The sequence below is a fragment of the Kitasatospora sp. NRRL B-11411 genome (assembly GCF_000721345.1).
Taxonomy (GTDB): domain Bacteria; phylum Actinomycetota; class Actinomycetes; order Streptomycetales; family Streptomycetaceae; genus Kitasatospora; species Kitasatospora cineracea.
The window spans coordinates 57672-152901 of record NZ_JOGH01000008.1 but is presented as its reverse complement, the minus strand read 5'-3'; the positions used below and the strand labels follow the sequence as shown (position 1 = coordinate 152901).

Sequence of the window (95230 nt, the reverse complement as noted above, 5' to 3'; positions counted from 1 at the left end):
GGCGGTGCGCGCGGAGGGTCGGGGGCTGCGCGCGCACCGCCGGGCGGGGGCGGTTCAGCGGTAGAGGCGGACGTCCGCGAGGCTCCACCAGTGGGGGGCGGTGGCGGTGCCGGTGATCCGCAGGTAGCGGGCGCGGGTGTCGCGCGGCAGGTCGACGGTGGTCAGCTGGCCGGTGCCGGGCCCGTCCGCCAGGGGGTGCCAGCGGGTGCCGTCGTCGCTCGCCTCGATCTTCCAACTCCGGGCGTAGTCACCGAGGTTGTCGCCGCTGTCCAGGGCGATCCGGTCGAAGGCGGTGCGCCGCCCGAGGTCGAGCTGCAGGTACTGGCCGGGGGTCTGGGCCGTTCCGCTGGACCACCGGGTGGAGCCGTCCGCGTCGATCGCCGCGCGGGCGTCGGCGGCGGCCGGGAGGGCGGTGGCGGTGGCGCCGGTGAGCGGGACCTCGCGCCGGTCCGGCTTCGGCGCACCGGACTCGGACCACCGGAAGGTGGCCAGCGCGCCGCCGGGCAGCGTGTACGCGAAGCTCTGCCCGCCGACCGCGACCGCGAAGTCGCGCGGCGCGTCGTTCTCGTTGTGCACCACCAGCACGGTCGAACCGTCCGGGTCGGTGAACGCGACGTCGGTCAGCTGCCCGTTCCAGCCCGGCGTGCCGAAGCTGGTGCTGGCGATCCGGACGGCGCCGGGGCGGACGAACTTCGACAGGTGGCCGATCGTGTAGTACTCGGCGCCGGTGGTCACGCTGTGGTCGTCGTGCACGGTCAGCAGCGCGGTGCAGGTGCCGCAGCCGCCGTTGTGCGGGCCGTCGTGCTCGTCCAGCGCGATGTTCCAGTTGAGCACGGACCTGGCCCAGTTGCGGGTCGCGCCGACGGTCAGGTTCCGGGCGTGCCAGGTCAGCGTCCCGCGGAAGGTCTGCGCGGGGGTGTCGGTGGGGCCGTGCGAGCCGGAGCACTCGGTGAACCAGATGCCCTTGTCCGGGTGCGCGTCGTGCAGCGCGCTCTGCGCGGCCGGGTCGCCCGCGTAGCAGTGGTAGGCCGTCCCGGCCAGCCACTGGGCGGCGTCGCTGTCCAGCAGCCGGTACGGGTAGTCGGTCTCGGGGTCCTCGCCGGGCGGGGTGTTCTTCACGTCGTCGGGGTGGGTGGCCCAGTTGTGGTCGTAGCCGAGGATCTTCGTCCGCGGGCTGGCCTTCTTCAGCAGCGGCCCGAGCGCCTCGACCACCTTCTCCTCCTGCTCGGCCGTCAGGTCGGTGCCCGGGTACGCATTGGGCTTGCGGTTCTGCGGCTCGTTCTGCACCGTCAGGTAGTCGACCGGGACGCCGGCCGCCGCGTACGCCTGCACGAACTTCACCAGGTAGCGGGCGTACGCGTCGTACACCGCCGGGTCGTCCTTGAGCTTCCCCTCCAGCAGCGAGTCGCCGGTCTTCATCCAGGCGGGCGGGCTCCACGGCGTCGCCACCACCGTCAGCTCCGGGTCGAGCTGCCGGGCCCGGCGCAGCAGCGGGAGGATCTGCTGCTCGTCGTGGGCGATCGAGAAGCGGCTCAGCGCGAAGTCGCTCTGCCCGGCCGGGACGTCGTCGTAGGTGTAGTGCGCGGCGGCGGCCGTGAAGTCGGAGGAGCCGATCGGCTGGCGCACCATGCTGATGCCGATGCCCTGCGCGGGGTCGAAGAGGCGGCGCAGCGCGGCGTCCCGGTCGGCCGGGGGCAGGCCGCTCAGGACGGCGGCGGAGGAGTCGGTGATCGAGGCGCCGAAGCCGTCCATCCGCTGGAAGGTCCGGGTCGGGTCGACGGTGATGGTGGTGCGGGCGGAGGCGCCCGGCCGGAACGCCACCGACGGGCGCTGGTGCAGCAGTTCGGCGCCGTCCGGGGTGGTGACCCAGACCTCGACGGCGGCGGCGGGCCGGTGCGGGGACGCGGGGGCCGCGCCCATCAGGCCGAGGGCCAGTGCGGTGGCCGTGGCGGTGCCGAGCACGCGTCGGTACATCGAGTTCCTCTCCCCTTGCCTTCATGAAACAAAATGAAACGTTTCTGACATATCTGCGTGCGTTCAGGAAACGGCACCGGCTTTCCCGCTGTCAAGATTCCTGCACCCCTTGCAAGTTGGGAGTTGTATGATCGCCTCCATGAAACGAAACGATGAAACACATGGGTAGGCCGAAGTCGACGCGGGTCACCGTCCGGGACATCGCCGCGGCCGCCGGGGTCTCCCCCGCCACCGTCTCCCGCGTCCTGACCGGGCAGGCCGTCGTCGCCGAGGAGACCAGGGCCGCCGTCCGCACCGCGATGGAACGCCTCGGCTCCCCCGAACCCGCCGCCCCCCGGCGGACCGCCCGGCCCGGCGCCGTCTTCGTCCGCTGCCCCTACCTGCTCACCGACTACTTCGGCACCATCGTCACCGCCGTCGCCGAGGCCCTCGACCGGCACGGCCGGGAACTCATCCTCAGCGCGGGCAGCTCCGCCCAGCACAACGGAGCGCTCACCGGGCTGGCCCGCCGCCGCGACCTGGCCGGCGCCCTGCTCGTCCTCCCCGTCGAGGACAGCGCCGCCCTCGAACAACTGCGCCGCCAGGACCTCCCGTTCGTGGTCATCGACCCCCGCACCCCCGTCCCCCGGGACATCGCCGCCGTCTCCGCCTCCCACTTCACCGGCGCCCGCAACCTCACCGCCCACCTGGTCGCCCTCGGCCACCGCCGGATCGGCTTCATCAACGGCCCCGACGACTGGCTCGCCTCCGCCTCCCGCCACGCCGGCCACGCCGCCGCCCTCGCCGAAGCCGGCGTCCTCATCCCCCCGGACCTCGTCACCCACATCGAACCCACCAGCGACTGGGGCCACACCGCCGCCGCCCGCCTCCTCGACCTCCCCCGACCCCCCACCGCCCTGGTCGCCTTCAACGACAAGGCCGCCGTCGGAGCCCTCCGCGCCGCCCACGAACGCGGCCTCCGCGTCCCCACCGACCTCTCCATCGCCGGCTTCGACGACGACTACCTCAGCCGCACCTCCATCCCCACCCTCACCACCGTCCGCCAACCCCTCGAAGAACTCGGCGGCCTCGCCGTCAGCCTCCTCCTCCGCCTCATCGAAGGCACCGCCCTCGAAGCCCTCCACGTCGAACTCGCCACCGAACTCATCGTCCGCGACTCCACCGGCCCGGCCCCGGACGGCCGGAACGGAACGGCCTGACACCCGCAACGGACGGGGTCACGATTCGGTCCCGGCAGCCGCCGCACTCCGCCCGAACCGGGATGCTCGCGGGCATGACCGACCAGACCATCGCCCCGTCCCCGCAGCCCTCGGATCAAGTGGAAAAGTACTGGCCATCGGTGCTCTGGGGCCCGGCACGACGCAGGGGGTGGACGGTTGCGCGTTCACGGTGAACGTGGCCAAGGTCCCCAAGGGGTCGAAGTTCTACCAGGTCGAGATCAGCCACCGGGGGAAGATCAACCTGTCGAGCAACGATGCGGAGGCCGGCCAGCCGCCGCCACCACGGCCTGCGACCCCACTCCGTCGCCACCGGCCCCACCGCGCCGGCTCCTCCCGTGACCACCCCGGCCGGTGGGACGGCACCCGCCCCGGGCGGGAGGCGAAGACCGCTGCCCTGCCTGATTTCACCGGCATGGGACTGCAGGCCGCGCAGGACCGGGCCCAAGCTGCCGGTTTCCACCTCTTGCACTCGCACGACGCCCTGGGGCGGTCCCGGTCCCAGATCGACGACCGGAACCGGAAGGTGTGCTCGCAGGCCCCGGCGGCCGGCACGGCGTTGAACGGGCAGCCGGTGACGTTGGGGGTCGTCAAGTTCGGCGAGGCCTGCCCCTGACCCGCTCGCCCTCCCGCCATCGGGCCCGGCCGCTCCCCTCGACGGAGCGGCCGGAGCCGTTTGACGGGCCGTCAGGAAGTCGGAGTTGTTTGGGGAGCCGTACACGGGTCACCCGATGCCGGGAGCGAACCGAAGCGGGGTGGCCCCGGACGGGCGGCCTCGGGTCAGGAGGCAGAGGATGTCCAGCGGTCTGATCGTGGCGATCGTCGTGATCGCCGTGGTGGTGGCGGCACTCGGTGCGTTCGCCGTCCGCCACCGGCAGCAGCGCCCCGGCCTGAGCCGCCGGTTCGGGTCCGAGTACGAGCGCACCGTCGCCCGGCACGGCGGTGACACCGCCGCGGCCGAGCGCGAGCTCGCGCTGCGGGTGGAGCGCCACCGGGAGCTGACCCTCACGCCGTTGAGCGGCGCCGAGCGGGCCCGGGCCGAGGAGCAGTGGGCGCAGGTGAAGGCGCGTTTCGTCGACGACCCCCGGCAGGCCCTGGCCAATGCGGAGGCGCTGCTTGCCCGGGTGGCCCGCGACCGCGGCTACCCCGACTCCGACGTGGACGCGCAGATCGACACCATCTCGGTGGACCACGGCGAGCACGTCGAGTCCTACCGGGAGCTGCACGCGCTCTCCCTCCCGGACGCCGCCGGGCGGCCCGCGGACACCGAGGAGCAGCGCGCGGCCCTGCTCCGGGCCCGGGAGCTGTTCACCGCCCTGGTCGGCGCCGGCGGCGAGCCGGAGCGCGCCCACGCCCGCGGCCCGGCCAAGGCCCCGGTCGGCCGCCGCGCCGGACGGGTGCCGACCCGGCGCGAGCACCACGCCTGAGCACGGACCGGACTCCCGCGCCGGCACCGCCCGCTCCACCGTTCCCCGAGGAGGACAGCATGACCACCAACGACCCCGTCACCAACCGCGGCCGCTTCGTCTCCGGCACCGGCACCGGTCAGGGCCCCGGCCGGACGCCCGCCACTCCGCCCCGTCCCGCCCCCGCCGAGCGCCCCGGCGCCCTGGACTCCGCCCTCGATCCCGCCACCGACGACCGCGCCGCCGACACCGCCCGGCACCCCGCCGACCCGGCGAAGGCCCCGGGGCCCGCCCGCCCGCGCTCCACCGCCGGGAACCCGCCGGCCCTGGCCGACGCCAGCTCGGACGCCGGCCCGGACTCCGGTTCCGGCTCGGACCTCGGCTCCGGCCCGCTGCTGCCGCCGGAGTTGGCCTCGCGGCTGACCGGCCGGCTGGAGCACGCGGTGGGCAGCTTCGTGGACGACCCCGGCCGGGCCGTCCAGGAGGCGGACGAGGCGCTGGACGAGACGGTGCGCCGGCTGACCGACGGCCTGCACGAGCGCCGCACCGCCCTGCGCGAGGCGTGGCACGCCGACGGCGACGGCTCGCACCGGAACGACCCGGACGACCCGGCCCGCACCGAGGAACTGCGCCTGTCCCTCCGCGCGTACCGCGAGCTGCTCCAGCACCTGCTGGCGGCCTGAGGGCCGGTGACGGACGCGAACGGGCCCGGCCGCTCCCCTCGGGGGAGCGGCCGGGCCCGTTCGCCGGAACGGCTAGCCCACCGACGAGTACGCGATGATGCCGCGCCGCATGCCGTCGACCGCCTTGCGGGCGGTCTTGCGCAGCTCCGCGTTGTCGCCGGCGGCGTCCTGGATCTGGCCGAGGACGTCGATGAGCTGCTTGGTCCAGCGGACGAAGTCGCCGGCGGGCATGTCCGCGTCGCGCAGGACGGCGTCGAGGTCGTGGCCGAGGGCCCAGCGGTAGGCGGTCCAGGCGAAGCCGAGGTCGGGTTCGCGCTGGCCGACGCCTTCGGCGGTGGAGATCTTGTGCTGCTCCTCCAGGTCGTCGAGCCGGCTCCAGATCCGGACCATCCTGCCGAGCGCCTCCTTGGCGCCGCCCTCGGGGACGCGCGGGGCGGTGGCGTCGTCGGACTGGCGGGCCTCGTAGACCAACGCCGAGGCGCAGGCGGCGAGTTCGGCGGCGGCGAGGCCGTCCCAGACGCCTTCGCGGATGCACTCGGAGGCGAGCAGGTCGAGTTCGCCGTAGAGCCGGGCCAGGCGCTTGCCGTCGGCGGTGACGGTGTCGCCGCTGAGGTAGCCGAGGTCGGCGAGCAGGCCGCAGACCCGGTCGAAGGTGCGGGCGATGGTGTGGGTGCGCGAGCGCATCCGGCGTTCGAGGAGTTCGGTGTCGCGGTGCAGGCGGTGGTAGCGCTCGGACCAGCGGGCGTGGTCCTCGCGCTCGTCGCAGCCGTGGCAGGGGTGCTGGCGCAGGGCGGTGCGCAGCCGGCTGATCTCGGGGTCGTCGGCGGCGGCGGCGCGGCCCTTGCGGTGGCGCTCGGGTTCGAGGTGGCCGGCCTTGGTGCGCAGCGCGGAGGCGAGGTCGCGGCGGGACTGCGGGCTGCGCGGGTTGAAGGACTTGGGGATCCGCATCCGGTCCACGGCGGCGACGGGGTACGGGAAGTCGATCATCGCCAGGCGCTTGACCTGCCGTTCGGCGGTGAGCACGACGGGGCGCGGCCCGTCCTGGAAGTCGGGGTGCCGGTGGTGCCCGCCGCGGCCGCTGCGGCCGTCCGGCGGCAGGCCGGGGTCGAGGACGAGCGCGAGGCCGGCGAACTTGCCGGTCGGGACGTGGATGATGTCGCCGGGCCTGAGCTGTTCGATGGCTTCGACGGCGGCGTTGCGGCGCTGGTTGGAGCCCTCGCGGGCGAGCGCGTTCTCGCGGTCCTTGAGGTCGCGGCGCAGCTGCATGTACTCGTCGAAGTCGCCGAGGTGGCAGGTCATCGACTCGCGGTAGCCCTCCAGGCCCTCCTCGTTGCGCTGCACCTGCCGGGCGATGCCGACCACCGAGCGGTCGGCCTGGAACTGCGCGAAGGAGGTCTCCAGCAGTTCGCGGGAGCGGTGCCGCCCGAACTGGCCGACCAGGTTGACGGCCATGTTGTACGAGGGGCGGAAGGAGGACTTGAGCGGGTAGGTGCGGGTGCCGGCCAGGCCGGCCAGCGCCTCCGGGTCGAGTCCGCGCTGCCAGAGCACGACGGCGTGGCCCTCGACGTCGATGCCGCGGCGGCCGGCCCGGCCGGTGAGCTGGGTGTACTCGCCGGGGGTGATGTCGGCGTGGGTCTCGCCGTTCCACTTGACCAGCTTCTCCATGACCACCGAGCGGGCGGGCATGTTGATGCCGAGGGCGAGCGTCTCGGTGGCGAAGACCGCCTTGACCAGGCCCTGGACGAACAGCTCCTCGACGACCTCCTTGAACCGGGGCAGCATGCCGGCGTGGTGGGCGGCGATGCCGCGCTCCAGGCCGTCCAGCCACTCGTAGTAGCCGAGGACGTGCAGGTCCTCGTCGGGGATGTCGCGGCAGCGCTCCTCGACGAACTGGCGGACCTTGAAGCGGTCGGCGTCCCGGTTCAGCCGCAGGCCGGAGTTGAGGCACTGCTGGACGGCGGCCTCGCAGCCGGCCCGGCTGAAGATGAAGGTGATGGCGGGCAGCAGGCCCTCGGCGTCGAGCCGGTCGATCACGTCGACCCGGTTCGGCGTCCAGACCCGGCCGGGGCGGCCGGTGGGCATCGAGCGGCCCCGGCCGCGGGCGAACCGGTCCCGGCCGCGGTCGGCCTCGGAGCGGGCCAGGCGCACCAGTTCGGGGTTGACGGCCTTGGCGGGGTTCTTCAGGCTGCCCTTGGGGCGGCCGTCCCGGTCGGGGCTGGCGAACAGGTCGTACATCCGGTTGCCGGCCATCACGTGCTGCCAGAGCGGGACGGGGCGGTGCTCGGAGACGATCACCTCGGTGCCGCCGCGGACGGTGTCCAGCCAGTCGCCGAACTCCTCGGCGTTGGAGACCGTCGCGGAGAGCGACACCAGCGTCACCGACTCGGGGAGGTGGATGATGACCTCCTCCCAGACGGCGCCGCGGAACCGGTCGGCGAGGTAGTGCACCTCGTCCATCACCACGTAGCCGAGGCCGTCGAGGGCGTTGGAGCCCGCGTACAGCATGTTGCGCAAGACCTCGGTGGTCATCACGACGATCGGCGCGTCCCCGTTGACCGAGTTGTCGCCGGTCAGCAGGCCGACCTTGGCCTGGCCGTAGCGCTTGACCAGGTCGCCGTACTTCTGGTTCGACAGCGCCTTGATCGGCGTGGTGTAGAAGCACTTGCGGCCGCCGGCCAGCGCCAGGTGGACGGCGAACTCGCCGACGATGGTCTTGCCGGAGCCGGTCGGCGCGGCGACCAGGACGCCCTTGCCGTCCTCCAGGGTGCGGCAGGCGCGGACCTGGAAGTCGTCGAGCGGGAAGTCGTACAGCTGCTGGAACCCGTAGAAGGCGGTGGCCTGCTCCTTGGCGCGCGCGCGGGAGGCCGCGTAGCGCTCGGCGGGGCTGAGCTGCTCCTCGGCGGCGGGGTCGAGCTGCTCTTCGGGCATGGGCTTGCCGGGCACTGGCGTCACCTGTTCTTCCCGTGGGTGTGGCTGGACGAGAACGCAGACGGCGACGCCTGCGGCTGCGGGGCCGTGGCCCGGAGGGGCGACGGGGCGCAGCGGGTGCGTGGGGTGTGGTGATCGAGCATCTCAGCCTGAGATTACCCGTCTGGAGTGACATCAACATCAGACTTTTCCGGCACTTCGCGGAGCCGTCACCGGGAGCGTCCCGGCCCGGCCGTCAGCGCGACATCAGCGACACCAGCCCGACGACGGTGCCGCCGAGGACGAGCAGCGCGAAGATCACCGCGGACGCCAGCGCGGGCGTGCTGACCGGCTTGCCGGCGGGGGCGACCACGACCCGCCCGGCCGGCGGCGGCATCGGCGACGGCACGGCGTCCCGCGGCGCGGCGTCCTGCGGCGCGGCGGCGGGGGCCGCCACCGGGGCTGACACCACCGGGACGGGCACCATGGGGGCGGACAGCACGGGGACGGACCACACGGGAGCGGGCACCGGAGCCGGAGCGGGCACCGGAGCCGGGGCAGGCGCCGGAGCGGGAGCCGAAGCCGGATCGGGAGCAGCGGTGGACGCCGCGGTGGGCAGCGGCGGGTGCGGCTGCCGCTGGGCCGCGGCGGCCAGGTCGAGTTCGGTGGCGAGGCCCCGGGAGAGCCAGTCCTCGCCGCGGCTGAGCCCGCCGGGCCCGGCGGCCCGGGCGCAGTGCGCGATGACCTCGGCGGGGGCGGGGCGGTGGGCGGGGTCCTTGGCCAGGCAGGCGGCGACCAGATCGCGCAGGGCGGGCGGGCAGTCGGCGAGGTCGGGCGCCTCGTGGATCATCCGGTAGTGCAGGACGTGCGAGTTGCCGTCGCCGAAGGGGTGCCGGCCGGTGGCGGCGACGTGGGCGAGCACGCCGAGCGAGAAGACGTCGGCGGCCGGGGTGACGGCGGAACCGAGGAACTGTTCGGGGGCCATGAAGCCGGGGGTGCCGGGGCCTTCGCCGGTGCGGGTGAGCGTGGTGCCGTCGGCGGCGCGGGCGATGCCGAAGTCGATCACCTTGGGGCCGTCGGCGGCCAGCAGCACGTTGCCGGGCTTGAGGTCGCGGTGCACGATGCCGGCCTCGTGGATGCTCTGCAGGGCCTCGGCGATGCCGGCGGTCAGCAGCAGGCAGGCGTGCGGGGGCAGCGGGCCGTGCGCGCGGAGCATGCGTTGCAGCGAGGGGGCGGCGACGTAGGCGGTGGCGAGCCAGGGCTGCGGGCCGGTGGTGCTGCCGGCCACCACGGGCACGGTGTACACGCCGTGCACCCGGCGGGCGGCGGCCACCTCGTGGGCGAAGCGCTGCAGGAAGGCCGGGTCCTCGGCGTAGTCGGGGCGGATCACCTTGAGCGCGAGGGGCTGTCCGGCGGGGCTGTGGGCGAGGTAGACCACGCCCATGCCGCCCGAACCGAGCCGGGCGGCGAGCCGGTACCCGGCGACCTGGACCGGGTCCCCGGGGTGCAGGGGCTGGAGCACCGGCCCTTCGTACGGTCCGTCGGACACCTGTGTCCCCCTCGTCTCCCGGGCGGCCCGGCGCCGCCCGCAGCTTGACGGTGGATCAGGTTAGCGGGCCGGGGCCCGGTGCGGGCCGGGCGGTTCCCCGGGGGCGGGGGCCGGAACCGCGTCCGGGCGAACTGTTCACATCCGGAGTTGCAAATGTCTTCAAGTGGTCGGCAGTTCGGTACTTCCCGGCCCCGTTCCGGGCAGATCCGAAAGATTGCGGTCAACACCCGGCCGCAGTGCGGTCCCGTTCCTACAGTCGTGCCGATCGACCCGGCCGGCCGGCCACGGCGGTGCGCAACCGCGCACGACGGCACACGACAGCAGGAGGACAGGCGATGGCGAATCTCGAAACCTCGCTCAAGGAAGCCATGACCATCGAGGGCGCCATGGGCGTGGCCCTGGTGGACTACGGGAGCGGCATGGCGCTCGGCACCCTCGGGGACAGCGGCGAGCTCGACATGAACGTCGCCGCGGCCGCCAACACGGACCTGGTCCGTGCCAAGATGCGGGCCATGGAGATGCTCAACCTCCACGACGACGGCATCGAGGACATCCTGGTCACCCTCACCGGCCAGTACCACCTGATCCGGCCGCTCACCACCGCCGGCGGGCGCGGCCTGTTCCTGTACCTCGCGCTGAACCGCAGCCGGTCCAACCTCGCCATGGCCCGGCACCAGTTGAAGCGGATCGAGGCGTCGCTGGAGGTCTGAGCGCGGGAGCGGCGGCCTGCGTGCCGCCGGAGAGGGGAGGAAGCATGCCCGTACCGCTGTACCAGGCCAAGGCCGAGTTCTTCCGGATGCTCGGCCACCCGGTGCGAATCCGGGTCCTCGAACTGCTCCAGGCCGGCCCGACGCCGGTGCGGGGGCTGCTGGCCGAGCTGGACGTCGAACCGTCCAGCCTCTCCCAGCAGCTCGCCGTCCTGCGCCGCTCCGGCCTGGTCACCTCGACCCGCGAGGGGTCGACGGTGGTGTACGCCCTGGCCGGCGCGGACGTCGCCGAGCTGCTGCGGACGGCCCGGCGGATCCTGACCGAGCTGCTCGCCGACCAGGGCATGCTGCTGGCGGAGCTGCGCGCCGCGCGCTAGCTGTTCTGTCCTGTGAGGTTGGGGACGCGGCTGGCGGGCGAGCAGGCCCGTCAGCGGGTGAGCAGGCGGGCCAGGCCGTCGGCCAGCCGCCGGTACTCCTCGGGGCGGTTGTAGAGCTGGGCGCTGATCCGGAGGATGCCGCCGCCGGGCCAGGGGCGGACCGCGACCCGGGTGTCGAGGGTGCGGCGGACGGCGGTCATCAGGGCTTTGGCGGCGTGCTCCTGCTCGGCGGTGCCGGGCGGGAGCCGGACGGCGCGCATGCCGAGGCCGGGCAGGGCCGGGAGGGCCCGCAGGCCGGCCCGTTCGACCAGCAGCCGCTGTCCGTACGCGGCGAGCCGGTCGTTGTGGTCGCGCAGCCGGTCGGCGCCGATCCGGTGGAGCAGGGCGAGGCCGGCGGGGGCGGCCAGCCACGGGGTGTAGTCGAAGGTGCCGCGCCACTCGACCCGGCGGGGGAAGCCGCGGTCGTGCTCCCAGGAGAGGGTCAGCGGGCGGACCCTGGGCCGCCAGGGCCGGTCGACGGCGAGGACGGCGGCGGCGCGCGGGGCGAAGGCCCACTTGTGCAGGTTGCCGGCCCAGAAGTCGGCGCCGCCGGCCGCGCCGCCGAGGTCGACGGGCAGGGCGCCGGGGGCGTGCGCGGCGTCGACCACGGTGGTCACGCCGCGTTCGCGCAGCGCGGCGAGCAGGGCGGGGGTGGCGACGGCCCGGGCGGTGGGCGAGCTGACCAGGTCGAGGACGGCGACCCTGGTGTGCGGGGTGACGGCGGCCAGGACGCGTTCGGCGACGGCGTCCTCGTCGGGGGCGTGCGGGGAGATCCGGACCCGGCGCACCACGGCGCCGGTCTCGGCGGCGCGGCGTTCGCAGGCGCGGGTGACCGCGCCGTAGCCGTGGTCGGTGACCAGGACCTGTTCGCGGGCGCCGAGCGGGACGGAGTCCAGGGCGACGGCGACGGCCTCGGTGACGTTGGTGGTCAGGGCGAGCCGGTCGGGGTGGCCGCCGAGGGCGGCGGCGATCTCGGCGCGGGCCCGGGCGATCCGGTCGGGGGCGTCCTGGAAGAAGCCGTCGGGGTCGCGTTCGAGGGCGGCGCGGAGTTCGGCCTGCCGGCGCTGGACCGGGACGGGGACGGCGCCGTAGGAGCCGTGGTTGAGGTGGGCGGTGCCGGGGTCGAGGGTGAACAGGGTGGTGCTGCCGGGCAGTGGCGCGGGCGGGTCGGCGGCCGGAGCGGTCCGCGGGTTCCCCGGATCCTTCATGCGCACCCTCCAAATGCTGTGTGACATTTCACACTGCATACTTCTAGCCGACCGGGGCCGGGCACGGCAACCATCGGCGGGTGACTCACACCGACCCCTACCTCGCGCTGAGCGCCGCCACCGGCCGCTTCAGCTACGGCGCCCCGCGCGCCGTCACCCTGTCCGCCGACGCCGGCCGCGCCCTGTTCCTGCGCTCGACCGGCGCCACCGACCCGGTCGAGCGGCTCTGGCACTACGACCTGGCCACCGGCCGGGAGCGGCTGGTCGCCGACCCGGTGGCGATCGCCCCGGGGCGCACCGGCGCGGCCGCCGAACTGCCGCCGCTGGAGCGCCGGTTGCGCGAGCGGATCCGGCTGTGGGCGCCCGGCATCGGCTCGTTCGCGGCCACCGCCGACCTGTCCCGGGCCGTCTTCGCGCTGGACGGCCGGGTCTTCCGGTGCGACACCGAGGCCGGCACCAGCACCGAACTCCCGGTCGCCGGGCCCGCGTTCGACCCCCGGCCGAACGCCGACGGCTCGGTGGTGGCGTACGTGGCCAGCGGGGCGCTGCACCTGACGCCGGGCGGGCGGATCAGCCCGGCGGACGGCGCGCTGTGGGGCGTGGCCGAGTTCGCCGCGCAGGAGGAGCTGGGCCGCACCCGGGGCCACTGGTGGGCGCCGGACGGCAGCGCGCTGCTGGCCGCCCGGGTGGACGAATCCGCCCTGCCGCTGCGGCACTTCGCCGACCCGGCGCACCCGGAGGCGGCCCCGGAGTCCTTCGCCTACCCGCAGGCCGGCGGCCCGAACGCGGACGTCCAGCTGTGGGTGCTGCGCCCGGGCGGCGCCCCGACGCAACTGCGCTGGGACACCGGCGAGTTCCCGTACCTGACGGCAGCGGGTTGGGAGGGCGGCGGCGAGATCCTGCTGACCGTCGCGGACCGGCTGCAGCAGCGCGTGCTGCTGCTGAGCGCCGACCCGGCGACCGGCGCCACCCGCGAACTGAGCCGCACCGAGGACGAGTTCTGGGTCGACCCGCTGCCCGGCACCCCGCTGCGGCTGGCCGACGGCCGGGTGCTGACCTCCGCCGACACCCCGGCCGCCCGCGGGGTGGCGCTGGACGGCAAGATCCTCACCGACGAGCGCCTCCAGGTGCGCCGGGTGGTCGGCCCGCGGCCCGACGGGCGGCTGCTGCTGGAGGCGGGCGACGGCGACCCGGCCGACCAGCACGTGTTCCTGCTCGACCCGGGCACCGGGGCGCTGGAGAAGCTGACCGCGGGCGCGGGCGTGCACGCGGTGGCCGCCCACGCCGGGGACGTGCTGCTGCTCACCTCGGCCTCGCTGGACGGCGTCCGCCGCGAACTGCGAACTCCCGCGGGCCGCACGGACTTCCCCGACCTGACGGCCGAACTCCCCTACCGTCCGCGCCCGTTGCTGTCCCGGGTGACCGAACTCGCCCTGCCCGCCGCGGTGCTGTACCCGCGCAGGCACGTGCCGGGCCGCCGGCTGCCGGTGCTGCTGGACGTGTACGGCGGTCCGGGCTTCCAGGTGATCGCCAACGAGCCGCGCCGCTGGCAGTTCAAGCAGTGGTGGGCCGACCGGGGCTTCGCCGTGGTGACGGTGGACAACCGGGGCACCCCGTTCGTCTCGCCGGACTTCACCCGGGCGGTCTTCCGCCGCTTCTCGCAGGTCGCGCTGGACGACCAGGTGGCCGCGCTGCGGGCGCTCGGCGCCGCGCACCCGGACCTGGACCTGTCCCGGGTCGGGGTGCGCGGCTGGTCGTACGGCGGGTACTTCGCGGCGCTGGCGGTGCTGCGCCGCCCGGACGTGTTCCACGCGGCCAGCGCGGGCGCCCCGCCGACCGACTTCCGGCAGTACGACACCGCGTACACCGAGCGCTACCTGGGCCTGCCGCAGGACAACCCGGAGGGGTACGCGGCGGACTGCCTGCTCGGCGACGCGCCGGGGCTGCGCCGGCCGCTGCTGCTCGTCCACGGCCTGGCGGACGACAACGTGCACCCCTCGCACACCCTGCGGCTGTCCGAGGCGCTGACCCGGGCGGGGCGGGCGCACACCGTGCTGCCGCTGCCGGGGGTGAGCCACATGCTGCCGGACGGGGCGCTGGAGCGGGTCGCGGTGCAGGAACTGGCCTTCTTCCGCGAAAAGTTGGGCCTGGGCCGGGAGGCGGGCGCACCCCCTTCCCCGTAGTGGATGACATGTGAAATATTACCGGCCATCCGTTTACCCACCCTTGAGAGAGGACCGGGTCACTTGCGCAGACTTCCCACAGCCCTCATGGCTGCGCTGACCACCGGTGCGATAGCACTGACCACCACCCCCGCGTTCGCCCAACCTCACGGGCCCGCCGCCGAGTTGACGGCCCAGCAGGCCGCGGACGGCCGGGAGGCGCCGCCCTCCCCGCTGCCGCCGCAGGAGAAGGCCCGGCAGGCCCTCAAGGCCCAGGCCCTGGCGCAGGTCAACCAGGGCAAGGTCGCCAAGGACGGCAAGTCGGCGCCGGCCAAGGTCAAGGTCGGCAACGACTACGTCCAGCTGGCCAACAAGCGCACCGACAAGGTGTTCGTGATCCTGGCCCAGTTCGGCGACCAGGTGGACGACACCACCCAGTACAACGGCCAGGCCCGCTACGGCGGCACCCCGGGCCCGAAGCACGACGCGATCCCGAAGCCGGACAGGAGCGACACCCACACCTACTGGGAGAGCGACTTCAGTCGCGACTACTACCAGAAGATGTTCTTCGACCCGACGCCCGGCGCGAACTCGATGCGCAACTTCTACCGGACCCAGTCCTCGGGCCGGTACGACATCCAGGGCACCGTCACCGACTGGGTGACCGTGCCGTGGAACGAGGCCCGCTACGGCTCCAACAAGGGCCCCCAGGGCGGCGGCGCGTGGACCCAGGCCCAGGAGTTCATCCGGGACGCCACCAAGGCGTGGTACGACGGCGAGATCGCCAAGGGCCGCACCGCGGCGGACGTCAAGGCGGAACTGGCGCAGTACGACACCCAGGACCGCTACGACTACGACAAGGACGGCGATTTCGACGAGCCGGACGGCTACCTCGACAACCTGGTCGTCGTCCACGCCGGCGTCGACGAGACCTGGGGCGGCGGCGCGCAGGGCGGCGACGCCCTGTGGGCGCACCGCAGCTGGGCCTTCTCGGACCCGACCGGCCGGACCGGCCCGGCCGGCAACAAGATCGGCGGCGTCCCGCTGGGCGACTCCGGCCTCTACGCCTACGACTACGTGCAGGCGGGCGAGAACAGCGGCGTCGGCCTCTTCTCGCACGAGTACGGCCACAACCTCGGCCTGCCCGACCTGTACCCGACCACCGGCGGCGACAACTCGGTCAGCTTCTGGTCGCTGATGTCCTCCGCCTCGTACCTGGGCAAGGGCAAGAACACCACCGGCGAGTACCCGGGCGACCTGGACGCCTGGAGCAAGCTGCAGATGGGCTGGCTCGACTACGACGAGGCGCAGGCCGCGACCCGCTCCAGCCACACCCTCGGCGTCAGCGGCTACCACACCGACCAGGCGCAGGCCGTCCTGGTGCACCTGCCGCCGAGCACCACCACCACCTCGCTGGCCGACCCGTACGAGGGCGGCAAGCAGTGGTGGAGCGACACCGGCGACAACCTGGACGCCGTGCTCTCCCGCACCGTCGACCTGACCGGCGCCACCGACTCGGCCGCACTGGACGCGGCCGCCTGGTGGGACACCGAGCAGGACTACGACTTCTTCACGATCGAGGGCTCGACCGACGGCGGCCGGACCTGGACGCCGCTGCACGGCACCGTCGACGGGCAGCCGATCGGCGACACCCCCGCGCTGACCCCCGGCCTGAGCGGCACCTCCAACGCCTGGCAGCAGCTGCACGTCCCGCTCGACGCCTACCTCGGCAAGAGCGTGCAGGTGCGCTTCCACGTCACCTCCGACTCCAACACCCACGGCAAGGGCGTGCTGGTCGACGCGGTGCGGCTGACCGCCGACGGCTCGGTGCTGCTGAGCGACGGCGCGGAGAACGGCGACAACGGCTGGACCGAGGTCGGCTTCTCGGCCATCCGGGGCAAGGACGCCGTCCAGCAGCACCCGCGGGCGTACCTGGTGGAGAACCGCCGCTACGCCGGCTACGGCGCCTTCCTGAAGACCGGCCCGTACAACTTCGGCTACTCGGGCGTGCCGGGCAAGGCCAACGTGATCGACACCTACCCGTACCAGGAGGGCGTCCTGGTCTGGCTGTGGGACACCGGCTACGGCGACAACAACACCGCCGACCACCCGGGCGGCGGCCTGATCCTGCCGGTGGACGCGCACCCGAAGGCACTGCGGTTCGCGGACGGCTCCGTCACCAACGGGCGGTCGCAGCCGTACGACGCGCCCTTCTCGCTGAAGCCGACCACCGGCTTCACCCTGCACAAGGCGGGCGCGGCAACCGAGGTGCCGTCCGAGCCCGCGGTGCCCGCGTTCGACGACCACTCCGGGGTGTACACCGATCCGGCGCTCCCGCAGCTCGGGGTGAGGGTGCCGGACACCGGCACCCGGATCGAGGTGGTCCGGGAGACCCAGGGCGGCAGGCTCACCACCGTCAAGGTGGGTCCGGTCTCCTGACCGGAATGTGATCCGCCGGAACCCGCAGGCCGGCAGCTTGTAAAGAGTTCTTTCTAAAGATAGCTTTAGAACATGAGCGAAGAGCTGCCGGCCATCCGGCTCACCGATCCGCGCGCCCTGCGCGCCTACGCCCATCCCACCCGGATGGCACTGGTGGGCCTGCTCCGCCTGCACGGGCCGCTGACCGCGACCCGGGCGGCGGAGCTGCTCGGCACCGAATCGGTGGCGAGCTGCTCCTTCCACCTGCGCCAGCTCGCCAAGTACGGCCTGGTCGAGGAGGCGGGCGGCGGGCGCGGCCGGGAGAAGCCCTGGCGGGCGACCGCCGCCTTCACCAGCTGGGACGCCTCCCCCGCCGACCCGGAGCAGGCCGCCGCCACCGAGGCCCTGCAACGGGCCGTGCTGGACGGCTACTTCGCCCGCGCCACCGGCTGGCTGCTGCACCGCGGCACCGACGCCCCCGAGTGGCGCGAGGCCGCCTCCTTCGGCGACAGCGCCGTCCTGGTCACCGCCGAGGAACTCACCGAACTCACCGCGCGCATCGAGGAGTTGACCCGCCCCTACACGGAGCGGCTGGGCCGCCCCGGCCCGCCCCCCGAGGGCGCCCGGGCCGTCCAGCTGATCCGGCTCGCCGTCCCCACCGACACCCCGGAGGGCACGGCGCCGTGAGCCTCCTCGACACCCGCCCGGCCGCCGCCGTCCGCCGCCGGATACCCGCGCTGCTCCACGAACCGGCCTTCCGCCGCTACTGGACCGGCCAGACCGTCTCCTCGCTCGGCGACCAGATCACCCTGCTGGTCGTCCCGCTGATCGCGGTCTCCACCCTGCACGCCACCGCCGCCCAGATGGGCTACCTGACCGCCGCCGGCTACCTGCCCTACCTGCTGCTCTCGCTGCACGCGGGCGGCTGGGCCGACCGCTACGGGCGCCGCCGCCGGGTGATGATCGCCACCGACCTGGGCCGCGCCGCCGTCCTGCTGACCGTCCCGCTCGCCCACGCGGCCGGGGTGCTGACGCTGACCCAGCTGTACGCAGTGGTGCTCGCCGTCGGCGCGCTGTCGGTGTTCTTCAACGTCTGCAACCCGCCGCTGTTCGTCGCCCTGGTGCCCGCCGAGCAGTACCTCAGCGGCAACGCGCTGATCAACGGCAGCCGGGCCGCCACCTACGTGGCCGGCCCCGGCCTCGGCGGCCTGCTGGTCCAACTGCTGGCCGCCCCGCTGGCGCTGGTGGTCGACGCGGCCTCCTTCCTGGTCTCCGCGCTGTTCCTGCGGAGGATCGACCCGGCCGAACCGCCGCGCGCCGAGAAGGAGCACAGCGGCGCCGCGGAGGGCCTGCGCTGGATCCGGCAGGACGCGGTGGTCCGGGCCTCGCTGCTCGGCACCGCCACCGTCAACCTGTTCACCTTCGTCATCGGCGCGCTGTTCGTCCTCTACGCCACCCGGGAACTCCACTTCAGCGCCGGACTGCTGGGCGCGGTGATGGGCGCCGCCGCCGTCGGCACCCTGCTCGGCGCGGCCCTCACCGGACGGCTCGCCGCCCGGATCGGCATCGGGCCCGCGTTCCTGCTCGGCCTGGTGCTCTTCCCCGCCCCGCTGCTGCTGGTCCCGCTCGCGGGCGGCTCGGTCGCCACCTCCGCGGCCCTGCTGTTCGGCGCCGAGTTCCTCTCCGGCGTGGGCGTGATGATCCTGGACATCTCGGCCGGCACCATCTTCGCCGCCTGCATCCCCGACGCCCTGCGCTCCCGGGTCTTCGGCGCCTACCAGGCCGTCAACTACGGCGTCCGCCCGCTGGGTTCGCTGCTCGGCGGCCTGCTCGGCAGCACCATCGGCCTGCGCCCCGCGCTGTGGACCGCCGCGGTCGGCGCCACCGCCTCCGCGCTCTGGGTGCTCTTCTCGCCCATCCCCCGGCTGCGCGAACTCCCCGTCCAGACGCCGGAGAAGGGGCCGGAGAGCTGAACCGCCCGCGCCCCGCCGCCTTCACCGGGACGCTTCAAAATCCGCGAACCATAGCGCATTCGTGCATATGCCCGAGGGATATGACGGAAAGTCTCGCTCTCCCGTGGCAGCGCCGGTAGCGTTGCGTCCCGGTCAGACTACCGCAGGTGAAGGCGGTGACGGCGACGCACCGTGCCCCGCACGGTGGGGAGGGAACGCGGTACGTGCCCGGGATCGAGGAGTGCCTTGCGGAAGCCATGGGGATCACCGGCGCCCTGGGGGTCAGCCTGGTCGACTGGACCAACGGCCTGGCCATAGGCACCGCCGGTCTCGGCCCCGACGGCGACCACGAGGTCGGCGCCGCGGACGCCACCGAGCTCGCCCGGGCCGTCACCCAGACCCCGTCGTTCGCCGACCCGGACAGCGGCGCCCCGCCCGCCGAGGACGTCATCGTCACCTCGGCGGGCAACTACCACCTGCTGCGCTTCGTCCCCGCGGCCTTCGACGCCAACGTCTTCCTCTACCTGCGGCTGGACCGGGACCTCGCCAACCTGGCGATGGCCCGGCTCCGGCTGGCCGCCATCGCCGACCGGCTGGTGCTCTCCTGATGCGGCCCACCGACACCCTCGCCCCCGCACCGGCCCCGGCCCTTTCCCCAGCCCCGGCCCTTTCCTCGGCCCCGGAGCCGCCACCGGCCGTGCCGCCCATGCCGACGGTGCCGCCGCTGCTGGTCGCCTCGCCGGTCTCGGTGCACCGACTGGTGCCCGCCGCCGGGCAGTTCGGCCCGGCCGCCGAGGTCCCCGGCCCGTACCTGACCGCGCTGCCCCCGGCCGCCGGGCCCGCGACGCCCCCGGCGCCCCGGCCGCGGGCCCACGCCGCGCCGCTGCCGCGCCGCCGGCGCTCCAGCTGCGCGCCCGCCACCACCTTCGAGGCCGCGCTGACCGACCTCGCCGCGGAGGGCTCCACCGGCGCCCTGCACGGCCCGGACGGCGCGGTGCACCTGTCCGGCGGCCTGGTGGTGCACGCCGAGGCGCCGGGCGCGGCGACCGTCGGCCACCTGCTGACCGGGGCCGGGCGGATCACCGTGCGGGAGTGGGAGGACAGCCTGCTGCTGGGGGCCGGGCGGCTCGCCGAGTACCTGCTGGGCAGCGGCCTGGCCGGGGCGGGCGAGCTCGAACTCGCCCGGCTGGCCGCCACCCTGGACGGCGCGCAGGACGCGCTGGCCCAGCACGGCGGCGAGCTGCGCTTCGACCCGGCCGCCCGCCCGGTGTTCGCCCTGGCCCGCCCGCTCTCGGTGCTGGAGCTGCGCGGCGCGATCGGCCGCCGCCGCTCGCTGCTGGACGGCTGCTGGCCGTCCGCCGAGCTGGACCGGGCGCCGCTGCTGGCCACCGGCGCCGCCCCGACCCGCCGCACCGCGGTGCCGCACCGCCGCCGGCAGGCGCTGCTGGCCGCCGCCGACGGCACCCGCACCGCGCCCGAGCTGGCCCGGCTGCTGGGGCGTTCCACCTACGGCACGCTGCTGGACGTCCGGCAGCTGGCCGCCGCGGGGCTGCTCGCCGTCCCGCGGCCGGCCGCCGTCCCCGACCCGCCCCCGGCCGCGGTGTCCCCGGCCGCCGTGCCGCCGGCCGCGCCACCGGACGTGCTGCTGCCGCCCGGTCCGCGCTCCTACGACTCCGCGGACCCGGAGGTGGGCCTGCTGCTCCGACTACGCGCTGCCCTGGAGGCCCTGTGACCGCCCCGCCCGCCCGCCCCGTCCCGCCGACCGAGTCATGAAGCGGACCTTTCGACAACTGACCGCGAGGAGGATCCCCGTGCTGCCGGAGGCCGAGGTGCAGGCCGAGCTCCAGGGCCTGCGGGCGCGGGTCCCGCACCTGACCGGTTCGCTGGTGGCGACCATCGACGGCCTGGTGGTGGCGCACGACGCGGCCGCGCTGGAGCCGGAGGGCGTGGCCGCGCTGACCGCGGCGGCGCTGGGCGTCGGCTCCCGGCTGACCGAGGCGACCGGGCAGGGCGCCTTCCGGGAGCTGATCGCCCGCGGCGAGCGCGGCTACACCGCGACGTACGCGGCCGGCGCGTACACGGTGCTGACCCTGCTGGCCGGTCCGCAGGCCAACGTGGGCCGGCTGCACCTGGAGGCCCGCCGGGCCGGGGCGCGGATAGCCGCGCTGGCCGACACCGACCTCGACCGGACGTCCTTCTGACCCCTGACGCTCATCTCACCCTGCGGTACACCCGTCGCTCCAGAGATCTGACGGGTCGTCAATTCCTTTCACGGAAGAGGTACTTGGAAAAAATGGCTGCTGTGGAAACCGCGCTCAAGGACATCATGGGTTCGATCGAGGGCACCATCGGCGTCGCCCTGGTCGACTACAACAGCGGGATGGCGCTGGGCACCGTCGGCGGCAACGCGGACCTGGACCTGAACGTCGCGGCCGCGGGCAACACCGACGTGGTGCGGGCCAAGCTGCGCGCGATGGAGCTGCTCAACCTGAACGAGGCGATCGAGGACATCCTGATCAGCCTGTCCACCCAGTACCACCTGATCCGGCCGCTGACCTCGCGCAGCGGCAAGGGCCTGTTCCTGTACCTGGCGCTGGACCGGAACCGGGCCAACCTGGCGATGGCCCGGCACCAGTTGAAGAAGGTCGAGGCCGAGCTGGAGGTGTGACGCGCCCTCAGCGCCGCAGGGTGAGCAGGCCCCCGGTCGGGACGCGGACGGACAGCTCCGTCCCGCCGACCGGGGTCCGGGCCCGGGCGACGGTGCCGCCCAGGCAGTCCTGCACCAGCAGGTCGACGGGGCCGGGCGGGCGGTCGAAGTCGATCCGCACCAGGGTGTCCTGGTCGGCGTTGGCGACCAGCAGCAGTTCCCACCCGCCTTCGGCCCGCAGCGGCAGCGGCGCGTACCGGCCGAAGGCCAGCCGGGCGCCGCTGCGGGCCTCGATCAGCGGGTAGGCCAACTCGGGCCGGTGCGGGCGCAGTTCGCCGCGCTGGAGCAGCTCGCGGTGCTCCTTCATGACGCCCAGCCAGAACGCCAGGGCGGTCAGCTGGTCGGCGCTCTGGGCGGTGAGGTCGACGGAGACCTGGGCGGTGGCGAACAGCACCGACTGGAGCAGGACGGCGATCCGCTCGGGACGCTCCTGCGGGTGCCAGGTCAGCGGGTCGGCGTGCACGGCGAGCGGCCCGGCGGTGAGCCGCAGGTCGGCGGTGCGGACCCGGTTCTCGACCGCGCCGAGCGGGCAGTCGGTGGCCCGGACCATGGTGGCGTAGGGCCACAGGCCGGGGCCGACGTAGTCCTGGCGGTGCTCGACCAGCACGTCGGGGCGGGCGGCCCGCAGCCGGGCGTCGAGTGCGGCCAGCAGTTTCCGCACGCCCTCCGCGACGGTGGCGCAGTCCGCTTCCGGGGAGCCGGTGCGGGGCGCGGCGCCGGGCACCGGTCCGCGGGCGAAGGTGTCGACGAAGTCGAGCTTGAGGCCGTCGACGCCGTGCTGTTCGACGGCGGCGGCGAGCCGTTCGACCTGGTGGGCGCGGACGGTGGCGCTGCGCGGGTCGAGCAGGAAGGTCTCCAGTTGCGGCAGGTGGGCGAGGGTGTGCCCGGCCAGCCGCTCGGCGGCGGCGCTGCGGTCGCCGACGAACGGGACGGCGTGCCAGAGCAGGTAGTTGAGGCCGAGGTCCTGGATCCGGCGGACGTGTCCGGCGAAGTCGGGGAAGTCGTGCGGGGCGGGCTGCCAGTCGCCGGTGGTGGCGTAGGAGCGGGTGCGTTCGTCGGTCTGCCAGCCGTCGTCGACGATCAGCGTGCGGAAGCCGAGCGGGGCGGCGAGTTCGGCGAGCCGTTCGACGTCGGCGGCGGTCATCGCCAGGTGCAGTGCGTACCAGGTGCAGAACACCGGCTCGAAGGCTGCGTCGGGGACGGTCCGGGCGGGGGCGAGGGTGGCCCACCAGGCGGCGCAGTCCCTTACGGTGTCGGCGAAGTGGCGTCCGCTCAGGTCGAGGCGCAGGGCGAGGTGCGGGCCGTCCTGTTCGACCCACCAGCTGTAGCGGCCGGTCTCCTCGACGGCGCCCTCGCCGATGGTGACGGGGCGGACGGGTTCGCCGACCGCGAAGGTGCACAGGGCGGCGTCGCCGGGGCCGACCAGGCTGCCGACGGGGGCGCCCTTGGGCAGCGAGGCTTCCCGCGGCTTGGCCCAACTCGGGGGCAGCCAGCGGGTGTTGGTGTCGGGCGTCCAGTAGCCGGTGGCGCCGGTGCAGGGCAGTTGCCATTCGATCCGCAGCCGGGTGTCCGGGGTGTCGGCGGCCGCCTCGACCAGCAGCACGCCGGGGGACGGCAGTGCGGTGACGGTGACGGCGGGGGCGGTGTCGCTGCCGACGGCGGTGACCCGCAGGACGAGCGGTCCGGCGTCGACGGTGCGGGAGGTCTCGGGGCGGCCGGACGGCGGTGCGGAGCCGTCCCAGGACAGCGCGGCGTTTCCTTCCACGGGGCGGTGGTTCCTTTCACGGGGGTGGGCCCGCCCCGGCCGGCCGCGGAAGCGGTCGGACGGCCGGTCGGGGCGGGGGCGCGGTGGTGCTACTCCGGGAAGTGGCAGGCCGCTTGGCGGCCCGGGGCGGTGAGGGTGAGCAGGGGCGCTTCGGTCGTGCAGACGGCCTGGGCCTTGGGGCAGCGGGGGTGGAAGGTGCAGCCGCCGGGCGGGTCGGCGGGGCTGGGCGGGTCGCCGAGCAGGACGATGCGTTCGCGGGTGCGTTCGGCGGCCGGGTCGGGCAGCGGGACGGCGGACAGCAGCGCCTTGGTGTAGGGGTGCGCGGGGTGGTCGTAGACCTGCTGCTTGTCGCCGATCTCGACGATCCGGCCGAGGTACATGACGGCGACCCGGTGGCTGATGTGCTTGACCACGGCGAGGTCGTGCGCGATGAACACGTAGGCGACGCCGAGTTCGGCCTGGAGGCGTTCCATCAGGCCGACGATCTGGGCCTGGATGGAGACGTCGAGCGCGGAGACGGGTTCGTCGGCGACGACGAGTTCGGGGCGGGTGGCGAGGGCGCGGGCGATGCCGATGCGCTGGGCCTGGCCGCCGGAGAACTGGTGCGGGTAGCGCTCCAGGTGTTCGGGGGCGAGGCCGACCAGCCGGATCAGGTCGCGGACCTCGGAGCGGATCTTCTCCTTGGTCGCGCCCTGGGCGCGCAGCGGGGCGGCGATGATCTGCTGGACGGTCTGCCGCGGGTTGAGCGAGGCGAACGGGTCCTGGAAGATCATCTGGAACCGGCTGCGCAGCGGCCGCAGTCGGTGCTGCGGGGTCCGGGTGATGTCCTGGCCGCGGAAGTTGACGCTGCCGGCGGTCGGGTCGAGCAGCCGGACCAGCATCCGTCCGGTGGTGGACTTGCCGCAGCCGGACTCACCGACCAGGCCGAGCGTCTCGCCGGGGCGGACGTCGAAACTGACGCCGTCGACGGCCCGGATGCCGGCCTTGCGGCGCAGGGTGCCGCGCGGGCCGGGGAAGGTCATGCCGAGGTCGCGGACGCTGAGCAGGGCTTCGGGCGCGCCGGAGTCGGCGGCGTCGGCGATCGGGGCGGTCTCGGTGGTCATGCGGTCACCTCGTCGTGGACGCACGCGCTGCGGTGGCCGTCGGCGACGGTGCGCAGCAGGGGGCGGTCGCCGGTGCAGCGGGCGTCGGGCTCGGCCGCGTAGACGGCGCAGCGGGGGTGGAAGGCGCAGCCAGCGGGCGGGGCGAGCAGGGAGGGCGGGCTGCCGGGGATGGAGCGCAGTTCGGCGCCCTCTTCGGCGTCGAGGCGGGGCAGCGAGTCGAGCAGGCCGCGGGTGTAGGGGTGCCGGGGGGTGGTGAAGAGGGTGTCGGCGGGGGCCTGTTCGGCGGCGGATCCGCCGTACATGACGAGGACGTCGTCGGCGACCCGGGCGATGACGCCGAGGTCGTGGGTGATCATGACGATGCCGAGTCCGCGTTCGACCTGCAGGCGCATCAGGAGTTCGAGCACCTGGGCCTGGACGGTGACGTCGAGGGCGGTGGTGGGTTCGTCGGCGATGACCAGGTCGGGTTCGCAGGACAGCGCGAGGGCGATCATGGCGCGTTGGCGCATGCCGCCGGAGAACTGGTGCGGGTACTCCTCGGCCCGGCGGGCGGGTTCGGGGATGCCGACGTCGCCGAGGACGTCGACGGCGCGGGCGAGGGCGGCCTTGCGGCTGCCGCCGAAGTGTTCGCGGTAGGCCTCGGCGATCTGGTCGCCGACGGTGAAGTAGGGGTGCAGGGCGGTGAGGGCGTCCTGGAAGACCATCGCCATCCTGCGGCCGCGGAGCTTGCGGAGCCGTTCGGCGGGGGCGCCGATGAGTTCGGTGCCGTCGAGCCTGGCGGAGCCGGTGACGGTGGCGCCGCGGTGCAGTCCCATGACGGCCAGCGAGGTGACGGACTTGCCGGAGCCGGATTCGCCGACGATGCCGAGGGTGCGGCCGCGTTCGACGGTGAAGTCGACGCCCTTGACGGCCCGTACGGTGCCTTCCTCGGTGGTGAACTCGACGGCGAGGTCGTGCACGTCGAGCAGCGGGTGGGAGGTCATGACAGCCTCGCCCTCGGGTCGATCCAGGCGTAGACGAGGTCCACGACCAGGTTGGAGCTGACGATGAAGAAGGAGGCGAGCAGGGTGATGCCCATGATCACCGGCTGGTCGGCCTTGTTGAGGGAGTCGGCGAAGAGCTTGCCGATGCCGGGGAGGCTGAACAGCGATTCGGTGATGAGCGCGCCGGCCAGCAGCCCGCCGAGGTCCATGCCGAGCATGGTGGCGACAGGGGTGAGGGCGGGGCGCAGTCCGTGCCGGCCGACGACCCGGCGTTCGCGCAGGCCCTTGGCGCGGGCGGTGCGGACGTACGGTTCGGCCATCGTCTCGATGACGGAGTTGCGGGTCATCCGGGCGTAGAGGGCGGCGTTCAGCAGGGCGAGGGTGATCCAGGGGAGGATCAGGTTGGTGACCCAGCCGACCGGGTCCTCGCCGAACGCGATGTAGCGCGGGTAGGGCAGCAGTCCGGCGACGGTGACGACCAGGTAGAGCAGGATCATCGCGGTGAAGTAGACCGGCAGGGCGGCGATGCCGATGGTGCCGACCATCAGGGTGCGGTCGAGCCAGGTGTTGCGGCGCAGCGCGGAGAGCACGCCGGTGCCGACGCCGAGGACCAGCCAGAGCACGGACGCGCCGAGGGCGAGCGAGACGCTGGTCGGCAGCCGGTCCATCATCAGGTCCCAGACGGGCTGGGCGGACTGGAAGGAGTAGCCGAAGCAGGGGAAGTCGCACTGGACGGCGTACGGGCCGGTGCCGTAGGAGCGTCCGGCGAAGATCGCGGTGACGTAGTGCCAGAACTGGACGATCAGGGGGTCGGCCAGGCCGAGTTGCTGCCGGACGAGTTCGATCCGGTCGGCGGAGCAGTCCTTGCCGCAGAACTGGGCGGCGGGGTCGCTGGGCAGCAGGTAGAAGACCGCGAAGGTGAGGGCGCAGACCGCGAGCAGGGTGGCGGCCATCGCGAGGACGCGCCGGAGCAGGAATCCGATCACGTCCGGCTGCCCTTCGGGTCGAGGGCGTCCCGCAGGGCGTCGCCGACCAGGGTGAAGGCCAGGACCACCAGGAACAGGCAGGCGCTGGGCAGGATGAAGAACATCGGGTCGACCTTGTAGTAGAGCACCGCGTCGGAGATCATCTGGCCCCAGGAGGGCGTGGGCGGCCGGATGCCCACGCCGAGGAAGGACAGCGCCGCCTCGGTGCCGATCAGGCCGGGGACGGCGAGGGTGACGTAGACGATGACGGTGCCGGTGAGGTTGGGCAGGATCTCGCCGAACAGGATCCGGCGGTTGGTGGTGCCGCTGGCGCGGGCGGCCTCGACGTACTCGCGGTGCTTGAGCGAGAGGGTCTGGCCGCGCACCACGCGGGCGATGTAGGGCCAGGAGAACAGCGACATCACGCCGATGAGCAGGACCACCCGGTTGACGTTCCGGGCGACCGAGAGCAGCGCGATCATGAAGATCAGGCTGGGGAAGGACATCATGATGTCCATGAACCGGCTGATCACGGTGTCCACCCGGCCGCCGAAGTAGCCGGCGGTGATGCCCAGGACGGTGCCGATCAGGGTGATCAGCAGGGCGGAGACGAAGGCGACCAGCAGGCTGATCTGGGCGCCGTAGAGCAGCCGGGCGAAGATGTCGCGGCCGAGCATCGGTTCGACGCCGAGCCAGTGCTCGGGGCTGATGCCGCCGAGGGAGCCGCGGGGCAGGCCGCCGAGGTAGGGGTCGACGGCCTTCTTGTCGATGGCGTCCGGCGAGGTGCCGCTGATCGCGGTGAGCACCGGCGCCAGGACGGCCGCCAGGACGAAGAACGCGATGAGGGCGGCACCGACCAGGGCGGTCTTCTGCCGGCGGACGCGGTGCAGGGCGAGGGCCCAGGGGGAGGCGGGGGCGACGGAGGTCCTGGGAGTCTCCGGGGCCCCCGCTCCCCCGGCCGGGGCCGGGGCGAGCGGGGTGGTCATGTGGGGAACTCCCGCCTTACTTCACGGACTTGAGGCCGATGGTCGCGTAGTCGATCTGCGCGGACCAGATCGGCGAGCCGAAGGCGCCGGCGATGTTGGAGCCGACCAGCAGCGGCTTCTTCTGCCAGACCAGCGGGACGGCGGGCGAGGCGTCCATGATCTTGGCGTCCAGGTCGAGCCAGGCGGCGTTGGCCTTCTGCAGGTCCGACAGGCCGGCGATCCGGTCGAGCTCGGCGTTGACCGCGGGGTCGTTGAACCGGGTCATGTTGCCGTTGTTGCCCTTGTCGCGGACCTGGCGGCCGTCGTAGATCATCGGCAGGAAGGTGCCGGCCGACGGGTAGTCCGGACACCAGCCGAGCTGGGCCAGGCCGGGCTGCTTGTCCTTGTCGCCGACGATGGAGTTGACGGCGGTCGGGTCGACGGTGGTGATGGTGACGTTCACGCCGACCCGCTTGAGGGCGGCCTGGATCGCCTCGGCCTGCTGCTTGCCACCGGTGGAGGTGACCATCTCGGTGTCGAAGCCGTTCGGGAGGCCGGCCTCGGCGAGCAGCTGCTTGGCCTTGTCCGGGTCACCGGCGGGCTTGATCATGAAGTGGTCGACCGGGGCGCCGCTGGTGAGGGCCGGCGGCAGGTAGGTGGTGGCGATGTCGTTGAACGCCGGGCCGCCCATCGCGGCGGCGAAGGACTCCTTGTCCACCGCGTACTGCATGGCCCGGCGCACCGTGGCGTTGTCGAACGGCGCCTTGGTGGTGTTCATGTCGAGCATGGTGGTGCAGCCACCGTTCTCGCTGATCAGACGGGCCTTGACGTCCGGATTGGTGAGGACCTCGGACATCTTGGCCGGCGTCAGGTCGACGTACGAGACGGCGTTCTTGTCGTCGCCCTGGTCGGCGATCAGGCGGTCGGCGATGCCGGTGCCCTTGAGGGTCTGGTCGACGACGATCTTGTCCGGGTAGGCCTTGCGGACGGGGTCGGAGGCCGCGTCCCAGTGGGTGTTGCGGACCAGCACCATGCGCTTGCCGCGGTCGTAGGACTCGATCTTGTACGGGCCGGAGGAGACCGGGTGGTTGGAGTAGTTGGCACCGGTCTCCTTCGCCACCGGGACGGGCGAGAAGGTCGGCAGGGTGACGGTCTGGCCGAACTCGGCGACCGGGCGCTTGAGGTGGAAGACGATGGTCTTCGCGTCCGGGACCTCGATGGAGTCCTTGCCGAGGTGCTCGCCGGCCAGCGGGCCCTTGTAGCCGTCGACGCCGGCCAGGTAGCGGGCCGCGTAGTCGGGGCCGCCGGCCAGTTCGGCGGAGAACGAGCGCTCGACGTTGTACTTGATGTCGCCGGCGACGATCGGGGTGCCGTCCTCGTACGTGAGGCCGTCCTTCAGGTGGAAGGTCCAGGTCCTGGCGTCGTCGCTGGGGGTGCCGAGGTCGGTGGCCAGGTCGGGCTCGACCTTGAGGCCGTCGGCGCCGGGGGCCGCCTTGAAGGTGGTGAGGGTGCGGTAGAGCAGCCGGACGCCCACGTCCATGACCGGCATGGTCCAGTTGCGGGCCGGGTCGAGCTGGTCGAAGTCCTGGTTCGACAGGATGGTGAGGGTGCCGCCCTTCACGGGCGTCCCGCCGATGATGCCGTTGCCCTGGGTGGTCACGCCCGCCTGGTCGCCGTTGCCGCCGCCTCCGCTGTTGTTGCTGCTGCTGCACGCACCGAGGCCGAGGGTGAGGGATGCCGCGATGGCCGCCGCGAGGGCGACGTGGGAACGCCTGTTCATGTGCAACTCCGGGAATGGGGGCCGGTCTGCCGTTCAACGGGGGATCTGTGCCGCCCGGGGTCTGGCCCGCTCTGAGGTGTGACCCGTAACATAGTAATGTGAAATTGCACTACGCAATGAGGCGGCCGGACCGTTACCGAGCCGTGTCATTGCCACCCGCGGAGCAGGGCAAGTCCCCGCCCCGCCAAGCGAGTTGCCCCCTGCCCCCTTCCCCCCGCCCAGCTCGGAGGAGCCCCCGACGATGACCGACCAGCCCGCCCTGAACACCGGCAGCCACGACCTCCCCGTCACCCCCGCCCTGGCCGCCTACATGGCCGGCCAGTGGGCCGCCACCCCGCTGCCCGCCGAGGAGCGCGTCCCCGGCTACCCGTACTTCCCGGCCCGCCGCGCCAAGCTCGCCGCCGCCTTCCCCGGCGAGCGGCTGCTCGTCCCCGCCGGGCAGTTGAAGGTCCGCAGCAACGACTGCGACCACCGCTTCCGCCCGCACAGCGCCTACGCCCACCTCACCGGCCTGACCGGCGAGGAGCAGGTCGGCCACGTCCTGGTGATCGAACCCGACGGCGAACCCGTCCTCCACCTGCGCCCCCGCTCCGACCGCTCCGCCGGCTCCGCCGAGTTCTACCGCGACCGCCGCTACGGCGAGTTCTGGGTCGGCCGCCGCGCCGACCTGGCCGAGGCCGCCCGCCTCACCGGCCTGCGCACCGCCCACCTCGACGACCTGCCCAAGCTCCTCACCGGCTCCACCCCCACCCGGGTGCTCTCCGGCGTCGACCCGGCGCTCGACGCCCTGACCGGCCGCCCGTCCGCCGCCCACGCCCTGACCGACGGTCAACTCGCCGCCGCTCTCGCCGAGTTGCGCCTGATCAAGGACCCCTGGGAGGTCGAACAGCTCCAGCTCTCCGTCGACCACACCACCACCGGCTTCGCCGACGTCGTCCGCGCCCTGCCCGCCGCGCTCCGCCACCACCGCGGCGAGCGCTGGCTCGAAGGCGCCTTCAACGCCCGCGCCCGCGCCGAGGGCAACGGCACCGGCTACGAGACCATCGTCGCCTCCGGCGCCCACGCCTGCGTCCTGCACTGGATCCGCAACGACGGCCCGCTGAACCCCTCCGACCTCCTGCTGCTCGACGCCGGTGTGGAGACCGACACCCTCTACACCGCCGACATCACCCGCACCCTCCCGCTCTCCGGCACCTTCACCCCCGCCCAGCGCGACCTCTACGACCTCGTCCTGGCCGCCCAGGACGCCGCCATCGCCACCCTCCGCCCCGGCGCCTCCTTCCGCGACTTCCACCGGGCCGGCATGCGCGTCATCGCCGAGGGCCTCGCCTCCTGGGGCCTGCTCCCCGTCTCCGCCGAGGAGGCCCTGCACGAGGACTCCGGCCTCTACCGCCGCTACACCCTCTGCGGCAGCGGCCACATGCTCGGCCTCGACGTACACGACTGCGCGAAGGCCCGCGCCGAGACCTACCTGGACGGCGTCCTGGAGGAAGGCATGGTCCTCACCGTCGAACCCGGCCTCTACCTCCAGCCCGACGACCTCACCCTCCCCGCCGAACTCCGCGGCATCGGCATCCGCATCGAGGACGACCTCGTCATCACCTCCGACGGCGCCCGCCTGATGTCCGCCGCCCTCCCCCGCGAAGCCCCCGCCCTCGAATCCTGGATGTCCACCCTCCTGGGCTGACCGCCACCGCCCGGGACGCGCACCGACAGGGGCGCGGGGCACTGCGCGGCCGGATCGCCGCGCGGCCCCGCGCCCCTGCTCCCGCTCACCCCTCGCGCAGCGCGTCCCGCCACAGCTCCCGCGTCACGTCCGCCGCCCGGCCCGTCCGGGCCTTGCGGTGGGCCGTCCCCGCCCACAGGTGCATCGCCGCCAGGTCCTCCCGGCGCCCCGCGGCGGCCCTGAGCGGCTGGGTGAGGTGGTGCACCTCCGGGTACGCCGCCGGCGCGTGGGCGTCGTGCCGGTCGATGAACGCGTTGCGCAGCCCGCGCGCCGGACGCCCGGTGAAGGCCCGGGTGACGGTGGTGCCCTCCAGTTCGACCAGCGCCCTGCGGTGCGCGGCGGACGCCCCCGACTCCTCGGTGCGCAGGTACGCGGTGCCGAGCTGCACGGCCACCGCCCCGGCCCGGAGCGCCGCGGCGATCGCCGCCCCGTCCCCGAGCCCGCCCGCGGCGATCAGCGGCAGCGGCGTCACCTCCCGCACCGCGGCCAGCAGTTCGAGCAGCGGCAGCGTCCCCGGCCGGTCCTCGATGCGGTGCGTACCGCGGTGCCCGCCCGCCTCCGGGCCCTGGACGGTGAGCGCGTCGAAGCCCAGCGCGGTCGCCGCCCGGGCCTCCTCGGGACTCGTGACCGTCCCCACCTGCCGGATCCCCGCCGCCCGGACGGCAGCCGCCTCGGCCGGCTCGGGCAGCCCGAAGGTGTACGACACCCACTCCACCGGCTCCCGCAGCAGCGCCTCGATCTTGGCGTCCCAGTCGTCCCGGTCCGGCGCGATCGAGACCGGCAGCTCCACACCCCACTGACCCCCCGGCCCCCCCCACCGCCGCCACCAACTCCGGCGTCCCCGCCCCACCCGCCATCGGCGCAGCCACCAACGGCACCGCCCAGCCGAACTCCATCCCGCACTCCCTCGACCACACCCACCGACCCCCGCCCGCCCCACCCTACGCCGCCCGCCCGGCCACCCACTCGCACCTCACTCGCACGACCGACGCACCGACCACCACCGCGGCCGGACCGACCACCTACTCCTACGTCGGACCACCGGACATCCGCACCGCGGCCCGCGGACCGGCGCAGCGAGCACGTGGCGTGCGCGGGCGGGTCTCCCTGGTCCGGGAGGATTTCTTCGTGTGCGTCTTCTGCGACGGCGAGTTGCCTGCGCACTGGAACGTCGCTCCGCCGGTAGCGTGACGGGCGTCACATCCGGTGGCTGTCACATCGGGGGTGGCGGCGGGGTCAGAGCTTCGTCAGCACCCGCCACGCAAGCACGCACGACAAGGAGCCACCACCGTGGACGCACGTCTCAACTACTTCGGCAACCAGCTCGGCGCGAAGTTCCTGAAGTACATCAACTCGGCCGGCCACGCCCTGGGCCTGTCCTCGCTGCCGGCGGCGACCCAGGAGCTGGTGAAGATCCGCGCCAGCCAGATCAACGGCTGCGGTTTCTGCACCGACATGCACACCAAGGACGCCGCGCACGCCGGGGAGACCCAGCTGCGGCTCAACCTGGTCGCCGCCTGGCGCGAGGCCACCGTCTTCACCGAGGCCGAGCGGGCCGCCCTGGAGCTCACCGAGCAGGGCACCCGGATCGCGGACGCCGCGGGCGGGGTCTCCGACGCGGCCTGGGCGGCGGCGGCCGAGCACTACGACGAGGAGCAACTGACCGCCCTGGTCAGCCTGATCGCCCTGATCAACACGTACAACCGGATCAACGTGATCGTCCGCCAGCCCGCGGGCGACTACGTCCCCGGCCAGTACGCCTGACCCACCCCGCCCCGGGGGGCGGGCGTCCGCCCCGGACACCCGCCCCCGGCCGGCCCCGTCCCCCTCCGCACTGTCGGACGGCGCTGCCACAATCCCCGGCATGCCCCTGTGCGACTACTTCTCCGCCCTTGACGACGCCACCGCCGTCGCCGTCCTCGACGCCCCCGGCGGGCCGGGCGGGGCGGGTCTCGACACGGTGCCGCTGAAGGGCGTCGACCCGGTGGTGGTGATCGCCCGCCTGGAGGCCGTCCTGACCGGCTGCACCTACGAGGAGGCCCGCGCCCGGCCCCGCTCGGGCCGGTTGCTCTCCGACCCGCAGCACGACGAGGCGTTCGTCGTCAGCCTGACCGACACCCTGGCCGAGGCCCTCGCCGCCCTCCCGCCCGACCGCCTCCTCCCCGCCGCCACCGCCTGGTCCGCGACGGAGGAACTCCGCCTCGACGGCGCCACCCCCGACACCGCCGCCGCCATCCTGCACGCCCTGTCCACCCTCGCCCACCGCGCCCGCACCGACGGCCACCACCTGTACTGCTGGTGGTCGCTCTGACCCCGCGGCCACCCAACTCGACTGTCAGCAAGGAGGGTTGACCCCACCCTGCCCATCCCCCCGCGGCGAGCCGTCACCCCCGCCCGTCGCCGTCGCCCGTCGCCCCCGCCCGCCCCGCGCAGACCGGCCGGGTGCGGGCCGCGTAGGAGCGGGCGGCGACCAGGAGGCCGAGGCCCAGTCCGGTGAAGGCGAAGCCGCCGAAGGCGATCATCCAGATCAGGCCGGCGGCGTCGACGAAGGGCGGGGCGGGGGTCGGGCGCGGGAGGGCGCCGAGGGCGAGCAGGGGGGCGGTGGCGGTGAGGGCGAGGCCGTACAGGGTGAGCGGGACGCCGGTGAGCCAGGCCGGGACGAGCGGGAGCAGGCGCGGTACCCGGCGGCCGCCGAGCAGCGGGATCGGGCGGGGGAAGGTCTGGCCCCAGCGGTGGAGCAGGCCGAGCAGCAGCAGGACGCCGACCGCCGCGGCGAGCACCGTGAGGTCGATGCCGAGCCGGGCGAGTGTCCTGCCGGCGCCGGACGCCCCGTCCGAGGCGGTCGCCGCCCAGGCCGCGGCGGTGACGCCGAGCGCGTTGCCGCCCAGCGTCCAGAGGGTCTTGACGCCGGCCCAGGGCAGCAGGCCGAGCAGCAGCAGGTACGCGGTGGTGCGGGTGCGCCGGGTCGGCGGGGTGGGTGCGGGGTGGCGCAGCGGGCCGTCGGCGGGGCCGGTGTGGCGGTGTCCGCAGCGCGGGCAGCGGCCGGTGCGGTGGCGGTGGCGGGCGAGTGCGGTGAGGGCGAGCAGGGCGGCGCCGGCCGCGTCGAGGACGACCTGGGCCAGGCCGGTGGCGCTCTCCAGGCCGCTGAGGGTGGCGAGTTGGACGAAGTGCACGGGCAGTCCGACACCGCCCGCCGCGTACACGGGGATCGCCACCCACAGCACGACCCGCCCCCACCGGCTCCCGCTGCCGGCCCGGATCGCGGCGACGGCCAGGACGGCGAGCACCGCCAGCAGCGGGAACGCGGCGACCGGGTAGGCGAGGTGCGCGCTCCAGGGCACGGTGGTGCCGGTCGCCGCCCAGCCGAGCTGGACGGCCGCGTACAGCCCGGCCCACCACCCGCTCGCCCGGGCCACCGGCCGGGGCCACCCGTCCCCCGTCCCCCGCTCGGCCCGTCCTACCCGTCCCGCCCGTCCTACCCGTCCCGCCACGACTCCTCCAACACCCGTCCGACGCCTGTCCGTTGTCGGTCCGAGCCTCCCGCCGCCCCGCCCCCGGCCGCCTCCTCCCGCCGGACGGTCCGCCTCCCCCGCCCGGGTGACCGGGCGACCGGGCGGCGGACGACCGGGCGACCGCGGGCCAGGGCCGGGGCCCGGCGTCAGCCGGTCGTCCGCGTCACCGGGATCCACAGCTGCGCGGACGACTCCCCGGGGGCGTCCGGCGCGGGCCGGACTCGCAGGATCTCCGGGCCGGGCCGGTACTCGTAGGGGTTGGAGGGGATCCACCGGGCGGCCACCTCCGCCCACATCTGCTGGAGCGCCTGCGGGAACGGCCCGGTGTTCTCGAACACCGCCCAGCTGCCCGCGGGGCACTCCAGCACGTCGAGGTCGGCGGGCAGCCGTCCGGCGTCCGCCCCGCTGACCACCGCGTGGTAGTAGTCGAGCAGGCTGCCCTCCGCGAAGCCGTCCAGTCCGTCAGGACTCTCCTCGGGCAGCCGGACGGTCGCCGAGAGCAGGCCCTGCGGTTCCTGGTCGGACAGTTCGGTGATCCGCCGCACGGTGTCCGCCGGGATGCCCCGGACGTGTTCGGCGATGTGCGGGTTGACCCCTTCGTGGATCAACGGGACCCGGGCCTTCCTGCCCACGACCCGGAACGCTTCCTTCTCCACGATGCGGTACCGCATGGTGGTACTCCCTTCGACGACGAGGCGGAAGGAGAGCCGGGGCTGCGCGTTCAGCACCGCGCCGGAGCGCCGGGCCTCCCCGGGCCCGACCCCGTGCTGGGCCCGGAACGCCCGGGCGAACGCCTCGCCGGAGCCGTAGCCGTACCGGACGGCGACGTCCAGCAGCGACGGTTCCCCGGCCAGTACCTCGGCCGCCGCGACGGTCAGCCGCCGGCGCCGCACGTACTCGGACAGCGGCATCCCGGCCAGCGACGAGAACAGCCGCCGGAAGTGGTACTCCGACGTGGCGGTGATCCGGGCCAGTTCGGCCACCTCCAACCGCCGGTCGAGGTGCTCCTCGACGTGGTCCATCGCCTGGTTCAACCGCTCCAGCAACCCCGCTCCCCTTCCCTTTTCCGTGTCTTCGACCCTAGGGAGGGGCGAACCCCCCGCACCCGACATTCCCTGCCCGCTCCGGTCGGGTGGCCCCGCCAGTCCCCGCCGGGCCGCACCGGGCCCCGCCGCTCACCGCCCCGCAGGGCGGATCAGCCCGGCCGCGAGACCCGCGGCGATGGCGGAGGTCCGGGAGTCGACGCCGAGCTTGTCGTAGATGTGGACCAGGTGGGTCTTGACGGTGGCTTCGCTGATGAACAGGCGCTTGGAGATCTGCCGGTTCGGCAGGCCCTCGGCGAGGAGCTGGAGGATCTCCGCCTCGCGCGGGGAGAGCGAGGGGCGGCCGGCCCGGACCCGGCCGAGCAGGCGGGCGGCGACGGGCGGGGCGAGGACGGTCTCGCCGCGGGCGGTGGCCTGGATCGCGGCGGCGAGGTCCTCCGGCGGGGCGTCCTTGAGCAGGTAGCCGGTGGCGCCGGCCTCGACGGCGGCGAGGATGTCGGCGTCGGTGGAGTAGGTGGTGAGGACCAGGACGGCGGGCGGGTCGGGCAGCGCGGTGATCCGGCGGGTGGCTTCGACGCCGTGCATGCCGGTGCCCATCTGGAGGTCCATCAGGACGACGTCGGGGCGCCGGTCGGCGGGCAGCCCGGCGAGCAGGTCGAGTGCGGCGGCGCCGTCCGCGGCCTCGCCGACGGCGGTCACCTCGGGCAGGTCGTCGACCATGGCGCGCAGCCCGCGCCGGACCACGGGGTGGTCGTCCACCACCAGGACCCGGATCACCGCCGCACCCCCGCGAGCGCGAACCGCCGCCCGGCCGCCGCCCGCCACCCGGCCGCCGCCCGCAGCGCACCGCCGGGAAGCCGACCGCCGGGAAGCCGACCGTCGGCCGCCTCCCCGGGCCCGGGCCGTTCCCCGGCCGCGTCCCCGGACGGCTGCGCCGCAGCGGCCGCCGGCGGGTCGATGGCGCGCAGCGGGAGCGTGGCGGCGACGGCGGTGCCCTCGCCGGGCGCGGATTCGACGGTGAGGGTGCCGCCGAGGGCGGCGATGCGTTCGTGCATGCCGTGCAGGCCGAAGGAGTCGGGGGCGGGTGCGGTGGCCGGGTCGAAGCCGGTGCCGTCGTCGTAGACGTCGAGGGTGACGGCGTCGTCGAGGTAGCCGAGGGTGACGGCGATGTGCGGGGCGGCGGCGTGCCGGACGGCGTTGGCGAGGGCCTCCTGGGTGAGGCGCAGCAGCGCGACCTCGGCCTCGACGGGCAGCGGGTACGGGTCGCCGTCGCGGTGGAAGGCGGCGTCGGCGCCGTCGGCGAGGCGGCGCAGCGCGTCGGGGAGGGTGGTGCCGTCGAGGGCGGGCGGGGTGAGGGCGTGGACGAAGCGGCGGGCCTCGGCGAGGTTGGCGGAGGCGGTGCGTTCGATCTCCTCCAGCAGCGGCGCGGCGTCGGGGGCGCTGCCGGCCTCGCGGGCCAGCAGCACGATGCCGGCCAGGCCCTGGGCGAGGGTGTCGTGGATCTCCCGGGCCAGGCGCTGGCGTTCGGCGAGGCGGCCGGCTTCGCGCTGGCTGGCGGCGAGTTCGTCGCGGGTGCGGACCAGGTCGTCGATGAGCTGCTGGCGGGCCCGGCTCTCCCGGTAGAGGGCGGCGTAGCCGTGGGCGGTGAGCAGGGCGACGGCGAGTCCGGCCAGCGGGCCGAGGACCTTGGCGGTGGTGAGTCCGCCGGGGGTGGTGGTCTGGGCGGCGACGACGGCGGCGGTGAGGGCCAGGACGGCGGGCAGCGCGAGGCGGCGCGGCAGGACGTGCAGGCAGACGAAGTACAGCGGGAAGGCGAGGTAGCTGAACTCGGGGTGCTGGAGGGTGAGTCCGATCCACAGGGCGGCGACGGCGAGCAGCCAGCCGGCGCCGAGGGCGCGCGAGGTGCGGACCGGCCGCAGCACGCCGCCGGCCGCGTAGCAGGCGGCGAGCGCCCCGGCGGTGGCCCAGCCGCCGGGGCCGAGCGCGCCGTCGGCGGCGGCCCGGGCCAGCAGGACGGCGAGCAGGGCGAGGAACAGCCCGTGCACGGCGAGGTTGGCCAGCCGCAGCGCGGGGGTGGGGCCGGTCGGGGAGCGGTGCGCGTCGGCGGTCGGGGTTTCGGTACGGGGCACGCTGTCCGAGGGTACGGGGCGGTGGCGGCGGCGGGCGGTGGCGCGGCATCAACCGTTCGATGGATTTCCGGCTGCACCTCTCGACGGGTGCGCACTCCGTCCGTCTCCCCGATGGCAGCGGGGCCTGCGCGGGCGAGTCTGGGGTGGTCTGCTCCGGTGTCCCTCCGAAAGGTTTCCCGTGTTCGTCGCTTTGCGTGACATCCGTTTCGCCCGTGGGCGGTTCGCCCTGATGGGAGCGGTGGTCACCCTGATCACGACCCTGGTGGTGTTCCTGTACGGCCTGACCGGGGGCCTGGCCTCGGCGGCGTCCTCGACGATCGCCGAACTCCCGGCGGACGGCGTGGTGTTCGGCGCGCCGGCGGGTGCGCAGGCGGAGGTGTCGTTCGCGTCCAGCACGGTCTCGCCGGCCCAGCGGGACGCGGTGGCGGCGGCGGGGGCGGGCGCGGTGCACCCGCTGGGGGTGGCGATGTCGCGGTTGACGGCGGGCGGCGGCGCGGCCTCGGTGAGCGTGCTGGGCACCGACCCGGAGCTGCTGCCGCCGCTGGTGCGGGGCACCGCCCCGGCGGACGGCCAGCTCGCGGTCGGCACCGGCCTGGCCGCCGAGTACCACCTCTCCCCCGGCAGCCGGGTGAGCGTCGGCGCGCAGGAGTTGACGGTCTCGGCGGTCACCGCCGAGCGTTCGCTCTCGCACGCCCCGAGCGTGTGGACCACCCCGGAGACCTGGCAGCGGGTCTCCGGCCAGCACCAGCCCACCGCGCTCGCGATCCGCGGCACCCCGCACGGCCTGCCCGCCGACCTGCGGGCGGTGTCGCTGGGCGACGCGCTGTCCGGCATCAACGGGTACGCGGCCGAGCAGGGCAGCCTGCAGCTGATCCAGGGCTTCCTGTTCGCGGTGAGCGCCCTGGTGGTGGGCGCGTTCTTCACGGTGTGGACGGTGCAGCGCCGCCCGGACATCGCGGTGCTGAAGGCGGTCGGCGCGTCCAGCGGCTACCTGGTGCGCGACGCGCTGGCCCAGGCGGCGGCCGTGCTGCTGGCGGGCGCGCTGCTGGGCGGGGCGCTGGGCGCGGCCGGCGGGGCGTTCGCGTCGGCCGCGGTGCCGTTCGACGTGGGCGTCCTGACCGTGGCCGTGCCGGTCGGCGCGATGGTGCTGCTGGGCCTGCTGGGCGCGGCCCTCGCGGTGCGCCGGATCACCGCGGTCGACCCGCTGGCGGCGCTGGGCGCCAACCGATGACCACCCACCCCACCCCGGAAGGCCCTGCCATGACCACCACCCCGACCGCCGGAACCGACCTGCGCACCGGCCTCGCGCTGCGCGGCGTGACGCTCGGCTACCCGGACGGCGAGAGCCGGCTGATCGCCCTGGACGAGGTCGAACTGTCCGTCGCCCCGGGCGAGTTCACCGCCATCGCGGGGCCGTCCGGCTCCGGCAAGTCCAGCCTGCTGGCGGTCGCGGCGACGCTGCTGCGCCCGGACCGCGGCGAGGTGCTGGTCGACGGCGTGGACGCGGGCGCGCTGGACGAGCGCGAGCGCACCGCGCTGCGCCGCGAGCGCCTGGGGATCGTCTTCCAGCAGTCGAACCTGCTGGCCTCGCTGACCGCCGTCGAGCAGCTGCTGGTCCTGGAGTCGGTGCGCGGCCGCCGCCCGGCCCGGGCCCGCGCCCGGGCCGAGGAGCTGCTGGAGTCGGTCGGCCTGGCGGGCGCCAAGCAGCGCCGCCGCCCGCACCAGCTGTCGGGCGGCGAGCGCCAGCGGGTGAACATCGCCCGCGCCCTGTTCGGCAGCCCGTCCGTCCTGCTGGTGGACGAGCCGACCTCGGCCCTGGACCACGAGCGCGGCGCCCAGGTGGTCGACCTGCTCGCCGAGGTGACCCGCACCCACCGCACCGCCACCGTGATGGTCACCCACGACCGCGACCTGCTGGGCCGCGCCGACCGCGTCCTGACCATGCAGGACGGCCGCCTGCACGCCTGACCGCCCGACCCGCTGACGTCCTGTCAGCCTGACGGCCTGTCGGCCCGACGGCCCGTCAGCGGGCCGGCAGCCGCAGCGCGCTCTCCGGCTCGGCGGGCCCGGCGGCGGGCTTGCCGCCGGCCGCCCACAGGTGGCGGATGTGGCCGAGGTGCCGGGTCATGCAGGCTTCGGCGGCGTCGGCGTCGCCGGTCAGCAGCACGTCCAGCAGTTCCAGGTGCTCCTCGGCGGAGCTGACCAGTTCGCCCTGCTGGTCGAGCCGGTTGAGGCCGTACAGCCGGGAGCGCTTGCGCAGGTCGCCGACGGTCTCGACCAGGCGGGCGTTGCCGGCCAGCGCGAGCAGGTCGAGGTGGAACTGGCGGTCGGCCTCCAGGTAGCCGATCAGGTCGTGCTTGCGGGCGGCCTCGACGATCGCCGCGGCCTGCGGGCGCAGCGCCTCCAGCTGTTCGGCGGTGGCGGTCCGGGCGACCTGGCCGACGGTGGGGACCTCGATCAGCGCGCGGATCTCGGTGAACTCGTCGAGGTCCCGGTCGGAGAGCTCGGTGACCCGGAAGCCCTTGTTGCGGACGGCCTCGACCAGGCCCTCGCGGGCCAGGTCGAGCATCGCCTCGCGGACGGGGGTGGCGGAGACCCCGAAGTCGGCGGCCAGCGTCGGGGCGGAGTAGACCACCCCGGGGCGCAGTTCACCGGAGATGAGTGCCGCACGCAGGGCGTGGGCGACCTGGTCGCGCAGCCGCTCCTGGACGGAGATGAGGTTGCGGGGCTTGAGGTCGGCCATGGTGTTCCTCCGGAGGTTCAAACAGGGCCCCATTGTACAATGTCACGTTGCGGAGAGTGAATGCCATGCGTACAGCCGTCGCTGTCCGTGTCCCGGGCCTCCAGTCCCCGGATCCGCCCCGGGTTCCCGTCCCCCCGCCGCGGCGCCCTACCTCCCGGCCGACGCGTACTGCGCCGCCGCCACCGCCAGATCCTGCCACGCCATCCCGACGCTCTTGAAGAACCTGGGACGATCATGGCGGACGGCGGCCCGGCCCGTGACCAGTTCCGCCAGATTCGCCATCCGCTCCGCCCCGGCCCCCGCCAGCAGCAGGTCCCCGGCCTCGCGCAGCGCGACCTGCCGGGCCTCCACGAACAGGTCGGCCCGCGCCACCAGCCGGGCGTCCACCTCGCGGGCGTCCGGCTCGTGCGAGCCGACCGCCGCAACCACCGCCCGGTCCGGCACCAGGCGGCCGTCGAACAGCGGGGTGCGGGCGGTCGTGCAGCACACCACCACGTCCGCCTGCGCCACCGCCTCCGGCCCGCCGACGGCCGCCGCCAGGCCCAGCCCGGCCGCGTACGCCGCGACCTCGGCGGCCGGGCCCGGCCGCCGCGCCACCACGATGGCCCGCTCCAGGCCGGGCAGCACGGCCCGCAGCGCCGCCAGGTGCCCGACCGCCTGCGGCCCGGCCCCGAACACCACCAGCTCCCGGGCGTCCGGCGCCGCCAGCGCCCGCACCGCCAGCGCGGTCACCGCGGGCGTCCGCAGCGCGGTCAGCGCGGCCCCGTCCAGCAGCGCCAGCGGCTGCAGCGTCGGCCCGTCCAGCAGCAGGTAGGACCCGGTGATCCGCGGCAGTCCGAGCGCCGGGTTCCCGGGCGCCACCCCCGCGACCTTCACCCCCGCGAAGCCCCCGGCCGCCGCGGGCATCAGCAACAGCTCCCCCGCCGGCACCGCCGCCCCGACCCGCGCCGGGCACCCCTCCACGTCCAGCCCGCCCAGCAGCACCCGTTCCAGCGCCGCCACCGCCTCGACGGGCCCGAGCGTCAGCGCCGGCTGCGCGAGGCCGCCGGTCACAGCAGGAACCCCGGGCCCAGGGCGTCCTCGGGGTCGAGGACGAAGCGGTGCTCGCCGGTGCGGTGGGCGGTGCCGGTGACCTCGGTGACGGTGCCGTCGGCCCGCGGGGCGCGGACCCGGCCGGTGAAGACGGTGCCGATGACCGAGTCGTGGCGCAGCGTGCGGCCGGGGTCGATGGCGCCCTCGGCGGCGAGCAGGGCGAGCCGGGCGGAGGTGCCGGAGCCGCACGGGGAGCGGTCGATCTGGCCGTCGGCGAAGACGGTGACGTTGCGCTGGTGCGGGCCGGACGGCGTGTCGGGCAGTTCGTCGTACAGGATGACGCCGTAGACGCCGTCGCGGTGCCCGGCGAGCGCCCGGTGGCCCGCCAGCGCGGTGCGGATCTCCCGTCCGGCGGCGGTGAGTTCGGCGATCCGGTCGGGGACGACGGACAGGCCGAGCGCGGCGGCGGGCAGCGAGGCGTAGACCGCCCCGGAGTCCGCCAGGTCGACCCGGACCGTCCCGCGCGGGGTGGCCAGCTCGACCCCGCGGGCCAGCACCCGGGTCGGCACGTTGCGGAAGGTGACCGCGGTGGTGCGGCCGCCGCTGCGGTGCACGGTGGCGCCGACCCGGCCGGAGGGGACGTCGATGCGGACCAGGGCGGTGCCGTCGTCGGGGGCGGCGACCAGGCCGGTGTCGACGGCCCACGCGCCGAGCGCTATGGTGCCGTGGCCGCACGCGGTCGAGTAGCCGTCCTTGTGCCAGAACAGCACGCCGAGGTGCGCCTCGTCGTCGTCCGGCGGCACCACGAACCCGCCGTACATGCCGGCGTGGCCGCGCGGCTCCCGGGTCAGCAGGCGGCGCACGTCGTCCAGCGCGCTCGGCCGCGGCGCGGTGGCCCGGCCGCCCGCGCCGATGGCGATCGAGCGGCGTTCGGCGACGGTGTCGCCGGGCACCGGCGGCAGGCCCGCGACGACGATCCGGAACGGCTCGCCCGCGGTGTGGTAGTCGACGGTGGAGACCAGGTTGATCAGCTCCCCGCCACGGCGGGCGGTGGGGTGACGGTCCATCAGCACTCCCCGGCGGGCAGCACGCTGACGGTGCGCGCGGCGGTGTAGAAGTCGAGCGCGGCCCGGCCCTGCTCGCGGGCGCCGTACGAGGCGCCCTTGGCGCCGCCGAACGGCAGGTGGAAGTCGACGCCGCTGGAGGGCGCGTTGATCCGGATCATGCCCGCGTCCAGCCGGTCCGCGGCGGCCAGCGCCACGTCCAGGCTGCGCGAGTGGACGGAGGCGGACAGGCTGTGCCGGGTGTCGTTGGCCAGCGCGAGCGCCGCGTCCAGGTCGGCGGCGGGCAGCAGCACGGCGAGCGGGCCGAAGAACTCCTCGGTCAGCAGCGGGTGCCCGGCGGGGACGTTCTCCAGCAGGGTCGGCTCCAGGAACCAGCCGGCCCGGTCGGCCCGCGCGCCGCCGGCCAGCACGGTGGCGCCGCCCGCCCGGGCGGTGTCGATCGCCCCGGTCAGCCGCTCCAGCGCCGGCCCGCCGATCACCGGGCCGCAGACGGTGGCCGGGGCGGCCGGGTCGGCGGCGGGGGTCTGCCCGAGGGCCTTGGCGAGGGCCTCGGCGAGCGGCTCGTAGGCGTCGCCGACGGCGATCACCCGGCTGGTCGCGGTGCACTTCTGGCCCGCGTAGCCGGCGATGGCGTTCGCCAGGTGCGCGGCGGCCTGCGCGATGTCGGCGTCCGGCAGCACCAGGGCGGCGTTCAGGCCGCCCATCTCGGCCTGCACCGGGATGCCGCGCCCGCTCGCCCCGGCGACCACCGAGCGGCCGACCCCGGTCGAGCCGGTGAACGAGACGACGTCCGCGCCGTCGATCAGCGCCGTCCCCGCCTCGGCGCCGCCCGGCACCACCGTGAGCACGCCCTCGGGCAGGCCCGCGAGTTCGGCCAGCCGCAGCGCGCAGGCCACCGCCTCCGAGGACGGCTTGAGCACCACCGCGTTGCCGACGGCCAGCGCGGGCGCGGCCTTCCAGGTCGGGATCGCCAGCGGGAAGTTCCAGGGCGTGATCAGCCCGGCCACCCCGTACGGGCGGCGGCGGGTCAGCAGCAGGCCCGGCCCGGCGGCGGGCTCGTGCACCTCCCCGGCGGGGGCGAACGGCGCCTGCGCGTAGTAGCGCCAGATCGCCACCGTCCGGGCCACCTCGCCGCGCGCCTCGGCCACCGGCTTGCCGACCTCGCGCACCGCCAGCGCGACCAGTTCCTCGGCCGCCGCCTCGATCGCCGCCGCGGCCCGGCCCAGCGCCAGCGAACGCCCGGCCGCCCCCAGCGCCCACCACCCGCGCTGCGCCTCCCGGGCCCCCGCGATCGCCGCCGCGACCTCGGCGGCCCCCGCCGCCGGCACCGAGGCGACCAGGTCGTCGGGGTCGGCGGGGTTGTACGAGTCGATGGTGCTCATGCTCAAGGGCCTTTCGCGGAGGGATGGTTGACGGAGCCGGGGCGGCCCGGCGCTACAGCAGGAAGCCGGCCGGGAACGGGTCCGTCGGGTCGAGGAAGTACTGCGCGGTGCCGGTCACCCAGGCCCGGCCGGTGACGGTCGGGACGACGGCGGGCAGTCCGGCGACGGTGGTCTCCTCGACCAGGCGGCCGGTGAAGGTCGTCCCGATGAAGGAGTCGTTGCGGAACTCGGCGCCGATCGCCAGCTCGCCGCGCGCGTGCAGCTGCGCCATCCGCGCCGAGGTGCCCGTCCCGCAGGGCGAGCGGTCGAACCAGCCGGGGTGGATGGCCATCGCGTGCCGGGAGTGCACCGCGTCCGAGCCGGGGGCGAGCAGCTGGACGTGGTGGCAGCCGTGGATGGACGGGTCCTCGGGGTGCACCGGCCGGTGCGCGTCCGAGGCGTTGACGGCGTCCATCATGGCCAGCCCGGCGGCCAGGATCTCGTCCTTGCGCCCGCGTTCGAACGGCAGGCCGAACTGGTCGAGCGGCAGGATCGCGTAGTAGTTGCCGCCGTACGCGAGGTCGTAGGTGACCGTCCCGTACCCGGGCACTTCCAGCTTCCGCTCCAGCGCGACCGCGTACGAGGGCACGTTGCGGATGGTGACGCCGACCGCCGCGCCGTCCCGCACCGCGACCTCGGCGACCACCAGCCCGGCGGGGGTGTCCAGCCGCACCGTGGTGACGGGTTCGACCACCGGCACCATGCCGGTCTCCACCAGCACGGTGGCCACGCCGATGGTGCCGTGGCCGCACATCGGCAGCAGCCCGGACACCTCGATGTACAGCACGCCGAAGTCGGCGTCCGGCCGGGTCGGCGGCTGCAGGATCGCGCCGCTCATCGCGGAGTGGCCGCGCGGTTCGTACATCAGCAGCGTGCGGAACTCGTCGAGGTGCTGCTGGAAGTGGGTGCGCCGTTCGGCCATGGTGGCGCCGGGGACGGTGCCGAAACCCCCGGTGACCACCCGGGTGGGCATGCCCTCGGTGTGCGAGTCGACGGCGTGGAAGACGTGACGGGTCCGCATCGCGGTGCTCTCTCCAGTCGGCTGACAACGGGTCCTGGCCTGCGGCGGCCCGGACCGGATCCCCCCGGGTCCGGCCCGGACCGCCGTACGGCGACGGCTACTTGTGGCCCTCGGCGAGCGCCTTCCCGGTCGCGGCGCGCACCGCGGCCTCGATCTCCGGGACGAGCGGCAGGCGCGGGGCGCGGGTCGGTCCGCCGGGGCGGCCGGCGATGTCCATCGAGAGCTTGATCGACTGGACGAACTCGGTCTTGGAGTCCCAGCGCAGCAGCGGGTGCAGCGACTTGTAGAGCGGCACGGCGGTGGCCAGGTCGCCGGAGACGGCGGCGTGGTACAGCTCGGCGCAGGTCGCGGGCAGCGCGTTCGGGTAACCCGCGATCCAGCCGACCGCACCCGCGAGCGCCAGCTCCAGCAGCACGTCGTCGGCCCCGATCAGCAGGTCCAGCCCGGGCGCCAGCTCACCGATCTCGTACGCCCGGCGGACGTCGCCGGAGAACTCCTTGACCGCCACGATCGAGCCGTCCGCGTGCAGTTGGGCGAGCAGCGCGGGCACCAGGTCGACCTTGGTGTCGATCGGGTTGTTGTACGCGACGACCGGCACCCCGACCCGCGCCACCTCGGCGTAGTGGGCCCGCACCGCAGCCTGGTCGGCCCGGTAGGCGTTCGGCGGGAGCAGCAGCACCGACCCGGCCCCCGCCTCGGCGGCCTGCTCGGCCCAGCGCCGGGACTCGGCACTGCCGTAGGCGGCCACCCCGGGCATCACCCGGGCCCCGTCGCCGGCCGCCTCGACCGCGGTCGTGACGACCTTGGCGCGCTCCTCGGGCGTCAGGGTCTGGTACTCGCCGAGGGAGCCGTTGGGGACGACGCCGTCGCAGCCGTTGTCGATCAGCCAGCGGACGTGCTCGGCGTAGGCGTCGTAGTCCACCGTGAGGTCGTCACGGAAGGGCAGGGTGGTGGCGACCATGATGCCGCGCCAGGGACGGGCGGGGTCGTGCGGGGTGCGGGTCACGGGGGATCTCCCTTGATATGATGTGTGACATTTTACAAGTGGGCGACGCGGCTCCACAAGGGGGACCCGCCGCCCGAGTCGATCCGGCACCCGCCTCCCGACGGGCCGACCGAAAACCTTCCCGAGCCCCGACCCGCCAACAGGCGGGCCGGGAGCCCGATTTTCCCGCCGAGGACGGCACCCCGCCCCGGCGCCGACCGCGCACCGGACCCGGGCCCGGCACCGGCCACGCTCTGCCGGACCACCCGGCCCCGGCCCGCCCGACGGACGGCCCCGGAGCCCCGGCCCCGCCGAAGACGCCCCCGGCAGCGGCCAGCCGGCCCGGCACCGCGCCGGAGGCAGCCCCGGCACGGCCCCTCCCGACCGCCCGAAGCAACCCGGCCCCGGCCCACCCCGGAAGCCGCGCTTCCCCGCCGCCGCCCGGCCGAAGCACCCGGCCCCACGCCGAAGACGGCAACCGCCCTCCCCGGCACCGGCCCGACTCGGCCGCCGCCCGCTAGTCCGGTTCCGGCCCCGCCCGCTCCACCGACCGCACCGGCTCCGCCAGTTGCGCCAGCGGCACCGGACAGGACAGCGGCCGACTGTCCGGCCGCCCCGCCGCGCCCCCGCTGCCGCCGGACAGGCAGGCCACCGCGGGCCCGCACATCCGGCCCTGGCACCAGCCCATGCCGGCCCGGGTGAGCAGCTTGACCGTCCGGGCGTCCCCGGCGCCGAGTTCCGCGACAGCCTCCCGGATCTCCCCGGCCGGGACCTCCTCGCACCGGCAGACGTCGGTGTCGTCGGTGACCCAGCCGGTCCAGTCCGGCCCGGGCGCGTGCGCGGCGGCCATCAGCGCGGCGAACGCGCGCCGCCGCCGCCGGACGGCCGTCTCCCGTCCCCCGTCCGGGCGTCCGGCGATCGCCCGGGCGGCCAGCACGCCTTCGGCCAGCGCCAGGTCCGCGCCGCCGACGCCGCAGGTCTCCCCCGCCGCCCACAGCCCGGGCACGCTGGTGCGCTGCCGGGCGTCGACCTTCAGGGCGACCGCGCCGTCCGGCCCGGTGACCGTCTCGGCGCCCAGTTCGGCGGCCAGTTCGATCTGCGGCACCAGCCCGTGCCCGATCGCCACCGCGTCGCAGGCGATCCGCCGTTCGCTGCCGGGCACCGGTTTCCAGCGGGCGTCGAGCCGGGCGACCGTGACGGCGGTGACCCGGTCGGTGCCGTGCGCCTCGACCACCGCGCTGCTGCGGCGCAGCCGCACCCCGTGCCGCAGCAGCCGGGCACCGTGCGCGGCGCCCTCGGCGAGCTTGCCGGGGTTGCCGGCCAGGACCGGCAGCCCGCGGGCGTAGCCGAGGTACGAGGTGGCCTCGACGATCGCGGGGACCTCCGCCCCTGCCGCGACCAGCGAGGAGGCGGCGGCCAGCAGCAGCGGGCCGCTGCCGGCCACCACGATCCGGCGGCCGGGCAGCACCAGGGAGGACTTGAGCATCGCCTGCGCGCCGCCCGCGGTGACCACGCCGGGCAGCGTCCAGCCGGGGAAGGGCAGGTGCCGCTCGTAGGCGCCGGTGGCCAGCAGGACGGCGCGGGCCCGGACGGTGGCCCGGTCGGCCGCCGCGGGGCCGCGGGTGGCGTGCAGGCGCCAGGGCCGCCGCTCGTCGCCGGGGACGCCCGCCTCGGCGGCCCACACGTGGTGGCCGGGCAGGTGGTCGACCAGCGGCGAGGCCGCCAGCCGCGCGCGCAACCGGGCGAAGACTGCCCAGCCGTGGTGCAGCTTCTCCGGCCGGGCCGCGCCCAGTTCGGGTGCGGGGTGCCGGTAGTACTGGCCGCCGGGGCGGCTCCCGGCGTCCAGCAGCGCGACCCGCAGGCCGAGTCCGGCGGCGGTGTCGGCGGCAGCCAGTCCGGCGGGGCCGGCGCCGACCACCGCGAGGTCGTACACACCTTCGCGGCCGGCGCCCGGCTCAGACTTCGAGGTCGGCATGGCCGTGCCCCTCCTGGGTGGTGACGGTGTCGCCGGGCTCGGCGGGCAGCAGGCACAGGCGCTGGTTGGGGCGGCCGTTGACGGTGGCCAGGCAGTCGAAGCACTGGCCGATCCCGCAGAACGCGCCGCGCGGGCGCCCCCCGTTCCGGGTGGTGCGCCAGGCGAGCACGCCGTCGGCCCACAGCGCGGCGGCCAGCGTCTGCCCGGGCAGCGCGGGCACCGGCCGGCCGTCGAACAGGATGGTGCGGGCGGGTCCGGGTTCGGCGCCCACCAGGTCGAGCGGGTCCATGGCTACTCCTCTCCTCCACGACGTGTGCGGCACCGCACCGGCCCCCTCAACGCTCACCCTCCCCGTCCCCGAACCGCTCCGGCCGGAACGGTGCCAGGTCAAGGCCGGGGTCGGCCCCGGTGAGCTGGCGGCTGATCAGCAGCCCGGTGGCGGGCGCCAGCCCGATGCCCGCGCCCTCGTGCCCGCAGGCGTGGTAGAGCCCGGGCACCCGGGCGTCGTGGCCGAGGGCGGGCAGGTGGTCGGGCAGGTAGGGGCGGAAGCCCCGGTAGTAGCGCTGCACCTGGACGGTGCGCAGCACCGGGAAGAGCGCGGCGGCCTGGGCGGCGAGCCGGTGCAGCACCTCGGGGGCGAGGGTGCGGTCGAAGCCGACCCGTTCGCGGCTGGCGCCGATCAGCACCGGTCCGGCGGGGGTGCCCTCGACCACGGCGGAGGACTGCAGGTCGGCCGAGCCGGAGGCGACGTCGGCGACGTAGTCGGCGGCGTAGACCTTGTGCCGGACGATCCGCGGCAGCGGTTCGGTGACCAGCACGAAGCCGCGCCGGGGCAGCACCGGCAGCCGGACCCCGGCCAGCGCGGCGATCTCGCCGCCCCAGGTGCCGGCGGCGTTGACCACGGCGGGGGCGGCGATCTCGCGGCGTCCGGTGACCACGCCGGTGACGGCGCCGCCGGGGCCGCGCAGCAGTCCGGTGACGGCCTCGCCGAGGTAGCGGTCGGCGCCGGAGGCGCGCAGCAGGTGGGCGGCGGCCAGGGCGGGCTGCACCTGGGCGTCCTGCGGGTACAGGTAGCCGCCGGGCAGGTCCTCGGCCAGGTGCGGTTCGAGGTCGCGCAGTTCGCCGGCGGCGACCGGGACGGCCTCGACGCCGGCGGCGCGCTGGGCGGCGGCGAAGCCGTGCAGCAGGTCGAGTCCGGCGGGGGCGGTGGCGACCACCAGGCCGCCCTTGGGCTCGTACTCGACGCGGTCGCCGAGTTCGGCGGCGAGTTCGCGCCACAGGCCGGTGGAGAGCAGGGCGAGGTCGAGTTCCGGGCCGGGTTCCTTGTCGGAGACCAGCAGGTTGCCCTCGCCGGCGCCGGTGGTCCCGCCGGCCACCGGCCCGCGGTCCACCACGGCGACCGCCAGGCCGGACCGGGCGGCGTAGTAGGCGCAGGCGGCGCCGACCACGCCGGCCCCGACCACCACGACGTCGTAGGGGTTTCGCTTGAGCACCTCAGTAATATGTCACATGGCTCGAACCCCGGGCAAGCCCCCCACCAGCGCCGATCACCCCCCACCCGGAAGCCCGGCCGCCCCCGGAAACGCCGGACGGCCCCGGACCGCAGGGGTCCGGGGCCGTCCACCGCCTCGACGGGCAGTCAGCTCATCAGGTGATGTCGTCGTCGATCTGGTCGCGGCGCGCGGCCGGGACCGGCGCCGGGGCCTCCACCGCCTCGACCCCGCCGACCGACTCGGCGTCCGCCACGTCCTCGACCGTCAGGTCGACGTGCGAGGCCTCCTCGTCGCTCAGCCCGGCGTCGGGGTTGCGGGCGGCCTTGCGCTTGTCGTTGAGCAGCGCGAAACCCGCGGCCAGGAAGTACAGCGCCCAGATCGGCGCGGCCAGCGCCAGCATCGACAGCGGGTCGGTGGACGGGGTGGCGAAGGCCGCGAACACCGTGATGCCCATGACCATCGCGCGCCACCAGCCGAGCAGCCGCTTGCCGCTGAGCACCCCGACCAGGTTCAGCATCACCAGGAACAGCGGCAGTTCGAAGCCCGCGCCGAACACCAGCACCATGCGGGTGATCAGGTCCAGGTAGGTCTCCACCGGCACGATCGAGGTGACGCCGTCCGCGGTGAAGCTGATCAGCATCTCCGCGGTCAGCGGCATCACCACGTACGCGAGCACCGCGCCGGCCAGGAACAGCGGGGTGCCGAGCAGCAGGAACGTCACCGAGTAGCGCTTCTCGTGCTGGTGCAGGCCCGGCGAGACGAACTTCCACAGCTGGTACAGCCAGACCGGGGTGGCGGCCACCGCACCGGCCGTGAGGCTGACCTTCAGCATCACGGTGAACGGGGTGGTCAGGCCGATGTTGGAGATCTGCGCGCAGTGCTTCAGCCCCTCCGGCAGCGTGCCGTCCGGGTGGCAGGCGGGCAGCGGCTTGATCAGGAAGTCCAGCAGGGCCTTGTGGTAGAGCGCCGCGACGATCGTGAAGACGATGATCGCCAGCAGCGACTTGACCAGCCGGTTGCGCAGTTCGCGGAGATGGTCGGCGAGCGCCATCCGCCCCTCAGGGTCCTTGGCCTCTTTGGTCGTCTTGCTCAACCCGGTCCTCGAATCGTGCGCTCGTCGTAGTCGGAGTGGTGCGGGAGCCCGACGTGAGTGTTCAGGCACCCCGGTCGGTGCGGGACGCGCCCGGGGCGGCCTTGACCACCCGGTCCGGTTCGGCGGCGGGCCGCGCGGCCGGGGCGGGGGCAGCCGGCGCCTGCCGGCCGGAGTCGAACTCCCGGCGCAGCGCCTTGCCCTCGCTCTTGAGGATCCGCAGCGACCGGCCCAGCGCCCGCGCCGCGTCCGGCAGCCGCTTGCCGCCGAACAGCAGCACCGCGAACACCGTGATCAGCAGCAACGAGCCGGGCGAAAGGAGACGCATCTCCGGAGCACCGCCTTCCTTGTCCGGGAGGTCCGGGAGGTCCGGGAGGCAGGGCTCCCCCTCTGCGGGCGATGGTAGCCGCTCGGAGTGTCGCCGCGGGAACCCGGTACCCAACGATCGGATACCGGTCCTCCCCCGCCCTCAGCCGCCCTCGCCCGCCCGCTGCAGCGCGCCGACCGCGCCGTCCACCTCGCGGGCCAGCGCCCGGACGTCCAGCCACAGCCGCAGCGCGAGCACGCCGAGCACCAGCAGGCCCGCGGTGGAGAGCAGGACGGCCCCGACCAGGGTCCAGTTCACGTGCGGGCCTTCCTATCCGTCCACCGGCAGCAGCCGCATGGTGTGCACGCCGGCCTCGGTGAGCGCGGCGACGATCTTCTCCCCGGCGATCTTGCGGACGACCGCTCCGCAGGCCGGGCAGGTGAAGCTGTAGAAGGTGCGCTCCTTGCTGGCGCCGAGCGCCAACCGGAACTCGGGGGCCGGGAGTTCGACCTTCTCCCGGCACTGCGAGCAGTACACCTTGAATCTGGTGCCGTCGGCCACGTGGTTCAGACCTGTCCGTCCCGGTAGTGCTCCAGCGCGGCCAGCGCGGCGGTGCGGGCCTGCTCGGCGAGCTGGGCGGGGGCGGTGATCCGGCCGTCCCGGCCCAGCCGCAGGGCCAGGGTGCGCAGGCCGGACGGCTCCGCGGAGCGCAGGGTGATCCGCAGGCCGCCGTCGGGGAGTTCCTCGGCGCTGTCGTGGGTGTAGTACTCGGCGACCCAGCGGCCGCCGGGGCCGACCTCGACCACCACCTCGGGGTCGTCGGCGGTGGGGGCGACCAGCCCGGCGGACAGGTCGCGGGGCTGCAGCCGGGGCGGGTTGGCGGGCTCGTCGAGCACCTTGATCTCGGCGATCCGGTCGAGCCGGAAGGTGCGCCGGTCCTCGGAGGTGCGGCACCAGCCCTCCAGGTAGGTGTGGCCCTCGGTGACCAGCCGGATCGGGTCGACCTCGCGCTCGGTCAGCTCGCCGCGGCCGTGCGACCAGTAGCGCAGCCAGATCAGGCGGCCCTCGCTGAGCGCGCGGTCGATGTCGGCGAAGACGGTGCCCTCGGCCTCGAAGGTGACGCCGACCCGGGCCGCGGACTCGGCGCTCTCGCCGGCCGCGTCCTCGATCTTGGCGACGGCTCGGGTGAGCGCCTGCCGGTCGCGCTCGCGCAGCCCGGGCAGCCCGGCCACCGCGCGGGCGGCGACCAGCAGCGCGGTGGCCTCGTCGGCGGCCAGCCGCAGCGGCTGGGCGACGTCGTCCACGTTGTGCCACCAGATCCGCTCGCCGTCGGTGTCGATGTCGAGCAGGTCGCCGCCGCGGAAGGAGGTGCCGCACATCGGCAGCACGTTGAGGTCGCCGATCAGTTCCCGCTCGGTGATCCCGAACGCCCGTGCCACCTCGGCCACTTCGGCCCCGGGCCGCTCGCGCAGGTAGGTGACCAGCGACAGCATCCGGCGCGTCTGGTCGATCGCATTGCTCACTGGGAAACCTCCGCGAGGCCGGCGACGGCGCGCAGCCGGTCGATGACGTCGGCCCGCAGGTCCTCGGGGCCGATCACGATGACGTCGGGGCCGTACTCGGCCAGGTCGGCGCCCAGGCCGTTGCCGTACGGGATGTCCAGCTCGTCCCAGTCGGCGTCCACCGGCCGGGTCTCCAGGGCGCGCTGGCGCACCGGGTAGGCGGCGCCGGAGCGCACCTTGACGGTGGCGACCGCGGTGGCGCCCTCGCCGGCGAACCGGGCCACCACGGCCCGGACGTCCACGTGCTCGGGCACCTCGCCGGTGAACGCGCCGGCCCGGGAGCGGACCTTGCCGGTGATCCGGGAGAGCCGGAACACCCGGGCCGAGCCGCGGTCGCGGTCGTAGCCGGCCAGGTACCAGTGGCCGCGCCAGCACTCCAGCGCCCAGGGCTCGACCGAGCGCGGCCCGGCGGTGGCGGCGCCGGCCTTGCGGTAGTCGAAGGTGACCGGGCGGCGGTCCCGGGCCGCGGTGAGCAGCGGCTCGAACGCGGCCTCCCGGCCGGGGATCCGCGGCTCCAGCGCGCCGTGCTCGCGCTCCTCGGCGAACGGGACGCCGGCCGCGCGCAGCTTCTGCAGCGCGCCGCTGGCGGCGCCGGACATCTTGGCCTGCTGCCAGACCCGGGCGGCCAGCGCCAGCGCGGCGGCCTCCTCCGCGTCCAGCGCGATCTCCGGGAGGCGGTTGCGGTCGCGGCGGGCGAGGTAGCCGACCTCGCCGTCGAGCGCGTTCTCGTCCACGTCGATGATCAGGCCGAGTTCCCGCAGGTCGTCCTTGTCGCGCTCGAACATCCGGTTGAAGGCGTCCTCGGAGCCCTGCTGCCAGGCCTCCCGGTACGCCTCGACGGATTCGCGCAGCTCTTTCTTGGAGAGCGGACGCCGGGTGTTCATCAGGCACAGGGCGAGGTTCATCAGCCGCTCTGCCTTGGCGATCGCCATCGGTGACCCTTCCTCCGATCGGGGGTGACCTGCCTGACCGTACCGGTACGGGCACGTTCAGAGAAAGCCGCACCCCCGGCTCCTGGCGGAACCGGGGGTGCGCGGGTGCGTCCGAGGTCAGACGCCCAGCAGGTCCACCACGAAGATCAGGGTGGAGCCGGCCGGGATGAGCGGGCTCGGCGACTGGTTGCCGTAGGCCAGGTGCGGCGGGATGACCAGCTCGCGGCGGCCGCCGACGCGCATGCCCTCGACGCCCTGGTCCCAGCCCTTGATGACCCGGCCGCCGCCCAGCGGGAAGCGGAAGGTCTGGCCGCGGTTCCAGGAGGCGTCGAACTCCTCGCCGGAGGCGAAGGTGACACCGACGTAGTGGACCTCGACGGTCGCCCCGGCCTTGGCCTCGGCGCCGTCGCCGACCACGATGTCGCGGATCTGGAGCTCGGTCGGGGCGTCGCCGCCCGGGAAGTCGATCTCCGGCTTGGTCAGGCTCACGATTGCTCTTCTCGTTCGGTTGCGTGAACGGGACTCATCCTAGGCGCACCCGGGGTGCGTCAGCCCTCGCCGCCGCCGACCCCGGCGTCCAGGATGTCGACCACGAACACCAGGGTGGAGTTGGCCGGGATGCTCTCGCTGGCCTGGTCCTTGTAGCCCATCGAGGCGGGGATGACCAGTTCGACCCGGCTGCCGATGTTCTGGCCGACGATGCCCTTGTCCCAGCCCTCGATGACGCTGCCGGCGCCGGTGGTGAAGGTGAACGCCTGCCCGCGGTCGAGCGAGGAGTCGAACTTCTTGCCGTCCTTGTACAGCGCGCCGGTGTACTGGACCAGCACCTTCTCGCCGGACTCGATCTTGCGGCCCTTGCCCTGGATCAGCACGTGGCTCTTCAGCTCGGTCGGGTCGGCCGCGCCCTTGACCGGGGTGATCTCGGCGGGCTTGGTGCCGTTGTCCTTGACCTGCGGGAAGTCCGCGGGCGGCGCGGTCACGTCACCGGAGAGCACCGCGTTGGGAGCGGTGGCCTGCCGGATGTCCAGCACGAAGACCAGGCTGTCGGTGCCGGCGATGCCCAGCTGGGTGTTGCCCTGCGCGCCGAACGCGGCCCCGGGCGGGGCGACCACCATCAGCCGGCTGCCGGCCTTGTGGCCCTCGACGGCGTTGTCCAGCGCGGGGATCAGCGACCCGCCGCCGGCCTGGTAGAGCTGCGGCTTGCCGTTCTGCTCCCCGTACGAGCCGGGGATCTCCTTGCCGGTCTGCCAGTCCATCGCCGTGTAGTCGACGGAGACCCAGTTGCCCTTCTCGACCTTCGCGCCGCTGCCCGCGGACAGCTCCTTGACCACGAACGTCCCGTCCGGGGCGTCCTTGGGCAGCGTGATGGTCGCCTTGGAGCCGAAGTCCCCGGCGACCGTCGGCAGCACCTTGGCGCTGTCCTTGATCGGCGGCACCGGCTCCTGGCTCGGGGCCGAGGCGCTGGGGCTGGCCGAGGCCGAGTCCGCCTTCGCGGTCGGCTTGCCGTCGTCCTTGTTGACGTAGTACATCGTCACCGCGGACGCGACCAGCAGCACCGCCAGGACCGAGCCCAGGATCACCCCGAGCCGGCCCGCCCCGCCCGGGTCCTCGTCGTAACCCGCCTCGGAGAGCGGCGCCTTGCGCTGGTTGGACGCGAAGACCTGCGGTGCCTGCTCGGTCCTGGCATCGGGACCGGCGGGGGCGGTGGGCGGGGCCCAGCCCGCCTGGGTCAGCATCTCGGCGGGGACGACGATCGACTCGCGGTCCACCGAAGGCTTGTTCCCGGTGTTGTCGGCCTCGCCCGGGCTCGACGCTTTCTCAGACATGACTCCCCATTCGACTCGCCCGACGACGCGTGTACCACTGGTGCGGGGCAGCAGTATGTCAGGTCGGCATGAGAGCGGGTCAGCCCGGCCCTGGCCGGGCTGTCAGGCGGTTCTCAGACGGCTTCCAGGATGTCGATCACGAACACCAGCGTGGAGTTCGCCGGGATCGCCCCGCTGGCCTGGTCGCCGTAGCCCAGCGACGGCGGGACGACCAGCAGCACCCGGCTGCCGACGTTCTTGCCGACCAGTCCCTGGTCCCAGCCCTTGATCAGGCTGCCGGTGCCGACCTGCAGGGCCTGCGCGCCGCCGTGGTTCCACGAGGAGTCGAACTGCTTGCCGTCCGCCCAGGTCACGCCGGTGTACTGGACCACCAGGGTCTGCCCGCTCTTCACCTCCGGGCCGGTGCCCTTGACCAGCACGTACTGCTGCAGGTCGGTGGGCGGCTGCTGGCCGGAGGGGACGGTGATGGTCGGCGCGGCCTTGCCGTTGTCCTTGACCTGCGGGGCGCCTGCGGGCGGCTGGGTGAGGTCGCCGGGGATGGTGGTGTCCTGCGGCACCGCGCTCATCACGTCCAGCACGAACACCACGGTGTCGTCCTTGCCGACGCCCAGCGCGCTGGAGCCCTGGCTGCCGAACCCGGCGGCCGGCGGGGCCACCACCAGCACCCGGCTGCCGGTCTTCTTCCCCACCACGCTCTGGTCGAAGGCGGGCACCAGCTGCCCGCTGCCCGGCTGGTAGAGCTGCGGCTTGCCGCCGGAGTCGTAGGAGCTGGACAGGTCCTTGCCGCTGGTCCAGTCCTTGACCGTGTAGTTGACGGTCACCCAGTCGTTCTTGTTGACCACCGCCCCGGAGCCCTCGCTCACGGTGCTCACCACGAACTGCCCGGACGGCTGCTGCCCGGCGGGCAGCGTGATGGTCGCCTTCGAGCCGAACTCGCCGGAGACCTCCGGCATCGGCGAGGCGGACGCCACCGGGCTCGGCACCTGGGCCGCGGACGCCGAGGAGGCCGCCGGCGCCGTCGCGGCGGACTTGCCGGAGCCGCCCGAACTGCTGCACCCGGCGAGCAGCGCGACGGTCAGGGGAACGGTGAGCAGGCAGGCGGTTCGACGCATGGCGTCAGCCTATGACCCGATTCGTCCGGTCCGTCGGAGGCGCTCGGCGCGCCCCCGACGGACCGTCAGCGGGCCGTCCCGGTCACATCCCGGCGATCAGCTTCTCCACCCGCTCGTCCACCGAGCGGAACGGGTCCTTGCACAGCACGGTGCGCTGCGCCTGGTCGTTCAGCTTGAGGTGCACCCAGTCGACGGTGAAGTCGCGGCGCTGCTCCTGGGCGCGGCGGATGAAGTCGCCGCGCAGCCGGGCCCGGGTGGTCTGCGGGGGCACCGACTTTCCCTGGAAGGTCAGCAGGTCGGTGGTGACCCGCTGGGCCTGGCCGTTCTTCTGCAGCAGGTAGAACAGGCCGCGGCGGCGGTGGATGTCGTGGTAGGCGAGGTCGATCTGGGCGACCCGCGGGTTGGACATGGTCATCTGGTGCTTGGCCCGGTACTTCTCGATCAGCTGGTACTTCATGATCCAGTCGATCTCGGTGCCGACCTTGGCCAGGTCCTCGCTGCGCACCGCCTCCAGGGTGCGGCCCCACAGGTCCAGCACCCGGGCCACGGTGCCCTCGTTGAGGCCCTTGCGGTCGGCGAACTCCAGCGCCTTGGTGTAGTACTCCTCCTGGATCTCCAGGGCGGAGGCCTCCCGGCCGTTGGCGAGCCGGACCTGGTGGGTGCCGGTCAGGTCGTGGCTGACCTCGCGGATCGCCCGGATCGGGTTCTCCAGCGTCAGGTCGCGCATCACCACGCCGGCCTCGATCAGCCGCAGCACCAGGTCGGTGGCGCCGACCTTGAGCAACGTGGTGGTCTCCGACATGTTGGAGTCGCCGACGATGACGTGCAGCCGCCGGTAGCGCTCGGCGTCGGCGTGCGGCTCGTCCCGGGTGTTGATGATCGGCCGGGAGCGGGTGGTCGCGGAGCTGACGCCCTCCCAGATGTGCTCGGCGCGCTGGCTGACGCAGTAGACCGCGCCGCGCGGGGTCTGCAGCACCTTGCCGGCGCCGCAGATCAGCTGCCGGGTGACCAGGAACGGGATCAACACGTCCGCCAGCCGGGAGAACTCGCCGTGCCGGGCCACCAGGTAGTTCTCGTGGCAGCCGTAGGAGTTCCCGGCCGAGTCGGTGTTGTTCTTGAACAGGTAGACGTCGCCGGCGATGCCCTCCTCGTGCAGCCGCCGCTCGGCGTCCACCAGCAGCCCCTCGAGGATCCGCTCGCCGGACTTGTCGTGGGTGACCAGCTCGGTGACGTCGTCGCACTCGGGGGTCGCGTACTCGGGGTGGGAGCCGACGTCGAGGTAGAGCCGGGCGCCGTTCTTCAGGAAGACGTTGCTGCTGCGGCCCCAGGAGACGACCCGGCGGAAGAGGTAGCGGGCCACCTCGTCCGGCGACAGCCGGCGCTGGCCGCGGAAGGTGCAGGTGACGCCGTACTCGTTCTCGATCCCGAAAATTCGACGGTCCATGTGCGACTCTTCTCTGTTCGAAGCTCGGTGGAACCCCTCGGTGGCGGTCGGTGGACCGTCGGGCGGCCCGCTGCCGGCAGCGGGCCGCCCGGTTCGGTCATTCGGTGTCGGCGCCCTCGTCGTTGCCGTCCTCGGCGGCGGCCGACTCGTCGCCGCTGAGCAGCCGGGCCAGCTGGCCGCCCAGGATGCGCTTGAACTTCCGCTGCTGGGGGCGCTTGCGGTCCAGGACGGCGACCTCCAGCTGCTCCGGCGTCATGGTGCGGGGGCTGCCGCCGTTGGGGTCGCGGGCCAGGCCGTCCACCGCCAGCTTGAGCGCCTCGGCCAGGCTCAGCCCGGCCCGGTGGCGCTGGCCGAGGTAGCTGCCGATGGAGTCGGCGTTGCCGCCGACCACCACGGCGTTCTTCTCGTCCACCACCGAGCCGTCGGGGGTGAGCCGGTAGATCTGGTCGTCGGCGTCGCTCCGGCCGACCTCGGCGACGATCAGCTCGACCTCGTAGGGCTTCTCCCCGACCGAGGAGAAGATGGTGCCCAGGGTCTGGGCGTAGACGTTGGCCAGGCCGCGGGCGGTGACGTCGGCCCGGTCGTAGGAGTAGCCGCGCAGGTCGGCGTAGCGGACGCCGCCGATCCGCAGGTTCTCGAACTCGTTGTAGCGGCCGACCGCGGCGAAGGCGATCTTGTCGTAGATCTCGGAGACCTTGTGCAGGGCCCGGGAGGTGTTCTCCGCGACGAACACGATGCCGTCGGCGTAGGTGAGCACGACCACGCTGCGGCCGCGGGCGATGCCCTTGCGGGCGTACTCCGCGCGGTCCGCCATGGCCTGCTGGGGCGAGACGTAGAACGGCGTCGACACCGCCGGTCTCCCTTCAGTGATGTGGGGCGGACTCAGAGGAGCGGGGCCTGCGGCCCGTTGGGGTGCTCGCGGCGCTGGTCGGTGATGGAGACCGCGATCTCGGCGACCTCTTCCTCGGTGAGCCGGCGGAAGCCGTCCTCGGTGATCAGCGTGACGATCGGGAAGATCTTGCGGGCCAGGTCGGGGCCGCCGGTCGCGGAGTCGTCGTCGGCGGCGTCGTACAGCGCCTGGACGGCGAGGGTGGCGGCCTGCTCGCCGGTGAGGCCGTCCCGGTAGAGCTTCTTCATCGAGCCGCGGGCGAACACCGAGCCCGAGCCGGTGGCGGCGAAGCCGGCCCGCTCCTCGGAGCGGCCGCCGGTGACGTCGTAGGTGAAGATCCGGCCCCGGCCGAGGTCGAGGTCGTAGCCGGCGAAGACCGGGACGACCGCGAGGCCCTGCATGGCCATCGCCAGGTTGGAGCGGATCATCGTGGTGAGCCGGTTGGCCTTGCCCTCGAAGGAGAGCACGGCGCCCTCGATCTTCTCGTAGTGCTCCAGCTCCAGCTGGAACAGCCGGACCATCTCGACCGCCAGGCCGGCCGTGCCGGCGATGCCGACGGCGCTGTACTCGTCCGCCGGGAAGACCTTCTCGATGTCCCGCTGGGCGATGACGTTGCCCATCGTGGCGCGGCGGTCGCCGGCCAGCACCACGCCGCCGTCGAAGACCGCGGAGACGATGGTGGTGCCGTGCGGCGCCTCGACCGTCATCCCCTCCGGGAGGGGGCGCCGGCCGGGGAGCAGCTGGGGCGCGTGGCTGTCGAGGAAGTCGAGGAACGAGGAGGAGCCGGGGGTGAGGAAGGCGGCCGGCAGACGCCCGGTGCCACTGAGGTTGGCTTCCACACGTGTCCTTCCGGATCGAAGATCGAAAGTTGCTTGGTGCCCCGGACCCTACCCGCTTCCGGGGCCGGTTCCACGCGCTGCGCGCAGGAGCTTGCGGGAACACGAGGCCGCAGGCGCGCTCAGGGCACACCTGCGGCGCTCGTGGTGCTCTTTTCGGTGGCGGAGGGGGTTTCCCCTCTCACTCACCGCCCTTCTGCACGAATCCGCGCACGAAATCCTCGGCGTTGGATTCCAGTACCTCGTCGATTTCGTCGAGTACCGAGTCGACGTCGTCGCTGAGCTTTTCCTGGCGCTCCTTGAGCTCGTCCGAAGCCTGCGTTTCCGCGGCCTGCTCCTCGACCTCCTCGGAGGAGCGGTTGGCCCGCTGCTGGCCGCCGCCGGTGTCCTTCTCCGCCATTTCCCTCACCCCGCTCGTTCGGTGTTCTCGTTCAACGCTGGCTGCTCACCGGAATGATTCCCCGTCCGGGAAACGTTCACCCTCGGTGATCGAAAAGTTACCCGCCGGAGAGGACGCGCACCAGGTCCTCGGCGGTGCGGCACCGGTCCAGCAGGTCCTTCACGTGCGCCCGGGTGCCGCGCAGCGGCTCCATGGTCGGGACGCGCTGGAGGCTGTCGTGGCCGGGCAGGTCGAAGATGACGGAGTCCCAGGAGGCCGCGGCCACGTGGTCGGCGTACTGCTCCAGGCAGCGGCCGCGGAAGTAGGCCCGGGTGTCGTCGGGGGGCTGGGTGACGGCCCGGCGGACGTCCTCCTCGGTGAACAGCCGCTCGAACCGCCCGCGGGCCTCCAGCCGGTTGTACAGGCCCTTGTCGGCCCGCACGTCGCTGTACTGGAGGTCGACCAGCTGGAGCCGGGGGCTGTCCCACTGCAGGGCGTCGCGCTGCCGGTAGCCCTCCAGGATCTCCTTCTTGGCGATCCAGTCGAGCTGCCGGGACAGGCTCATCGGGTCCCGCTCCAGCCGGCCCAGCACGTCCTCCCAGCGGGCCAGCACGTCCATGGTCTGGTCGTCGGCGTCCTGCCCGTAGCGGTCCTCGACGTACTTGCGGGCCAGCTCGCAGTACTCCAGCTGGAGCTGGACGGCGGTCAGCTTGCGGCCGCTGCGCAGCTGGACCAGCTGCTTGAGGTCGGGGTCGTGGGAGACCCGGTGCAGGGTGCGCACCGGCTGGTCGACGGCGAGGTCGACGGCGATGAAGCCGTCCTCGATCATCGACAGGACCAGCGCGGTGGTGCCGAGCTTGAGGTAGGTGGAGATCTCGGAGAGGTTGGCGTCGCCGATGATGACGTGCAGCCGGCGGTACTTCTCGGCGTCGGCGTGCGGCTCGTCCCGGGTGTTGATGATGGGGCGCTTGAGGGTGGTCTCCAGGCCGACCTCGACCTCGAAGTAGTCGGCGCGCTGGCTGATCTGGAAGCCGTGCCCGCCGCCCTCCTGCCCGATGCCCACCCGGCCGGCCCCGCACACCACCTGGCGGGAGACGAAGAACGGGGTGAGGTGGCGGACGATGTCGGCGAACGGGGTGGCCCGCCGCATCAGGTAGTTCTCGTGGGTGCCGTAGGAGGCGCCCTTGTTGTCGGTGTTGTTCTTGTAGAGCAGGATCCGCTGCCCGTTGGGCAGTTCCAGGGCGCGCTCGGCCGCCTCCGCCATGATCCGCTCGCCGGCCTTGTCCCAGAGCACCGCGTCGCGCGGGTTGGTGACCTCGGGCGAGGAGTACTCGGGGTGCGCGTGGTCGACGTAGAACCGGGCGCCGTTGGTGAGGATGACGTTGGCCAGGCCGATGTCCTCGTCGGTGAGCTGGCTGGCGTCCGCCACGTCCCGGGCCAGGTCGAAGCCCCGGGCGTCGCGCAGCGGATTCTCCTCCTCGAAGTCCCAGCGGGCGCGGCGCGCCCGGTGCATCGCCGCGGCGTACGCGTTGACGATCTGGGACGAGGTGAGCATGGCGTTGGCGTTCGGGTGGCCGGGCACGGAGATGCCGTACTCGGTCTCGATCCCCATCACGCGCCGTACGGTCATGCGGCCCTCCTGACCTGTGGGTACTGCTGGGTGCTGCTCGGTACTGCCGGTGCAGACGCGCCGTCCGGCTGCGGTGCCCTGCCGAGCGCCGCAGCCGGACGGGATGGTGCGCGTGCTACAGGTACTGCCCGGTGTTGGCGACGGTGTCGATGGAGCGGCCGGACTCGGCGCCCTGCTTGCCGGTGACGAGGGTGCGGATGAAGACGATCCGCTCGCCCTTCTTGCCGGAGATGCGGGCCCAGTCGTCCGGGTTGGTGGTGTTGGGCAGGTCCTCGTTCTCCTTGAACTCGTCCACGCAGGCGGCGAGCAGGTGGGAGACGCGCAGGCCCCGCTGGCCGTGGTCGAGGTAGTCCTTGATGGCCATCTTCTTCGCCCGGTCGACGATGTTCTGGATCATCGCGCCGGAGTTGAAGTCCTTGAAGTACAGGACTTCCTTGTCACCGTTGGCGTAGGTGACCTCCAGGAAGCGGTTCTCCTCGGTCTCCGAGTACATCCGCTCGACCACCGACTGGATCATGGCGGCGACGGTGACCGAGACCGAGCCGTCGTGCTCCTTGAGGTCGTCCGGGTGGAACGGCAGGGTGTCCCTGAGGTACTTGGAGAAGATGTCCTTGGCCGCCTCGGCGTCCGGCCGCTCGATCTTGATCTTGACGTCCAGGCGGCCGGGCCGCAGGATCGCCGGGTCGATCATGTCCTCGCGGTTGGAGGCGCCGATGACGATGACGTTCTCCAGGCCCTCCACGCCGTCGATCTCGGCGAGCAGCTGCGGGACGATGGTGTTCTCCACGTCCGAGCTGACGCCGGAGCCGCGGGTGCGGAACAGCGACTCCATCTCGTCGAAGAAGACGATGACGGGCGTGCCCTCGCTCGCCTTCTCCCGGGCCCGCTGGAAGACCAGGCGGATCTGCCGCTCGGTCTCGCCGACGTACTTGTTGAGCAGCTCGGGGCCCTTGATGTTCAGGAAGTAGCTCTTGCCCTGCGGCCGGCCGGTCACCTCGGCGACCTTCTTGGCCAGCGAGTTGGCCACCGCCTTGGCGATCAGCGTCTTGCCGCAGCCGGGCGGGCCGTAGAGCAGGACGCCCTTGGGCGGCCGGAGCTCGTACTCCTTGAACAGGTCCGCGTGCAGGTACGGGAGCTCGACCGCGTCCCGGATCTGCTCGATCTGGCCGGCCAGGCCGCCGATCTGCCGGTAGTCGATGTCCGGGACCTCCTCGAGGACCAGCTCCTCGACCTCGGCCTTCGGCACCACCTCGTACACGTAGCCGGAGCGGGGCTCCAGCAGCAGCGCGTCGCCCGCCCTGATCGTGACGCCGTGCAGCGGTTCGGCGAGCCGGACCACCCGCTCCTCGTCGGTGTGGCCGACGACCAGCGCGCGGTCGCCGCCCTCCAGCACCTCCTTGAGCGTGACGATCTCGCCGATCCGCTCGAACGCCATCGCCTCGACGACGTTCAGCGCCTCGTTGAGCATCACCTCCTGGCCGCGGCGCAGCTCGTCCAGCTCGACGCTGGGGCTGACGTTGACCCGGAGCTTGCGGCCGCCGGTGAAGATGTCGGCGGTGCCGTCCTCGTTCTTCTCGAGGAAGGTGCCGAATCCGGCCGGCGGCTGGGCGAGCCGGTCGACCTCCTCCTTGAGGGCCACGATCTGGTCGCGGGCCTCGCGGAGCGTGGAGACGAGCCGCTCGTTCTGGGCGGTCACGCCGGCCAAGCTGGTCTGGAGCTCGACGATCCGCTCCTCAAGAACCCTTGAGCTGCGCGGAGAATCGGCGAGCCTGCGCCGCAGGACGGCGATCTCCTGCTCGAGGTACGAGACCTGTGCGGCCTCGTCGGACCCCCGTGCGGGCCTGCCGGCGCTGCGGTCGTAGTCGTCATCGTGGGCTGCCACGGTCCTCACCTCCTCCTGGGGGAGCTGGACGACCCAAACCTACCTGGCACCAGGGTCATGTAAACCCCTAGATCAGAAAGATGGATCGGGCGTGTCCGATGTCCGCCCCGCTCGCTTCCCCTCTGCAGAGGAGATGCCCACCGCTCAACGGTTCAAAGCAGCGCGGATGTATCGTGACAGGAATGTCCCCGAATGCGGGGCGACGAGCGCAGAAACGGCAGGGGCAATGGCGGGCACGGGCGAGGCACTCGAAGTCTGGATCGACCAGGATCTGTGCACCGGCGACGGCATCTGCGCGCAGTACGCGCCCGAGGTCTTCGAGCTCGACATCGACGGACTGGCCTATGTGAAGGGCGAGGACGACGAACTGCGCCAGCAGCCGGGCCAGAGCGTGCCGGTGCCGCTGACGCTCCTTCAGGACGTGGTGGACTCGGTCAAGGACTGCCCCGGCGACTGCATCCACGTCCGCCGCGCGGCGGACGGCGTCGAGGTCTACGGGCCGGACGCCGAGTAGCGCCGGGGCGGCCGCTGAGGGGCCGTCAGGCGCCCTGGACGGAGCTCTTGGTCTCGGTCTTCGTCCACGCCCCGCCGGAGCGCTTCCAGGACAGCTCGACCTCCAGGTCGGGCGAGAAGCGCGGCACGTCCGGCGAGGAGTAGCCGCGGGCCCGGCCCCGGATGGAGCCGTCGCTGCGGATCGCCAGTTCGGTGACGGTCAGGCCCTCGCTGTCCGGCAGCAGGGCGACCGGCGCGCCGTCCGCGCCGACCAGGAACACGCCGTCCGGCGGGGTGCCCATGTCGGCCTGGCAGTGCGCGGCGGCGACGGTCAGCGGCTTGCCGTCCAGCACCGCGGAGGTCTTCAGGCTCACCGCGACCGGGAACGGCCCGCACTCCAGCGGCAGCTGCACCTTGCTCAGGTCCGCCTCCGGGGCCGGTTCGGGGGCCGGCGCCGCGACCGGGTCGCCGGCCGGCTGACCGGCCGTCACCGCCCCGGTCGCCGAGGTCGCCCCCAGCGCCCCGCCCACCACCGCGGCGCAGCCCGCCGCGACCAGCACCCAGTGCTTCAACCCCGAGCGCGCGTGCCCGGGTATCCGACGCTCCGTCACCACGAGACTCCCCTTTCCGGTCCGCGCATCCTTCCACACCGGCCCGCGAGGGCCCGCGTCAGGGCGCGGGGCGGGAGGCCCCGAACGCAAGGATCGCGGCGCCGGCCGTGGTCCGGCCGTCCGCCGCGATCCTCCGGTGCCCGGTGCTACTGCGGGAGTTCCCGCGCGTCGTGCGAGGCGGCCTCGCGCTGCGCCTTGCGGATCGCGGCGCGCTCGGCGAGCGTCAGTTCGCTCTCCGGGCCGGTCTCGTAGTCCTCGCCGTAGGAGCCCTTGGCGGGGCGGCGGCGGCGCAGCGGGGGCTCGACGCCGTCGGCGAGGCGGCGGGCGGTGAGCAGGAAGCCGGTGTGGCCGATCATCCGGTGGTCCGGGCGGACGGCCAGGCCCTCCAGGTGCCAGGTGCGGACCATGGTCTCCCAGGCCTGCGGCTCGGTGAAGGTGCCGTGCTCGCGCAGCGCCTCGACGGTGCGCGACATCTGGGTGGTGGTGGCCACGTAGCAGCAGATCAGGCCGCCGGGGACGAGCGCCTTGGAGGCGACGTCCAGGCACTCCCAGGGGGCGAGCATGTCGAGGATGACGCGGTCGACGTCGGTCTCGACCAGGTTGTCCTGGAGGTCGCCGACGGTGAGCTTCCAGGCCGGGTGCGGGCCGCCGAAGTAGCGCTCGACGTTGCCCTTGGCGATGTCGGCGAAGTCCTGCCGGCGCTCGTAGGAGGCGAGCGAGCCGGTGTCGCCGACGGCGCGCAGCAGGTAGGTGGAGAGGGCGCCGGAGCCGACGCCCGCCTCGACCACCCGCGCGCCGGCGAAGATGTCGGCCATGGCCAGGATCTGCCCCGCGTCCTTGGGGTAGATCACGGCCGCGCCGCGCGGCATGGACAGGACGTAGTCGGGGAGCAGGGGGCGCAGCGCGAGGTACGGGACGTTGCCCGTCGTGCGGACGACCGTGCCCTCGGGAGCGCCGATCAGCTCGTCGTGCGGGAACATACCCTTGTGGGTGTGGAACTGGTTCCCGGCCTGGAGCGTGAACGTGTAGTGGCGGCCCTTGGGGTCGGTCAGCTGGACCTGGTCCCCGACCTTGAAGGGCCCGCGTCGGCGGGCGGCACCGGTCGGTTCGGACATGGGGGCCATCCTACGGGAGCCGGAGGGCTGCCCCCGACCACATGATCAGTCCGCTCCGGCGGCCCGGCCGAGCAGGGCCGCGGTGAGCCGGCGTTCGAGGTCGGTGAGGGAGAGCACGCCGTAGACCGTGCCGTCCGGGCGGACCACCAGGTACTCGGTGGCGGGGGCGCGGCGCAGGGTGTCGAGGATCTGCTCGCCGGCCAGGTCGACGGGGACGGTGAGGCCGGGTTCGAGGTCCCGGGAGACGGCGGTGACGGCGATCCAGGGGCGGCGGTGCTCGGGGACGGCGCTGACCGCGGACTCCTTGACCACGGCGATCGGCTCGCCGCGGCCGTCGACCACCACGATCGCCCCGGCGTGCGCCTCGCGGGCCCGGCGCATGGCTTCGCCGAGCGGGGTGTCGGCGGGGACGTCGATGCTGCGGCGGGCCAGTTCGCGGACCTTGAGCCGGGGCAGCACCTCCTTGAGGCGGGCGTTGCGCAGCGAGTTGCCGGCGCCCTGCCAGATGATGAAGCCGAGGACGGCGGCGAGCACGCCGTCGACCATGGCCTCGGTGGTGGAGCGCTCGATGTCCTGGGAGGAGCTGAAGATCGGCAGGCCGAGGACGACGGCGACGGCCAGGGCGCGGCCGACCCAGACGGCGGCCAGGGTGCCCTTCATCGGGTTGCCGGTGAGGGCCCAGACGACGGCGCGCAGCATCCGGCCGCCGTCCAGCGGGAGGCCGGGCAGCAGGTTGAAGGCGGCGACGACCAGGTTGGAGACCATCAGTCCGGCGAGCAGCACGCCGGGGACGGTGGCGGGTTCGACGGCGCGCAGGCCGAGCCAGAAGGCGCCGCCGAGCAGCAGCGAGAGCAGCGGGCCGACGAAGGCGAGCCAGAACTCGCGCCAGGGCCGGTCGGCCTCCTTCTCGATCTCGGAGACGCCGCCGAGGAACTGGAGCTGGATCCGGCGCACGCCGAGCTTGTAGCGCAGTCCGACGACGGTGTGGGCGAGTTCGTGGACCAGGACGGAGCCGTAGAAGGCGACGGCGAAGGAGAAGGCCAGCAGGTAGCGGGTGGCTCCGAGGTCGGGCAGGACGTCGGCGAGGCGGCTGCCGAAGATCCAGGTGATCAGGGCGGCGACCAGGAACCAGGACGGGGTGACGTAGACGGGCACGCCGAACGGACGGCCCATCAGGATGCCGCCGCGCGGCTGGTCGTCGGGCTTCGGCTTCGGCCTCTCCGGTGCCCGCCCCTCGGTGTCGTTCACCGTGCTCCTCTCTCGCCGTCCGCTGGTGCCTCGTACGCTACGTGATCTCCGGTCCGGAACGGCGCTGGCCCCGCTCTCCCCCTTGTTCATACCCAGCTCTTCGACCCGTTCGCCCCTGCTGCCGGTCCGGTGCAATAGGGTCGTGGCATGCAGCAGACCGACCCCCCGCCCGCTCCGCGTCCGGCCGCCCGGCCGACCGGGCTGTCGCCGTCCCGGGCGGGCGACTTCATGACCTGCCCGCTGCTGTACCGGCTGCGGGTGATCGACCGGTTGCCGGAGCCGCCGAGCGCGGCCGCGACCCGGGGGACGCTGGTGCACGCCGTGCTGGAGCGGCTGTTCGACCACCCGGCGGCCGAGCGCACGCCGGAGCGGGCGCTCGGGCTGCTGGGCCCGCAGTGGGAGCGGTTGCTGGGGGAACGGCCGGAGCTGGCGGAACTGTTCCCGGGCGAGCCGGAGAAGCTGGCGGACTGGCTGGCGGACGCCGAGAAGCTGGTGCGCCGCTGGTTCCGGCTGGAGGACCCGACCCGGCTGCACCCGGTGGAGCGGGAGCTGTACGTGGAGACCGCGCTGGCCTCGGGGCTGCTGCTGCGCGGGTACATCGACCGGGTGGACGTCGCGCCGTCCGGCGAGGTGCGGCTGGTGGACTACAAGACCGGCCGGGCGCCCTCGCGGGACTTCGAGGGCAAGGCGATGTTCCAGATGAAGTTCTACGCGCTGGTGGTGTGGCGGTGGAAGGGCGTGGTCCCCAAGCGCCTGCAGCTGGTGTACCTGGGCGGCGGCGGGGACGTGGTGACGTACGACCCGGACGAGGCCGACCTGCTCGCGGTGGAGCGCAAGCTGGAGGCGCTGTGGGAGGCGATCTCGGCGGCGGTGGCCACCGGGGACTTCCCGGCGACCCGCAACCGGCTGTGCGACTGGTGCGACCACCAGGCGTCCTGTCCGGAGTTCGGCGGCACTCCCCCGCCGTACCCGCTGCCCCTGGCTACTGAGACCATTCCTGGCAAGGAGTCGTAGGTGACGATCCGTGTGCTGCTGGTGGACGACCAGCCGCTGCTGCGTACCGGTTTCCGGATGATCCTGGAGGCGGAGTCCGACCTGGTGGTGGTCGGCGAGGCGGGCGACGGGCAGCAGGCGCTGGACCAGGTCCGCGCGCTGCAGCCGGACGTGGTGCTGATGGACATCCGGATGCCGCGGATGGACGGCGTGGAGGCGACCCGGCGGATCGCCGGGCCGGACCGGGACGGCCCGGCGAAGGTGCTGGTGCTGACCACCTTCGACCTGGACGAGTACGTGGTGGAGGCGCTGCGCGCGGGCGCCAGCGGCTTCCTGCTGAAGGACGTGCCGGCCGAGGAGCTGGTGCAGGCGATCCGGGTGGTGGCGGACGGCGCGGCGATGCTGGCCCCGTCGGTGACCCGCCGGCTGCTGGACATGTACGCCACCAAGCTGCCCTCCGGCGACGAGGCGCCGCCGCAGGCGCTGACGGTGCTGACCGAGCGCGAGGTGGAGGTGCTGCGGCTGGTGGCGCGCGGGCTGTCGAACGCGGAGATCGCCGCCGAGCTGTTCGTCTCGGAGACCACGGTGAAGACGCACGTGGGCCACGTGCTGACCAAGCTGCAGCTGCGCGACCGGGTGCAGGCGGCGGTGTACGCGTACGAGAGCGGCCTGGTGCGCCCGGGCGCGCTGTAGTCCGACGGCGGAGGACGCCGAACGGCCCGTCACCCCCTCGGGGGCGGCGGGCCGTTCGGTTCCGCGCGGTGCTCCGGCGGATCGTTACTTCGCGGTGCGGCCGATCTCCCAGAACCGGAACACGCCGGTGTTGTCCACGGTGGAGTCCACGCCGGTGATGGCGGGCTGGTACACGTAGAAGGACTTGTTCTGGAACAGCGGGACCATCGGGACGGCGTCGGCCAGGATCTTCTGGATCTGGTCGTAGGCGCCGCCGCCGGAGCGGTCGGTGAGCTTGATGGAGTCCGGCACCAGCTTGCCGCTGATCTGCGGGTTGTCCCAACCGTTGTGGTAGGCGCCGCCGTTGACCACCAGCGGGCTGATGTAGTCGTCCGCGTCGGCGTAGTCGGGGGTCCAGCCGACGGTGTACGCCTGGTAGCTGCCGTTCTTCCAGCCGGCCTGGTAGGCGGTCCAGTCGGCCTCCTGCTGGACGGTGACCTGGAACAGGCCGCCGTTCTCCAACTGCTGCTTGACCGACTCCAGCTCGGCGGCGCCGGCCCGGGCCCGGGACCAGGTCAGGGTGAGCTTGACCGGGGTGGCGACGTGGGCGTTGGCGAGGATCCGCTTGGCCTTGGCCGGGTCGGGCTCGCCGTACTTGTCGAAGAAGGCGGTGGTGTGGCCGGCGATGCCCGCCGGGACGACCGAGTACAGCGGCTGCACGGTGCCCGCGTACACGTCGTGGGCGAGCGCCTTGCGGTCGACCAGCTGGGCGGCGGCCTGCCGGACGGCCTGGTTGCCGCCGGTCTCGTCCTTGGTGTTGAAGACCAGGTAGCGGGTGTCGCCGGAGGCGCCCTCGGCGACCCGGAGCTTGCCGGTGCCGGCCAGGTCGTCGTTCTTGATCTGGGCGGCCGCGGTCGGGTCGAGGCTGTTGTCGGTGAGGTCGACCTCGCCGCTGTCCAGGGCGGACTTCAGCTGCTCGGGCTTGTCGAAGTAGCGCACCGTGAACTTGCTGTTCAGCAGGTTGGCGGTGCCCTGGTAGTTCGGGTTGGCGCTGAGCGCGATCTTGCTGGGCGCCTTGCCGTTCATCTCGACCGAGTCGATCTTGTACGGGCCGGAGCCGACCAGCGAGCCGTTGCCGAGCAGCTTGTCGGCCGGGAACACCTGGTGGTCGACGATCGCGCCGGCCGCCGAGGCCAGCTTGGCCGGGAGCACCGCGTCGGGGCTCTCCAGGTGGAAGGTGACGTCGCGGTCGCCGGAGGTCTCCACCGAGGCGATGGTGGACAGCAGCGGGCCGGGGCCGGACGGGTCGGCGATCTTCTTGACCCGGTCGACGGAGAACTTGACGTCCGCGGCGGTCAGCGGGTGCCCGTTGGAGAACTTCAGGCCGGTGCGCAGCTTGCAGGTGTAGGTGAGCGCGTCGGAGCCGGTGAACTGGCAGGACTCGGCGGCGTCGGGCTGCGGCTCGGTCGCGCCGGCCGGGAAGCTCAGCAGCGACTGGAAGGCGTTGTTGAGGACCAGCCAGGAGCCCGCGTCGTAGGCGCCGGCCGGGTCGAGCACGCTGGTCACGCTGGTGGTGCCCATGGTGATCGCCGTGCTGCCGCCACCGCCGCCGGCGACCTTCTCGACGGAGGCGCAGCCCGCGGCCGTGGTGGCGACGAGAGCGGCGCAGCTGAGCACGGCCAGGCGGTTGGGCGTCGTCATGCGGGGTGGTCTTCCTCACTGCGTGCGGCCGGCTGTCGCCGGTGCCCGCCGCCCGGCGCCGGGGTGGGGCGGGGCCGCGGGTCTGCTGCGGCCGCGGGCCCGTTCTCCCGGGTTTCCGGTGGTGGGCGGCGCGGCACGGGGACTGAACGGGAGTTAGCGTGCCACATCGCTTCCGGTCGCTCACCGAGGGTTCGAACGGTGGTCGCGCGGGGTTCGGACGATCTTGTCCGGGCAGCCGACGAGTTGTCAGCCAATGCCCGTTTTCACCCGCGGCGGCGGACACGTTCCGCATACCACCGGACGCGGAACGAAACCGGCAAAGGCCGCGAGGGAGACGAACCTCACACCCGGGCGCCGGCCAGGGTGCGCAGCAGGCCGAGGTCGACCTGCTCCAGCGAGGGCAGCACCAGGCGGCCGGGGGCGGGCTCGATCGCGGCGATGGAGGGGACGGCGATGACCGGGCAGCCGGCCGCCTCGGCGGCGGCGACGCCGGTGGGGGTGTCCTCGACGACCACGCAGCGGGCCGGGTCGGCGCCCAGCCGGGCGGCGGCGGCCAGGTAGGGGTCGGGGTGCGGCTTGGTGCGGGCGACCTCGTCGCCGGCCACCGTGAAGGCGAAGTGCCGGGCGCCCAGGCTGCGCAGCACGATGTCGATGATGTGCCGGTGCGAGGCGGAGACCAGCGCGGCCGGGACGCCGTGCGCGGCCAGCGTGTTGAGCAGCCGCTCGGCGCCGGGCATCAGCGGGACGCCGCCGGCCAGCAGGTCGACGAAGCGCTGGTTGATCAGGACGGTCAGCTCGGCCGGGCTGAGGGTGACCGCGGTGCGGGCGATCAGGTAGTCGATCACCCGGCTCATCGGGCCGCCGACCACGTGGGTGCGGTCCTCGGCGGTGAGCCGGTGGCCGAGTTCGGCGAACAGGTCGACCTCGGCCTGCCACCAGAAGTCCTCGGTGTCGACCAGGGTGCCGTCCATGTCGAGCAGGACGGCCTGCAGGCCGCTGTCCTCGCCGTCTCCGCCGATGCGGACCGGGGTCGAGACCGTCGTCATGCGCGCCGTCCTTCCGGGTGGGTGGCCGGGCGCGGGCGCGTCCGGGGATGGCACGGGCCGGCCCGCTGGTCTGCGGACCGGCCCGTTCAGGATCATCAAGGATACGCCCGCCCGGTCGGATTGCACCGGACGGCGGCGCGGCGAACGGATGATCCCCGGTTGAAGACTTACCGCGCGTTGAAGTACTTGGCCTCGGGGTGGTGCAGCACGATGGCGTCGGTGGACTGCTCGGGGTGCAGCTGGTACTCCTCGGAGAGGATCACGCCGACCCGCTCGGGCCTGAGCAGCTCGGCGATCTTAGCCCGGTCCGACAGCTCGGGGCAGGCGCCGTAGCCGAGCGAGAAGCGGGCGCCGCGGTACTTGAGCGCGAACATGTCCCGCACGTCCTGCGGGTCCTCGTCGCCGAAGCCCAGCTCGTAGCGGACCCGGGCGTGCCAGAACTCGGCCAGCGCCTCGGCGAGTTGGACGGACAGGCCGTGCAGTTCGAGGTAGTCGCGGTAGGAGTTGCCGGCGAACAGCTCGTTGGCGGCCTCGGAGATCCGGTTGCCCATGGTGACCACCTGCAGGCCGACCACGTCGCGCTCGCCGGACTCCTCCGGGCGGAAGAAGTCGGCCAGGCACAGGCGGCGGCCGCGGCGCTGGCGCGGGAAGGTGAAGCGGGTCAGCTCGGAGCCGTCCTCGCGGTACAGGATCAGGTCGTCGCCCTTGGAGTTGGCCGGGTAGTAGCCGTAGACCACGGCGGGCTCCAGCCAGCCCTCGGTCTGCAGGCGGTCCAGCCAGCCGCGCAGCCGCGGACGGCCCTCGGTCTCCACCAGCTCCTCGTACGTCGGGCCGCCGCTGCGCCCGCCCTTGAGGCCCCACTGGCCCTTGAACAGGGCGTCCTCGTCGAGCCAGGAGGCGTAGTCCTGGAAGGGGACGCCCTTGATGATCCGGTCGCCCCAGAACGGCGGGGTCGGGACCGGGTTGTCGACGGACACGTCGGAGCGGATCTGGCCGAGGTTGACCTCCTCCGGCTCCTCGACCTCGACCCGGGCGTGCCGGCGCTTGCGCAGTTCGGGCAGGGCGGCGCCGGGGACGCCGCGCTTGATGCCGATCAGCGCGTCCATCAGGCGCAGGCCCTCGAAGGCGTCCCGGGCGTAGCGGACCTCGCCGTCGTAGATCTCGTGCAGGTCCTGCTCGACGTAGGCGCGGGTGAGGGCGGCGCCGCCGAGGATCACCGGGTAGTCGGCGGCCAGCGCGCGCTGGTTGAGCTCCTCCAGGTTCTCCTTCATGATCACCGTGGACTTGACCAGCAGGCCGGACATGCCGATCACGTCGGCCTTGTGCTGCTGGGCGGCCTCCAGGATCGCCGAGACCGGCTGCTTGATGCCCAGGTTGACCACGTTGTAGCCGTTGTTGGACAGGATGATGTCGACCAGGTTCTTGCCGATGTCGTGCACGTCGCCCTTGACGGTGGCCAGCACGATGGTGCCCTTGCCCTCGCTGTCGGCCTTCTCCATGTGCGGTTCGAGGTGCGCGACGGCGGCCTTCATCACCTCGGCGGACTGCAGCACGAACGGCAGCTGCATCTCGCCGGAGCCGAACAGCTCGCCGACCACCTTCATGCCGGACAGCAGCGTGTCGTTGATGATCTCCAGCGCGGGGCGCTCGGTCAGCGCGGCGTCCAGGTCGGCCTCCAGGCCGTTGCGCTCGCCGTCGATGATCCGGCGCTGCAGGCGCTCCTCGAGCGGGAGGGCGGCCAGCTCCTCGGCCTTGGACGCGGCGGAGGAGGCGGCGGAGACGCCCTCGAACAGCTGGAGCAGCTTCTGCAGCGGGTCGTAGCCCTCGGAGCGGCGGTCGTAGACCAGGTCGAGGGCGGTCTGCCGGCGGTCCTCGGGGATCCGGTTCATCGGGAGGATCTTGGCGGCGTGCACGATCGCCGAGTCCAGGCCGGCCTCCACGCACTCGTGCAGGAAGACCGAGTTGACCACCTGGCGGGCGGCCGGGTTGAGGCCGAAGGAGATGTTCGACAGGCCGAGGGTGGTCTGCACGTCCGGGCGGCGGCGCTTGAGCTCGCGGATCGCCTCGATGGTCTCGATGCCGTCGCGGCGGGACTCCTCCTGGCCGGTGGCCAGGGTGAAGGTCAGGCAGTCGACCAGGATCGAGCCCTCGTCGATGCCGTACTCGGTGGTGAGCTGGTCGATCAGGCGCTCGGCGATGGCGACCTTGGTCTCGGCGGTGCGGGCCTGGCCCTGCTCGTCGATGGTCAGCGCGATCAGGCCGGCGCCGTGCTCGCGGGCCAGCGCGGCGATCTTCCCGAACCGGGTGTCGGGGCCGTCGCCGTCCTCGTAGTTGACCGAGTTGAGCACCGCGCGGCCGCCGAGCATCTCCAGGCCGGCCTTGAGCACCGGCGGCTCGGTGGAGTCCAGCACGATCGGCAGGGTGGAGGCGGTGGCCAGCCGGCCGGCGATCTCCCGCATGTCGGCGACGCCGTCGCGGCCGACGTAGTCGACGCACAGGTCGAGCAGGTGGGCGCCCTCGCGGATCTGCTCGCGGGCGATCTCCACGCAGGTCTGCCAGTCCGCGGCGAGCATCGCCTCGCGGAACTTCTTCGAGCCGTTGGCGTTGGTGCGCTCGCCGATCGCCAGGTAGGAGGTGTCCTGCCGGAACGGCACGGACTGGTAGAGCGAGGCGGCGGACGCCTCCGGCCGCGGGTCGCGCGCCGTGATCGGCAGGCCCTGGACCCGCTCGACCACCTGCCGCAGGTGCTCGGGGGTGGTGCCGCAGCAGCCGCCGACCAGGGCCAGGCCGTAGTCGCGGACGAAGCCCTCGTGCGCGTCGGCGAGCTCCTCGGGGCTGAGCGGGTAGTGCGAGCCGTCCTTGGTGAGCACCGGCAGGCCGGCGTTCGGCATGCAGGAGAGGCCGACCTTGGCGTTCTTCGCCAGGTAGCGCAGGTGCTCGCTGTACTCCTCGGGGCCGGTGGCGCAGTTCAGGCCGATGAAGTCGATGCCCAGCGGTTCGAGCGCGGTCAGCGCCGCGCCGATCTCCGAGCCCAGCAGCATGGTGCCGGTGGTCTCCACGGTGACCTGGGCGAGGATCGGCAGGTTCACGCCCGCCTCCGCCAGGGCCGCCCGGCAGCCCAGCACGGACGCCTTGGTCTGCAGCAGGTCCTGGCTGGTCTCGATCAGCAGCGCGTCGACGCCGCCCGCGATCAGGCCGGCCGCGTTCTGCCGGAAGCCCTCGCGGACCACCTCGAAGGTGGTGTGGCCGAGCGTCGGCAGCTTGGTGCCGGGGCCCATCGAGCCGAGCACCCAGCGGGTGCGGCCGTCCTTCGCGGTGAAGGCGTCGGCCGTCTCGCGGGCGAGCCGGGCGCCCGCCTCGGACAGCTCGAAGATCCGCTCGGGGACGTCGTACTCGCTCAGCGCCCAGTGGTTGGCGCCGAAGGTGTTGGTCTCCACGCAGTCCACGCCGACCGCGAAGTACGCCTCGTGCACCGAGCGCACGATGTCGGGGCGGGTGACGTTCAGGACCTCGTTGCAGCCCTCGAGCTGCTGGAAGTCCTCCATCGTCGGCTCCTGCGCCTGGAGCATGGTGCCCATCGCCCCGTCGGCCACCACGACTCGGGTGGCGAGGGCCTCGCGCAGGGCGTCGGCGCGGTCCTGCTGGGCGGACGTGGGTACAACGGTGGCCATGTGGCTGCTCCCTGAGTGCGACGGCTGTCGGCTATGCGGCCCCACCTGGACCGGGGACGCACCCGGCCAGGGTATCGGTCCCACCGGGGCGGGACGGAACCCGTTCCGCATCCTGGGCGTCCTTGTCCACCGGAAGGGAGCACGATCATGCCCACTTCGGGGGAACAGAGCCGGTGGAAGCGCGCCGCGCACGCCCTACGAGCGTCCGAATGGCGGACACTCCCGGGCCGGGCGCGCCGCCGCTGGCGCGGGCGGAACCGCTGGAGCCGGCGCCGCCGCGTCCTGACCGTGCTCACCGCGGCGCTCGTCCTGCTGGTGGTGCCGGTGCTCGGCGCCGCGGCCGCGCTGCGCTGGGAGTACGCGGGCGAGCCGGCCGCGGACGCCCGCACCCGCGGCAAGGACGCCATCTGGCTGGGCCACGCCTGGGTCGACGGGCGGCGCACCCCGGAGGAGCTGACCTCGCTCGCCGCGAAGGTCCGCAGCACCGGCATCCACGACCTGTACGTGCACACCGGGCCGCTGGAGCACGACGGCTCGCTCGACCCGGCGCTGGCGCCCGGCGCGGCGGACTTCCTGGCCCGGGCGCACGCGGCGATGCCCGGGGTGCGGATCCAGTCCTGGCTGGGGGACGTGGTCGCCCCCGAGAAGGTCGGCCTGCACCTGGAGCGCGCCGACGTCCGGGACCGGATCACCGCCTCCGCGAAGCAGGTCCTCGACCTGGGCTTCGACGGCGTCCACTTCGACCTGGAGCCGGTGCACTCCGGCTCGTCCGGCTTCCTCGCCCTGCTCGACCAGGTGCACGCGCTGACCGCCGCCCGCTCGGTGCCGCTGTCCATCGCGGCCCCGCAGATCGACCCCGTCCCCGGGCTGGGCCGGGTCGCCTTCGCGCTCAGCAACCACGGCAAGTACTGGTCCGCCGGGTACTTCGCGGCCGCGGCCCGGCGGGTCGACCAGGTCGCGGTGATGTCGTACGACACCTCGATGCCGGTCGAGTCGCTGTACGGCGGCTACGTCGCCCGGCAGACCTCGCTGGCCCTGGCCAGCACCCCGCCCGGCGTCGACCTGCTGATGGGCCTGCCCGCGTACTGGGCGGACACGCCCACGCACCGGGGCGACGCCGAGACGGTCCGCGCGGCGGTCCGCGGGGCCCGGCTGGGCCTCGGCGCGGGCGGACGGCAGAACTTCGGGCTCGCGCTGTACGTGGACTTCGCGGCGACGCCGGACCACTGGGCGGCGTACCGGGACGGCTGGTGCAACTAGGTTGCGGAAGCAGGGGCGCGGGGAACTGCGCGCGGCGGGAGGAGCACGTCAGCGAGGTCGCGGGACAGTGCAAGTGGCTGTCCTGCGAAGCGATCTGGCTGTGCGTGCTCGGTTGGCCGCCGAGTGATTCGGGTTCACACCTCTGGAGTGAGCCCCCGTGCCGACCACCACCGCGCCCCTGACCAGCGGAAAGAATTCGTCCCCCTCTCTTACTGACGTGGAGAACTTCAGCAGTGGGGGACCTCTGGTTTCCCCAACCAGTGTGACCAGTGACAGCGGCAGGCCATCGTCCCCCTCCTCCAACAGTGTGGGGACTTTCAGCAACAGCAGCCTTCCCGGCATCGAACGCACCGTGTTCGCCCGGCCCCTCCGAGGGGTCCGGGCGATCCGTCTTTCGGTGATGCGGGACGAGACGACTAGTCCGGAGCGGCAGCGTGAGGCGTGCAACCTCGCCGCCGCGCTACAGAACATCGACTTCGGCGAGGGTGAAAACCTGCGCGAGGCCGTCGACCTCGCGGTGTCGGCGAGCAAGACCGCCCCCTGGCAGCGCCCCGAACTGGGGGCGTGGCTGGCCCGTCCTGACGAGTGGGACGTGATCGTGTGGTGGCGCTTCGACCGTGCGGTACGCGGGCAGGGCGACATGCACGAACTCGCCAAGTGGGCGAGCGAGCACCGGAAGGTCATCATCTTCGCCGAAGGCATCGGCGGCAGTGCGCAGGTCTACGACTTCCGCAACCCGATGGACCCCATCACGACCATGATGCTCAACCAGTTCGCGTTCGCGGCCGAAATGGAGTCGTGGGCGACCAAGGAGCGCGTGACGGGTGCGCACGCCGCCATGCGGGCGATGAACTACCGGCACGCCAACGGCGCCCCCGCCTACGGCTACAAGATCGTTCCCATGCCCGCCGAACTCGGCGGCGTCGGTAAGACCCTGGTGCAGGACGGGAGCGCGGTGAAGGTGCTGCTGCGGATCATCCGGGACCTGTTGAACGGCGTTGCGGTGCACAAGATCTGTGCCGCGCTGACCGCCGAGGGGGTGCTCACACCCCGCGACCACTGGTCCCGCCTCAACGGCAAACCGACCGGCGGCAAGGTCGGCGCCGGACGCAAGGGCTCGAAGGTGGTCAAGGTGTTCCGCTGGACCCGGCAGCTCATTCGGCGCATCCTCACCACGCCCGCGCTGCTCGGCTGGAAGATGCACCGCGGCAACCCGGTCCGCAACGCACAGGGCGAGCCGATCATGTCCACCACCGAGCCGATCCTCACCCGCGAAGAGTTCGACGTGATCGGCGCACTGTTCGAAGACAAGAAGCTCGGCCAACAGAAGGAAGCCCCCGCCGACGCGTCCCGGCTGCTCCACATCGCCCTGTGCGGAACGTGCGAGGGCCCGATGTACAAGCAGGGCCGAGCCACCTCCCGCACCCAGCAGGACACCTACCGGTGCAGCAGCAGCGCCAACCACACCCCGTGCGCCGCCCCGACCACGATCCGGGCAGACTGGCTGGAGGAGTGGGCCGAAGCCCGGTTCCTGGACCTCGCCGGACGGGTTCCAGTGCTGAAGACGCTCATCACCCCCGGCTACGACCCCCAGCGGGAGATAGACGAGGTGGCGGCCGAGTACGACGCCCACCAGGAGCTGAAGGGACAGCAGCGCTCCCGTACCGCCCTCAAGTCGTGGGAGCAGCGTCTCGCCGCCCTTGACTCCCGCCTCGCCGAACTGGAGGCGACCCCGGCACGCCCGGAGAAGCGGGAGCGGTTCGACACCGGGCAGACCCTCGCCGACGTGTGGACCACAGCGGACGACGAGACGCGCCGCGGGCTGCTGCTGGAGGCAGGGTTCCGGGTGTTCGTCGACAAGGCCCGTTTGGGCGGCTGGAGGCGCCTGGACGAGTCCCGGCTGCGCCTGTCGGTGGTCGGCGATCTGGACCCGGCCATCGAGTCGTGGGCGGGGCTGCGCGACGAACTCGGTATGGGCGCGGACGGCGCCCCCGCAGCGGGGAGCAAGATGCGAATCCACACGCCCGTGGACCTGGCCGCGTAGACCGTCAGCGGGCAGCGGTGGTGACGGGGTGACGCAGATGACGCAGAATCTAGGTTCTCTTTACACGCGAGTGTCTATAAGAAACTGGTTTTTGCCTCACCAGCGTCACCCCGTCACCCTCGCTGGAACTCGTCCCCCTCTCTGTACTTCCGGGAGGGGAAGACGGGCTACCCCGACGGCGCTGCTCGGTGGGCGACAGGCCATCGTCCCCCTCTCTTACTTCCGGGAGAGGAGGGCACCGGACGCCCCGGGTGTTGCCGGTCGGTACTCGTAGGAACTCGTCCTTGTCCTCTACCAGTGAGAGGCAGAAGCGGCCAGGGCAGCCGAGCGCAGGAAGAGAGATCGCCCCACTCCCCACAACAGTGAGGGCCGCACGCACCAGGGAACGCCTGGTTTCCCATACAAGTGAAGGCACAGAACAGCACCACCTCGCCCCTTCCCGGCTCCGGGCAGGGGCTTTTTCATGCCGCCGACACGGCAGCGAACCGGAGGAACCACCGTGAGCAACCCGAACAGCTCCCGCTACACCGACGAAGACCGCGAGACCCGCAAGCTCCACTCCCGCGCCGACGCCTTCCGCTACAGCGCCCCCATGGAACGCCTCGCCGAACTCAAGCGCGACCGCCCCGACGAGTACGACCGCATGAGCCCCATCGCCCGGATCTCGCTCGGCCACTACCAGGCCGCGAAGGACGCCGCCCGGCAGCTCGGCCGCAACGTCTCCGCCCCGACCGACCAGGAGGTCTGACCATGAACAACGACATCACCCGCGCCGCCGACAAGCTCGCCAAGCTCCGCGCCCAGGCCGACAAGCTCGCCGCCCCGCTCGCCGACGCGGAAGCCGCCCTGGCGGTCGCACAGGAAGCCGAACAGGCACGCCGCGCGGAGCGTGGCGCAGAGTACGACCGCGAGTTCGTGAAGACCTGGCGGGAGCAGGCCGACGCCCACTCCACCCGGGGACGCGAACTGCACGCCGAATTCCTGGAACTCCTCGCCGCCGAACCGTGGTTCAAGGCATACGTCGCCCACCGCGCCGAGCGGCACAAGCGCGAGAAGATCCTCACCGCCGCACAGAACGCACAGACCCGCCTCGGGCAGGTGGTCACGGTGCCCGCGCACCGCTGGTACGACCTGCGGTTCCTCGAAGACCTCACCAACGAGGTCGACAAGGCCGCGGAAGCGCTCAGCATCGCCTACGCCGAGGAACTGGACGCCGAGCGGGACGCCTACATCGAAGCGGCGGACTGACATGACCCTCGACGCACTCGACCCCGGCCCGGACGGCACCTACCCCTACTTCCCCCGCGACGCTGAGGGGCGGCCCGTCTGGTCGGACGACCCGACCGGACTCCCGCCGACCAACGCAGGGGCGCCGATGCTGCGCGGAGTCCAGCACATGCGCGCCCCCGACCACCCGGGCCGGTGGCTGGCCATCGACCTGACGCCCCGCCACCCGGACGGGCAGCCGATCAACCCGCCCGTCCTGCCGCCGGACGGCACAGGGTGAGGCGCTGGACAGAACCACGCCCGGCGATCCCGCGGGCAGCGCACAAGGTCACCGGTAGCCCCAACTGGCCGTCCATCCGCAGGGCCTACCTGGCGATGAACCCGCTGTGCCGAGTGTGCGGCGAAGAACGGGCCGAACTGGTCCAGCACTTCCCGCGCACCCGGGAACAGTTGCTCGCGGACGGGGCTCGATTCCCTGACGCCCCCGCGAACCTGCGGGGCCTCTGCGCGTTCTGCTACTTCACAGCGTGACCTCGGTGCCACTGCGCTGCCTGTACTGGGGGTGCAGCGGCACCGAACGGCTTCGCCGGCGGGTCGACCGGGACGGCTCCGCGGCGTGCGGTCAGTGCGGCGAGGAGGTGCCCGCCGAGCTGGTCGACGTCAACCACCGGCTACCGCTCGCCCGAGGTGGCGAGGACACCGACGACAACGTGTGGGCGCTGTGTCGTGCGTGCCACCGAGGGAAGACGGCACGGGACTCCGGGGCTTTCGCCCAGGAAATCTGACAGCACGTTTGCTGGAACCCTAATGCGGCCACTAGGGCGTTTCGTCGTCGGGCAAGTCGTCCGGCTCGTCCTGTATGAGTTCGCCATCAATGCCATGCCGATAGCGAGTCGAGTAGTTCAGCGAACTATGCACTGAGTGTATGGAGCCCGGGAGAAGGGCCTCTCGAATAGCGTCCTCGGCAGCCTTAGCCGCGTTTACGTACGCTGCTTTGATCCGATTTGGGAAGGCCTTTCGGCCTTCAATTTGCACTTCAATCGTCACTGAAAGCACCCGGTCACCCACGGCGACACCTCCCACTTCTTACTACCAGCATTGCGCCGCCTGGGTTCCCTTGCCACTGGAGGTACCTCTATGCCCAAGCGACCCCGCCCCCGTGCAGTGTCCCCGGGTGCCCTGAGCTGACCACGGCGCGCCGCTCGCTGGTCGCCCAAGGTGTCGCCGATCCGGACGCTTGGCACTCCGCCCGCTGTGTACGCAATGTCACAGCCGCGAGACGGCACAGCACCAGCCCGGAGGCTGGGCGAGCGAGCGTGTCAAGCCTGTCCGAGGCCCTGACCTGCGGTGACCCCAGGGGGGTGACTCCCCTTCCGCAGGAGATAGCGCGGCAGGGAGGGAAAAAACTCTGATGGCTAATACAACCATTCCTGCGGAGGGCGACTTGCCTACCCATGCCAGGTTGAGCCTCTTTCCGAGAATCCGGCCTGCCGCCGAGCTGCCGGGGTCGGACGACGAATCCGACGTCTGGACCGAATGCATGCCCCGCCCCGTCCTCCCCTCGCCGGGTGGCCGGGGCGGGGCTTTCGTTGTTGGTGCCTGTTACCCGAGATAAGGGGTTGCTCGCTTCTCCAGGAAATGCTGAAGTCGGAGCCGCTGAGTGTGGTGCATTGGCAGGTCTGCGAAGCCGCTTGGTGCTACGAACTGGAGATCGGTCGACTCGTCAGAGATTCGGAGCGTCCCACCCGTGATGCGCGCGGTGAAGCAGACGTTGAACTGCTGCCGCACCTCGCCGTCCGAGTAGGCGATCACATGTCGAGGATCGGTGTACGTGCCGACTAGTCCGGTGATCTCCACATCGAGGCCGGTCTCCTCGCGGACCTCCCGGACGGCTGTTCCCGGAAGCGACTCGCCGAGATCCATGGCGCCACCCGGCAGCGCGTACAGGCCGTTGTCGGTCCGCCGCTGGAGCAGGACGCGCCCCTCGCTGTCGGTCACCACTGCGGATGCCGCGACCACCAACCTGTTCGGCTTGGGTGCGTCGGGGTCGTCATAGAACTCGGTACGTGCCATGTGATCAGCTCTCCTCCACTGGCAGGGCGGCGTTCCATACTGCGTCGAAGCTGGCAGCGTAGGTGTCGAACAGCTTGCCCGCGCCGGTCCGCCGCAGATGCCAGACAGGCGCCGCGAAAGCATTGGCTCCCCACACGTGCGCGTTCACCAACACCTGGTCGTCTGCCCGGTAGAGGCTGTTGTAGAGCGTGGTTCCGTGGGTGCGGATCTCGATCCCCGACGTGCCGAGCAACGGTCGGTAGTGCATGAGGGCGAGCCTGCAACGGGATTCGATGCCGTGACCGAACTTCTCTTCTTCCCCGCGTTGTCTCACGTTCTCGCTGTCGGGGTCGCCAAGTGCGATCCGGACCGCGCATCCTTGGGCAGCGCGCTCCCGGAGTAGGTCGTTCAGGCGCGGATACGCTTCGTGGAGGAAGACCGCGGCGTAGACCAGCACGTCGATGCGCTCCGTGGCCCGCTCCATCAGATCCACGAACACCGACACCGGCAGGTCGGCACGCTGCTCGTAGAGCGCCACCAGCTCGGGGCTTATCGCCCTGGCCGCACGTGGTTGCCGCAGGCTCGGCCACAAGTCGAACATGTCCTCTCCCAGTGCCTCGCCAGCCAGACGGGCCGCTCTCAGTCGGGGTGTCCGGTTCTGGTTAGCCCACCGTTCGACTGACTTGGTGTCCACGCCGACTCTCTCCGCCAGGGCGGAGCACGTCCAACCGCCCGACGCCATAACAGCTTTCAGTCTCTCGTTCGGCATTCCGCTTGTCTCCCCGCACGACCCGGACCCTTGTAGGGACGTTCTATCGCGCATGGGACGTTCTGGAGTGTCCTTTGCGGGAGGTTTCACCGTCCTGGGTGGTTGCCAGATCTTGGTGCTACTTGGCGGGAGGAGCTACCAATGGCGGCAAAGGCGGGCGGTGCAAGGGTGTTGCCCGAGAGCATGGCGGTTCGTCACTGGGAGGCGGGGACGCAGACCGACGGTCGCGGCCCGCTGGACGACTACGACCCGGAGATCAGTGCGCGGGTCGGTGCTCGGCGGCCGGTCGGCTGGCCCGCCTGCCGGTGTCCCTCGCCGAAGTGCCCGCATCGCCCGGAGTCGGCGTGATGGGGCCGAGCCGGCGAACCCTCGCAGACGTCGCCCTGGCGGTCGTCGTCGGTGCCGTCCCCGTTGTCCCGGTGGTCCTGGCGCTGCTCGACCCGGACGCCGCGAGGCGCTGGGCGTGGGTGTTCGTCGCGGTAGTCGTCGCCATGGTCATGGTGTCGTTCGGGCCCGGCTGGACGCTCCGCGTGCGTCGGTGGTCCGGGAGTCGGCACCGCCGTATACAGGGCGCCGGGTGAGGGCCCCGGAGACCATCCCGCCCGAGATGATCCGCGGCGCACGGTGGTCCCCCGGGTGGTGCTACCCGTGCGGTCGCCCCCGGCAGGTTACGGCCGTACTCGCAACGGGGCGGCGCACCACGCTGACTGTGTGCCGCGACCACCACCGGACCTACCTGCTGCGGGTCGAGGCGGTTCACCAACTCGCGAGCTGGTGTCGGGTACTGGCTCGCGTCCGGTCCGTCTGATCTCCCGGAGCTTCCCCCGCTCCGGGCGGGTGCGCCTGTGAAGGGGATGTATCCGGGCTGCTCCGGTTCCTCCCCCCGTTGTGACCGGGGCGGCTCAGTCCCCGCGATGGCGGGAGGCGCAAAGTTGGGCACATGAACGTTGAACTCTCATGCTAGGAGTGGAAGTTGGAGAAGCGCGGCTTGCGCGGGCAGGTGTTACCGCGGCGGCGCAGGGGTCCGGCCCGGTACCTGGTCGGTGGGCACTCGTACCGGAGTGTTGGTGTTTCGGTGCTGGTGGTCAGCGAGAACGGCGCGGTGCTGCTGGTGCAGCCGGTCGGAGAGAAGTACCCCGTACTGCCCGGGGTGCAGGTCGAGCCGGGCGAGCAGCTCGCGGAGGCCGCCGCGCGGGCGTTGCGGGAGTTGGCCGGGCTGGAGGGTGCGCCGACGCATGCACTGGGGTGGGGGTGGGCGGAGGAGAGCGTCAAGGACGCGCACTACGTGTGCGACGGCGGGACGGTGGCCTCCGAAGTGCTCTACACCCACCCCGCCCCGGCGGGGGTATGGGAGAGGGTCGACCGAATCCTGTGGGCCCCCTCGGAGGAACTGGCCTACGAGGTGCACCCGGAGGCGATCGCCCATCTCCGGATCGTCCTCGACGCCCGTGAGCGCGGCTACCGCCTTCCCCTGCCGCTGCTGTCCGTCGCCGAGCCGGCGGCCGCCGTACCGCTCGCCGCGGGGAGGTGACGGGGATGGCCCCCGCACCCGGACACCCGATCACCTCCTACGTGCTGTGCACCGACCCGGTGTCGCGCCTGCTGCTCGTGCGGGCGGCCGGGATCGGGACGTGGCACCTGCCCGGCGGCGTGGTCGAGGTCGGCGAATCCCCGCTGGACGCCGCCCGCCGCAAGGTCCGCGAGGAACTCGGCCTGGCACTCGACCTGCTGCCCGACGACCTGTTCGGCGTCGAGTGGGCGCAGGCCCGCCGCGAGGGCAACCGGGACCGGATCGTGTTCCTGTGGTCCGGGCCCATGCTCAGTGCCGCCGACACCGACCGGATCACGCTGGACGCGCGGGAACTGTCGGCGTGGCGGTGGGCCGACCGGGACGAAGCCCGCCGACTGCTGCACCCCGCCGTCGCCGCTCGGATCGGGACACCTCCCCAGTGGCCCGGAAGCGTCACCTATCAAGAGACCCGACGCGTCGCCGCCGATCTGCTCCGTCGGGGCACGCGGGAGGCTATCGCCGGTCTCCCGCACTGACCACGGACGGGCCCGGCCCCGTCCGTACGAGTAGGAGCGGGCGGGGCCTCCGCTGTCCGTCAGGAGTGCTGGTCGCCAGCGTTTGGCGGGGGCGTCCGCTCTGCGACGAACGTTCCTCGGGGGTGGTGCACCTTTACCCACCCCTGTTGTTCGAGAAGTGCCACCGCCTGGCGGACAGTCGGGCGGGACACGCCGTAGTGCTCGGCCAGCGTTTCCATGGGGTCGATTGCTCGGCGCGGTGCCCAGTCGCCCCGTTCGATCCTGGCCCGGAGGATGCCTGCCAGTTGCTCGCGCAGAGACTCCGGCGCGTCACGGTCCACCAGGTCATCCGGGCCAAAATCCATGGTCAGACGGTATCCGGGAAGAGTTGTCGCATGCACATCGTCAGGTCACAGATGTTTACATTGCCTTACATTGCATGACGTAAAGGCGTATCGTCTGCCACGAAAGAACCCCCCGGGCGGCTACCCGAGGGGTTCACGTCCACCAGCTTTCGAGGAGCTGCCAGACATGTTCGATCGTATCGTTTCCACCCTGCTCGGGGTGCTGCTGCACGCCCTGTGCTGGGCTCTGCCATCTCCACGCCGAGCCGTCCAGGTCGAGCCCGAGCCGACCCCCGGAACAGGCCCCCATGACCATCTGCAAGCGGGTCCAGCCGATCCACCCGCACCACCTGCGGAAGACCATCCCACCCCGGCCGTTCGAGCACCGGATCTCACCGCGGGTTCTCCAGTGGGAAGCCACCCCCGAGCCCGAGCGGCGCGCAATCCTCGCCGAGCTTGCCGAGCGGGACCGCGTGACGTGGCTCAAGAGGGAAGCAGAGATTCGGCGGCGTCGGGACACCCCCGCAGCACAACAGCGCCGACGGGTCGAGGCGTTCGCCGCGGTGTCCGACCTGCCGAGCGTGAGCGAGTTCGAGGTGAGCATGCGAGAGGTGCTGTCGGTATGAGCGACACGACCAGCACCCCGAGGACGGGATTACCCGGATCTGCTGCTTGTGCTTCGCTACGGGCCCCGAGGTGGTCCTAGCGGGCACCGGAGGATGGCTGAGCAGCCCCGCAGTCGAGTACTGGGCCTGCCCCGCCTGTGCGCCCACCGTGGCGCTTCTCTGCCAGTCCTAGCAGTACAAGAGCCCCCGCCCGCGACCTACTCCGGGCGGGGGCACCCTTCGCCCCCGTAGAACCGCCAATCCGAATCACACGGGCCGCGCAGTTCCCCGCGCCCCTGGCGGGACGCTTCCTGGCGGTGCGCTTTAGCGGAGCCAGGCGGCGGTGTCGGTGGGGAGGTGGTTGTCCGTCAGGGGGGCGGAGGTGAGGAGGGGTTCGCCGTCGAGCGGGAGCGGCGAAGGGGAGAGGTTGACCAGGCAGCGGATGTCGCCGCGGCGGAAGGCGAGGACGTTCTCGGGGGCGTCCTCGTCCCAGTGGAAGGGGCCGTCGAGTTCGTGGCGGAGCCGGAAGGCCCGGCGGTAGAGGGTCAGCATGGAGGCGGGGTCCTCGGCCTGGGCCTCGGCGGTGAGGGCGGCCCAGTCGAGCGGTTGCGGCAGCCAGGGGGCCTTGCCGTCCCGGGTGAAGCCGTAGGGCGGGCGGGCGCCCTCCCAGGGGAGCGGGACGCGGCAGCCGTCGCGGCCGGGGTCGGTGCCGCCCGAACGGAAGTGCATCGGGTCCTGGAGGGTGTCCAGCGGCAGGTCCTCGACCTCGGGCAGGCCCAGTTCCTCGCCCTGGTAGAGGTAGAGGGCCCCGGGCAGGGCCAGGGTGAGCAGGGCGGCGGCCCGGGCGCGGCGGCGGCCGAGCGCCAGGTCGGTGGGGGTGCCGAAGGTCTTGGTGGCGAACTGGAAGCGGGTGTCCTCGCGGCCGTACCGGGTGACGGTGCGGGTGACGTCGTGGTTGGCCAGGACCCAGGTGGCGGGGGCGCCGACGGGGGCGTGCGCGGCGAGCGTGGTGTCGATGGACTCGCGCAGGGCGGCGGCGTCCCAGGGGCGGCCCAGGAAGTCGAAGTTGAACGCGGTGTGCATCTCGTCCGGGCGCAGGTAGCGGGCGAAGCGTTCGGCGTCGGGGACCCAGACCTCGCCGATCAGGACGCGCGGGGGGTCGTAGCCGTCGGCGACGGCGCGCCAGCTGCGGTAGATGTCGTGCAGGTCGTCGCGGTCGAGGTAGGGGTGCGGGCGGCCGGGTTCGACGTCGGCGAGTTCCGGGTCCTTGGTGAGCAGGCCGGCGGAGTCGATGCGGACGCCGGCGGCGCCGCGGTCGAACCAGAACGCGAGGATGTCGAGGTGCTCCTGCCGGACCGCGGGGTGGTCCCAGTTGAGGTCGGGCTGGGCGGCGGCGAACAGGTGCAGGTACCACTGGCCGTCGGGGAGGCGGGTCCAGGGGCAGCCGCCGAACTCGGACTTCCAGTCGTTGGGCGGGAGTTCGCCGTCGGCGCCGCGGCCGGGCCGGAAGTGGAAGAGTTCGCGCTCGGGGCTGCCGGCGCCGGCGGCCAGGGCGGCCCGGAACCACGGGTGCTGGTCGGACACGTGGTTGGGGACGATGTCGACGATCGTCCGCAGGCCCAGTCGGGCGGCCTCCTCGATGAGCTGCTCGGCCTCGGCGAGGGTGCCGAAGAGGGGGTCCACGCCCCGGTAGTCGGCCACGTCGTAGCCGCCGTCGGCCATCGGGGAGGGGTACCAGGGATTGAACCAGATGGCGTCCACGCCGAGTTCGGCGAGGTACGGCAGCTTCGCGCGCACTCCGGCGAGATCCCCGATGCCGTCGCCGTTGCCGTCGGCGAAACTGCGCGGGTACACCTGGTAGATCGCCGCGTTCCGCCACCACTGCTCTGACACGGTCAGGGTTTCCTTTCAGAAGGTTGTCGGTCCGGGGGTCGTCGGGCGGGGCTCAGCCCTTGAGGCTGCCCGCGGTGAGACCGGCCATGATGTTGCGTTGGAAGACCAGGAACAGGGCGATGGTCGGGATCGAGGCCAGGAACAGGCCGGCGATCAGGGTGTTCTGCGGCATCGAGGTGGCCGCGGTGTTGACGCCGACGTTGAGCGTCTCGTGCTCGGGCACGGTGATCAGCGGCCACAGGAAGTCCTTCCAGACCGCGACCAGGCCGAAGATCGAGACCACGCCGAGGATCGGCCGGGACAGTGGCAGGACCACCGACCACAGCGTGCGCAGCGGTCCGGCGCCGTCGATGGCGGCGGCGTCCAGCAGTTCGTTCGGGATGGAGTCGAAGAACCGCTTGAGCAGGAAGACGTTGAACGCGTTGGCCACGGTGGGGAGCCAGATCACCCACGGGGTGTTCATCAGGTTCCAGTGCACCAGCGGCAGGTCGAGCACCGTCAGGTACTGCGGGATCACCAGGGCGGCGGCCGGGATCATCATCGAGGCCAGCATCATGCCGAGGATCACGTTGCCGAGGATCGGGCGCAGCTTGGACAGCGAGTAGGCGGCGGCGACGCAGAAGGTCAGTTGGAGCAGCAGGGCGCCGCCCGCGTAGACGACGGTGTTCAGCAGCAGCTGGGCCATCCCGAGCCGGTCCCAGGCCTCGGTGAAGGCGTGGGTGCTGGGGTGGGTGGGGATGATCGTGGGCGGGGTCTGGACGAGTTCCTGGGAGGACTTGAAGCCGCCGGTGGCCATCCAGTAGAGCGGGCCGACGAAGACGAGGGTGGCGACGGCCAGGGTCAGCACCAGGACGGTCCAGTAGGCGCGGCGGCCGCCCGGCTGGTTCAGCCGGACCGGGGAGATCAGGGTGCGGGTGGCGCTGCTTCGGACGGTCTTGCTCATCGTCACTCCTCCCCGCCCCGGCGCTCCAGCCACAGGTAGACGGCGGAGAAGGCGCCCAGTACCAGCAGCAGGACGACGCCCAGTGCGGCCGCGGTGTTGAACTTGTCGAAATTGAACGCGTAGTTGTAGAGCATGTAGACCACGGTGGTGGTCGAGCCCTGCGGGCCGCCGCCGGTGAGCACGAAGGACTCGGTGAACATCTGCATGGTGGCGACGACCTGCAGCATCAGCATCAGCGAGAGGATCAGCCGGGTCTGCGGGATGGTGACGTGCCAGATCCGGCGCAGCAGGCCGGCGCCGTCGAGTTCGGCGGCCTCGTAGAGCTCGCCGGGGATGCTCTGCAGGGCGGCCAGGTAGACCAGGGTGGCGCTGCCCATGTTGGCCCAGGTGGAGACGAGGACCAGGGAGAGCATCGCGGTGTCCGGCGAGGTCAGCCAGGACGAGGTGGGCAGGTGCAGGAACTCCAGGATCTGGTTGAACAGGCCGTAGCCGGGGTCCATGAAGTACTTGAACAGCAGGATGCCCGCGACCGGGGGCAGCATCACGGGCAGGTAGACCAGGATCCGCAGGTAGCCCTGGGCGTGCCGGAACTCGTTGACCACCAGGGCGGTGACGAAGGGGGCGAAGAAGCCGAAGAACAGGGCGATGCCGGTGAACTCGAAGGTGTTCTTCCAGGCGGGCCAGAACTCGGGGTCGGCGAAGATCTGCCGGAAGTTGTCGAACCCCACCCAGTGGGTCTCGCCGTAGCGGACCTTCTGGAAGGACATGACGATCTCACGGACCATCGGGTACCAGGTGAACAGCGCGAAGCAGAGCAGTGCGCCGATCAGGAAGGCGTGGGCCCGCAGGTTGCGGGCGACCGCCCGGCGCAGTCCGCCCGGGGTCCGGCCGGGGTGGCGGGTGCGGGTGCGGACCGCTTCGGCGTCGGGGCGACCGCGGGTCAGTGCGGTGGTCATGGTGGTGACTCCTCGTCAGGTGGCCGGCCACCGGCCGGGCCGCGGGAGGCTGCGGCCCGGCCGGTGGCGCGGGGTCACTGGTTGGCCAGGATCTGGTTGGCCTGGGACTCGGCGGTGGCGAGCACGCTGTCGAGGTTCGCGTTGGCGTCGGTCATCGCGGCCGACATCGCGGTGTCGAGGATCTTGTAGAGCTGCTGCGCGGCCGGGGGCTCGGTGATCGACTTGGTGGGGTTCTTGACGTACGGGTCGTAGTTGGACAGCGGCAGGTTGCCGTTGGTCTTCAGCGACTCGGTGATGGCCTTGATCTGCGACGACTCGGCGGACCAGAAGTAGGGCTGCGGGACGGCGATCGCCACCGGGTCCTTGCTGCTGCCGGCGAGGGTCTTGGAGCGGGCGAAGTTGAACTGGCCGGCGTCCGGGGTCTGGTACTGGAAGTTGATCCAGGCGATCTCGGCCTTGATCTGGTTCGGGGTCTGGCCCTTCTTGATGTAGTAGAGGTCGCCGCCGCCGAGGCTGTTGCCGGGGCCGGTGGCGCCGGGCATCGGGCCGAGGCCGTACGCCTTGGCGTCGGCGCCGAGGACCTCGATCAGGTGCTTGACGACGTCGGGGGCGCCCAGGAACATGCCGACCTTGCCGGTGGCCAGCGGCGGGAAGGCGTCGGCCCACTGGGTGACCGGGGTGGCGCTGATGCTCTGGTCGGTGAAGCGCATGTCGTGCAGGCGCTTGAGGACCTGCTTGCCCTCGGGCGAGTTGAACGCGGCCTTCTTGCCGTCGTCGGTGACCATCTTGCCGCCGAGGCTGTAGAGCTCGGAGGTGAAGTGCCAGCCGCCGGTGTTGCCGCCGGAGTAGTCCTCGTAGCCGCTGATGCCGTTGCCGAGCGCGGCGATCTTCTTCGCGGCGGCCTGCACCTCGTCCCAGGTGGTCGGCGGCTTGTCGGGGTCGAGGCCGGCCTGCTTGAACAGGTCGCGGTTGTAGATCAGGCCGGTGGTGTAGTAGTTGATCGGCAGGGCGTAGACCTTGCCGTCCACCGTCATGTTGTCCTTGACGGACGGCAGCATCGAGGAGAAGCCGGGCAGCGTCTCGTCGTTGACGTACTTGGTGATGTCCTGGGCGTCGCCCGAGTTGAGGGTGGCGTCGCGGTCGGTGAAGTAGGCGTGGAACGCGCCGGTCTCGTTGTGCGCCTTGTACTGCGCGGTCTGCTGGGCCGGGACCTCGCACTGGCCGACGTACGGCTTGGCGTTGATGGTGACGTTCGGGTACTTCGTCTTGAACAGCGCCAGGTCGTCGGCGTAGTTGGCCTTGCCCGCCGCCTGGTCCGCGCCCGGGGCGCAGTCGATGGAGATGGTGACGGTCGCGTTCGGGTCGAGCGGCTTGCCGTCCGCCACCCCGGCGGCGGCGTCCGTCTTGCTGTCGGAGGAGCCGCTGCTGCACGCGGCGGTGGTCAGCAGCATGCCCGCGGCGAGGGCGACAGCGGCCATCCTGCTCGATCTGTTCAGCTTCATGCGTGTACCCCATGGGTGGGAGAGGTTTCGGAAGAGGCCGGGACGAAAACCGACGTGTGAGGAACGTAGGTCCTTGAACCACTTCACGCAAGAGGTTGACGAGAAAGTGAAAAGTTACGACTGAGCATCGACGGGCGGATGCCGCCCCGGCGAGCGCTCCGCGCCAGGCAGAACCCGGCCTCGGCCTGCTTGCAGACATCCTTGCCGCTTCTTGCTTGATTCTGTTCTACTTTTGCGCATGAAGAGCAAGCTCTCCGTGGTGGCGCAGCATGTCGGAGTCAGTGAGGCCACGGTCAGCCGGGTCCTGAACGGCAGACCCGGCGTCGGCACCGCCACCCGGCTCGCCGTCCTCACCGCGCTGGACGTCCTGGGCTACGAGCGGCCGAGCCGGCTGCGCGGCGAACGCGCCCGGCTGATCGGCCTGGTGCTGCCCGAGCTGCAGAACCCGATCTTCCCGGCGCTGGCCGAGGTGGTCGGCGGCGCGCTCGCCCAGCGCGGCTTCACCCCGCTGCTGTGCACCCGCACCGCGGGCCTGGGCGAGGCCAGCCACGTCGGCGCGCTGCTCGACCAGCACGTCTCTGGGGTGGTCTTCGCCGGCGGGCACTGCGCCCAGGCGGACGCCTCGCACGAGCACTTCGCGCAGCTGCGCGAGCGCGGCGTCCCGGTGGTGCTGCTGAACGCCTCGGTGGAGGAGCTGGGCTTCCCGCAGGTCGCCACCGACGACGCCGTCGCGGTGGCCCAGGCGTTCGCCCACCTGGACACCCTGGGGCACCGCCGGATCGGGCTGCTGGTGGGACCGGAGGACCACGTGCCGTCCCGCCGCAAGCTCGCCGCCTTCACCCGCCAGTACGCGCTGCGCGGCCGCGAGCCGCGCCCGGAGTGGGTGGCGCACACCATGTTCGGCCTGGAGGGCGGCCACGCCGCCGCCGAGCGGCTGCTGGAGGCCGGGGTGACCGGTGTGGTCTGCGCCAGCGACCCGCTGGCCCTGGGGGTGGTGCGGGCCGCCCGGCGGGCCGGGCTGGACATCCCCGGCGACCTGTCGGTGATCGGCTTCGACGACTCGGCCTTCCTCAACTGCACCCGGCCGCCGCTGACCACCGTCCGGCAGCCGATCGAGGCGATCGGCCGGGCCGCGGTCTCGCTGCTGGTCGGGCGGATCGACGGCGCCCCGGCGGGCCCGGGCGAGCTGCTGTTAGAACCCGAGCTGGTGGTGCGGGGCTCCACCGGCCCGGCCCCGCGGCGGCCCGCCTGAGCGCTCCCGGTGACCGCTCCCGGTGACCGCTCCCGGGCACGACGAAGAGGGCGGGCGCCCGGGGCGCCCGCCCTTCCCGCGTGCGGGGTGCTACGGGTTGACGGTGATGTGCATCGTCGAGGTGGTGTTCTGGATGTCCTTGTAGTTGTTGCTCAGGGTCAGGTGGTTGAAGGTGACGTCACCGACCGCCGGGCCCTGGCCGGACTCCGGCATCTCGTTGGCCCACAGGCCGAACCCGGACTTGGCGTCGAAGGCGTCGCCGCTCTTCTGCGCCCCGCTGATCGACACGTTGGTGAAGACCGTGTCCTTGATCGGGTTCTGCGGCTGTCCGCCCACGTAGTTGGTCTGGAACATGATGCCGCTGTAGGTGGGGTCGACGATGTCCACGTCGCTCACCCGGATGCCCTGGAACACCTTGGAGGCGGAGAACACCCAGATGCCGGGGAAGGTCTGCCCGCCCCAGAAGTGGCCGCCGGCCCGGACGATGGAGATGTTCTGCAGGTTGGTCGGGTCCGTCCCGAAGCCGTTCATCGGGTAGCCGAAGTCCAGCGAGGAGATGGTGATGCCCGAGTAGCAGAGGGTGTCCGCGATGTAGATGTTGCGGAAGGTGTTGGCGTAGCCGCCGTACACCGCGACGCCCGCCGCGCGCCAGGTCAGGATCGAGGTGAGGTTCTGGAAGACGTTGTTCTTCTCGTCCGCGCCGCCCGCGTCGATCGCGGAGAACAGCGCGAAGGAGTCGTCACCGGTGGCCCGGGCCTCGTTGTTGGAGACCAGGTTGTCGGTGGAGCCGTTGGTCATGTTGATGCCGTCGGCGAAGGTGTCCCGGATCCGCGAGTTGGTGATCGTCATGAAGTCCGTGTTGGCACCCCAGTACATGCAGACCATGTGCTCGGTCCAGATGTTGTCGATCGTGATGTTCGCGACGTTGGCGAAGTCGAACACCTTGCCGGGGCCGTCGATCCGCGAGGTGTAGTTGCCGAAGTAGGCGAACCCGCTGAAGGTCGAGCCGTTGGCGGTGGCCTCGGCCCGGAAGCCGACGTCGGTGTTGGACTGGCTGGTCGGGGCGTAGAACCGGGTGAACCAGGGGCCCGCGCCGATCACCTTGACCGGCTTGCCGTAGACCTGGAACTTGCTGGCGGTCTGGTAGTCGCCGGCCGGCAGGTAGACGCCGACCAGGGTGCCGGTGGTGTCCATCCGGACCTTGTCCAGGGCGTTCTGCACGTCCTGGTGCGCGAAGCCGGTCGGGACGACGTACTTGGCCGGGTCCGGGTTGGCGATCTGGGTGGCCTGCTCCAGGCTGACGAAGTCGATCGCGTACTGCGAGGTGTTCGCGGCGTCCTTCTGCAGCTTGATCTTGTGCCCGGCCGGGACGGTGGTGCCGAGCAGGACGTTGGCCTCGTCGTAGACGTGCCGCGGGCTGCCGGCGCTCGGGCCGTTGCCGGGGCTGGTCTCCGAGCCGTACAGCCAGGCGTACTTGGAGGTCAGGTCGATGGCCTTGAGGAAGGTGCCGTCCACGTAGACGTTCAGGGTGGCGCTGGTGCCGTCGCCGCCCGCCGCGTCCGGGATGGAGAACCGGGTGACCAGGGTGTTGGTCGCGGCCTTGGTGGTGAACTCCACCGAGGAACCGGTCGAGTTGAGCGTGACGGCCTTGCGGCCGGACGCCTCGCCCGCCAGGTCGCCGATGGTGCGGTTGGGGCCGACCACCTGGGCGCCGCCGCCGAGCACGCCGTCCTCGGCCTCGTAGTTGTCGAACGGCATGTTGGCGCCGCGGCCGACGTAGAGCGACTGGGTGCTGGTGTTGTTGGCCTGCTTGACCGGCAGCTCGTTGCCGTCGTTGGCGATGACCGTCTTGATCGTGTAGCGGCCGTTCGCGGCGGTCCAGCTGCCCAGCGAGACCGGGCTGCCGGTGGCGCCGGGCGCCAGGGTGCCGCTGTAGGCGCCGGTCAGGGTCTTCAGCACGGTGCCGGTGGTGGCGTCCGCGACGGTGACCGTGATGCCGTGGCTGCCGGCGGAACTGGCCACCGTGCCCTGGTTCTTGACCGCGACGGTGAAGTTCACCGCGCTGCCGTCGGCGGGGTTGGAGGGCGACCAGGTCGAGGGGGCGGCGACCAGGTCGGAGGAGGCCACCTGGGTGACGGTGAGCGGGCTCGCGGCGGTGAACGAGTTGTTGGTCTCGTCCTGCTCGATGACCTTGTTGTCCTCGTCGACCTTCGCGGTCAGCTGGTAGCTGCCCGCGTTCTGCGCCGGGACCTGCGCGGAGACGGTGGTGGAGGCACCGGCCGCGAGGGCGCCGACACTGGCCGTGCCGACCTTGGTGGTGCCCAGGTAGAAGTTGACCGAGGTGGCACCGGAGGGGTTGGTGCCCGCGTTCTTCACCACGGCCGACAGGGTCGGGGTGTCGGTCTCCACCGGGGTGGCCGGGTTGCTGCTCACCGAGCTGACGGTCAGGTCCGGGTTGGGGGCCGGGACGCCGATCACCTGGAACTCGGCGGCCTGGCCGCCGGTGGAGCCGGAGTTGGCGGTGATCTTCAGCTGGACGTCGGCGACGGTCGCCGACACCGGGATGGTGACGGTGTTGCCGCTCGCCGGGTCGAAGGTGTAGCTCTGCGCCGGGACGAGGGTGCTGAAGCCGCTCGCGCTCTGCTCGCGGCCGTCCACCTCGATGGTCTGGGTGCGGGTCGACCAGGCCGAGGCCGGGTTGAGCTTGACCACCACCGCGCTGGTGGTGGCGTTGGCGCCCAGCTTCACCCCGAGGGTGTTCGGGTAGCTGCCCGCGGCGGCTTCCCAGTAGGTGGAGGTGTCGTTGTCGTTGGCGTTGGTCGCCACGAAGGTGAAGGTGGACGAGGAGGCCGAGATCGGCTTGCCCGCCGCCAGGTTGGTGCCGGTGCCCGTCCCGGTGCCGGTGCGCACCACCGTGTTGGAGGCCGCGGAGGTGTTGCCCGCCGCGTCCTTGGCCTTCACGTAGTAGGAGACGGTCGCGGTGTCCGGCTGGCTGTCGGTGTACGTCAGGGTGGTGCCGGACACGCTGCCGCGCAGCGCGCCGTTGGCGTACACGTCGTAGCCGGTGACGCCCACGTTGTCGCTGGAGGCCGCCCAGGTCAGCTTGACCTGCCCGGAGCCCGCCGCGGCGTACGCCAGGCTGCCCGGCGCGCTGGGCGCCTGGGTGTCGCCGGACTGGCCGGTGCGGGTGACGGTGTTGGAGGCCGCGGACTGGTTGCCCGCCGCGTCCTTCGCCTTGACGTAGTACGAGACGGTCTCGCTGTCGGCGCGGCTGTCGGTGTACGTCAGGGTGGTGCCGGACACCGAGGTGAGCAGCGTGCCGTTGGCGTACACGTCGTAGCCGGTGACGCCGGTGTTGTCGGTGGCGGCGTTCCAGGTCAGCTTGATCTGGCCGGCGGCGGGCGAGGTGTAGGCGAGGCCGGACGGGGCGGTGGGGGCCTGGGTGTCGCCGGTGGTCGGGCCGTACGCCTCGAACTCGGAGAGCTGGCCGGCCGGCCACGCGGTGTTGGCGGTGAAGGTCAGCCGCAGGTACCGGGTGGTGGTGGTCGACAGGTTGACGGTGACCGTGTTGCCGGCGGCCGGGTCGAACACGTAGCCGGCCGAGGCGACCAGGTCGGTGAAGTTGCTGCCGTCGGTGGAGCCCTGGACCTTGAGCGTCTCGGTCCGCTTGTCCCAGCCGGCCGGCAGCTTGAGCACCAGCTTGTTGACCGGGACGGCGGAGCCCAGGTCGCCCTGGATCCACTGCGGGAAGGCGTTGTTGGTGCTCTCCCAGTAGCTGGCCTGGTCGCCGTCGCCGACGTTGGCCGGCCCGTAGTTCTGCGAGGTGCCGCTGGCGGTGAAGGTGCGCCCGGCCAGCAGGTTCGCCGAGGCGGAGGTGGTGCCGTAGACCTCGAACTCGGAGATCTGGGC

Annotated in this window: 85 protein-coding genes (1 of these 85 running past the window's edge); 32 read left to right on the top strand and 53 right to left on the bottom strand. The window is 72.9% G+C overall.

The window, feature by feature from the left end:
- Positions 1-54 precede the first annotated feature (54 nt).
- A complete protein-coding gene (locus IH44_RS47675; protein ID WP_030458412.1) occupies positions 55-1974 on the bottom strand; it encodes a discoidin domain-containing protein in 1920 nt (639 codons plus the stop codon).
- A gap of 161 nt (positions 1975-2135) precedes the next feature.
- On the opposite strand from IH44_RS47675, the gene IH44_RS0106320 reads away from it, so the two are divergent.
- From IH44_RS0106320 to IH44_RS43950, 4 genes are all read left to right on the top strand, one after another.
- Positions 2136-3173: a LacI family DNA-binding transcriptional regulator gene (locus tag IH44_RS0106320; RefSeq protein ID WP_030458411.1), complete on the top strand. Its 1038-nt coding sequence runs from the start codon at positions 2136-2138 to the stop codon at positions 3171-3173.
- Between the two features lie 190 nt (positions 3174-3363).
- Entirely contained in the window at positions 3364-3807 is a 444-nt protein-coding gene (locus IH44_RS42405) for a PASTA domain-containing protein (protein WP_157852126.1), read from the top strand.
- A 178-nt stretch (positions 3808-3985) separates the two neighbouring features.
- Positions 3986-4618 (top strand): hypothetical protein, encoded by a 633-nt coding sequence (locus tag IH44_RS0106310; protein WP_030458410.1) that lies wholly within the window; start codon positions 3986-3988, stop codon positions 4616-4618.
- A 59-nt stretch (positions 4619-4677) separates the two neighbouring features.
- A complete protein-coding gene (locus IH44_RS43950; RefSeq protein ID WP_081966746.1) occupies positions 4678-5280 on the top strand; it encodes a hypothetical protein in 603 nt (200 codons plus the stop codon).
- A gap of 72 nt (positions 5281-5352) precedes the next feature.
- Here IH44_RS43950 and IH44_RS0106300 read toward each other — a convergent pair whose 3' ends face one another.
- Together IH44_RS0106300 and IH44_RS0106295 are read right to left on the bottom strand one after the other, a co-directional pair.
- The gene (locus IH44_RS0106300; RefSeq protein WP_030458408.1) at positions 5353-8208 is read right to left on the bottom strand and encodes an RNA helicase; all 2856 of its coding nucleotides are present in this window, start codon (positions 8206-8208) and stop codon (positions 5353-5355) included.
- Between the two features lie 235 nt (positions 8209-8443).
- Positions 8444-9709, bottom strand: a complete 1266-nt coding sequence (locus IH44_RS0106295) for a serine/threonine-protein kinase (protein ID WP_157852124.1) — start codon at positions 9707-9709, stop codon at positions 8444-8446.
- Positions 9710-10071: 362 nt separating this feature from the next.
- Between IH44_RS0106295 and IH44_RS0106290 the strand changes: the two genes are divergently transcribed.
- Together IH44_RS0106290 and IH44_RS0106285 are read left to right on the top strand one after the other, a co-directional pair.
- On the top strand, positions 10072-10446 hold the full coding sequence (locus IH44_RS0106290) for a hypothetical protein (protein WP_030458406.1): 375 nt from the start codon (positions 10072-10074) through the stop codon (positions 10444-10446).
- Between the two features lie 44 nt (positions 10447-10490).
- Positions 10491-10820 (top strand): helix-turn-helix transcriptional regulator, encoded by a 330-nt coding sequence (locus IH44_RS0106285; protein ID WP_030458405.1) that lies wholly within the window; start codon positions 10491-10493, stop codon positions 10818-10820.
- Positions 10821-10870: 50 nt separating this feature from the next.
- Here IH44_RS0106285 and IH44_RS0106280 read toward each other — a convergent pair whose 3' ends face one another.
- Positions 10871-12067: an aminotransferase class V-fold PLP-dependent enzyme gene (locus tag IH44_RS0106280; protein WP_030458404.1), complete on the bottom strand. Its 1197-nt coding sequence runs from the start codon at positions 12065-12067 to the stop codon at positions 10871-10873.
- An 80-nt stretch (positions 12068-12147) separates the two neighbouring features.
- Between IH44_RS0106280 and IH44_RS0106275 the strand changes: the two genes are divergently transcribed.
- From IH44_RS0106275 to IH44_RS0106240, 8 genes are all read left to right on the top strand, one after another.
- The gene (locus tag IH44_RS0106275; protein ID WP_030458403.1) at positions 12148-14250 is read left to right on the top strand and encodes a prolyl oligopeptidase family serine peptidase; all 2103 of its coding nucleotides are present in this window, start codon (positions 12148-12150) and stop codon (positions 14248-14250) included.
- Between the two features lie 87 nt (positions 14251-14337).
- On the top strand, positions 14338-16668 hold the full coding sequence (locus tag IH44_RS0106270) for an immune inhibitor A domain-containing protein (RefSeq protein ID WP_030458402.1): 2331 nt from the start codon (positions 14338-14340) through the stop codon (positions 16666-16668).
- 72 nt (positions 16669-16740) lie between these two features.
- Entirely contained in the window at positions 16741-17334 is a 594-nt protein-coding gene (locus IH44_RS0106265) for a helix-turn-helix domain-containing protein (protein WP_030458401.1), read from the top strand.
- Positions 17331-18620: an MFS transporter gene (locus IH44_RS0106260; protein WP_051816597.1), complete on the top strand. Its 1290-nt coding sequence runs from the start codon at positions 17331-17333 to the stop codon at positions 18618-18620. The genes IH44_RS0106265 and IH44_RS0106260 overlap by 4 nt, the downstream gene beginning before the upstream one ends.
- A 203-nt stretch (positions 18621-18823) precedes the next feature.
- Positions 18824-19207, top strand: a complete 384-nt coding sequence (locus IH44_RS0106255; protein ID WP_030458399.1) for a hypothetical protein — start codon at positions 18824-18826, stop codon at positions 19205-19207.
- Between the two features lie 98 nt (positions 19208-19305).
- Entirely contained in the window at positions 19306-20331 is a 1026-nt protein-coding gene (locus IH44_RS0106250) for a hypothetical protein (RefSeq protein ID WP_051816596.1), read from the top strand.
- A gap of 79 nt (positions 20332-20410) precedes the next feature.
- Positions 20411-20800, top strand: coding sequence for a roadblock/LC7 domain-containing protein (locus IH44_RS0106245; RefSeq protein ID WP_030458397.1), 390 nt, complete (start codon positions 20411-20413; stop codon positions 20798-20800).
- Between the two features lie 92 nt (positions 20801-20892).
- Positions 20893-21267, top strand: a complete 375-nt coding sequence (locus tag IH44_RS0106240; RefSeq protein WP_030458396.1) for a hypothetical protein — start codon at positions 20893-20895, stop codon at positions 21265-21267.
- A gap of 7 nt (positions 21268-21274) precedes the next feature.
- On the opposite strand, the gene IH44_RS0106235 is transcribed toward IH44_RS0106240, so the two are convergent.
- From IH44_RS0106235 to IH44_RS0106210, 6 genes are all read right to left on the bottom strand, one after another.
- Positions 21275-23071, bottom strand: coding sequence for a glycoside hydrolase family 36 protein (locus IH44_RS0106235; protein ID WP_063759553.1), 1797 nt, complete (start codon positions 23069-23071; stop codon positions 21275-21277).
- Positions 23072-23160: 89 nt separating this feature from the next.
- On the bottom strand, positions 23161-24174 hold the full coding sequence (locus IH44_RS0106230) for an ABC transporter ATP-binding protein (RefSeq protein ID WP_030458394.1): 1014 nt from the start codon (positions 24172-24174) through the stop codon (positions 23161-23163).
- Positions 24171-25157: an ABC transporter ATP-binding protein gene (locus IH44_RS0106225; protein WP_030458393.1), complete on the bottom strand. Its 987-nt coding sequence runs from the start codon at positions 25155-25157 to the stop codon at positions 24171-24173. The genes IH44_RS0106230 and IH44_RS0106225 overlap by 4 nt, the downstream gene beginning before the upstream one ends.
- Positions 25154-26143, bottom strand: coding sequence for an ABC transporter permease (locus IH44_RS0106220; protein ID WP_030458392.1), 990 nt, complete (start codon positions 26141-26143; stop codon positions 25154-25156). The genes IH44_RS0106225 and IH44_RS0106220 overlap by 4 nt, the downstream gene beginning before the upstream one ends.
- A complete protein-coding gene (locus tag IH44_RS0106215; protein WP_030458391.1) occupies positions 26140-27108 on the bottom strand; it encodes an ABC transporter permease in 969 nt (322 codons plus the stop codon). The genes IH44_RS0106220 and IH44_RS0106215 overlap by 4 nt, the downstream gene beginning before the upstream one ends.
- A gap of 16 nt (positions 27109-27124) precedes the next feature.
- Positions 27125-28867 carry an ABC transporter substrate-binding protein gene (locus tag IH44_RS0106210; RefSeq protein ID WP_030458390.1) on the bottom strand — a complete coding sequence of 581 codons (1743 nt, stop codon included), beginning with the start codon at positions 28865-28867 and terminating at the stop codon, positions 27125-27127.
- A 241-nt stretch (positions 28868-29108) separates the two neighbouring features.
- Here IH44_RS0106210 and IH44_RS0106205 point away from each other — a divergent pair, with 241 nt between their 5' ends.
- A complete protein-coding gene (locus IH44_RS0106205) occupies positions 29109-30554 on the top strand; it encodes an aminopeptidase P family protein (protein ID WP_030458389.1) in 1446 nt (481 codons plus the stop codon).
- A gap of 85 nt (positions 30555-30639) precedes the next feature.
- On the opposite strand, the gene IH44_RS0106200 is transcribed toward IH44_RS0106205, so the two are convergent.
- Positions 30640-31383, bottom strand: coding sequence for a nitronate monooxygenase (locus IH44_RS0106200; protein WP_051816594.1), 744 nt, complete (start codon positions 31381-31383; stop codon positions 30640-30642).
- 500 nt (positions 31384-31883) lie between these two features.
- Here IH44_RS0106200 and IH44_RS0106195 point away from each other — a divergent pair, with 500 nt between their 5' ends.
- Entirely contained in the window at positions 31884-32357 is a 474-nt protein-coding gene (locus tag IH44_RS0106195; RefSeq protein ID WP_030458387.1) for a carboxymuconolactone decarboxylase family protein, read from the top strand.
- A 100-nt stretch (positions 32358-32457) separates the two neighbouring features.
- Entirely contained in the window at positions 32458-32904 is a 447-nt protein-coding gene (locus IH44_RS49035; RefSeq protein ID WP_030458386.1) for a hypothetical protein, read from the top strand.
- 73 nt (positions 32905-32977) lie between these two features.
- Here the strand turns inward: IH44_RS49035 and IH44_RS49340 are convergent, their stop codons facing one another.
- From IH44_RS49340 to IH44_RS0106170, 4 genes are all read right to left on the bottom strand, one after another.
- Complete coding sequence (locus IH44_RS49340; protein WP_268661313.1) at positions 32978-34009, bottom strand: hypothetical protein; 1032 nt, start codon at positions 34007-34009, stop codon at positions 32978-32980.
- Between the two features lie 242 nt (positions 34010-34251).
- Positions 34252-35151 carry an AraC family transcriptional regulator gene (locus IH44_RS0106180; protein ID WP_030458384.1) on the bottom strand — a complete coding sequence of 300 codons (900 nt, stop codon included), beginning with the start codon at positions 35149-35151 and terminating at the stop codon, positions 34252-34254.
- A 129-nt stretch (positions 35152-35280) separates the two neighbouring features.
- Positions 35281-35925, bottom strand: a complete 645-nt coding sequence (locus tag IH44_RS0106175; protein ID WP_030458383.1) for a response regulator transcription factor — start codon at positions 35923-35925, stop codon at positions 35281-35283.
- Entirely contained in the window at positions 35922-37277 is a 1356-nt protein-coding gene (locus tag IH44_RS0106170) for a sensor histidine kinase (protein ID WP_030458382.1), read from the bottom strand. Before IH44_RS0106170 ends, IH44_RS0106175 begins: the two co-directional genes overlap by 4 nt.
- A 229-nt stretch (positions 37278-37506) precedes the next feature.
- On the opposite strand from IH44_RS0106170, the gene IH44_RS0106165 reads away from it, so the two are divergent.
- Together IH44_RS0106165 and IH44_RS0106160 are read left to right on the top strand one after the other, a co-directional pair.
- Positions 37507-38508 (top strand): FtsX-like permease family protein, encoded by a 1002-nt coding sequence (locus IH44_RS0106165; protein ID WP_369794902.1) that lies wholly within the window; start codon positions 37507-37509, stop codon positions 38506-38508.
- Between the two features lie 29 nt (positions 38509-38537).
- On the top strand, positions 38538-39245 hold the full coding sequence (locus IH44_RS0106160; protein ID WP_051816593.1) for an ABC transporter ATP-binding protein: 708 nt from the start codon (positions 38538-38540) through the stop codon (positions 39243-39245).
- A 55-nt stretch (positions 39246-39300) separates the two neighbouring features.
- Here the strand turns inward: IH44_RS0106160 and IH44_RS0106155 are convergent, their stop codons facing one another.
- The 24 genes from IH44_RS0106155 to arc all read right to left on the bottom strand — a co-directional run bounded on the left by IH44_RS0106155 (position 39301) and on the right by arc (position 62900).
- Entirely contained in the window at positions 39301-40020 is a 720-nt protein-coding gene (locus IH44_RS0106155) for a GntR family transcriptional regulator (protein WP_030458379.1), read from the bottom strand.
- A gap of 147 nt (positions 40021-40167) precedes the next feature.
- A complete protein-coding gene (locus IH44_RS0106150; RefSeq protein ID WP_030458378.1) occupies positions 40168-41073 on the bottom strand; it encodes an ornithine cyclodeaminase family protein in 906 nt (301 codons plus the stop codon).
- Positions 41070-42119: a proline racemase family protein gene (locus IH44_RS0106145; RefSeq protein WP_035954079.1), complete on the bottom strand. Its 1050-nt coding sequence runs from the start codon at positions 42117-42119 to the stop codon at positions 41070-41072. Before IH44_RS0106145 ends, IH44_RS0106150 begins: the two co-directional genes overlap by 4 nt.
- Positions 42119-43498, bottom strand: a complete 1380-nt coding sequence (locus IH44_RS0106140) for an aldehyde dehydrogenase (protein ID WP_030458376.1) — start codon at positions 43496-43498, stop codon at positions 42119-42121. The genes IH44_RS0106145 and IH44_RS0106140 overlap by 1 nt, the downstream gene beginning before the upstream one ends.
- 52 nt (positions 43499-43550) lie before the next feature.
- Positions 43551-44558: a proline racemase family protein gene (locus IH44_RS0106135; RefSeq protein WP_030458375.1), complete on the bottom strand. Its 1008-nt coding sequence runs from the start codon at positions 44556-44558 to the stop codon at positions 43551-43553.
- Between the two features lie 97 nt (positions 44559-44655).
- The gene (locus tag IH44_RS0106130; protein ID WP_107066474.1) at positions 44656-45519 is read right to left on the bottom strand and encodes a dihydrodipicolinate synthase family protein; all 864 of its coding nucleotides are present in this window, start codon (positions 45517-45519) and stop codon (positions 44656-44658) included.
- Positions 45520-46060: 541 nt separating this feature from the next.
- The gene (locus IH44_RS0106125) at positions 46061-47518 is read right to left on the bottom strand and encodes an NAD(P)/FAD-dependent oxidoreductase (RefSeq protein ID WP_035954076.1); all 1458 of its coding nucleotides are present in this window, start codon (positions 47516-47518) and stop codon (positions 46061-46063) included.
- Entirely contained in the window at positions 47499-47807 is a 309-nt protein-coding gene (locus IH44_RS0106120) for a (2Fe-2S)-binding protein (RefSeq protein WP_030458372.1), read from the bottom strand. Before IH44_RS0106120 ends, IH44_RS0106125 begins: the two co-directional genes overlap by 20 nt.
- A 46-nt stretch (positions 47808-47853) precedes the next feature.
- Positions 47854-49011, bottom strand: coding sequence for an FAD-binding oxidoreductase (locus IH44_RS0106115; protein WP_030458371.1), 1158 nt, complete (start codon positions 49009-49011; stop codon positions 47854-47856).
- Positions 49012-49165: 154 nt separating this feature from the next.
- Entirely contained in the window at positions 49166-50104 is a 939-nt protein-coding gene (tatC, locus tag IH44_RS0106110) for a twin-arginine translocase subunit TatC (protein ID WP_030458370.1), read from the bottom strand.
- A 61-nt stretch (positions 50105-50165) separates the two neighbouring features.
- Positions 50166-50429, bottom strand: a complete 264-nt coding sequence (locus tag IH44_RS0106105) for a twin-arginine translocase TatA/TatE family subunit (protein WP_030458369.1) — start codon at positions 50427-50429, stop codon at positions 50166-50168.
- 141 nt (positions 50430-50570) lie between these two features.
- Entirely contained in the window at positions 50571-50726 is a 156-nt protein-coding gene (locus IH44_RS46240; RefSeq protein WP_157852122.1) for a hypothetical protein, read from the bottom strand.
- A 12-nt stretch (positions 50727-50738) separates the two neighbouring features.
- Positions 50739-50969 (bottom strand): hypothetical protein, encoded by a 231-nt coding sequence (locus IH44_RS0106095; protein WP_051816592.1) that lies wholly within the window; start codon positions 50967-50969, stop codon positions 50739-50741.
- A gap of 5 nt (positions 50970-50974) precedes the next feature.
- Positions 50975-51901, bottom strand: a complete 927-nt coding sequence (locus IH44_RS0106090; RefSeq protein ID WP_063759554.1) for a YafY family protein — start codon at positions 51899-51901, stop codon at positions 50975-50977.
- Positions 51902-51927: 26 nt separating this feature from the next.
- Positions 51928-52902, bottom strand: a complete 975-nt coding sequence (locus IH44_RS0106085) for a YafY family protein (RefSeq protein WP_030458367.1) — start codon at positions 52900-52902, stop codon at positions 51928-51930.
- A 117-nt stretch (positions 52903-53019) separates the two neighbouring features.
- A complete protein-coding gene (locus tag IH44_RS0106080; protein ID WP_014139723.1) occupies positions 53020-53391 on the bottom strand; it encodes an FKBP-type peptidyl-prolyl cis-trans isomerase in 372 nt (123 codons plus the stop codon).
- Positions 53392-53450: 59 nt separating this feature from the next.
- A complete protein-coding gene (locus tag IH44_RS0106075) occupies positions 53451-54728 on the bottom strand; it encodes an FKBP-type peptidyl-prolyl cis-trans isomerase (RefSeq protein WP_081966745.1) in 1278 nt (425 codons plus the stop codon).
- A 113-nt stretch (positions 54729-54841) separates the two neighbouring features.
- Positions 54842-55840 carry an FKBP-type peptidyl-prolyl cis-trans isomerase gene (locus tag IH44_RS0106070; RefSeq protein ID WP_030458365.1) on the bottom strand — a complete coding sequence of 333 codons (999 nt, stop codon included), beginning with the start codon at positions 55838-55840 and terminating at the stop codon, positions 54842-54844.
- Between the two features lie 82 nt (positions 55841-55922).
- Positions 55923-57284 (bottom strand): Pup--protein ligase, encoded by a 1362-nt coding sequence (gene pafA, locus IH44_RS0106065; protein ID WP_030458364.1) that lies wholly within the window; start codon positions 57282-57284, stop codon positions 55923-55925.
- A gap of 97 nt (positions 57285-57381) precedes the next feature.
- The gene (gene prcA / locus IH44_RS0106060; RefSeq protein WP_030458363.1) at positions 57382-58134 is read right to left on the bottom strand and encodes a proteasome subunit alpha; all 753 of its coding nucleotides are present in this window, start codon (positions 58132-58134) and stop codon (positions 57382-57384) included.
- 32 nt (positions 58135-58166) lie between these two features.
- Positions 58167-59012 (bottom strand): proteasome subunit beta, encoded by an 846-nt coding sequence (gene prcB / locus IH44_RS0106055; protein WP_030458362.1) that lies wholly within the window; start codon positions 59010-59012, stop codon positions 58167-58169.
- Between the two features lie 178 nt (positions 59013-59190).
- Complete coding sequence (locus tag IH44_RS0106050) at positions 59191-59409, bottom strand: ubiquitin-like protein Pup (protein ID WP_030458361.1); 219 nt, start codon at positions 59407-59409, stop codon at positions 59191-59193.
- A gap of 97 nt (positions 59410-59506) precedes the next feature.
- Complete coding sequence (gene dop, locus IH44_RS0106045; protein ID WP_030458360.1) at positions 59507-61018, bottom strand: depupylase/deamidase Dop; 1512 nt, start codon at positions 61016-61018, stop codon at positions 59507-59509.
- 115 nt (positions 61019-61133) lie between these two features.
- Positions 61134-62900, bottom strand: a complete 1767-nt coding sequence (gene arc, locus IH44_RS0106040; protein ID WP_030458359.1) for a proteasome ATPase — start codon at positions 62898-62900, stop codon at positions 61134-61136.
- A gap of 226 nt (positions 62901-63126) precedes the next feature.
- Here arc and IH44_RS0106035 point away from each other — a divergent pair, with 226 nt between their 5' ends.
- Complete coding sequence (locus tag IH44_RS0106035; RefSeq protein WP_030458358.1) at positions 63127-63414, top strand: ferredoxin; 288 nt, start codon at positions 63127-63129, stop codon at positions 63412-63414.
- Positions 63415-63439: 25 nt separating this feature from the next.
- Here the strand turns inward: IH44_RS0106035 and IH44_RS0106030 are convergent, their stop codons facing one another.
- From IH44_RS0106030 to IH44_RS0106020, 3 genes are all read right to left on the bottom strand, one after another.
- Positions 63440-64003 (bottom strand): hypothetical protein, encoded by a 564-nt coding sequence (locus IH44_RS0106030; RefSeq protein WP_157852120.1) that lies wholly within the window; start codon positions 64001-64003, stop codon positions 63440-63442.
- Between the two features lie 146 nt (positions 64004-64149).
- The gene (locus IH44_RS0106025; protein ID WP_030458356.1) at positions 64150-65118 is read right to left on the bottom strand and encodes a tRNA (adenine-N1)-methyltransferase; all 969 of its coding nucleotides are present in this window, start codon (positions 65116-65118) and stop codon (positions 64150-64152) included.
- A gap of 45 nt (positions 65119-65163) precedes the next feature.
- Entirely contained in the window at positions 65164-66366 is a 1203-nt protein-coding gene (locus IH44_RS0106020; protein WP_035954068.1) for a site-2 protease family protein, read from the bottom strand.
- A 147-nt stretch (positions 66367-66513) separates the two neighbouring features.
- Here IH44_RS0106020 and IH44_RS0106015 point away from each other — a divergent pair, with 147 nt between their 5' ends.
- Positions 66514-67380, top strand: a complete 867-nt coding sequence (locus tag IH44_RS0106015) for a RecB family exonuclease (RefSeq protein ID WP_030458354.1) — start codon at positions 66514-66516, stop codon at positions 67378-67380.
- Positions 67381-68052: a response regulator transcription factor gene (locus IH44_RS0106010; RefSeq protein ID WP_014139709.1), complete on the top strand. Its 672-nt coding sequence runs from the start codon at positions 67381-67383 to the stop codon at positions 68050-68052. It begins immediately after the preceding gene.
- 84 nt (positions 68053-68136) lie between these two features.
- Here the strand turns inward: IH44_RS0106010 and IH44_RS0106005 are convergent, their stop codons facing one another.
- The 3 genes from IH44_RS0106005 to metH all read right to left on the bottom strand — a co-directional run bounded on the left by IH44_RS0106005 (position 68137) and on the right by metH (position 74449).
- Positions 68137-69732 (bottom strand): ABC transporter substrate-binding protein, encoded by a 1596-nt coding sequence (locus IH44_RS0106005; protein WP_030458353.1) that lies wholly within the window; start codon positions 69730-69732, stop codon positions 68137-68139.
- Between the two features lie 341 nt (positions 69733-70073).
- Positions 70074-70778 (bottom strand): HAD family phosphatase, encoded by a 705-nt coding sequence (locus tag IH44_RS0106000; RefSeq protein ID WP_051816589.1) that lies wholly within the window; start codon positions 70776-70778, stop codon positions 70074-70076.
- A gap of 167 nt (positions 70779-70945) precedes the next feature.
- Positions 70946-74449, bottom strand: coding sequence for a methionine synthase (gene metH / locus IH44_RS0105995; RefSeq protein ID WP_030458351.1), 3504 nt, complete (start codon positions 74447-74449; stop codon positions 70946-70948).
- 147 nt (positions 74450-74596) lie between these two features.
- Between metH and IH44_RS0105990 the strand changes: the two genes are divergently transcribed.
- From IH44_RS0105990 to IH44_RS49625, 6 genes are all read left to right on the top strand, one after another.
- A complete protein-coding gene (locus tag IH44_RS0105990) occupies positions 74597-75709 on the top strand; it encodes a membrane protein (RefSeq protein WP_030458350.1) in 1113 nt (370 codons plus the stop codon).
- Between the two features lie 307 nt (positions 75710-76016).
- Positions 76017-77753, top strand: coding sequence for a recombinase family protein (locus IH44_RS0105985; RefSeq protein WP_255358041.1), 1737 nt, complete (start codon positions 76017-76019; stop codon positions 77751-77753).
- A gap of 499 nt (positions 77754-78252) precedes the next feature.
- Positions 78253-78501, top strand: coding sequence for a hypothetical protein (locus IH44_RS0105980; RefSeq protein WP_030458348.1), 249 nt, complete (start codon positions 78253-78255; stop codon positions 78499-78501).
- Between the two features lie 2 nt (positions 78502-78503).
- Positions 78504-79001 carry a hypothetical protein gene (locus tag IH44_RS0105975; protein WP_030458347.1) on the top strand — a complete coding sequence of 166 codons (498 nt, stop codon included), beginning with the start codon at positions 78504-78506 and terminating at the stop codon, positions 78999-79001.
- 1 nt (position 79002) lies between these two features.
- On the top strand, positions 79003-79260 hold the full coding sequence (locus IH44_RS0105970; protein WP_030458346.1) for a hypothetical protein: 258 nt from the start codon (positions 79003-79005) through the stop codon (positions 79258-79260).
- A 247-nt stretch (positions 79261-79507) separates the two neighbouring features.
- Positions 79508-79765 (top strand): HNH endonuclease signature motif containing protein, encoded by a 258-nt coding sequence (locus tag IH44_RS49625; RefSeq protein WP_198544950.1) that lies wholly within the window; start codon positions 79508-79510, stop codon positions 79763-79765.
- 817 nt (positions 79766-80582) lie between these two features.
- On the opposite strand, the gene IH44_RS0105960 is transcribed toward IH44_RS49625, so the two are convergent.
- Both IH44_RS0105960 and IH44_RS0105955 read right to left on the bottom strand, forming a co-directional pair.
- Entirely contained in the window at positions 80583-81053 is a 471-nt protein-coding gene (locus tag IH44_RS0105960) for an NUDIX domain-containing protein (RefSeq protein WP_030458344.1), read from the bottom strand.
- Between the two features lie 4 nt (positions 81054-81057).
- A complete protein-coding gene (locus IH44_RS0105955) occupies positions 81058-81801 on the bottom strand; it encodes a helix-turn-helix transcriptional regulator (RefSeq protein ID WP_030458343.1) in 744 nt (247 codons plus the stop codon).
- Positions 81802-82801: 1000 nt separating this feature from the next.
- Here IH44_RS0105955 and IH44_RS0105945 point away from each other — a divergent pair.
- Both IH44_RS0105945 and IH44_RS0105940 read left to right on the top strand, forming a co-directional pair.
- Positions 82802-83332 carry an NUDIX domain-containing protein gene (locus IH44_RS0105945; RefSeq protein WP_255358042.1) on the top strand — a complete coding sequence of 177 codons (531 nt, stop codon included), beginning with the start codon at positions 82802-82804 and terminating at the stop codon, positions 83330-83332.
- 5 nt (positions 83333-83337) lie between these two features.
- Complete coding sequence (locus tag IH44_RS0105940) at positions 83338-83847, top strand: NUDIX hydrolase (RefSeq protein ID WP_051816588.1); 510 nt, start codon at positions 83338-83340, stop codon at positions 83845-83847.
- 59 nt (positions 83848-83906) lie between these two features.
- Here IH44_RS0105940 and IH44_RS0105935 read toward each other — a convergent pair whose 3' ends face one another.
- Positions 83907-84191: a winged helix-turn-helix domain-containing protein gene (locus IH44_RS0105935; protein WP_030458339.1), complete on the bottom strand. Its 285-nt coding sequence runs from the start codon at positions 84189-84191 to the stop codon at positions 83907-83909.
- A 287-nt stretch (positions 84192-84478) separates the two neighbouring features.
- Here IH44_RS0105935 and IH44_RS0105930 point away from each other — a divergent pair, with 287 nt between their 5' ends.
- Positions 84479-84796 (top strand): hypothetical protein, encoded by a 318-nt coding sequence (locus IH44_RS0105930; RefSeq protein WP_030458338.1) that lies wholly within the window; start codon positions 84479-84481, stop codon positions 84794-84796.
- Positions 84797-85099: 303 nt separating this feature from the next.
- Here IH44_RS0105930 and IH44_RS0105925 read toward each other — a convergent pair whose 3' ends face one another.
- The 4 genes from IH44_RS0105925 to IH44_RS0105910 all read right to left on the bottom strand — a co-directional run bounded on the left by IH44_RS0105925 (position 85100) and on the right by IH44_RS0105910 (position 90045).
- The gene (locus IH44_RS0105925) at positions 85100-86668 is read right to left on the bottom strand and encodes an alpha-amylase family glycosyl hydrolase (protein ID WP_030458337.1); all 1569 of its coding nucleotides are present in this window, start codon (positions 86666-86668) and stop codon (positions 85100-85102) included.
- Positions 86669-86720: 52 nt separating this feature from the next.
- Positions 86721-87611 carry a carbohydrate ABC transporter permease gene (locus IH44_RS0105920; protein ID WP_030458336.1) on the bottom strand — a complete coding sequence of 297 codons (891 nt, stop codon included), beginning with the start codon at positions 87609-87611 and terminating at the stop codon, positions 86721-86723.
- A gap of 2 nt (positions 87612-87613) precedes the next feature.
- Positions 87614-88567, bottom strand: a complete 954-nt coding sequence (locus IH44_RS0105915) for a carbohydrate ABC transporter permease (RefSeq protein ID WP_030458335.1) — start codon at positions 88565-88567, stop codon at positions 87614-87616.
- Between the two features lie 74 nt (positions 88568-88641).
- Positions 88642-90045: an ABC transporter substrate-binding protein gene (locus tag IH44_RS0105910; RefSeq protein WP_232794835.1), complete on the bottom strand. Its 1404-nt coding sequence runs from the start codon at positions 90043-90045 to the stop codon at positions 88642-88644.
- A gap of 262 nt (positions 90046-90307) precedes the next feature.
- Here IH44_RS0105910 and IH44_RS0105905 point away from each other — a divergent pair, with 262 nt between their 5' ends.
- On the top strand, positions 90308-91321 hold the full coding sequence (locus IH44_RS0105905; RefSeq protein ID WP_030458333.1) for a LacI family DNA-binding transcriptional regulator: 1014 nt from the start codon (positions 90308-90310) through the stop codon (positions 91319-91321).
- A gap of 90 nt (positions 91322-91411) precedes the next feature.
- Here IH44_RS0105905 and IH44_RS0105900 read toward each other — a convergent pair whose 3' ends face one another.
- Positions 91412-95230, bottom strand: the 3' portion of a protein-coding gene (locus tag IH44_RS0105900) for a discoidin domain-containing protein (RefSeq protein WP_030458332.1). The gene runs 480 nt beyond the window's last position; only the last 3819 of its 4299 coding nucleotides appear in the window; its start codon lies off the right edge, out of view; it ends in the stop codon at positions 91412-91414.

Bases quoted from the DNA above. Each gene is read 5' to 3' on its own strand.
- IH44_RS47675 (WP_030458412.1), bottom strand. From the start codon at position 1,974: ATGTACCGACGCGTGCTCGGCACCGCCACGGCCACCGCACTGGCCCTC.
- IH44_RS0106320 (WP_030458411.1), top strand. From the start codon at position 2,136: ATGGGTAGGCCGAAGTCGACGCGGGTCACCGTCCGGGACATCGCCGCG.
- IH44_RS0106310 (WP_030458410.1), top strand. From the start codon at position 3,986: ATGTCCAGCGGTCTGATCGTGGCGATCGTCGTGATCGCCGTGGTGGTG.
- IH44_RS43950 (WP_081966746.1), top strand. From the start codon at position 4,678: ATGACCACCAACGACCCCGTCACCAACCGCGGCCGCTTCGTCTCCGGC.
- IH44_RS0106300 (WP_030458408.1), bottom strand. From the start codon at position 8,208: ATGCCCGAAGAGCAGCTCGACCCCGCCGCCGAGGAGCAGCTCAGCCCC.
- IH44_RS0106290 (WP_030458406.1), top strand. From the start codon at position 10,072: ATGGCGAATCTCGAAACCTCGCTCAAGGAAGCCATGACCATCGAGGGC.
- IH44_RS0106285 (WP_030458405.1), top strand. From the start codon at position 10,491: ATGCCCGTACCGCTGTACCAGGCCAAGGCCGAGTTCTTCCGGATGCTC.
- IH44_RS0106280 (WP_030458404.1), bottom strand. From the start codon at position 12,067: ATGAAGGATCCGGGGAACCCGCGGACCGCTCCGGCCGCCGACCCGCCC.
- IH44_RS0106270 (WP_030458402.1), top strand. From the start codon at position 14,338: ATGGCTGCGCTGACCACCGGTGCGATAGCACTGACCACCACCCCCGCG.
- IH44_RS0106265 (WP_030458401.1), top strand. From the start codon at position 16,741: ATGAGCGAAGAGCTGCCGGCCATCCGGCTCACCGATCCGCGCGCCCTG.
- IH44_RS0106250 (WP_051816596.1), top strand. From the start codon at position 19,306: ATGCCGACGGTGCCGCCGCTGCTGGTCGCCTCGCCGGTCTCGGTGCAC.
- IH44_RS0106240 (WP_030458396.1), top strand. From the start codon at position 20,893: ATGGCTGCTGTGGAAACCGCGCTCAAGGACATCATGGGTTCGATCGAG.
- IH44_RS0106230 (WP_030458394.1), bottom strand. From the start codon at position 24,174: ATGACCACCGAGACCGCCCCGATCGCCGACGCCGCCGACTCCGGCGCG.
- IH44_RS0106225 (WP_030458393.1), bottom strand. From the start codon at position 25,157: ATGACCTCCCACCCGCTGCTCGACGTGCACGACCTCGCCGTCGAGTTC.
- IH44_RS0106215 (WP_030458391.1), bottom strand. From the start codon at position 27,108: ATGACCACCCCGCTCGCCCCGGCCCCGGCCGGGGGAGCGGGGGCCCCG.
- IH44_RS0106210 (WP_030458390.1), bottom strand. From the start codon at position 28,867: ATGAACAGGCGTTCCCACGTCGCCCTCGCGGCGGCCATCGCGGCATCC.
- IH44_RS0106205 (WP_030458389.1), top strand. From the start codon at position 29,109: ATGACCGACCAGCCCGCCCTGAACACCGGCAGCCACGACCTCCCCGTC.
- IH44_RS49035 (WP_030458386.1), top strand. From the start codon at position 32,458: ATGCCCCTGTGCGACTACTTCTCCGCCCTTGACGACGCCACCGCCGTC.
- IH44_RS0106165 (WP_369794902.1), top strand. From the start codon at position 37,507: ATGGGAGCGGTGGTCACCCTGATCACGACCCTGGTGGTGTTCCTGTAC.
- IH44_RS0106160 (WP_051816593.1), top strand. From the start codon at position 38,538: ATGACCACCACCCCGACCGCCGGAACCGACCTGCGCACCGGCCTCGCG.
- IH44_RS0106155 (WP_030458379.1), bottom strand. From the start codon at position 40,020: ATGGCCGACCTCAAGCCCCGCAACCTCATCTCCGTCCAGGAGCGGCTG.
- IH44_RS0106145 (WP_035954079.1), bottom strand. From the start codon at position 42,119: ATGGACCGTCACCCCACCGCCCGCCGTGGCGGGGAGCTGATCAACCTG.
- IH44_RS0106140 (WP_030458376.1), bottom strand. From the start codon at position 43,498: ATGAGCACCATCGACTCGTACAACCCCGCCGACCCCGACGACCTGGTC.
- IH44_RS0106135 (WP_030458375.1), bottom strand. From the start codon at position 44,558: ATGCGGACCCGTCACGTCTTCCACGCCGTCGACTCGCACACCGAGGGC.
- IH44_RS0106130 (WP_107066474.1), bottom strand. From the start codon at position 45,519: ATGGTCGCCACCACCCTGCCCTTCCGTGACGACCTCACGGTGGACTAC.
- IH44_RS0106125 (WP_035954076.1), bottom strand. From the start codon at position 47,518: ATGCCGACCTCGAAGTCTGAGCCGGGCGCCGGCCGCGAAGGTGTGTAC.
- IH44_RS0106120 (WP_030458372.1), bottom strand. From the start codon at position 47,807: ATGGACCCGCTCGACCTGGTGGGCGCCGAACCCGGACCCGCCCGCACC.
- IH44_RS0106105 (WP_030458369.1), bottom strand. From the start codon at position 50,429: ATGCGTCTCCTTTCGCCCGGCTCGTTGCTGCTGATCACGGTGTTCGCG.
- IH44_RS0106090 (WP_063759554.1), bottom strand. From the start codon at position 51,901: ATGCTGTCGCTGGTCACCTACCTGCGCGAGCGGCCCGGGGCCGAAGTG.
- IH44_RS0106085 (WP_030458367.1), bottom strand. From the start codon at position 52,902: ATGGCGATCGCCAAGGCAGAGCGGCTGATGAACCTCGCCCTGTGCCTG.
- IH44_RS0106075 (WP_081966745.1), bottom strand. From the start codon at position 54,728: ATGTCTGAGAAAGCGTCGAGCCCGGGCGAGGCCGACAACACCGGGAAC.
- IH44_RS0106070 (WP_030458365.1), bottom strand. From the start codon at position 55,840: ATGCGTCGAACCGCCTGCCTGCTCACCGTTCCCCTGACCGTCGCGCTG.
- pafA (WP_030458364.1), bottom strand. From the start codon at position 57,284: ATGGACCGTCGAATTTTCGGGATCGAGAACGAGTACGGCGTCACCTGC.
- IH44_RS0106050 (WP_030458361.1), bottom strand. From the start codon at position 59,409: ATGGCGGAGAAGGACACCGGCGGCGGCCAGCAGCGGGCCAACCGCTCC.
- dop (WP_030458360.1), bottom strand. From the start codon at position 61,018: ATGACCGTACGGCGCGTGATGGGGATCGAGACCGAGTACGGCATCTCC.
- IH44_RS0106035 (WP_030458358.1), top strand. From the start codon at position 63,127: ATGGCGGGCACGGGCGAGGCACTCGAAGTCTGGATCGACCAGGATCTG.
- IH44_RS0106025 (WP_030458356.1), bottom strand. From the start codon at position 65,118: ATGTCCGAACCGACCGGTGCCGCCCGCCGACGCGGGCCCTTCAAGGTC.
- IH44_RS0106015 (WP_030458354.1), top strand. From the start codon at position 66,514: ATGCAGCAGACCGACCCCCCGCCCGCTCCGCGTCCGGCCGCCCGGCCG.
- IH44_RS0106005 (WP_030458353.1), bottom strand. From the start codon at position 69,732: ATGACGACGCCCAACCGCCTGGCCGTGCTCAGCTGCGCCGCTCTCGTC.
- IH44_RS0106000 (WP_051816589.1), bottom strand. From the start codon at position 70,778: ATGACGACGGTCTCGACCCCGGTCCGCATCGGCGGAGACGGCGAGGAC.
- metH (WP_030458351.1), bottom strand. From the start codon at position 74,449: ATGGCCACCGTTGTACCCACGTCCGCCCAGCAGGACCGCGCCGACGCC.
- IH44_RS0105990 (WP_030458350.1), top strand. From the start codon at position 74,597: ATGCCCACTTCGGGGGAACAGAGCCGGTGGAAGCGCGCCGCGCACGCC.
- IH44_RS0105975 (WP_030458347.1), top strand. From the start codon at position 78,504: ATGAACAACGACATCACCCGCGCCGCCGACAAGCTCGCCAAGCTCCGC.
- IH44_RS0105970 (WP_030458346.1), top strand. From the start codon at position 79,003: ATGACCCTCGACGCACTCGACCCCGGCCCGGACGGCACCTACCCCTAC.
- IH44_RS0105960 (WP_030458344.1), bottom strand. From the start codon at position 81,053: ATGGCACGTACCGAGTTCTATGACGACCCCGACGCACCCAAGCCGAAC.
- IH44_RS0105955 (WP_030458343.1), bottom strand. From the start codon at position 81,801: ATGCCGAACGAGAGACTGAAAGCTGTTATGGCGTCGGGCGGTTGGACG.
- IH44_RS0105940 (WP_051816588.1), top strand. From the start codon at position 83,338: ATGGCCCCCGCACCCGGACACCCGATCACCTCCTACGTGCTGTGCACC.
- IH44_RS0105935 (WP_030458339.1), bottom strand. From the start codon at position 84,191: ATGGATTTTGGCCCGGATGACCTGGTGGACCGTGACGCGCCGGAGTCT.
- IH44_RS0105930 (WP_030458338.1), top strand. From the start codon at position 84,479: ATGACCATCTGCAAGCGGGTCCAGCCGATCCACCCGCACCACCTGCGG.
- IH44_RS0105920 (WP_030458336.1), bottom strand. From the start codon at position 87,611: ATGAGCAAGACCGTCCGAAGCAGCGCCACCCGCACCCTGATCTCCCCG.
- IH44_RS0105915 (WP_030458335.1), bottom strand. From the start codon at position 88,567: ATGACCACCGCACTGACCCGCGGTCGCCCCGACGCCGAAGCGGTCCGC.
- IH44_RS0105910 (WP_232794835.1), bottom strand. From the start codon at position 90,045: ATGGCCGCTGTCGCCCTCGCCGCGGGCATGCTGCTGACCACCGCCGCG.
- IH44_RS0105905 (WP_030458333.1), top strand. From the start codon at position 90,308: ATGAAGAGCAAGCTCTCCGTGGTGGCGCAGCATGTCGGAGTCAGTGAG.